This window comes from Phycicoccus sp. 3266, assembly GCF_031456495.1.
Lineage (GTDB): Bacteria > Actinomycetota > Actinomycetes > Actinomycetales > Dermatophilaceae > Pedococcus.
In genome coordinates this window covers 1,141,363-1,254,902 of record NZ_JAVDUW010000001.1, presented here as the reverse complement: position 1 = coordinate 1,254,902, position 113,540 = coordinate 1,141,363, and the positions used below count along the sequence as shown (strand labels likewise).

General features: G+C 73.2%; 107 protein-coding genes, 1 tRNA gene and 1 riboswitch (2 of these 109 only partly in view). Of the genes, 56 read left to right on the top strand and 52 right to left on the bottom strand.

What is annotated here, in order from left to right; genetic code table 11:
* The 3 genes from J2X64_RS05930 to J2X64_RS05920 all read right to left on the bottom strand — a co-directional run.
* Positions 1-423, bottom strand: partial view of a uracil-DNA glycosylase gene (locus tag J2X64_RS05930; RefSeq protein ID WP_310150965.1) — the 5' portion only. The gene continues 255 nt to the left of window position 1, outside the view; 423 of the gene's 678 nt are visible here — the first part of the coding sequence; the start codon lies at positions 421-423; the stop codon falls past the left edge of the window.
* 172 nt (positions 424-595) lie between these two features.
* Positions 596-901: a metalloregulator ArsR/SmtB family transcription factor gene (locus tag J2X64_RS05925; protein WP_310150962.1), complete on the bottom strand. Its 306-nt coding sequence runs from the start codon at positions 899-901 to the stop codon at positions 596-598.
* A gap of 41 nt (positions 902-942) precedes the next feature.
* Positions 943-1,920, bottom strand: coding sequence for a DUF389 domain-containing protein (locus J2X64_RS05920; RefSeq protein WP_310150959.1), 978 nt, complete (start codon positions 1,918-1,920; stop codon positions 943-945).
* A gap of 33 nt (positions 1,921-1,953) precedes the next feature.
* Between J2X64_RS05920 and J2X64_RS05915 the strand changes: the two genes are divergently transcribed.
* From J2X64_RS05915 to J2X64_RS05855, 13 genes are all read left to right on the top strand, one after another.
* Positions 1,954-2,616 (top strand): HAD-IA family hydrolase, encoded by a 663-nt coding sequence (locus J2X64_RS05915; protein WP_310150956.1) that lies wholly within the window; start codon positions 1,954-1,956, stop codon positions 2,614-2,616.
* A 33-nt stretch (positions 2,617-2,649) separates the two neighbouring features.
* Positions 2,650-4,020 carry an aminotransferase class V-fold PLP-dependent enzyme gene (locus J2X64_RS05910; RefSeq protein ID WP_310150953.1) on the top strand — a complete coding sequence of 457 codons (1,371 nt, stop codon included), beginning with the start codon at positions 2,650-2,652 and terminating at the stop codon, positions 4,018-4,020.
* Between the two features lie 76 nt (positions 4,021-4,096).
* Positions 4,097-4,633 carry a hypothetical protein gene (locus tag J2X64_RS05905; protein WP_310150950.1) on the top strand — a complete coding sequence of 179 codons (537 nt, stop codon included), beginning with the start codon at positions 4,097-4,099 and terminating at the stop codon, positions 4,631-4,633.
* 128 nt (positions 4,634-4,761) lie between these two features.
* Positions 4,762-5,052, top strand: a complete 291-nt coding sequence (locus J2X64_RS05900; RefSeq protein ID WP_310150947.1) for a DUF3263 domain-containing protein — start codon at positions 4,762-4,764, stop codon at positions 5,050-5,052.
* Positions 5,053-5,161: 109 nt separating this feature from the next.
* Positions 5,162-5,614, top strand: coding sequence for a GNAT family N-acetyltransferase (locus tag J2X64_RS05895; protein WP_310150945.1), 453 nt, complete (start codon positions 5,162-5,164; stop codon positions 5,612-5,614).
* Positions 5,611-6,039 carry a VOC family protein gene (locus J2X64_RS05890; protein ID WP_310150941.1) on the top strand — a complete coding sequence of 143 codons (429 nt, stop codon included), beginning with the start codon at positions 5,611-5,613 and terminating at the stop codon, positions 6,037-6,039. The genes J2X64_RS05895 and J2X64_RS05890 overlap by 4 nt, the downstream gene beginning before the upstream one ends.
* The gene (locus J2X64_RS05885) at positions 6,039-7,085 is read left to right on the top strand and encodes a P1 family peptidase (RefSeq protein WP_310150938.1); all 1,047 of its coding nucleotides are present in this window, start codon (positions 6,039-6,041) and stop codon (positions 7,083-7,085) included. Before J2X64_RS05890 ends, J2X64_RS05885 begins: the two co-directional genes overlap by 1 nt.
* An 84-nt stretch (positions 7,086-7,169) precedes the next feature.
* A complete protein-coding gene (locus tag J2X64_RS05880) occupies positions 7,170-10,244 on the top strand; it encodes a glycoside hydrolase family 38 C-terminal domain-containing protein (protein WP_310150935.1) in 3,075 nt (1,024 codons plus the stop codon).
* A gap of 261 nt (positions 10,245-10,505) precedes the next feature.
* Positions 10,506-10,946, top strand: coding sequence for a phage tail protein (locus J2X64_RS05875; RefSeq protein ID WP_310150932.1), 441 nt, complete (start codon positions 10,506-10,508; stop codon positions 10,944-10,946).
* Between the two features lie 241 nt (positions 10,947-11,187).
* Positions 11,188-12,813, top strand: a complete 1,626-nt coding sequence (gene groL / locus J2X64_RS05870) for a chaperonin GroEL (RefSeq protein WP_310150929.1) — start codon at positions 11,188-11,190, stop codon at positions 12,811-12,813.
* 152 nt (positions 12,814-12,965) lie between these two features.
* Positions 12,966-14,654: an alkaline phosphatase D family protein gene (locus J2X64_RS05865; protein ID WP_310150926.1), complete on the top strand. Its 1,689-nt coding sequence runs from the start codon at positions 12,966-12,968 to the stop codon at positions 14,652-14,654.
* 158 nt (positions 14,655-14,812) lie between these two features.
* Positions 14,813-15,628, top strand: a complete 816-nt coding sequence (locus tag J2X64_RS05860; RefSeq protein WP_310150925.1) for an ABC transporter ATP-binding protein — start codon at positions 14,813-14,815, stop codon at positions 15,626-15,628.
* A 3-nt stretch (positions 15,629-15,631) separates the two neighbouring features.
* Complete coding sequence (locus J2X64_RS05855; protein ID WP_310150923.1) at positions 15,632-18,172, top strand: FtsX-like permease family protein; 2,541 nt, start codon at positions 15,632-15,634, stop codon at positions 18,170-18,172.
* Positions 18,173-18,332: 160 nt separating this feature from the next.
* On the opposite strand, the gene J2X64_RS05850 is transcribed toward J2X64_RS05855, so the two are convergent.
* A complete protein-coding gene (locus J2X64_RS05850; RefSeq protein WP_310150920.1) occupies positions 18,333-18,623 on the bottom strand; it encodes a WXG100 family type VII secretion target in 291 nt (96 codons plus the stop codon).
* Positions 18,624-18,769: 146 nt separating this feature from the next.
* On the opposite strand from J2X64_RS05850, the gene J2X64_RS05845 reads away from it, so the two are divergent.
* Together J2X64_RS05845 and J2X64_RS05840 are read left to right on the top strand one after the other, a co-directional pair.
* Positions 18,770-19,507 carry a DUF4031 domain-containing protein gene (locus tag J2X64_RS05845; RefSeq protein WP_310150918.1) on the top strand — a complete coding sequence of 246 codons (738 nt, stop codon included), beginning with the start codon at positions 18,770-18,772 and terminating at the stop codon, positions 19,505-19,507.
* Entirely contained in the window at positions 19,504-20,013 is a 510-nt protein-coding gene (locus J2X64_RS05840) for an NUDIX hydrolase (protein WP_310150915.1), read from the top strand. The genes J2X64_RS05845 and J2X64_RS05840 overlap by 4 nt, the downstream gene beginning before the upstream one ends.
* A gap of 109 nt (positions 20,014-20,122) precedes the next feature.
* Here the strand turns inward: J2X64_RS05840 and J2X64_RS05835 are convergent, their stop codons facing one another.
* Positions 20,123-20,770, bottom strand: coding sequence for a hypothetical protein (locus J2X64_RS05835; RefSeq protein WP_310150912.1), 648 nt, complete (start codon positions 20,768-20,770; stop codon positions 20,123-20,125).
* A gap of 73 nt (positions 20,771-20,843) precedes the next feature.
* Positions 20,844-21,380 carry an ABATE domain-containing protein gene (locus J2X64_RS05830; protein WP_310150909.1) on the bottom strand — a complete coding sequence of 179 codons (537 nt, stop codon included), beginning with the start codon at positions 21,378-21,380 and terminating at the stop codon, positions 20,844-20,846.
* Between the two features lie 63 nt (positions 21,381-21,443).
* Between J2X64_RS05830 and J2X64_RS05825 the strand changes: the two genes are divergently transcribed.
* Positions 21,444-22,646: a hypothetical protein gene (locus tag J2X64_RS05825; RefSeq protein WP_310150906.1), complete on the top strand. Its 1,203-nt coding sequence runs from the start codon at positions 21,444-21,446 to the stop codon at positions 22,644-22,646.
* On the opposite strand, the gene J2X64_RS05820 is transcribed toward J2X64_RS05825, so the two are convergent.
* The 7 genes from J2X64_RS05820 to J2X64_RS05790 all read right to left on the bottom strand — a co-directional run bounded on the left by J2X64_RS05820 (position 22,600) and on the right by J2X64_RS05790 (position 32,587).
* On the bottom strand, positions 22,600-24,633 hold the full coding sequence (locus J2X64_RS05820; protein WP_310150903.1) for an AAA family ATPase: 2,034 nt from the start codon (positions 24,631-24,633) through the stop codon (positions 22,600-22,602). The genes J2X64_RS05825 and J2X64_RS05820 overlap by 47 nt on opposite strands.
* Positions 24,634-24,866: 233 nt before the next feature.
* The gene (locus J2X64_RS05815; protein ID WP_310150901.1) at positions 24,867-26,426 is read right to left on the bottom strand and encodes a trypsin-like peptidase domain-containing protein; all 1,560 of its coding nucleotides are present in this window, start codon (positions 26,424-26,426) and stop codon (positions 24,867-24,869) included.
* Positions 26,427-26,475: 49 nt separating this feature from the next.
* Positions 26,476-28,077, bottom strand: coding sequence for a HAMP domain-containing sensor histidine kinase (locus tag J2X64_RS05810; protein ID WP_310150898.1), 1,602 nt, complete (start codon positions 28,075-28,077; stop codon positions 26,476-26,478).
* 104 nt (positions 28,078-28,181) lie between these two features.
* Positions 28,182-28,892: a response regulator transcription factor gene (locus tag J2X64_RS05805; protein WP_310150896.1), complete on the bottom strand. Its 711-nt coding sequence runs from the start codon at positions 28,890-28,892 to the stop codon at positions 28,182-28,184.
* A 196-nt stretch (positions 28,893-29,088) separates the two neighbouring features.
* Entirely contained in the window at positions 29,089-29,868 is a 780-nt protein-coding gene (locus tag J2X64_RS05800) for a CHAP domain-containing protein (RefSeq protein ID WP_310150892.1), read from the bottom strand.
* A 255-nt stretch (positions 29,869-30,123) separates the two neighbouring features.
* Positions 30,124-31,773, bottom strand: a complete 1,650-nt coding sequence (locus tag J2X64_RS05795; protein ID WP_310150889.1) for a DNA repair helicase XPB — start codon at positions 31,771-31,773, stop codon at positions 30,124-30,126.
* Between the two features lie 4 nt (positions 31,774-31,777).
* Positions 31,778-32,587, bottom strand: a complete 810-nt coding sequence (locus J2X64_RS05790) for a hypothetical protein (protein ID WP_310150886.1) — start codon at positions 32,585-32,587, stop codon at positions 31,778-31,780.
* Between the two features lie 96 nt (positions 32,588-32,683).
* Between J2X64_RS05790 and J2X64_RS05785 the strand changes: the two genes are divergently transcribed.
* Positions 32,684-33,634, top strand: coding sequence for a hydroxymethylglutaryl-CoA lyase (locus tag J2X64_RS05785; protein ID WP_310150883.1), 951 nt, complete (start codon positions 32,684-32,686; stop codon positions 33,632-33,634).
* A gap of 9 nt (positions 33,635-33,643) precedes the next feature.
* Here the strand turns inward: J2X64_RS05785 and J2X64_RS05780 are convergent, their stop codons facing one another.
* Complete coding sequence (locus J2X64_RS05780) at positions 33,644-35,917, bottom strand: helicase-associated domain-containing protein (protein ID WP_310150880.1); 2,274 nt, start codon at positions 35,915-35,917, stop codon at positions 33,644-33,646.
* A 101-nt stretch (positions 35,918-36,018) separates the two neighbouring features.
* Here J2X64_RS05780 and J2X64_RS05775 point away from each other — a divergent pair, with 101 nt between their 5' ends.
* Entirely contained in the window at positions 36,019-36,942 is a 924-nt protein-coding gene (locus tag J2X64_RS05775; RefSeq protein ID WP_310150877.1) for a hypothetical protein, read from the top strand.
* A 131-nt stretch (positions 36,943-37,073) separates the two neighbouring features.
* Positions 37,074-38,000, top strand: a complete 927-nt coding sequence (locus tag J2X64_RS05770; protein ID WP_310150875.1) for an aldose 1-epimerase family protein — start codon at positions 37,074-37,076, stop codon at positions 37,998-38,000.
* Here J2X64_RS05770 and J2X64_RS05765 read toward each other — a convergent pair.
* Entirely contained in the window at positions 37,922-39,289 is a 1,368-nt protein-coding gene (locus J2X64_RS05765) for an MFS transporter (protein ID WP_310150872.1), read from the bottom strand. The two genes, J2X64_RS05770 and J2X64_RS05765, sit on opposite strands and share 79 nt — an antisense overlap.
* Positions 39,290-39,563: 274 nt before the next feature.
* Between J2X64_RS05765 and J2X64_RS05760 the strand changes: the two genes are divergently transcribed.
* The 3 genes from J2X64_RS05760 to J2X64_RS05750 all read left to right on the top strand — a co-directional run bounded on the left by J2X64_RS05760 (position 39,564) and on the right by J2X64_RS05750 (position 41,817).
* On the top strand, positions 39,564-39,959 hold the full coding sequence (locus tag J2X64_RS05760) for a cold-shock protein (protein WP_310150870.1): 396 nt from the start codon (positions 39,564-39,566) through the stop codon (positions 39,957-39,959).
* Positions 39,959-40,699 (top strand): DUF3027 domain-containing protein, encoded by a 741-nt coding sequence (locus tag J2X64_RS05755; RefSeq protein ID WP_310150867.1) that lies wholly within the window; start codon positions 39,959-39,961, stop codon positions 40,697-40,699. The genes J2X64_RS05760 and J2X64_RS05755 overlap by 1 nt, the downstream gene beginning before the upstream one ends.
* Before the next feature lie 212 nt (positions 40,700-40,911).
* Positions 40,912-41,817 (top strand): type IV toxin-antitoxin system AbiEi family antitoxin domain-containing protein, encoded by a 906-nt coding sequence (locus J2X64_RS05750; protein WP_310150865.1) that lies wholly within the window; start codon positions 40,912-40,914, stop codon positions 41,815-41,817.
* A gap of 178 nt (positions 41,818-41,995) precedes the next feature.
* On the opposite strand, the gene J2X64_RS05745 is transcribed toward J2X64_RS05750, so the two are convergent.
* Positions 41,996-42,352, bottom strand: a complete 357-nt coding sequence (locus J2X64_RS05745; protein WP_310150862.1) for a DUF2530 domain-containing protein — start codon at positions 42,350-42,352, stop codon at positions 41,996-41,998.
* Positions 42,353-42,406: 54 nt separating this feature from the next.
* Here J2X64_RS05745 and J2X64_RS05740 point away from each other — a divergent pair, with 54 nt between their 5' ends.
* From J2X64_RS05740 to J2X64_RS05730, 3 genes are all read left to right on the top strand, one after another.
* The gene (locus J2X64_RS05740; RefSeq protein ID WP_310150859.1) at positions 42,407-43,918 is read left to right on the top strand and encodes an NCS2 family permease; all 1,512 of its coding nucleotides are present in this window, start codon (positions 42,407-42,409) and stop codon (positions 43,916-43,918) included.
* Between the two features lie 158 nt (positions 43,919-44,076).
* Complete coding sequence (locus J2X64_RS05735; protein WP_310150857.1) at positions 44,077-44,541, top strand: MarR family transcriptional regulator; 465 nt, start codon at positions 44,077-44,079, stop codon at positions 44,539-44,541.
* Entirely contained in the window at positions 44,538-45,830 is a 1,293-nt protein-coding gene (locus J2X64_RS05730; protein ID WP_310150854.1) for an MFS transporter, read from the top strand. Before J2X64_RS05735 ends, J2X64_RS05730 begins: the two co-directional genes overlap by 4 nt.
* 205 nt (positions 45,831-46,035) lie before the next feature.
* On the opposite strand, the gene J2X64_RS05725 is transcribed toward J2X64_RS05730, so the two are convergent.
* From J2X64_RS05725 to J2X64_RS05715, 3 genes are all read right to left on the bottom strand, one after another.
* The gene (locus tag J2X64_RS05725; protein WP_310150851.1) at positions 46,036-47,340 is read right to left on the bottom strand and encodes a lytic transglycosylase domain-containing protein; all 1,305 of its coding nucleotides are present in this window, start codon (positions 47,338-47,340) and stop codon (positions 46,036-46,038) included.
* Positions 47,341-47,508: 168 nt separating this feature from the next.
* Entirely contained in the window at positions 47,509-48,639 is a 1,131-nt protein-coding gene (serC, locus tag J2X64_RS05720; protein WP_310150849.1) for a phosphoserine transaminase, read from the bottom strand.
* A gap of 204 nt (positions 48,640-48,843) precedes the next feature.
* A complete protein-coding gene (locus J2X64_RS05715; RefSeq protein ID WP_310150847.1) occupies positions 48,844-49,941 on the bottom strand; it encodes a citrate synthase 2 in 1,098 nt (365 codons plus the stop codon).
* A 170-nt stretch (positions 49,942-50,111) separates the two neighbouring features.
* Here J2X64_RS05715 and J2X64_RS05710 point away from each other — a divergent pair, with 170 nt between their 5' ends.
* Positions 50,112-50,696 carry a pentapeptide repeat-containing protein gene (locus J2X64_RS05710; RefSeq protein WP_310150845.1) on the top strand — a complete coding sequence of 195 codons (585 nt, stop codon included), beginning with the start codon at positions 50,112-50,114 and terminating at the stop codon, positions 50,694-50,696.
* A 56-nt stretch (positions 50,697-50,752) separates the two neighbouring features.
* Here J2X64_RS05710 and J2X64_RS05705 read toward each other — a convergent pair whose 3' ends face one another.
* The gene (locus J2X64_RS05705; RefSeq protein WP_310150843.1) at positions 50,753-51,643 is read right to left on the bottom strand and encodes an SDR family NAD(P)-dependent oxidoreductase; all 891 of its coding nucleotides are present in this window, start codon (positions 51,641-51,643) and stop codon (positions 50,753-50,755) included.
* A 126-nt stretch (positions 51,644-51,769) separates the two neighbouring features.
* On the opposite strand from J2X64_RS05705, the gene J2X64_RS05700 reads away from it, so the two are divergent.
* Positions 51,770-52,618 carry a helix-turn-helix transcriptional regulator gene (locus J2X64_RS05700; protein WP_310150841.1) on the top strand — a complete coding sequence of 283 codons (849 nt, stop codon included), beginning with the start codon at positions 51,770-51,772 and terminating at the stop codon, positions 52,616-52,618.
* A 6-nt stretch (positions 52,619-52,624) separates the two neighbouring features.
* Here the strand turns inward: J2X64_RS05700 and J2X64_RS05695 are convergent, their stop codons facing one another.
* On the bottom strand, positions 52,625-53,395 hold the full coding sequence (locus tag J2X64_RS05695; protein ID WP_310150838.1) for an NYN domain-containing protein: 771 nt from the start codon (positions 53,393-53,395) through the stop codon (positions 52,625-52,627).
* A 60-nt stretch (positions 53,396-53,455) separates the two neighbouring features.
* On the opposite strand from J2X64_RS05695, the gene J2X64_RS05690 reads away from it, so the two are divergent.
* Both J2X64_RS05690 and J2X64_RS05685 read left to right on the top strand, forming a co-directional pair.
* Entirely contained in the window at positions 53,456-54,733 is a 1,278-nt protein-coding gene (locus J2X64_RS05690; RefSeq protein ID WP_310150835.1) for an MFS transporter, read from the top strand.
* Positions 54,734-54,844: 111 nt separating this feature from the next.
* Positions 54,845-55,279: an SRPBCC family protein gene (locus J2X64_RS05685; RefSeq protein WP_310150832.1), complete on the top strand. Its 435-nt coding sequence runs from the start codon at positions 54,845-54,847 to the stop codon at positions 55,277-55,279.
* A gap of 118 nt (positions 55,280-55,397) precedes the next feature.
* Here J2X64_RS05685 and J2X64_RS05680 read toward each other — a convergent pair whose 3' ends face one another.
* The 3 genes from J2X64_RS05680 to J2X64_RS05670 are packed head-to-tail and all read right to left on the bottom strand — an operon-like array spanning position 55,398 to position 58,415.
* The gene (locus tag J2X64_RS05680; RefSeq protein WP_310150830.1) at positions 55,398-56,981 is read right to left on the bottom strand and encodes an NAD(P)/FAD-dependent oxidoreductase; all 1,584 of its coding nucleotides are present in this window, start codon (positions 56,979-56,981) and stop codon (positions 55,398-55,400) included.
* 46 nt (positions 56,982-57,027) lie between these two features.
* Positions 57,028-57,906 (bottom strand): oxygenase MpaB family protein, encoded by an 879-nt coding sequence (locus tag J2X64_RS05675; protein ID WP_310150827.1) that lies wholly within the window; start codon positions 57,904-57,906, stop codon positions 57,028-57,030.
* On the bottom strand, positions 57,903-58,415 hold the full coding sequence (locus J2X64_RS05670) for a hypothetical protein (protein WP_310150825.1): 513 nt from the start codon (positions 58,413-58,415) through the stop codon (positions 57,903-57,905). The genes J2X64_RS05675 and J2X64_RS05670 overlap by 4 nt, the downstream gene beginning before the upstream one ends.
* Before the next feature lie 136 nt (positions 58,416-58,551).
* On the opposite strand from J2X64_RS05670, the gene pdxH reads away from it, so the two are divergent.
* From pdxH to eda, 3 genes are all read left to right on the top strand, one after another.
* Complete coding sequence (pdxH, locus tag J2X64_RS05665; RefSeq protein ID WP_310150823.1) at positions 58,552-59,232, top strand: pyridoxamine 5'-phosphate oxidase; 681 nt, start codon at positions 58,552-58,554, stop codon at positions 59,230-59,232.
* 195 nt (positions 59,233-59,427) lie between these two features.
* Complete coding sequence (edd, locus tag J2X64_RS05660; RefSeq protein WP_310150820.1) at positions 59,428-61,308, top strand: phosphogluconate dehydratase; 1,881 nt, start codon at positions 59,428-59,430, stop codon at positions 61,306-61,308.
* Positions 61,305-61,958, top strand: a complete 654-nt coding sequence (gene eda / locus J2X64_RS05655; protein WP_310150818.1) for a bifunctional 4-hydroxy-2-oxoglutarate aldolase/2-dehydro-3-deoxy-phosphogluconate aldolase — start codon at positions 61,305-61,307, stop codon at positions 61,956-61,958. The genes edd and eda overlap by 4 nt, the downstream gene beginning before the upstream one ends.
* A gap of 33 nt (positions 61,959-61,991) precedes the next feature.
* Here eda and J2X64_RS05650 read toward each other — a convergent pair whose 3' ends face one another.
* From J2X64_RS05650 to J2X64_RS05640, 3 genes are all read right to left on the bottom strand, one after another.
* On the bottom strand, positions 61,992-62,657 hold the full coding sequence (locus tag J2X64_RS05650) for a DUF4232 domain-containing protein (RefSeq protein WP_310150816.1): 666 nt from the start codon (positions 62,655-62,657) through the stop codon (positions 61,992-61,994).
* A gap of 430 nt (positions 62,658-63,087) precedes the next feature.
* Positions 63,088-63,924, bottom strand: coding sequence for an SDR family NAD(P)-dependent oxidoreductase (locus J2X64_RS05645; protein ID WP_310150814.1), 837 nt, complete (start codon positions 63,922-63,924; stop codon positions 63,088-63,090).
* Positions 63,921-64,646: a hypothetical protein gene (locus tag J2X64_RS05640; RefSeq protein WP_310150812.1), complete on the bottom strand. Its 726-nt coding sequence runs from the start codon at positions 64,644-64,646 to the stop codon at positions 63,921-63,923. Before J2X64_RS05640 ends, J2X64_RS05645 begins: the two co-directional genes overlap by 4 nt.
* 45 nt (positions 64,647-64,691) lie before the next feature.
* Here J2X64_RS05640 and J2X64_RS05635 point away from each other — a divergent pair, with 45 nt between their 5' ends.
* The 4 genes from J2X64_RS05635 (at position 64,692) to J2X64_RS05620 (ending at position 68,565) form a co-directional block, all read left to right on the top strand.
* Positions 64,692-65,912, top strand: a complete 1,221-nt coding sequence (locus J2X64_RS05635) for an MFS transporter (RefSeq protein WP_310150810.1) — start codon at positions 64,692-64,694, stop codon at positions 65,910-65,912.
* Positions 65,913-65,938: 26 nt separating this feature from the next.
* Entirely contained in the window at positions 65,939-66,637 is a 699-nt protein-coding gene (locus J2X64_RS05630; protein ID WP_310150808.1) for an iron dependent repressor, metal binding and dimerization domain protein, read from the top strand.
* A 172-nt stretch (positions 66,638-66,809) separates the two neighbouring features.
* Positions 66,810-67,019, top strand: a riboswitch (cyclic di-AMP (ydaO/yuaA leader).
* A gap of 1 nt (position 67,020) precedes the next feature.
* Positions 67,021-67,767 (top strand): NlpC/P60 family protein, encoded by a 747-nt coding sequence (locus J2X64_RS05625; RefSeq protein ID WP_310150805.1) that lies wholly within the window; start codon positions 67,021-67,023, stop codon positions 67,765-67,767.
* Positions 67,768-67,887: 120 nt separating this feature from the next.
* Positions 67,888-68,565, top strand: coding sequence for a DsbA family oxidoreductase (locus J2X64_RS05620; RefSeq protein ID WP_310150802.1), 678 nt, complete (start codon positions 67,888-67,890; stop codon positions 68,563-68,565).
* 24 nt (positions 68,566-68,589) lie between these two features.
* Here the strand turns inward: J2X64_RS05620 and J2X64_RS05615 are convergent, their stop codons facing one another.
* On the bottom strand, positions 68,590-69,687 hold the full coding sequence (locus tag J2X64_RS05615; RefSeq protein ID WP_310150800.1) for an ionic transporter y4hA: 1,098 nt from the start codon (positions 69,685-69,687) through the stop codon (positions 68,590-68,592).
* Between the two features lie 93 nt (positions 69,688-69,780).
* On the opposite strand from J2X64_RS05615, the gene J2X64_RS05610 reads away from it, so the two are divergent.
* Positions 69,781-70,680: a DUF1028 domain-containing protein gene (locus J2X64_RS05610; RefSeq protein ID WP_310150798.1), complete on the top strand. Its 900-nt coding sequence runs from the start codon at positions 69,781-69,783 to the stop codon at positions 70,678-70,680.
* 14 nt (positions 70,681-70,694) lie between these two features.
* Here the strand turns inward: J2X64_RS05610 and J2X64_RS05605 are convergent, their stop codons facing one another.
* The 4 genes from J2X64_RS05605 to J2X64_RS05590 form a co-directional block, all read right to left on the bottom strand.
* Positions 70,695-71,192 (bottom strand): PLD nuclease N-terminal domain-containing protein, encoded by a 498-nt coding sequence (locus J2X64_RS05605; protein WP_310150795.1) that lies wholly within the window; start codon positions 71,190-71,192, stop codon positions 70,695-70,697.
* A 91-nt stretch (positions 71,193-71,283) separates the two neighbouring features.
* A complete protein-coding gene (locus J2X64_RS05600; protein ID WP_310153134.1) occupies positions 71,284-72,021 on the bottom strand; it encodes a nuclease-related domain-containing protein in 738 nt (245 codons plus the stop codon).
* Positions 72,022-72,317: 296 nt separating this feature from the next.
* Complete coding sequence (locus tag J2X64_RS05595; RefSeq protein WP_310150793.1) at positions 72,318-74,045, bottom strand: alpha-glucosidase; 1,728 nt, start codon at positions 74,043-74,045, stop codon at positions 72,318-72,320.
* Between the two features lie 113 nt (positions 74,046-74,158).
* Positions 74,159-75,481: a D-alanyl-D-alanine carboxypeptidase gene (locus J2X64_RS05590; RefSeq protein ID WP_310150792.1), complete on the bottom strand. Its 1,323-nt coding sequence runs from the start codon at positions 75,479-75,481 to the stop codon at positions 74,159-74,161.
* A 140-nt stretch (positions 75,482-75,621) separates the two neighbouring features.
* Between J2X64_RS05590 and J2X64_RS05585 the strand changes: the two genes are divergently transcribed.
* Both J2X64_RS05585 and J2X64_RS05580 read left to right on the top strand, forming a co-directional pair.
* Positions 75,622-76,968, top strand: a complete 1,347-nt coding sequence (locus J2X64_RS05585; protein WP_310150790.1) for a glycoside hydrolase family 32 protein — start codon at positions 75,622-75,624, stop codon at positions 76,966-76,968.
* A gap of 32 nt (positions 76,969-77,000) precedes the next feature.
* Positions 77,001-77,177, top strand: coding sequence for a hypothetical protein (locus tag J2X64_RS05580; protein ID WP_310150788.1), 177 nt, complete (start codon positions 77,001-77,003; stop codon positions 77,175-77,177).
* A gap of 16 nt (positions 77,178-77,193) precedes the next feature.
* Here J2X64_RS05580 and J2X64_RS05575 read toward each other — a convergent pair whose 3' ends face one another.
* Positions 77,194-77,973, bottom strand: coding sequence for a GAF and ANTAR domain-containing protein (locus J2X64_RS05575; protein ID WP_310150786.1), 780 nt, complete (start codon positions 77,971-77,973; stop codon positions 77,194-77,196).
* Positions 77,970-78,560, bottom strand: a complete 591-nt coding sequence (locus tag J2X64_RS05570) for a GAF and ANTAR domain-containing protein (protein WP_310150783.1) — start codon at positions 78,558-78,560, stop codon at positions 77,970-77,972. The genes J2X64_RS05575 and J2X64_RS05570 overlap by 4 nt, the downstream gene beginning before the upstream one ends.
* A gap of 267 nt (positions 78,561-78,827) precedes the next feature.
* Between J2X64_RS05570 and J2X64_RS05565 the strand changes: the two genes are divergently transcribed.
* The gene (locus J2X64_RS05565; protein ID WP_310150781.1) at positions 78,828-79,346 is read left to right on the top strand and encodes an ATP-binding protein; all 519 of its coding nucleotides are present in this window, start codon (positions 78,828-78,830) and stop codon (positions 79,344-79,346) included.
* On the opposite strand, the gene J2X64_RS05560 is transcribed toward J2X64_RS05565, so the two are convergent.
* The 3 genes from J2X64_RS05560 to J2X64_RS05550 form a co-directional block, all read right to left on the bottom strand.
* The gene (locus tag J2X64_RS05560) at positions 79,343-79,882 is read right to left on the bottom strand and encodes a GNAT family N-acetyltransferase (RefSeq protein ID WP_310150779.1); all 540 of its coding nucleotides are present in this window, start codon (positions 79,880-79,882) and stop codon (positions 79,343-79,345) included. The genes J2X64_RS05565 and J2X64_RS05560 overlap by 4 nt on opposite strands.
* 122 nt (positions 79,883-80,004) lie before the next feature.
* A complete protein-coding gene (locus J2X64_RS05555) occupies positions 80,005-81,027 on the bottom strand; it encodes an NADP-dependent oxidoreductase (RefSeq protein WP_310150777.1) in 1,023 nt (340 codons plus the stop codon).
* Between the two features lie 115 nt (positions 81,028-81,142).
* Entirely contained in the window at positions 81,143-81,631 is a 489-nt protein-coding gene (locus tag J2X64_RS05550; protein ID WP_310150776.1) for a MarR family transcriptional regulator, read from the bottom strand.
* 72 nt (positions 81,632-81,703) lie between these two features.
* Here J2X64_RS05550 and J2X64_RS05545 point away from each other — a divergent pair, with 72 nt between their 5' ends.
* Entirely contained in the window at positions 81,704-81,892 is a 189-nt protein-coding gene (locus tag J2X64_RS05545; protein WP_310150773.1) for a hypothetical protein, read from the top strand.
* Positions 81,893-82,004: 112 nt separating this feature from the next.
* Here the strand turns inward: J2X64_RS05545 and J2X64_RS05540 are convergent, their stop codons facing one another.
* From J2X64_RS05540 to J2X64_RS05530, 3 genes are all read right to left on the bottom strand, one after another.
* Positions 82,005-82,610 carry a hypothetical protein gene (locus J2X64_RS05540; RefSeq protein ID WP_310150771.1) on the bottom strand — a complete coding sequence of 202 codons (606 nt, stop codon included), beginning with the start codon at positions 82,608-82,610 and terminating at the stop codon, positions 82,005-82,007.
* A gap of 118 nt (positions 82,611-82,728) precedes the next feature.
* Positions 82,729-84,855 (bottom strand): hypothetical protein, encoded by a 2,127-nt coding sequence (locus tag J2X64_RS05535; RefSeq protein WP_310150768.1) that lies wholly within the window; start codon positions 84,853-84,855, stop codon positions 82,729-82,731.
* Between the two features lie 62 nt (positions 84,856-84,917).
* Positions 84,918-85,988 (bottom strand): sodium:calcium antiporter, encoded by a 1,071-nt coding sequence (locus J2X64_RS05530; protein ID WP_310150765.1) that lies wholly within the window; start codon positions 85,986-85,988, stop codon positions 84,918-84,920.
* Here J2X64_RS05530 and J2X64_RS05525 point away from each other — a divergent pair.
* On the top strand, positions 85,872-87,725 hold the full coding sequence (locus tag J2X64_RS05525; protein WP_310150762.1) for a carboxylesterase family protein: 1,854 nt from the start codon (positions 85,872-85,874) through the stop codon (positions 87,723-87,725). The two genes, J2X64_RS05530 and J2X64_RS05525, sit on opposite strands and share 117 nt — an antisense overlap.
* 98 nt (positions 87,726-87,823) lie before the next feature.
* Here the strand turns inward: J2X64_RS05525 and J2X64_RS05520 are convergent, their stop codons facing one another.
* The 3 genes from J2X64_RS05520 to J2X64_RS05510 form a co-directional block, all read right to left on the bottom strand.
* On the bottom strand, positions 87,824-88,249 hold the full coding sequence (locus J2X64_RS05520) for an SRPBCC family protein (protein WP_310150759.1): 426 nt from the start codon (positions 88,247-88,249) through the stop codon (positions 87,824-87,826).
* Between the two features lie 174 nt (positions 88,250-88,423).
* Positions 88,424-89,236 (bottom strand): SGNH/GDSL hydrolase family protein, encoded by an 813-nt coding sequence (locus J2X64_RS05515; protein ID WP_310150757.1) that lies wholly within the window; start codon positions 89,234-89,236, stop codon positions 88,424-88,426.
* Between the two features lie 135 nt (positions 89,237-89,371).
* Positions 89,372-89,803: an SRPBCC family protein gene (locus J2X64_RS05510; protein WP_310150754.1), complete on the bottom strand. Its 432-nt coding sequence runs from the start codon at positions 89,801-89,803 to the stop codon at positions 89,372-89,374.
* A 189-nt stretch (positions 89,804-89,992) separates the two neighbouring features.
* Between J2X64_RS05510 and J2X64_RS05505 the strand changes: the two genes are divergently transcribed.
* Complete coding sequence (locus J2X64_RS05505) at positions 89,993-90,352, top strand: hypothetical protein (protein ID WP_310150751.1); 360 nt, start codon at positions 89,993-89,995, stop codon at positions 90,350-90,352.
* A 184-nt stretch (positions 90,353-90,536) separates the two neighbouring features.
* On the opposite strand, the gene J2X64_RS05500 is transcribed toward J2X64_RS05505, so the two are convergent.
* Both J2X64_RS05500 and J2X64_RS05495 read right to left on the bottom strand, forming a co-directional pair.
* Positions 90,537-90,609, bottom strand: a tRNA-Arg gene (locus J2X64_RS05500).
* A 128-nt stretch (positions 90,610-90,737) separates the two neighbouring features.
* Positions 90,738-91,166: a nuclear transport factor 2 family protein gene (locus J2X64_RS05495; protein ID WP_310150749.1), complete on the bottom strand. Its 429-nt coding sequence runs from the start codon at positions 91,164-91,166 to the stop codon at positions 90,738-90,740.
* A gap of 377 nt (positions 91,167-91,543) precedes the next feature.
* Between J2X64_RS05495 and J2X64_RS05490 the strand changes: the two genes are divergently transcribed.
* The 4 genes from J2X64_RS05490 (at position 91,544) to J2X64_RS05475 (ending at position 98,870) form a co-directional block, all read left to right on the top strand.
* Positions 91,544-92,302, top strand: coding sequence for a matrixin family metalloprotease (locus tag J2X64_RS05490; RefSeq protein WP_310150747.1), 759 nt, complete (start codon positions 91,544-91,546; stop codon positions 92,300-92,302).
* Between the two features lie 373 nt (positions 92,303-92,675).
* Entirely contained in the window at positions 92,676-93,209 is a 534-nt protein-coding gene (locus tag J2X64_RS05485) for a hypothetical protein (protein WP_310150745.1), read from the top strand.
* Between the two features lie 186 nt (positions 93,210-93,395).
* Entirely contained in the window at positions 93,396-94,709 is a 1,314-nt protein-coding gene (locus tag J2X64_RS05480; RefSeq protein ID WP_310150743.1) for an MFS transporter, read from the top strand.
* A 9-nt stretch (positions 94,710-94,718) separates the two neighbouring features.
* The gene (locus J2X64_RS05475) at positions 94,719-98,870 is read left to right on the top strand and encodes an AAA domain-containing protein (RefSeq protein ID WP_310150741.1); all 4,152 of its coding nucleotides are present in this window, start codon (positions 94,719-94,721) and stop codon (positions 98,868-98,870) included.
* Positions 98,871-99,002: 132 nt separating this feature from the next.
* Here the strand turns inward: J2X64_RS05475 and mscL are convergent, their stop codons facing one another.
* The 5 genes from mscL to J2X64_RS05450 form a co-directional block, all read right to left on the bottom strand.
* A complete protein-coding gene (gene mscL / locus J2X64_RS05470; protein WP_310150739.1) occupies positions 99,003-99,362 on the bottom strand; it encodes a large conductance mechanosensitive channel protein MscL in 360 nt (119 codons plus the stop codon).
* Between the two features lie 142 nt (positions 99,363-99,504).
* Positions 99,505-100,194 carry an SAF domain-containing protein gene (locus J2X64_RS05465; RefSeq protein ID WP_310150737.1) on the bottom strand — a complete coding sequence of 230 codons (690 nt, stop codon included), beginning with the start codon at positions 100,192-100,194 and terminating at the stop codon, positions 99,505-99,507.
* 10 nt (positions 100,195-100,204) lie between these two features.
* The gene (locus tag J2X64_RS05460; protein ID WP_310150735.1) at positions 100,205-101,053 is read right to left on the bottom strand and encodes an S-methyl-5'-thioadenosine phosphorylase; all 849 of its coding nucleotides are present in this window, start codon (positions 101,051-101,053) and stop codon (positions 100,205-100,207) included.
* A gap of 110 nt (positions 101,054-101,163) precedes the next feature.
* A complete protein-coding gene (locus tag J2X64_RS05455) occupies positions 101,164-101,460 on the bottom strand; it encodes an FmdB family zinc ribbon protein (RefSeq protein ID WP_310150733.1) in 297 nt (98 codons plus the stop codon).
* An 88-nt stretch (positions 101,461-101,548) separates the two neighbouring features.
* Positions 101,549-103,249: a potassium/proton antiporter gene (locus tag J2X64_RS05450; protein WP_310150731.1), complete on the bottom strand. Its 1,701-nt coding sequence runs from the start codon at positions 103,247-103,249 to the stop codon at positions 101,549-101,551.
* 48 nt (positions 103,250-103,297) lie between these two features.
* On the opposite strand from J2X64_RS05450, the gene J2X64_RS05445 reads away from it, so the two are divergent.
* The gene (locus J2X64_RS05445; RefSeq protein WP_310150729.1) at positions 103,298-106,027 is read left to right on the top strand and encodes a penicillin acylase family protein; all 2,730 of its coding nucleotides are present in this window, start codon (positions 103,298-103,300) and stop codon (positions 106,025-106,027) included.
* Positions 106,028-106,045: 18 nt separating this feature from the next.
* On the opposite strand, the gene J2X64_RS05440 is transcribed toward J2X64_RS05445, so the two are convergent.
* Entirely contained in the window at positions 106,046-106,591 is a 546-nt protein-coding gene (locus J2X64_RS05440; RefSeq protein ID WP_310150727.1) for a 5-formyltetrahydrofolate cyclo-ligase, read from the bottom strand.
* A gap of 29 nt (positions 106,592-106,620) precedes the next feature.
* Between J2X64_RS05440 and J2X64_RS05435 the strand changes: the two genes are divergently transcribed.
* From J2X64_RS05435 to J2X64_RS05410, 6 genes are all read left to right on the top strand, one after another.
* Positions 106,621-108,033 carry a UTP--glucose-1-phosphate uridylyltransferase gene (locus J2X64_RS05435; RefSeq protein ID WP_310150724.1) on the top strand — a complete coding sequence of 471 codons (1,413 nt, stop codon included), beginning with the start codon at positions 106,621-106,623 and terminating at the stop codon, positions 108,031-108,033.
* Positions 108,030-109,250, top strand: coding sequence for a gephyrin-like molybdotransferase Glp (gene glp, locus J2X64_RS05430; RefSeq protein ID WP_310150722.1), 1,221 nt, complete (start codon positions 108,030-108,032; stop codon positions 109,248-109,250). Before J2X64_RS05435 ends, glp begins: the two co-directional genes overlap by 4 nt.
* A gap of 14 nt (positions 109,251-109,264) precedes the next feature.
* A complete protein-coding gene (moaC, locus tag J2X64_RS05425; protein ID WP_310150720.1) occupies positions 109,265-109,744 on the top strand; it encodes a cyclic pyranopterin monophosphate synthase MoaC in 480 nt (159 codons plus the stop codon).
* The gene (locus J2X64_RS05420) at positions 109,741-110,238 is read left to right on the top strand and encodes a MogA/MoaB family molybdenum cofactor biosynthesis protein (protein ID WP_310150717.1); all 498 of its coding nucleotides are present in this window, start codon (positions 109,741-109,743) and stop codon (positions 110,236-110,238) included. Before moaC ends, J2X64_RS05420 begins: the two co-directional genes overlap by 4 nt.
* Positions 110,238-110,918, top strand: coding sequence for a GNAT family protein (locus J2X64_RS05415; protein ID WP_310150714.1), 681 nt, complete (start codon positions 110,238-110,240; stop codon positions 110,916-110,918). The genes J2X64_RS05420 and J2X64_RS05415 overlap by 1 nt, the downstream gene beginning before the upstream one ends.
* Before the next feature lie 300 nt (positions 110,919-111,218).
* Positions 111,219-111,980, top strand: coding sequence for a hypothetical protein (locus J2X64_RS05410; RefSeq protein WP_310150712.1), 762 nt, complete (start codon positions 111,219-111,221; stop codon positions 111,978-111,980).
* 97 nt (positions 111,981-112,077) lie between these two features.
* Here the strand turns inward: J2X64_RS05410 and J2X64_RS05405 are convergent, their stop codons facing one another.
* Complete coding sequence (locus J2X64_RS05405; protein ID WP_310150709.1) at positions 112,078-112,524, bottom strand: DUF2231 domain-containing protein; 447 nt, start codon at positions 112,522-112,524, stop codon at positions 112,078-112,080.
* Between the two features lie 118 nt (positions 112,525-112,642).
* On the opposite strand from J2X64_RS05405, the gene J2X64_RS05400 reads away from it, so the two are divergent.
* Both J2X64_RS05400 and J2X64_RS05395 read left to right on the top strand, forming a co-directional pair.
* Positions 112,643-113,155: a sigma-70 family RNA polymerase sigma factor gene (locus J2X64_RS05400; protein ID WP_310150707.1), complete on the top strand. Its 513-nt coding sequence runs from the start codon at positions 112,643-112,645 to the stop codon at positions 113,153-113,155.
* Positions 113,152-113,540, top strand: partial view of a zf-HC2 domain-containing protein gene (locus tag J2X64_RS05395; RefSeq protein WP_310150704.1) — the start only. The gene runs 430 nt beyond the window's last position; 389 of the gene's 819 nt are visible here — the first part of the coding sequence; its start codon is at positions 113,152-113,154; its stop codon lies beyond the right edge, outside the window. Before J2X64_RS05400 ends, J2X64_RS05395 begins: the two co-directional genes overlap by 4 nt.

Genomic DNA, 113,540 nt, shown 5'->3' with positions numbered 1-113,540 from the left:
TCGGTGGCTGGCGGGCTTGCCGGGCCGGACGGTGAGGACGCGGTTGAGCAGCAGCACGCCGCGGTCGGCCCACGGGGACAGGTCGCCGGTCGTGGGCGCCGGGACGCCGAGGTCGGCCTGCAGCTCCTTGTAGATGTTGACCAGCGACCGGGGGATGGGCTGGACGTCGGGGGCGACCGAGAACGACAGCCCCACGGCGTGCCCGGGTGTCGGGTACGGGTCCTGCCCCACGATGAGCACCCGGACCGAGTCCAGCGGCTGCTCGAACGCCCGCAGCACGTGCCCACCGGCCGGCAGGTACCCGTGCCCCGCGGCGACCTCCTGGCGCAGGAACTCGCCGAGCTCACCGACGGTCCCGGCAACGGGCTCCAGCGCCGCCGCCCACGAGGGGTGGACGAGCTCGGTGAGGGGAGCGGGCGGCATACCGGCAACCTAGCCCGGTGCGCCGATCGGCACGCACCGGCCCCCGGTCGGCGGGCGGGCACCCGGCGGGCGTGGGGTGGGCGTCCGGTATGCCGTGCCTCCGGCGTGCGGGCCCCGGCGGGCGTGGGGTGGGCGTCCGGTATGCCGTGCCTCCGGCGTACGGCCCCGGGCGTCAGTGGAAGATCGCGGCGAGGTCGTGGAGCCGGCCGGGCACCAGGTGGAACCAGGCCCACGCGCCACGGCGCTCGCGGCTGAGCAGCCCGGCCTCGGTGAGCACCCGGAGGTGGTGGCTGACCGTGGGCTGGCTGAGGCCGACGGCGGGCACGAGGTCGCGCACGCACGCCTCCTGGTCCTTGGCGGCGCGGATGATCGACAGCAGCCGCAGCCTGGCCGGGTCGGCCACGGCCTTGAGCAGCCGGGCGGTCTGCTCCGCCTCGGCGGCGTCCCAGGGCTCGCCGGTCGCGAGGGATCCGCTCACGGCATCGATGCTAGTCGATGAGGGCTGCGAGCTGGTCCCGCTCACGCGGTGTCGGCCGAGGACCGGGAGCGCACGCGGCGCGCCAGGCGTGCCCGACGCCGGCTCACCCGCGACCAGACGACCTGCTGCAGGGCGAGGGCGACCCACCCCGCGAGGGCCATGCCGGTGAGGTTGACGACGAGCTGCAGCGCACTGCCCCGGACCTCGTGCCACGCGCCGAACGCGAGCCCGAGGCCGATGTTGCCCGCGGCCGGGATGGTCGTCACGGACACGAACACGCCCGTCAGCCCCCCGACGCGGGACGACGTCATCGACAGCACGCCGGCCGCGGCCGCGACGACCGCCACGAAGAACGACCACTGGTCCGGCCGGTAGATGAACGCCGTGGCGGGCCGCGACCCGGTGAGGTCGGAGGCCGTCACCCACCCGAGGGACCCGGCCGCGAGCCCGGCGAGGAAGGTCGCCGCGATGGCCGTCGCGAAGCCGAGCACGAGGGCCCGGACGGCACGGCGGAACAGCCCGTAGCGCCGACGCACGAGCGCGAGCCCGAGCGCGGCGATGGGCCCGAACTCGGGGCCGAGGATCATCGCCCCCACGACGAGCACGGGGGAGTCGAGCACGATGGCGACCCCGGCGATGAGGGTCGCGAGCACCATGAAGGACATGAACGTCCAGTTCGTCTCGGAGTCCTCGATGGCGCGCTGGGTCACCTGGAGCCAGACGACCGAGTCGGCGCCGCTGCCGGGGGCCAGCCGCTCGGCCTCGAGGCCGGGCCGGGACAGCCACGACGTCACGGGCTCGACGTGGATGGTGCCGTCGTCCTGCACGCCGAGGGCGCGGAGCCGGTCGATGACGTCGTTGGCAGCCTCGCGCGCGACGTCGGCGAACAGGAGGTCGCCGGCCGGCTTGATCGACGCGCCGCGGACCGCCGCCACGCTGCTCACGGCCGGGTCGTCCGCCAGCACCTGCAGGACGTCGTCGGCCAGCTCGGTCCTGACCGAGATCCGCAGCTGCAGCATGGCGTCAGTGTGCCGCAGCCTAGGCTCGGGCTCGTGACTCCGCGCTGGCCCGTCGTCCTGTTCGACTTCGACGGCACCCTGGCCGACACCATCCCGCTCATCGTGGCGAGCTACCACCACGCGATCGGGACGCTCGGCGAGGTCGCCGACGAGGCCGAGGTGCTGTCGTGGATCGGGCGCCCGCTCCAGCCGGTGCTCGAGGAGCGCTACCCCGGCCGCGGCGCCGAGCTCACGGACGTCTACCGCCGCTGGAACCTCGCCCACCACGACGACCTCATCCGCAGCGTCCAGGGCATGCCCGAGCTGCTCGCGGAGCTGCACGACCGTGGCGCCCGCACGGGCGTGGTCTCCTCCAAGAAGGCCGAGACCGTGCGGCTCGGGCTGCGCGCCGTCGGCCTCGACGAGGTCATCGACGTCGTGGCGGGCCAGGACGAGACCGAGCGCCACAAGCCGCACCCCGCGCCGCTGCTGTATGCCGCGGAGCGCCTGGAGGTGACCGTGGCCGAGTGCGTCTACGTCGGCGACGCGACGGTCGACGTCCAGGCCGCCCGGGCGGCGGGCATGGGGGCGGTCGCCGTCACGTGGGGCGCCGGCGAGGAGGCCGCGCTCGCGGCCACCGGGCCGGACGCCGTCGTGGCCGACGTCGCCGGCCTGCGGGGAGCACTGCTGCACGCGGCTGGCGTCGTCGGGCGGTAGGGGCCCGGCACGGGTCCGCCCTAGACTCGCGCCGTGCACGGCTACAGCGACAAGCAGCTCGAGGACCTCGGCGACGCGATCCTCGCCTACTCGGCGGACCGCCTCAAGCTCGACCCGGTGCCGCTCGACGGCCCCCGGACCCTGGCGGAGCTCGACGCGAAGGCCGGCCAGACGATCACCAGCGAGGGCATCGGAGGCCTCGCCGCGCTGAGGCTGTTCGAGGAGGACCTCGCACCGGCGTGCATCTCCACCGACCACCCGCGCTACCTGTCCTTCATCCCGTGCGCCCCCACAGAGGCGTCCGCGATGTTCGACCTCGTCGTGGGCGCGTCGTCGATCTACGGCGGCTCGTGGCTCGAGGGTGCCGGCGCGGTGTATGCCGAGAACCAGGCGCTGCGCTGGATCGCCGACCTCGTGGGGCTTCCGCCGGAGGCCGGTGGCGTCTTCGTGCCCGGTGGCACCATCGGCAACCTGTCGGCCCTCGTCGCCGCCCGCCACACCGCGCGGATGGACGCCGCCCAGCAGGGCCGGACCGGCGCGGGCGGGCGGCCGTGGCGGGTCGCGGCCACGCACGGCGCGCACTCCTCGATCCAGTCGGCGTGCGACGTCATGGACGCCGAGCTCGTCGGCGTGGAGGTCGACGCCGCCGGCCGGCTCACCGGCGAGGCCCTGCGCGAGCAGCTGGTCGAGCACGGCCCGGAGACGTTCTTCGCCGTCGTGGCGACCGCGGGGACGACCAACTTCGGGATCGTCGACGACCTCGCGTCGGTGGCGGCCGTGTGCCGGGAGTTCGGGATCTGGTTCCACGTCGACGGCGCGTACGGCGGGGCCGGTCTCGCGGCGCCGTCGGTGCGCCACCTGTACGAGGGCATCGAGCACTGCGACTCGTTCATCGTCGACCCGCACAAGTGGCTGTTCGCGCCGTTCGACTGCTGCGCCCTCATCTACCGCCAGCCGACCGCGGCGCGGGCCGCGCACACCCAGCACGCGTCGTACCTCGACGTGCTCACCGCGGCACCCGACTGGAACCCGACCGACTACTCGGTCGGCCTGACCCGCCGGGCGCGCGGGCTGCCGTTCTGGTTCAGCCTGGCCACCCACGGCACCGACGCCTACCGCGACGCGGTGGAGCGGACGCTGGAGGTCACCCGGTTCGCCGCCGAGGAGATCGGGCGCCGCGACTACGTCGAGGTCGTGCGCGAGCCGGACCTGTCGGTCGTCGTGCTGCGGCGGATCGGATGGACGGCGGCGCAGTACCAGGAGTGGTCGGACCGGCTGCTCGCCGAGGAGTTCGCCTTCGTCGTGCCGACCTCGCACCTGGGCGAGACGCTGACCCGGTTCGCGATCGTCAACCCGAGGACGTCCGAGGAGGACATCACGGCCATCCTCGACACGATGGCCTGAGCCGGAGCCGGCGGGGACCTTGGCCCCTGCCGGCGCCGGTGGCCGGGCTGGAGCGTGGGGCCAGGAGGTCGCCGCCATGTCCGTACGCCACCGCAGTCACCTGTCCCACCGCCCCCTCACGGAACGGGTCGTCCTCGCGCTCCTGCTGTTCCTCGGCATCACGGCGTCGGCCGGTGGCGTGGCCTTCGTCCTGGCCCAGGTGCTCGGCATCGACTCGTGGTTCCCGAGGCGCTGGATCGACCAGATCCCGCTCATCGACAACTGGGTCCTGCCCGGGCTGGTGCTCGGCCTCGGGTTCGGCGTGGGCTCGCTCGTCACCCGGTGGGGCATGCGGACGCGGGTCGAGTGGGGCTGGACGGGCTGGGTCCGCCGACTGACCGGGCGGCACTGGTCGTGGCTGGCGACGGTGCTGCTCGGGCTCGGCCAGGTGGTCTGGATCGGGCTGGAGCTGGTGTGGATCGAGTTCTCGTTCTTCCACGTCGTCTACGGCGCCCTCGGGCTGGCGCTCCTGCTGCTGCCGTTCACCCCCGCGATGCGCCGCGACCTCGTGCGCGGGACGGCACTACAGCAGTCGCCCAGCCGGCGCAGGGAGGGGCTGCCGGGGCCCGTGTGACCTGTGGGTTTACCGGGACCGAGGCGGTTCGGGACTTGCCGCGAACGGAATGACAAGCGTGTGATTCGATCCGTATAGTTGTGCCCGCACGGACAGCACCACACGCCGAAGAAGGACGAGACCCGAGAGTGAACGCGGCACACGAGCAGGACCACGCGAGCGCAGCCACGGAGCTGAGCGAGCGCGACCGCGAGATCATCGCTTTCGAGCGCCAGTGGTGGAAGTACGCCGGGGCCAAGGAGCAGGCCATCCGCGACCTGTTCGACATGAGCGCCACCCGCTACTACCAGGTGCTCAACAGCCTCATCGACTCCCCGGCCGCACTCGAGGCCGACCCGATGCTCATCAAGCGGCTGCGCCGGCTGCGCGCGTCGCGCCAGCGCGCACGCAGCGCCCGGCGGCTCGGCATCCAGCTGTAGCGCCCCCTCGGCCAGCCACGCCCGTCCCTGCAAGCAGGCTGGACGGGCGTTGCTGCGTCCCGGCCGCAGTGCGTGCCGTGGGCGGGTCGGGCGTGCTTGACTGCCGTCCGTGGGTGAGGTGCGGATCCGCACGGCAGGGGCCGACGACGCGCTGGTCGTCGCCGCCCTGGCGCTGCAGTGCGCCATCCACCGCGGCGCGACGGGGGAGCCCGGCTTCCTCGACCGGTATGCCCGGGCCTGGCTCGCCGACCTGCGCCGGCTCCCCGTCTGGGTCGCCGAGGCGGGCGACGACCACGCCGGCTTCCTCCAGGCTCGGGTGGTCGAGCCGCTGCCCCTGCCCCGCGCGACAGGGGCGCCGGACCTGCTCGTCGAGACCTTCTTCGTCCGCCCGTCCCACCGTGGCATCGGAGTGGGGGAGCGGCTGCTGACCGAGGCGTCGGGCTGGGCGCGGGACGGCGGCTTCGCGGCGGTGCGGATGGCCGCCGGGGTCCACACCCGTCCGATGGTCGAGCGGGTCGGCTTCACCGCGGACGAGGCCGCCTACCGGATGGAGCTGCAGTGACCGACCCCGACAGCAGAACCACTCCCGGTCCCGACGGCGCCGCGGCGCCCGACCGCGGGCCCGGCCTGCGCATCGGCTCGATCGTCCTCAACGTGTCGGACGTGCCGGCCGCGACCGCGTTCTGGGGGCCGGCCCTCGGCTACCGGCCCAAGTACGCCCCCGAGCCCGACTGGGTCATCCTGACCGGCCCCGGTGACGGCCCGAACCTGTCCCTCAACGCCGGCGCCACCCGGCCAGACGAGGTCCCGCACGTGCACCTCGACCTCTACGCCCTCGACCAGTCCGCCGAGGTCGACCGTCTCGTCGGGCTCGGGGCCCGCCGCGTCGAGGACTGGCCCTACCCGCAGGACGAGGAGTACGACTACGTCGTCCTGGAGGACCCCGACGGCAACCGGTTCTGCGTCATCGACGCGAGCGGCGACTGATGCGGCCGGGACCGACCAACACCCTCACCGACGTCGCCGGCTTCCGGGTCGGGCACGCCACGCGCACCGGCGACGGCTGGCTCACCGGCACCTCCGTCGTGCTCTCGCCCGAGGGCGGCGCGGTCGGTGGCGTCGACGTCCGCGGCGGCGCGCCCGGCACCCGCGAGACCGACCTGCTCGACCCGCGGAACCTCGTCGACCGGGTCGACGCCGTGGTGCTCACCGGCGGCAGCGCGTTCGGCCTCGCCGCCGCGGACGGGGTCGTGCGACGGTTGTATGCCGCGGGCCGCGGCTGGCCGATGGGTGCACCCGGCCAGGTGGTCCCGATCGTGCCGGCGGCCGTGCTCTTCGACCTCGGCCGCGGTGGCGACTTCGCTGCGACGCCCACCGCCGAGGACGGTGCCTACGCCCACGACGTGGCGACGGCCGCACCGGTCGAGCTCGGCTGCGTGGGGGCCGGGACCGGCGCCAGGCTCGGTGGCCTCAAGGGCGGCATCGGCTCGGCCAGTGCCGTGCTCGACGACGAGACGATGGTGGCGGCCCTCGTCGCGGTCAACGCCCTCGGCGACGCCGTCGACCCCGCGACGGGCGAGCTGTACGCCGCCCGGTGGGCGCTCGCCGACGAGTTCACAGACCTCGTGGCACCCGGGCCGCAGGACGTGGAGGCGGCACGGGACCGGGCGGTCACGGCATACGCGGACCGCCCGATCCGCCCCGGCACCGCGACCACGATCGGGGTCATCGCGACCGACGCCACGCTCACCAAGGCGCAGTGCCAGAAGGTCAGCGGGCTCGGCCACGACGGGCTCGCCCGCGCTGTCCACCCGGTGCACACGCTGCTCGACGGCGACACCCTCTTCACGCTCGCGTCCGGGGCGCGCCCGGCGCCCGACCTCGTCCGCCTGCACGCGCTCATGGTCGCGGCCGGCGACTGCGTGACCCGGGCCGTCGGGCACGCGGTGCTCGCCGCGACGACCACGACGACCGCCGACGGGGAGCTTCGGTCCTACCGGGACGCCTTCCCGTCGGCCTTCCCCGGCACCTGACGCGGCACCTCAGGCGGCAGCCGGCCCCCACCCGGGCCGACGCCTGACGTGGCACCCACCCCGACCCCACCGACGAGGAGACTGATGCACGACGACCGGCTGCTGATCGAGGGTCGGCTGGCCCGCATGCTCGGGCGGATCGCCGAGGCGGTGTGGTCCGCGCCGGAGCCCGTGCAGCTCGCGTCCTGGGAGGCGCCCGGAGAGCCGGTGCCGGTGGCGGAGGGACTCGCCGCGGCATACGAGCCGGCGCAGGTCGGGCAGCGCTGGGGGACGCCCTGGGGCACGACCTGGTGGCGCGTGCGCGGCACCGTGCCCGCGCGGCACGCGGGCCGGGCGGTCGACCTGCGGCTGGACCTCGGCTTCAACCCCGACTGGACCGGCTTCCACGCCGAGGGCCTGGTGCACCGCGCCGACGGCACCCCGGTCAAGGGCCTGAACCCGCGCACCCAGTGGGTCCGGGTGGCGGACGAGGCGACCGGCGGCGAGGAGGTCGAGCTGTTCGTCGAGTCGGCGTCGAACCCGATGCTGCTCGGCGGCCCCGGGTTCGCGTTCCAGCCGAACCCGCTCGGCGACCCGGAGACGGCCGGCGACGAGCTCCTCTACCGGGTCGCGCGCGCCGAGCTCGCCGTCTTCGAGCAGGAGGTCTGGGAGCTGCAGCAGGACCTCGAGGTGCTCGGCCAGCTCGCGGCGGAGCTGCCGCTCGAGGACGCCCGCCGCTGGGAGCTGCTGCGGGCGCTCGACCGCGCGCTCGACCGGGTCGACGTCGCGGACGTCGCCGGCACGGCCGCCGCGGCGCGCGCCGAGCTGACCGGAGTCCTGGCCGACCCGGCGCGGGCCAGCGCGCACCGCATCTCGGCGGTGGGGCACGCCCACATCGACTCCGCGTGGCTCTGGCCGGTGCGCGAGACCGTCCGCAAGGTCGCCCGGACCTGCGCCAACGTCGTCGACCTCATGGACAGCCACCCCGACTTCGTCTACGCGATGTCCTCGGCCCAGCAGTTCGCGTGGCTCAAGGAGCACCGGCCGGCGGTCTGGGAGCGCGTCGTGGAGCGGGTGCGCGAGGGCCGGTTCGTGCCGGTCGGCGGCATGTGGGTCGAGTCCGACACCAACATGCCGGGCGGCGAGGCGCTGGTCCGCCAGCTCAACCACGGCAAGCGGTTCTTCCTCGACGAGCTCGGGGTCGAGACCCGTGAGGTGTGGCTGCCGGACTCGTTCGGCTACACGGCCGCGATGCCGCAGCTGGTGGCCCTGTCGGGCTCGCGCTGGTTCCTGACCCAGAAGATCTCGTGGAACACGACGAACCGGTTCCCGCACCACACCTTCCGCTGGGAGGGCCTCGACGGCACGAGGGTCTTCACCCACTTCCCGCCGGCCGACACGTACAACTCCGAGGTGTCCGGCGCCGAGCTCGCGCACGCCGCCCGCAACTTCGCCGACAAGGGCGCCGCCACGCGGTCGCTGCTGCCGTTCGGGTGGGGCGACGGCGGTGGCGGCCCGACCCGCGAGATGCTCGCCCGGGCGGCGCGGCTGCGCGACCTCGACGGGTCGCCGCGGGTGGAGGTCGAGCGGCCGGACGCGTTCTTCGAGGCCGCCGAGGCGGAGTACCCGCAGGCACCCGTGTGGGTCGGTGAGCTGTACCTGGAGTTCCACCGCGGCACCTACACCTCGCAGGCGCGCACCAAGCAGGGCAACCGCCGCAGCGAGCACCTCCTGCGCGAGGCCGAGCTGTGGGCGGCCACGGCCGCGGTGCGCACCGGCGCGGCATACCCGCTGGAGGACCTCGACCGGATCTGGAAGGTGGTGCTGCTCAACCAGTTCCACGACATCCTGCCCGGCTCCTCCATCGCGTGGGTGCACCGCCAGTCGGTGGAGGCGTATGCCGCGGTGGCGGCCGAGCTCGAAGGCATCATCGCCCGAGCGCAGTCGGCCCTGGCCGGCGAGGGCGACGTCGAGGTGGCGTTCAACGCGGCTCCCCACGAGCGGCAAGGGGTGGCGGCCCTCGGCGCCGCTCCGGTCGGGCAGCGGGACGGCGAGTCAGGGGTGGCCGCCGACGTGGAGGCGGGAGCTGACGGCGAGGCGCGACCTGCTGGAGTCGAGGTGCGCGCCGACGGCGACGGCTGGCTGCTCGACAACGGGCTCGTCATGGCTCGGGTCGACGCCCGCGGGCTGCTCGTGTCGGTCGTCGACGCAGCGTCCGGCCGCGAGGCCCTGGCACCGGGGTCGACGGGCAACCTGTTGCAGGTCCACCCCGACACCCCGAACAAGTGGGATGCGTGGGACGTGGACGCGTTCTACCGCAACGCCGTCCGCGACCTCGAGGACGTCGAGTCGGTGGAGGCGGTCGACGGTGGGGTGCGCGTGGTGCGCCGGTTCGGGACCTCGACGGCGACGCAGCTCGTGACCCTGCCGGTCGGGGAGCCGCGCGTCGACGTCGACACCGAGGTGGACTGGCGTGAGCGCGAGCAGATCCTCAAGGCGGCGTTCGACCTCGACGTCGCGACCGAGCGGGCGACGTCGGAGGTGCAGTTCGGGCACGTGCACCGCCCGACGCACACCAACACCTCGTGGGACGCCGCGAAGTTCGAGACCTGCGCCCACCGCTGGGTCCACGTCGGCGAGCCCGGGTACGGCGCCGCGGTCGTCAACGACTCGACCTACGGCCACGACGTGACGCGGCGTGAGCGGGTCGGCGGCGGCACGACGACCTGCGTGCGGCTGTCGCTGCTGCGCGCGCCGCAGAGCCCCGACCCGCACGCCGACCTCGGCGTGCACCGGATGCGGTACGCCCTCGTGCCGGGCGCCGGGATCGCCGACGCGGTGCGGGAGGGCTACCGCCTGAACCTGCCGCTGCGGGTCGTGCGCGGCAGCGGCGAGGCGGTCGAGCCGCTCGTGGCGGTCGACGGGGACGGCGTGCTCGTCGAGGCGGTCAAGCTGGCCGACGACGGGTCGGGCGACGTGGTCATCCGGCTCTACGAGTCGCTGGGCCGGCGGTGCTCGGTCCGGGTGCGGGCCGGGTTCGAGCACGCGGGGGCGGGTGCCGTGGACCTGCTCGAGCGACCGCTGCCCACAGAGGGCGTCGCCGACCTGGGCCCGGACGAGGGCGTCTCGCTGGCCCTGCGCCCGTTCCAGGTGATCACCCTGCGCTTCGCCCGCAGCTGAGGCGCCTGACCGGCGCGGGGCGCGGCGGGGCGCGGCGGGGCGCGGCACCGAGTCGGGCCCGCGTGGAACCGTTTCGTGGGGCGCTGGTGGGTGCGGGCTACGAGTCGGGCCCGCGCGGAACCGTTTGGTGACGGGTGCGCGGCTGCGGGCTACGAGTCGGGCCCGCGCGGAACCGTTTGGTGACGGCGCGTGGTCCCGGCGTCCCCCTCGGGACGGCCTGGGGCTCTCGACCGGGGGCGGCGTCGCCTGCCACGCTGGGGCATGGCCGCTCCCACGGAGCCCTTCGAGGGCTCGGACTTCACCGTCGACCTCGGCACGGGTGAGGAGGTCCGCTTCTCGCGCGTGGACCTGCCGGTCGCCCACGTGGACGAGGTCGCCCACCGGTCCGGCACGGACCGCAGCAACGAGGCGCGGATGCAGCCGGGCCTGGCCGGGTACTCCCGCCTCGTCCTGACGAGGGGCCTCACGACCGACCTGTCGCTGTGGACGTGGTGGAAGGCCGCCCGCGACGGCGACCCGCACGTCGACCGCGACGTGCGCGTCCGCCTCCTCGACGCGACCCGGTCCCCGGTCCTGGCCTGGCGCTTCCGCAACGCGTTCCCCGCGGCATACCGCATCTCCCCTTTGGTGGCCACGTCCAGCGAGGTGGTCACCGAGACGGTGGAGCTGGTGTTCGACTCGATGGACGTCGAAGCCACCTGACCGGCCTCGCGCACCCTCGGAGGCCGGCGCCGCGGGCGCCCTCCGCGCACGCGTCCCATCGTTTGCACTCTCCACCCGAGAGTGCCAATAATGGCGTTAGCACTCTCACTCTGAGAGTGACAATCCTGGCCAGTCAAGGTGAGGTCCGGGATGCGCGGAAGACATGAGCCGCGCGTGCCGGTCCGTCCGTCGCGGGCACCCGCTGGCCGTCACATCGATTCGCGTGGGAGGAACCACCCGAATGGCCAAGATCATCGCCTTCGATGAAGAGGCTCGTCGCGGGCTCGAGCGGGGCATGAACACCCTCGCCGACGCCGTCCGCGTCACCCTCGGCCCGAAGGGCCGCAACGTCGTGCTCGAGAAGAAGTGGGGCGCTCCCACGATCACCAACGATGGTGTGTCCATCGCCAAGGAGATCGAGCTCGACGACCCGTACGAGAAGATCGGTGCCGAGCTCGTCAAGGAGGTCGCCAAGAAGACCGACGACGTCGCGGGCGACGGCACCACCACCGCCACCGTGCTGGCCCAGGCCCTCGTCAAGGAGGGTCTGCGCAACGTCGCGGCCGGCGCCAACCCGATGGCCCTCAAGCGCGGCATCGAGAAGGCCGTCGAGGCCGTCTCGGGCCAGCTGCTCGAGATGGCCAAGGACGTCGAGACCAAGGAGCAGATCGCCTCCACCGCCTCGATCTCCGCCGCTGACCCCCAGATCGGCGAGATGATCGCCGAGGCCATGGACAAGGTCGGCAAGGAAGGCGTCATCACCGTCGAGGAGAGCAACACCTTCGGGCTCGAGCTCGAGCTCACCGAGGGCATGCGCTTCGACAAGGGCTACATCAGCCACTACTTCGTCACCGACACCGAGCGCATGGAGGCCGTGCTCGAGGACCCCTACGTCCTCGTCGTGAACTCCAAGATCTCGGGCATCAAGGACCTGCTCCCGCTGCTCGAGAAGGTCATGCAGTCCGGCAAGCCGCTGCTGATCATCTCCGAGGACGTCGAGGGCGAGGCCCTGTCGACCCTGGTGGTCAACAAGATCCGTGGCACCTTCAAGTCCGTCGCCGTCAAGGCCCCGGGCTTCGGTGACCGCCGCAAGGCCATGCTCGCCGACATCGCCATCCTCACCGGTGGCCAGGTCATCTCCGAGGAGGTCGGCCTCAAGCTCGACACCGCGGAGCTCGACCTGCTCGGCCGTGCGCGCAAGGTCGTCGTCACCAAGGACGAGACCACGATCGTCGAGGGTGCGGGCGACGCCGACCAGATCCAGGGTCGCGTCAACCAGATCCGCGCCGAGATCGAGAAGTCGGACAGCGACTACGACCGCGAGAAGCTGCAGGAGCGCCTGGCCAAGCTGGCCGGCGGTGTCGCAGTCATCAAGGCCGGCGCCGCGACCGAGGTCGAGCTCAAGGAGCGCAAGCACCGCATCGAGGACGCCGTGCGCAACGCCAAGGCTGCCGTCGAGGAGGGCATCGTCGCCGGTGGTGGCGTGGCCCTGCTCCAGGCGGGCAAGGCTGCGTTCGAGAAGCTCGAGCTCGAGGGTGACGAGGCCACCGGCGCGAACATCGTCAAGGTCGCCATCGAGGCCCCGCTCAAGCAGATCGCCATCAACGCCGGTCTCGAGGGCGGCGTCGTCGCGGAGAAGGTCTCGAACCTCCCCGCCGGCCACGGCCTCAACGCCGCCACGGGCGAGTACGTCGACCTCGTGGCCGCGGGCATCATCGACCCGGCCAAGGTGACGCGCTCCGCGCTGCAGAACGCCGCGTCGATCGCCGCGCTGTTCCTCACCACCGAGGCCGTCATCGCCGACAAGCCCGAGAAGGCTGCGCCGATGGCCCCCGGTGGCGACGAGATGGGCGGCATGGGTTTCTGAGCTAGCTCAGAACTCGCCGCACACGGCATACGCGCAAGGGCGGCTCACCTCCGGGTGGGCCGCCCTTCCGCATGTCCCGGTATGCCGCGTACCTCCCGGTCCGTCGGGGTGACTCCGGTGCCCCGGGCCGCGCGGACGTGTAGAACTGTGCGGTGACCACTGACGTGCCCGAGGGGCCCCTCGTCCTCGGACCCCTGCTGCGGTACGTCGGGGAGACCTCGGCCACGATCTGGGTGCAGACCCGCGACGCGGGCACCGTCGAGGTCGAGGCCTTCGACCGGACCTGGCAGGCGCACACCTTCGGCGCCCACGGACGGCACTACGCGCTCGTGGTCCTCGACGGGCTCGAGGCGGGCGCGAGCAGCGACTACGTCGTGCGCATCGGCGGCGAGCAGGTCTGGCCCGAGCCCGAGCCGCAGTACGCCGGGCTGCCGGCGAGCCGGGTGCGGCTGCTGCGCCGGTCCGAGCCGACCCGCCTGACCTTCGGCTCCTGCCGCACCAGCGTCCCGCACGACAAGGAGGGCAACGCCAGCAACGGCGTCGACGCCCTGCGGGCGATGGCCTACCACCTCAGCCGGCCGGAGCGGCAGGCGGGCGAGTGGCCGCACCTCGTGGCCTTCCTCGGCGACCAGGTGTATGCCGACGAGACCTCCGAGGAGATGCGCGCCTACATCGCCTCGCGGCGCAGCCTCGACGAGCCGCCGGGCGAGGAGCTCAAGGACTACGACGAGTACGCCCACCTGTACCTGCTCGCCTGGTCGGACCCGCTCAACCGGTGGCTGCTCTCGACGCTGCCCAGCGCGATGATCTTCGACGACCACGACATCCGGGACGACTGGAACACCTCGCTGTCGTGGCACCGCGAGATCAACGCGACGCCGTGGTGGCACGACCGCATCGTCGGTGGCCTCGCGTCGTACTGGGTCTACCAGCACCTGGGCAACCTCTCGCCCGACGAGCTCGCGGGCGACGAGCTGTGGCAGCTCGTCGCGGGTCACGAGGGCGACGACGAGGTCGACCTCACGGAGACGCTCGACGCCTTCGCGGACCGGGTCGACCGCCAACCGGAGACCTACCGCTGGAGCTACAGCCGCGACCTCGGCGAGTCGCGCCTCGTGGTCGTCGACTCGCGCGCTGCCCGGGTGCTCAAGCCCGGCCACCGCTCGATCCTGGACGACGACGAGATGGCGTGGCTCGACGAGCAGATGCGCGGCGACGTCGACCACCTGTTCGTCGGCACCTCGCTGCCGTTCCTCATGGCGCAGGGCATCCACGACCTCGAGGCCATCAACGAGGCGATGGCCAACGGCGCCTGGGGCCACCGGGTGGCCGTCTGGGGAGAGAAGATGCGCCGCGCCGTCGACCTCGAGCACTGGGCGGCCTTCCAGGAGGGCTTCCTGCGCGTCATGGACATGGTGACCGAGGTCGCCGGTGGCCGCCGGGGCAAGCGGCCGGGGACGATCACGTTCCTGTCCGGTGACGTGCACAACTCCTACGTCACCGAGATCACCCCGTCGAGCCTGGAGCCCGGCAGCAGCAAGGTCGTGCAGCTCGTCTGCTCGCCGATCCGGAACCCGTTGCCGCGCAAGGTCCGCATCGCCCAGGCCTTCCTCGGCAAGCGGCTGGCCAAGCCGATGGAGCTCGTCGTCCGGCACACCGACAAGGTGCCGACGGCGCCGTACCCGTGGACCGTCACGCACGGCCCGTGGTTCGACAACACCCTCGCCACGCTCGAGGTCCGCGGTCGCGGCCTGGTCGTGCGGTGGGACGCCGGCGAGGTCCGCGGTGAGCGCTACGACCAGCCGGACACGCGGCAGGTCGCCCGGGTGGCCATCTCCTGACCCCCGCTGCGACGAACCGCCCCGGTCCCCCCCGGGAACGAAGCCGGGAGGTTCGGGGTTTCCTCAGGGTGAGGTCAGGGTCGAACCCGAGGGTCCCGGGACGGCGTCGTCCCTACCGTGGAGGAGAAGGGGAAACCACTGTGAGCCGGGAGCCTGAGATGACATCCACCACCACGACCGAGACGCCTGCGGCCCGGAGCCGCCGGGACGTCCAGCCGCCTGCGGCACGGGTCGTCGACCTGACCAAGGTGTACGGGAAGGGGGAGACGGCGGTCCGCGCCCTCGACGGCGTCAGCCTCGACATCCGCCGCGGCGAGTTCACCGCGATCATGGGCCCGTCCGGGTCGGGCAAGTCGACGATGATGCACTGCGCGGCCGGTCTGGACGGTGTCACGAGCGGCCAGGTCCTCATCGGCGACGTCGACATCACGACCCTGAAGGACAAGGCCCTCACGGCCCTGCGCCGCGACCGCATCGGCTTCGTCTTCCAGGCCTTCAACCTGGTCCCCACCCTCACCGCGCAGGAGAACATCCTGCTGCCCCTGGCCATCGCCGGGCGCCGGCCGGACCCCGGGTGGTTCGACCTCGTCATCGACACCGTCGGTCTGCGGGACCGGCTCTCGCACCGGCCGAGCGAGCTCTCCGGTGGCCAGCAGCAGCGCGTGGCCTGCGCCCGGGCGCTCGTCAGCCGGCCCGAGATCGTCTTCGCCGACGAGCCGACGGGGAACCTGGACTCGACCTCCGGCGCGGAGGTGCTGGCGTTCCTGCGCCGCAGCGTCGACGAGTTCGGCCAGACGATCGTCATGGTCACGCACGACCCGGTCGCCGCCTCGCACACCGACCGCGTCGTCTTCCTCGCCGACGGCCGCTTCGTCGACGAGATGCGCGACCCCACCGCCGAGCGGATCCTCGAGCGGATGGCCGAGCTGTCGGCGCACCACGCGGTCGCCCCCAGCACCTCCTCGGAGGGCTGAGCCGTGCTGAGGGCCAGCTGGAAGAGCCTGCTCGGCCGCAAGCTGCGGCTGTTCATGAGCGCGTTCGCGATCATCCTGGGCGTCTCGTTCGTGTCGGGGTCGTTCATCTTCACCGACACGCTCGGCAAGGCGTTCGACGGCATCGTCAACACCGTCGGTGACGTCGTCGTCCGCCCCGAGGTCACGGGGAGCAGCTTCGAGCAGCGACCGACCGCCAAGACGGTGCCGGGCTCGCTGGTGCGCTCGCTCGCCGACGTCCCCGGGGTCGCGCGGGCCGACGGCAACGTCAGCGACCCCACCACGTTCGTCGTGTCCACCAAGGGCAAGCTCATCGGCGGTGGTGGCCCACCCGGGCTCGGCCTGAGCCACAACGACGCACCGACCTCGGCCGGTGACCCGCCGGCGACCCTGTCCAGCGGCCGGTGGCCGCAGGGGGAGAAGGAGGTCGTGCTCGACTCCTCGACCGCCGACCGCGCCGGCTACACGCTCGGCGACACGGTCCAGCTGGTCACCAGCAGCGCGACCCCCAGGCTGTCGGCGAAGCTCGTCGGCATCGCCGAGTTCAAGGGCGGGACGGTCGGTGCCACGCTCGCGTTCTTCGACACCAAGTCGGCCCAGCAGATCTACTACGGCGGCAAGGACCAGTACAGCGACGCCTGGGTCACCGCGAAGCCCGGCGTCTCCGCCGCGGACCTCGCGCGGGCCGTGCAGGCCAAGCTGCCGTCCGGCTACCAGGCCGTCACGGGCGACGCCGTGGCCAAGGAGTCGCAGGACTCGGTCACCAAGGCGCTGTCGTTCATCAACGTCTTCCTGCTGATCTTCGCCGGGATCGCCCTGTTCGTCGGGTCGTTCCTCATCATCAACACGTTCTCGATCCTCGTCGCCCAGCGCAGCCGCGAGCTGGCCCTGCTGCGGGCGCTCGGCGCGGGACGCCGGCAGGTGACGCGGTCGGTGCTCTTCGAGGCGCTCGTCGTCGGGCTGGTCGGGTCGACCCTCGGTCTGGGCCTGGGGTTCGTGCTGGCCATCGGGATCACGAAGCTGTTCGCGCAGTTCGGGCTGGACCTCAGCGGGTCGCCGCTCGTCTTCCGCCCCACCACCGCCCTCATCGCGTATGCCGTGGGGCTGCTCGTGACGATGCTCGCTGCCTACCTGCCCGCTCGCCGGGCCGGCAGGATGCCGCCCGTCGCCGCCATGCGCGACGACATCGCGCTGCCGGAGTCGACGATGCGCTGGCGGCTCATGGTGGGGCTGTGCCTGTTCCTGTTCGGGCTGTGGGCCACCTGGCTCGGTGCCTTCACCAGCGCCGACCACGGCTCGTACTGGGTCGGGTCGGGTGTGTTCGGCCTGGTCATGGCGGCGATCCTGACCAGCCCGGTGATCGGCCGACCGGTGATCGCGCTCCTGGGCACCCTCTACCGCCGGGTGTTCGGGGCCGTGGGCCTCATGGCCGAGCAGAACGCGGTCCGCAACCCGCGCCGCACGGCCGCCACCGCGTCGGCCCTGATGATCGGCCTGACCCTGGTGTCGATGATGTCCGTCTTCGGCGCCTCGGCCAAGGCCAGCGTCGACCGGTCCATCGGCGAGAACTTCGTCGCCGACTACGTCGTCTCGAACGCCATCGGGCAGCCGTTCTCCGCGACGATCACGCGTGAGCTCGCCACCGTCCCGGGGGTGCAGGCGGCTGCGTCCATGCGGTACACCGGCTCCACCATCGAGGGGAACCGCTCGTGGACCGGCGCCGTGGTCCCGGACGAGTTCGCCGAGGTCGTTCCGCTGCAGATGAAGGCGGGGTCGTTCCGGGGTGCCGGTGACCGCAGCGTCTTCCTCGACGAGGACAAGGCGGCCGCGCTCGACGCCCGCGTGGGCTCACGGGTCGACGTGGCGATCGCCGGCGGCAAGCCGCAGTCCCTGACGGTGGCGGGCATCTTCGCCAAGCAGGCCATCGCGCCACCGGTGCTCGTCACGCAGGCGGCTGCGACCGCCGCAGGCGTTCCCGTGCAGGACACCGCCACGTACATCCTGCGCAAGCCGGGTGCCTCGGCCGCCACGGTCGAGTCCGCCCTCGCCAAGGTCGTCGACTCCCAGCCGTCCGTGACGCTCAAGGACCAGAACGCCTTCGCCGCCGAGCAGCGCAAGCCGATCGACCAGATGCTCTACATCATCTACGCCCTGCTCGGGCTGGCCGTCGTCATCGCGGTGCTGGGCATCGTCAACACCCTGGCGCTGTCGGTGATCGAGCGGACCCGCGAGATCGGGCTGCTGCGGGCGGTGGGCCTGAGCCGGCGCCAGCTGCGCAGCATGCTGCGCCTGGAGTCGGTCGCCATCGCGCTGCTGGGCGCGGTGCTGGGCGTCCTCCTCGGCCTCGGCGCCGGCTGGGTGCTCCAGCGGAGCCTGGCCGACCAGGGGATCGACGTCCTGGCGGTCCCGGCGGCCCAGCTGGCGGTGTTCGTGGTGCTCTCGGGGCTGGTCGGCGTGCTGGCAGCCCTGTGGCCCGGACGTCGCGCCGCCCGCCTGGACGTCCTGCGCGCGATCACCACCGAGTAGCCGGCCGGTCGGGGCCGGGCGCCTCGCAGCCAGGAGCCCGCACGGCATACCCGCCTCGGAGGCCGGAGCACGGCACACCAGCCGCCCGACGTCGGCAGCCCACCACACAGCGTGGGCTGCCGACGTCGGCGCACGAGGACCCGCGGCCGTCGGCCCTCAGTCACTGGAACATGCGCACGGTCTGGGCCTCCGTCTCGGCGTACTGGGCACCGGCGGCCGCGAGGACCCCGCCGATGGAGTCGAGCGAGGCACGGACCTGCTTCTGCGTCGACTGCCACTCGCCCACGAGCGACTGGAACCGCGCCGAGGCGGTGCCGGTCCACGCGTCCTGCAGGGAGGTGAGCCGGCTCATCATCGCCGTCACCTGCCCGTCGATCTCCCCCGAGATGCGCGCGATGTCGCCCGAGGCGGCCGAGATCCTCTCGGTGTCGACCTGGAACTGTGCGGACATGACCCCTCCTGTCGTCCGGGCGCCCTGGTGGCGCCGCCTCCCAGCACGGTAGGCGCGCCGCTGCGACGCCCCGGCCGGTTGTCCACAGGCTCCGGCGCGGGCCCCGTCGGCGCGTCGGTGCCCGGCGGCCGGGGTAGCGTCGGCCCGTGACCATCTGGATCGACCCGCCGGCCTGGCCCGCGCACGGGCGCCTGTGGTCCCACCTCGTGAGCGACCGCTCCTACGACGAGCTGCACGACTTCGCTGCGGCACAGGGCATCCCGCGCCGTGCGTTCGAGGGCGACCACTACGACGTCCCCGAGGAGCGGTATGCCGCGCTGGTCGGCGCCGGCGCGCAGCCGGTGGCCGGACGCGACCTCGTGCGGATCCTGCGCGCCAGCGGGCTGCGGGTGCAGAAGCGCCGGCTCGAGCGGGTCGTGGCGTCGGTGCCGGACGCCGCCTGGCTGCCACCGGGGTCGCGGGCCGACGTGATCGCCTCCCGCCAGGCGGAGCCGCCCTCGACGACTGTCGTCGTCCGCCTCGCGCTGTGGCGCGGTGAGGAGCTGCTCGTCGTGGACCGCATCGCGGGCGGGGGTCCCGACCTGCCGTCGGCGCCCGTGGGCGCCCTCGACACCGGCGCGGTGCTGGACCACCTGCACGCGGTCGTCATGGGTGGCCCGGTGCGCGCCAGCACGACCCTGCTCGGCTACGTGCGCAACACCGTCCCGCAGCCCGACGCCGACTACCCGTGGCCGGTGCCGACGGCGGCCTTCGCCGTGTGGACCGACGAGGTCGGGGCAGGCACGCGGGCCCTCGCCGGACGCTGGGTGCTGCCGGCCGAGGTCGAGGACGAGCTGTCGACACGGCACTGGTGGCCGCTCGTGTCGGGCGGCCCGCGCCGATGACCGGTCTCGTCGGGCGCGTCCCGGGTGCCCGTTTCGCCGACGGCAGCTCCTGCGACGTCGACCTCTGGCTCGACCCGTTGCCAGTCCCGCCCGACCGCGTGTTCGCGGCCATGGTGGTGCTGCGCGACGGCGACGGCCGGTGTGCCGCCGCGTGGAGCCCGCGCCGGCAGGAGTGGGGGATCCCCGGTGGCTGGCGCGAGGACGGCGAGTCCGTGCCCGAGTGCGCGGTGCGCGAGGTGTGGGAGGAGACCGGCGTGCGCCTGCGCGCCGCGGACCTGGTGCCCGTCGGGCACGAGGACTTCCACCCCATCGGCGTCCGTGGTCGGTGGCCGACCGAGGGCGGCAGCATGCAGCTGTATGCCGCGCGGCTCGAGGGCGCGGGACCGCCCCTCGTGGCGGGCGAGCCGGACGCGGTCGACCCCCAGTGGCTGGAGCCGGAGGAGCTCGAGGCGCGCTCGGTCGGCCAGTTCTGGTGGCCGATGGTGGCCGGCGTCCTGACCGGCTGACCCGAAGTCCCGGACTTCGGGTGTCAGGGCGGCGGTTTGCCCCGAAGTCCCAGACTTCGGGTGTTCGCATCGGGGTGCAGGGCGGTCAGGAGTCCGGACGCGGCGCTCCTCAGTCGAGCGCGCGGAGCTCCCCGGCGAGGTTCTGCCGTGCGCGCTCCTCCCAGGTGTCCCGGGCGAAGGAGGTCGCGTAGACGCAGTCCCGCTCGAGGAACGGGCGCAGCACGGCGGCCCGGCCGGCGCGGAACGCCTCGTCGGGCACGGCGGCATACTCCTCGCGCACCTGCTCGGTGTACTGGGCGTACCGCTCCGGCGGTGCGGACAGGATCCACAGGTCGGCGTCGTGGAAGGCGGCAGCGAGGCCGCTGTCGGGCAGGTCGTGGGAGGTGGTGGCGACGACGAGGTCGCGCACGGTGTCGACGTCGTCCTCCGCGAGACCGAGGGCGCGCAGGTCCCGGACGGCGAGGTCGGCGCTGGCCTGCTCGTTGTCGCCGCCCGGTGTCGACGGGTCGTAGACGGCGTCGTGGAACCAGCCCACCAGCCGCCCCAGCGTGGCCTCGCGGGGCTCGAGGGCGCCCGCCTGCTCGAGGTCCTCCAGCGCCCAGAAGACCTCCACGAGGTGGCGGGTGGTGTGGTACCTGCGGTGCGGCTCGGTCCAGCGGCCCAGCAGGTCGGCGCCGATCGCCTGGACCGCGTCGGAGTGGGCCCCGGGGGCCAGGTCTGCCAGGTCGAGCTTCCACCACGTGATGAGGGCCGGCACGGCGGGCAGTCTGGCACGGGTCGGGCCGCCCGGCAGGCGATGCGGTGGTGTGGGCCCGGGTGGACGCAGGGGCTCAGGTCGTGCGACCGCGGTAGCGGCGCACCTTGGCCCGGTCGCCACACGTCGCCATGTCGCACCAGCGACGCTGCTTGTTGCGGGACCGGTCCAGGAACGGGTGGGTGCACCGGTCGTCGGCGCACCAGCGGACGACCGCACCGTCATCGCGGTCGTAGAGCTCGGTGGCGGCTCGCGCCACCGCCGCCAGGCACGCCTCCGCGGAGCCACGGCGGACGACCGAGCCGTCCGGGCCCAGCTGGGGGACGGGCGCCGGCAGGCGAGCGAGCCGGTTGAGCGCCGCACGGCCGGCCGCGGGCGGGGCGGTGCCGTCGACGAGCGCGGTCACCAGCGCGTGCAGGTGCTCGCGCAGCCGTACGGCGGCCCGCAGGTCCTCCGTGGTCACCCGCGGCGCCCGGTCGACGATCCCGGCGTCGACGAACCACTGCGCCAGCGTCGTCGGGTCGGTGAGCTCGTCAAGGTCGGTCGTGCCGCGCTCCGCGACGGTGCCGACGAGGTCGAGCGCCGGGTTGCCGGCCACGTGGACCAAGGACATGTCACCAGTTTGACAGGTGTCAGGAAGGCGAGCAAGGTCGTCGTAACCGGTCAAAGGGGTGTCATGCGACGGCGTGGTGTGGTCCTGTTCCTCGGCAGTGCGGTCCTGGTGCGCTCGATGGACGCCGGGGCCGGTGTCGGTCTCGTCCTGCTGTGCACCGACCGGGTGTCGCACCAACCGGTCCGTGTCGCCGGGATCCTCGCCGCCGCCCTCACGGCGATGCACGTCACGGGACCGCTGACCGCCCCTCTTCTCGGACGTGCCCGGGACCGCAGGTGGGTCGTGACGGGGGCGGGGGTGGTCGCGGCGGCGGCCGTGGCGGTCGGCACTGCCGGGGTCGGGTCGTGGCCGATGGCCGCCTCCGTCGTGCCGTGGGCGCTCGCCGGTGCCTGTGGCCCGATGCTCACTGGCGGCCTGAGCAGCCTGCTCCCGGTGGTCGGCGGGGACGGACGTCGGACCCGGGCGCTCGACGCCCTGACCTACGGTGCGTCGGCGACGGTGGCCCCCGCGCTGGTCGCCCTGCTCGCCACGACCTGGTCCTCCGCCGCTGCGCTGTGGGTCCTGGCCGGTTGCGGAGCGGTCGGCTCGGCGGGCGTCCTCGTCCTCCCGCGCGCGGCCGCAGCCTCGTCGGACGGACGGCAGGTGACGTCCTCGCAGGTCGCCCTGCACCTGTGGCGCGAGCCCCGGCTGCGCCGGGTGGTGGCCCTGACGTGGATGGGGGCGCTCACGGTCTCGGCGGCGCTGCTCACCGGCACGGCGCTCGCCCGCGGGCAGGGCAGCGCCGAGGCGGGATGGGTCGTCTCGGCATTCGGCCTGGGCGGGTTGGCGGCCGGCCTGTGCCTGGCGGTCCGGCCCTGGCAGGTGCCGCCCGACGCAGGGATGGTCCTGGCGACAGGCGCACTGGGAACCGTCCTGGTGGTGTGCGCCCTCGCGGGCGCGGACGCCGGGCTCCTCGCTGCAGGGTTCGGCGCCCTCGGGGGCGTGCTCGCCGTGCACACGCTCCTCAGCCTGTCGGCGCGCGGAGAGCTCTCGCCCCCGCACCTCGCAGGACCGGTGTTCGTCGCCGTCGGCGGGACCAAGGTCGCCTTCGCGTCGGCCGGGACCGCGCTCGCCGGCTTCGCCGCGACGTGGGGCGGTCAGCGCGTGCTGGCCGTGCTGGGCGCCGTGACCGTCCTGTCCGCCCTCGCCACGGCCCCGGGGGCCTGGCGCCGAGCCGGTGTCAGTCGGTCAGCTCGGCCGGGAGAGGTTGCGCGTGCACCACGGTGAGCGCGGAGACGGCACGGGTGAGGACGACGTAGAGCCGGCGCAGGCCCGTGCGGGCGTCCGGCTCGGCAGCGGCGATCTCTGCCGGTTCGACCACGACGACCCGGTCGAACTCGAGGCCCTTGGCGACGCTGGCCGGGACGATGTCGACCTGGTGGTCGATGTCGCCGTGGTCCTGGCCGAGCACCCCGTGCTCGATGCCGTTGTCCTGCAGAGCCTTCGACACGACGCCCACCGACGCATCCGGCGCGATGACACCGACCGACCCGGGCTCCGCCGACTCCGTCGCCACGACCTCGGCCACCCGTGCGGCCACGTCGCCGCTCACCGGGACGAGGTCGAGCCGGCCCGGGTTGTCACGCACGGAGACGGGCGCCCCCAGTCCCTGCGCCATGTGCGGCAGCAGGCGCGCGGCATACTCGATGACCGAAGCGGGCACACGGAAACCGCGGTCGAGCACCTCCACGTGGCTGCCCGGCTTGCCGAGGTGCTCCAGCGAGGACTCCCACGAGTCGGTGGCCCACGGGGTGGTGCCCTGGGCGATGTCGCCGAGCACGGTCGCCGCGCCGGTCGAGCAGCGCCGGCCCACGGCGCGCAGCTGCATCGGCGAGAGGTCCTGAGCCTCGTCGAGCACGACGTGGCCGAGCGAGGGCGTGCGGCTGATGTGGTCGGCCAGCTCGTCGAGCAGGACGGTGTCGGCGTGGGACCAGCGGGCTGACCCCTTGGTGCGAGCAGGCTTGTCCCACAACAGGACCCGCTGCTCGTCCTCGCTCAGCAGGCCGTCGGCGTGGCGGGCGAGGGCCTCGGCGTCGGAGAGCACGTCGAACAGCACCGCCTTGGCGTCGAGGGCCGGCCAGATCGCGTTGACGTACTTCTTCACCACGGCCGAGCGCGCCACCGAGTCCTGCACGCGGTCGTCGGGCGAGTCGCCGGCGGCCTCCATCTTGAGCAGGACCGTGTGGGCCAGGCGCTGGGGGAGCATCTGCCGCGCGGCGTCGTAGCGCACGCCCCGCGCGCGGAGCTCCTCGACGATCTCCGTGACCTCGTATGCCGGGACGCGCCACTTGCGGACCCCGCGGGGCACCACGAGCGGCTCGGTCGCGGTCCCGACTGCCGACCACACGGCGCGGCGCAGCACCTCCGCGAGCCGGGCGTCGCCCTTGAGCACGGCAGTCTCGGTCGGGTCGGTGCCGCGGACCGGCACCGAGGCCACGAGCTCCTCGATGGTGGTGTGGCCGACCGCGACCTCGCCGAGGGCCGGCAGGACGGCGCCGATGTGCTCGAGGAACGCGCGGTTCGGGCCGATGACGAGCACCCCGGACCGGGCGAGCTTGTCGCGGAACGCGTAGAGCAGCCAGGCGGCGCGGTGCAGGCCGACGGCGGTCTTGCCGGTGCCGGGCGCTCCCTGGACGCAGATGGTGCGGTCGGCGCCGGCGCGCACGATCTCGTCCTGCTCGGGCTGGATGGTGGCGACGATGTCGCGCATCGGGCCGACGCGGGGTCGCTCGATCTCCTCGGCGAGGATCTGGCTGCGGACCTCGTGCTCGCGGACGTCCTGGAGGTGCTCGTCCTCGTAGGCGGTGATGCGCCCGTGGTCGAGGCCGAACCGTCGGCGCAGCACGACGCCCATGGGGTCGGTGCGGGAGGCCCGGTAGAAGGCGGTCGACATCTGCGCGCGCCAGTCGATGACCATGGGGTCGCCGTGCTCGTCGGCCACGTGGCGCCGGCCGATGTGCCAGCTCTCGGGGCCCTGGTCGGACTGCGAGCCGTCGGTGTCCACCCGGCCGAAGAACAGGGTCGTCGAGGGGTCGTCCTCGAGGGACGCCGCGCGCAGGTGCAGGGTGCGGGCCAGGTGCTCGGCCGAGATCGGGTCGTGGGCCTGGACCTTCAGTGACAGGGTTTGCTCGCGCATCCGCGCCAGCGCCGCCCGCGCGCTCTCGAGGTGCTCCCTCTCCCGCTCGAGCTCGTCGAGGGCGGAGGCGTCAGGCACGAGCGGCGATTCTGCCACCGGAGCCGGGCTCGTCCAACTGGGTTTCACCGGTGCCGGCGCACCCCGGGGGCGGCGCGGGCGGTGGTGGCGGGGCGGGGTGACGGCGGGGCCCGCTGGTGGCGCAGACGAGGCCGCGCCCCTCGGGAAGGGGATCCGCGGGGCGCGGCACGTGCCCCGCACACAAGGGGCGGCCACCGGCTGCCGGGGGAGGACGCCCGGTGCCGGGAGGACGGTTACTGCGTCGGCTTGGCGGCGAGGGTGGTCGACAGGGTCATCTGCTTGCCGTCGCGGATCACGGTCAGGGTGACCTTGTCGCCGACGGCCCGCTCGCGGATGCTCGCCACCAGTGACTCGGACGAACCGGTCGACTGGCCGTCGACCTTGATGACCACGTCACCGGACCGCAGCCCGGCCTTGGCGGCCGGGGTGCCGGCCGAGACGTCGACGACCTGGGCGCCGGTCCGCTGGCTGGTGCCGTCGGAGGCCGTGCCGTCACGCGTCGTCACGCCGAGGAAGGAGTGCTGGGCCTTGCCCGAGTCGATGAGCTGCGTCGCGATCATCTTCGCCTCGTTGACGGGGATGGCGAAGCCGATGCCGATGCTGCCGCTCTGGCTGCCGCTGCCCGAGCCGCCGAGGCTGGCGATCGAGGAGTTGATGCCGACGAGCTGGCCGGAGGCGTTGACCAGCGCGCCACCGGAGTTGCCGGGGTTGATCGCGGCCGACGTCTGGATCGCGTTGGTCACGACCTCGGTGCTGTCGCTGCCGCCCTGCTGCTGGCCGAACGGGTTCTGGTTCTGGTTGCTGTCCTCGGCCTGGGTGGTCACCGGGCGGTCGAGGGCGCTGACGATGCCGGTCGTCACGGTGCCCGCGAGGCCGAGCGGGTTCCCGACCGCCATGACCGGGTCGCCGACCTTGAGGGCGCCGGAGTCGCCGACGGCGACCGGCTTGAGGTCGCTCGGGGCGTTCGCCAGCGTGATGACGGCCAGGTCGGTGCTGGGGTCGGTGCCGGCGACGCTCGCCTTGTAGGACCGCCCGTCGTTGAGCGTCACGGTCAGGCTGGCGCCGGAGCCGGCGCCGCTGACGACGTGGTTGTTCGTGAGGATGTGGCCCTTGGCGTCGATGATGACGCCGCTGCCCTCGGCCTCGCCCTGGCTGGAGGCCACGGTGATGGCCACGACGCTCGGGGAGACGGCGGCGGCGGTGGCGGTCCAGTTGGGGTTGCTCGCGTCCGCCTGGACGACCGGGCCCTTGTCCGTGCCGCGACCCAGGGTCGTCGAGCTCGCAGTGGAGGAGGGCTGCGAGCCGTCGACCAGCTGGGTCGCGGCCACGGTGCCGCCGCTGGCGAGCAGGGCGGCCAGCGCCGCGACGGTGGTGAGCTCCGCCAGGCGACGCCGCTTGGCCGGCTGGGCAGGCTCTGCCCCGTCCCGAGTGGGGAAGGAAGGGGGCGGCCCAGCCGGGGTCTGTGAGGAGGGGTGCTGGCCCGGGTAGCCGGACGCGCCGTACCCGGAGGCGCCGGGGCCGAAGGCGGACGTGCGCGGGATCTCCCGCGTCTGCCCGTACCAGACCGGGCCCGTCGCGTCCGACTGCGGCGCGGCGGGGGAGCCGGCGCCCGGCTGCGGCCCGGTGGGCTGGGACCCGTGCGGCGCGGCATACGCCGGCTGTGGCGCTGCCCACGGCTCCTGCTGGGGGGCCGGGCTGCCGGGCTGCTCGGGCGCCGACCCCGGATCGCGCCCGGGGTCCGCGCCCGCGCTGCCGCTGGTCGGGAACCGGGTGTCGTGCGGGGTCTGGGTCATCTCTCGATCTCCTCGGTGTGGCTGATGAGATGAGTCAACCCCGCCGACGTCAACGGCTACTGGGCGCCTGCTGGGAGTTTCCTGTGGGCAGCTCCATCACGAACGTCGCGCCGCCTCCGGGCGTCTGCGCGACGCCGATCCGGCCCCGGTGCGCCGCGACGATCGCCGCGGCGATGGCCAGCCCGAGGCCGTTGCCGCCACCACCGGTGCGGGCGCGGGAGGGGTCGGCGCGGTAGAAGCGCTCGAAGACGCGACGGGCCTTGTCGGGGTCAACGCCGGGCCCGTGGTCGCGGACCTCGACGACGGCCATGCCGTCGTGCGCACGCGACCCCACGGCCACCTCGATGGGGGTGCCGGCCGGCGTGTGGTTGAGGGCGTTGGAGAGCAGGTTCGCCACGACCTGGCGGAGCTTGGCGTCCTCGCCCTGGGCCACCGTGGGGCCGAGCGGTCCCTCGAGCCCGATGACCTCGATGCGGCGGCCGGGGTCGATGGCGCGGGCGTCCTGCGCCGCGTCGGCCGCCACCACGGTGAGGTCGACGGGGCCGAAGGCCAGGGGCCGCTGGTCGTCGAGCCGGGCGAGCACCAGGAGGTCCTCGACCAGCCCGCTCATCCGGCCGGCCTCGCCCTCGATCCGGCTCATCGCGCTCGCGACGTCGTCGGGCTCGCGCACGGCGCCCTGGCGGTACAGCTCGGCGTAGCCCCGGACGGCTGCCAGCGGCGTGCGCAGCTCGTGGGACGCGTCCGCCACGAACTGGCGCATCTTCTCCTCGGACGCCTCACGGGCCGCGAACGACTGCTCGATCTGCGCGAGCATCGCGTTGAGCGAGCGCGAGAGGGAGGTGACCTCGTCCTTGGCCGTCCGCGTCGGCACGCGCCTCGTCAGGTCGCCGTCGGCGATCGCGGCGGCGGTGTCCTCGATCTGCCGTAGCGGGCGGAAGGCGCGGTTCACGGCATACCAGCCCACGCAGCCCATGGCGACGAGGACGCCCAGGCCGATGAGCAGCTCCACGAGGATGAGCCGGCGCACGGTGTGGCTGACCGACGTCAGCGGCACCGCCACGATGAACGTCGCCGAGTTGTCGCGGAGCTTGCCCGCCACCGCGCGCCACTCGCCGTTCCCGTCGCGGGAGGTGATGGTGAACGCGTCGGTGCCCGTGACGCGCCGGTCGGTGAGCGGCAGGGTGTCGGGCACGCCGGGGCGCGCGTCGAGCCCGGTGGGGTCGATCTCGACCGCGTTCGAGCCGTCGGTGGGGTAGAAGACGACGGCGTAGCCGCTCGGCAGCCGGTTGCGCGTCGGCGCCCGCAGCGTGTCGAGAGCCTGCTGCGCCACGCTGGGGTAGGCCCGTTGGAGGTCCTGGTCGACGCGGCCCATGAGGTCGCGGCGCATCAGCGCGGCAGTCGCCCCGGCCGTCAGGGTCAGGGCGAGCAGCAGCAGGACGAGCAGCACGCTGACGAGCCGCACGCGCAGCGGCAGGTCCTCGAGGCGCTGGTGGACGCGGTCGGGCAGGTGCGGCCGGGACAGGCGGGGACCGCCGCTGCCGGGGGCACCCTTGGGGCCGGTGCCGGTGGGGTCGGTGCCCGCGGGGGCGGGGCCGATGGCGCTGGCGCCGGTCTGGCCGGTGGGCACCGCGCTGGTCTGGCCGGTGGGCACCGCGCCGGTCTGGCCGGTCGGCGTCGCGCCCCCGCCGGTCGGCGCGGGTGGCACCGGTGGCGGAGTCGCCGCCGTGGAGGGGGTCGCGGCGGGTGGCGTCGTCACTAGGCCTCCGGCGGCTTGCGCAGGACGTAGCCGACGCCGCGCTTGGTGTGGATGAGCGCGGGCAGGCCCTCGGTGTCGATCTTGCGCCGCAGGTAGGAGATGTAGGACTCGACGATGCCGGACTCGCCGCGGAAGTCGTAGTCCCAGACGTGGTCGAGGATCTGCGCCTTGGACAGCACGCGGTTGGGGTTGAGCATGAGGTAGCGCAGCAGCTTGAACTCGGTGGGCGACACGTCGATGACGCGACCGGCTCGGCGGACCTCGTGCGAGTCCTCGTCGAGCTCGAGGTCCTCGAACCGCATCGACGCGCCGTCGTCGACCTCACCGCGGGTGCGGCGCAGCACGGCGCGGATCCGGGCGACGACCTCCTCGAGGCTGAACGGCTTGGTGACGTAGTCGTCGCCGCCGACGGTGAGTCCCTTGATCTTGTCGTCGACCGAGTCGCGGGCCGTGACGAAGACGATCGGCAGCTGTCGGCCGGTGTCGCGCAGCTTGCGCGTCACCGAGAACCCGTCCATGTCCGGGAGCATCACGTCGAGCACGACCAGGTCGGGGTCGTGCGCCGTGGCGAGGTTGAGGGCGGTCGCGCCGTCACCGGCGACGTGGACCTCGAACCCTGCGAAGCGCAGGGAGGTGGCCAGGAGCTCGCGGATGTTCGGCTCGTCCTCGACGACGAGGAGCCGGGCCTCAGGCTGGGTCGTGGTGCTCACTGCACCAGTGTCTGCCCGGTCTCTGGGAGTTTCCTGTATGCCGTCTGGGCGCGTCCTCGCCGGTTCCCCCCGGCCGCGCGACACGGCGGTTGCCCGGCTTCCCGCGGGTTGTTGTCCCGCGGGTCGTCGAGCAACCGCCGTGTTGCGGAGGGCCGGTCGGCCGGCAGTCGGCCGGCAGTCGGCGGGGCCGGGTCCGTCAGAAGCGGATGAAGGTGTCGAACTGGCCGTGTGCGCCACCGACGGTGGTGGTGCGGGTGCCGTAGTGCTCCGGGTTGGCCCAGTTGTACTCCTCGACCACGAAGCTGCCGTTGGCGTTGACCTTCGCGACGTAGGCGACGTGGCCGTAGGAGCCGGCGTCGCTTTGCGCGATGTCACCGACGTGCGGGCGGCTGCTGGTCGTCACACCGGCCGCGCGGGCCGCGTCGTCCCAGTGGTTGGCATTGCCCCAGTGCTGGCCCTTGTAGGAGTTGGTGAAGCTGACGTGCTTGACGCTGCGGGCGCGCCACGCGGCGAACGAGGTGCACTGGCCCTTGTAGAAGTTCCACGGGTCGACGCCGGAGGTCTGGCCGCTGTACGGGTAGTCGTTGCCGATGATGCCGCTCGGGGTGGTGCTGCCCGTGCTGCCACCGGTGCCACACTTCGGGGCGACCCGGCCGTCGGAGCCGGTGTAGACGTAGGCGTCGGAGACGAACCGGCCGGTGCCGATCTTGTCCCAGATGTTCGACGTGCCGTAGGTGCCCCGGACGGTCGAGCCGGTCGTCTGGCAGCTGATCGTGACCTTGGTGCCCTTGGCGATGGTCCCGACGGCCGCGTAGCCGGTGCCCGGCCCCTTGCGGACGGTGAGGTTGGCGCCGGAGGTCTTGATCGTCCCGGTGGCGGCGTCGGCCGCGACCGCGATCCCGCCGGCGATGCCGAGCCCGGCGAGGGAGGCGACGGCCACGCGGACCGGCTTGGTGGCGATGGTGGTGATGCCCATGTCTGTTCGCTCCTGGTGTCGGCCGGCCCCCCTGTGGTTCCGGCTGCTGGCAGGAACGTAGGAGCGCGGGACACTGCCTGGCGATGGGGAGAGCTACCCGTCACAGCCTCCGGGCACGAGCCCAGACGTCACGGAAACGACTGTGTCGCAACGACTTCGTGCATCCGGTATGCCGTGTGCCCCGCGGCAGGGGAGCGCTCCCCTCCTCGAGGCGAGGCCCGTGCGGGGACGGTTCGGCCGGCCGTACCGGCTGTGTCAGGCGCGGCCGGCGGGCAGGTCGTCGGCGTCGACGATGCGGTACGCGTAGCCCTGCTCGGCGAGGAACCGCTGCCGGTGCGCGGCGAACTCGGCGTCGACGGTGTCACGCGCGACGACCGTGTAGAAGTGCGCGGTGCGGCCGTCGCCCTTGGGGCGCAGCACCCGGCCGAGCCGCTGGGCCTCCTCCTGCCGGGAGCCGAAGGTCCCCGACACCTGGATGGCGACCGTGGCCTCGGGCAGGTCGACCGAGAAGTTGGCGACCTTGGACACGACGAGCAGGTCGATGTCCCCGTCGCGGAAGGCCTGGAACAGCTTCTGCCGCTGGCCGACCGGCGTCTCACCGGTGATGACGTCGGCCCCGAGCCGGGTGGCCACCTCGTCGAGCTGGTCGAGGTACTGCCCGATGACGAGGGTCGGCTCACCCTTGTGGCGCTCGACGATCCGCTCGACGACCGGCAGCTTCGTCGGGCTGCACGAGGACAGCCGGTAGCGGTCCTCCGGCTCGGACACGGCATACGCCATGCGCTCGCTGTCGCCGAGCGTGACCCGCACCTCGACGCAGTCGGCGGGCGCGATGTAGCCCTGTGCCTCGATGTCCTTCCACGGCGCGTCGAACCGCTTGGGACCGATGAGGGAGAACACGTCCGCCTCGCGGCCGTCCTCGCGCACGAGGGTGGCGGTGAGGCCGAGCCGGCGACGGGCCTGCAGGTCTGCGGTCATCCGGAAGATCGGCGCCGGCAGCAGGTGCACCTCGTCGTAGACGATGAGGCCCCAGTCGCGGGCGTCGAGCAGGTCGAGGTGCGTGTAGACGCCCTTCCGCTTGGTCGTCAGCACCTGGTAGGTCGCGATGGTGACCGGCCGGATCTCCTTGCGGGCGCCGGAGTACTCGCCGATCTCCTCCTCGGTGAGCGAGGTGCGGTGCAGCAGCTCGTCGCGCCACTGCCGCGCGGACACCGTGTTGGTGACGAGGATCAGCGTGGTCGCCTTGGCCTGGGCCATCGCCCCGGCGCCGACGAGGGTCTTGCCCGCACCGCAGGGGAGGACGACGACGCCCGAGCCGCCGTGCCAGAAGCCGTCGACGGCCTGCTGCTGGTACGGGCGCAGGGACCAGTCGGCGTTGTCGAGGTCGATGCGGTGCGCCTCGCCGTCGACGTACCCGGCCTCGTCCTCGGCGGGCCAGCCGACCTTGAGCAGCTCCTGCTTGAGGTGGCCGCGCTCGGAGGGGTGGACCAGCACCGTGTCGTCGTCGACGCGCGTGCCGACGAGCGGCTTGATCTTCTTGTGCCGCAACACTTCCTCGAGCACGGGGCGGTCGGTCGTGCGCAGCACCAGGCCGTGCTCGTCGTCCTTGAGAAGCGTGAGCCGGCCGTACCGGTCCATCGTGTCGGCGACGTCGACGAGCAAGGCGTTCGGCACGGCGTAGCGGCTGTGCGTGACGAGGGCGTCGACCACCTGCTCGGCGTCGTGCCCGGCCGCCCGCGCGTTCCACAGGCCCAGCGGCGTGACGCGGTAGGTGTGCATGTGCTCGGGCGCGCGCTCGAGCTCGGCGAAGGGCGCGATGGCCCGCCGGGCCTCCTCGGCCCGGGGGTGGTCGACCTCCAGCAGGAGGGTCTTGTCGCTCTGGACGATCAGGGCGCCGTCAGGCAAGGGGTCAGTACCCTCCGCCGGTGCTGGTGCTGCTGCTGCCGACCGCGGCCAGGACGACCACGGCGATGATGGCGATGATGGCGAGCAGGATCGTGATGCCCAGCGCCCACCAGCCCCAGCGGGTGAACTTCGCCTGTTCCTGCGGCTCGTCGTTCTTCGTGGCGGCGAGGATGGCGAACACGAGGGCGACGATGCCGACGCCGCAGCCGCCGAGGGTCAGCAGGCCGGAGACGACCAGCAGGGCGATGGTGTTGCCGCTCATCGAGCGGGGAGCCGAGGCGTACGGGTTCGCGCCGTAGCCCGGTGCCGGGGTGGGGGCGGTGCCGTAGCCGGGCGGGGGACCGTAGCCGCCGCCGGGGGCAGGCGCTGCGTACGGGTTCTGCGGCGCGGCCGGCGGCTGCCCGGCATACGGGCTCTGCGGTGCGGCGTAGGGGTTCTGGGGCGGCGGGGGCGGCGTGGAGCCCGGCGCGGGAGGCGTCGAGCCCGGCGCGGGGCTCGCGTACGGGTTCTGCGGGGGCGCGGGGGGCGTCGAACCGGGCGCGGGGCTCGCGTACGGGCTCTCGGGCGTCGACGAGGAGGCCCACGGCGACTCGTGGCCGGGAGCCGGCGGGACCGGCGGCGCACTGGACGCAGCACCCTCGTCGGACCCGGGCGCCTGGGGCACCTGCTGGGTCTGCGAGGTCTCGACCGGCCGGGTGTGCTCGGGCGACGAGGCGGACTCGTCCGTCCCACTCGTCGAGTCGGCCCAGGGGTCGCTCGGCGCCGTGGGGTCGCGGAACTCGGGACTCTCGTCGTTCCGAGGGGTGTCGCTCATGGCCGTCCTTCGTCGTGGTGGTGTCACCGGTGCACAAATCTAACCCGCTCGTGCGTGCCCGGGACCGCCGGTTCCCGGGAATGGCAGGATCGACGGGTGAGCACAGCCCGCCCCGCCCTGCCCCAGCGCGAGCCCGCGACCGACCTGCCGGAGAGCGTCACGATCTACGAGGTCGGCCCGCGCGACGGACTGCAGAACGAGAAGACGGTCGTGCCGGTCGAGGTGAAGGCGGAGTTCGTCCGCCGGCTGGCGGCAGCGGGCCTGGAGACCATCGAGACGACCTCGTTCGTGCCGCCGTCGTGGGTGCCGCAGCTCGCCGACGCGCGCGAGCTCCTCGCCGACCTCGGGGACGTCGGCAGGGGTGCTCGGCGACCGGTGCTCGTGCCGAACGAGCGCGGGCTCGACGACGCGCTCGCTGCCGGTGTCGGAGCCGTGGCGGTCTTCGGGAGCGCCACCGAGACGTTCGCCCGCAAGAACCTCAACCGCACGGTCGCTGAGTCGGTCGAGATGTTCCGGCCGGTCGTGCGGCGCGCCAAGGACTCGGGGCTGTGGGTGCGCGCCTACGTCTCGATGTGCTTCGGCGACCCGTGGGAGGGGCCCGTGCCCGTCGAGCAGGTCGCCGACGTCGCCGTCCGGCTCATGGAGCTCGGCGCGGACCAGCTGTCGCTCGGCGACACCATCGGCACCGGCACGACCGGCCACGTGAGCCGGCTGCTCGACGAGCTCGACGCCCGGGGGATCGGGGCGGACCGGATCGGCGTGCACTTCCACGACACCTACGGGCAGGCCCTCGCCAACACGATGACGGCCTTGCGCCACGGCGTCCGGGTGGTCGACGCGTCGACCGGTGGCCTCGGCGGCTGCCCCTACGCCAAGAGCGCGACCGGCAACCTCGCCACCGAGGACCTCGTCTGGGCCCTCGACGGCGCCGGGGTGGCGACCGGCGTGGACCTCGCCGCCCTCGTCGAGACCAGCGTCTGGATGGCCGAGCGGCTCGGCCGCCCGTCCCCGTCCCGCGTCGTCAAGGCGCTCGCCGGCGGCGACTGAGCCGGCCGGTCAGCCCGGTGCCGCTCCGGTGACCCGGTGGATGGACAGGGTCCGCAGCGCGCCGTCGGCGGTGCCGTGCACGCGGCCGCCCTCGACCCGGTCGGGGTAGAACAGCAGGCGCCGCACCCGTCCGTCGGCGTCGGAGTACCCGAGCCAGACCGCCTGGCGGTCCGCCGCCGCGTCCCGCAGCACCGCGAGGGTGGTGGTGGGGTCGGTGCTCGGCAGCGCCGGTCCCTCGCGCCGGGCGAGCTGCTCGCGCTGGTATGCCGCGGCCTCCTCACCGGCACGCAGCGCACCGAGCAGCCGGGTCACGAGGTCGTCGTCGACGACCTGTGCGCTGACCTGGTTCGGGCGGCGGTGCACCGGCGTGCGGTGGCGCCCGGCCGTCGGGACGACCACGCCTCCGTCAGGGCTCTCCGCCGCCGGGGCGTAGCCGTTGTCGCGCAGGAAGTCGAGGACGGTCTCGGCGGCGACCGGGGAGACGAGCACCGTCGGTGCCACGCTGCGCAGCTGCAGCGGCGACAGCTCGCGGTCGGCCAGCATCGCCCCGAGTGTCGTCTCGTCGTCGCACCGCACATACGCCCGCACCGAGCCGACCCGCGCCTGCCCGTGCCGCCGCGCGACGTCGCGCACGAGGTACTCCAGCGGCTGCGGCACCGGCGTGTGGCTGGCGTCGGTGAGCGTGCCGAGCACCTGGTCGACCGACCATCCCGCGTCGAGGCACCGGCGCACCGAGTCGGGCGTGAAGCGGTAGACAGTCGCGCCACCGCGGCTCTCGACGTCGGCGACGAGCCGCATGAACGTCGCCAGGCCTCCCGCGAGCGGCCCGGGCGCCACGGCGGTGAGGTCGGCCTGCAGCAGGACGTGTTCAACCGGCTCGGGCAGGTGGGGACGCACCGCGTCGGCCAGCTGGTCGTCGTCGGCGTCGGTGAGCAGGACGCGTCCCGCGCTCGAGACCGCGCCGCGGCCGGTGACCCCGAGCCACTCGGCCTCGCGCGCCACCGCGGCGACGACCGTGTCGAGGCTGGCGGGCACCCGGCGGGGGCGGTGCCACCGCAGCAGGCCCGCCCAGGACCCGGTCGTGGGGGCGAGGCCGGGCTCGGTGGCCGCGGCCAGGACGAGCAGGTCGCGACGCAGGCTGCGTGCCGGCGGCCAGTGCGCCTCGGGCCCGAGCGCGTTGACAGTGCCTGACCCGCCGGGCGGGGTGGTGCCCACGAGGTGCGGGGCGCGGGTGGTGGCGAGCCAGGCACGGGCGAGCGTGGCCCAGCGCACCTCCGCGGGCTGCTGCTGCCACTCGTCGTATGCCGGTGTGGGCGCCCACGAGGGGTCCAGGGAGCCGTCGTCGGCAACCAGCCCCGAGGCATACGCCGTCTCGGCGACGAAGGCGGCACGCTCCTGGTCCACGTCCAGCACTGTGGCCAGTCGCTTGAGGTCGCGGACCGCGAGCCCACCGGAGCGCAGGACGCGCGGCGGGCGCAGGCCCCACTCCGCCGCGAGCTCGTCGAGCAGGGACAGCAGGTCGGTGACCTGCTGTCCGGCGGCGAAGTCGACGTCCTGAGGCGGCACCTGGCGGCCCTCGAGCGCCGGTGCGGTGAGGGCGGGGTCGCGGTGGGTGCGGCCGCCACGCAGGGCGAGGGCGACCTCCCGCGGAAGCACCAGCTGGTCGGGCGTGGGCGCGGCCACGAGGTGGTGCTCGAGGAGCCAGCGGGCGCCCTCGGCGACCCGCTCCGGGGCCCCCGGGGGCAGGACGGCGACGGCCGGGCCCCAGGTGAGCCGGTCGAGGATGGCGCGTGCCGGCGCAGGAGCGGAGCCGGCCGCTTCGGCGACGGTCTGCGCGTCGGGCACGTCGGCCGAGAGGTCCGCAGCGCGCGGTCCGAGGCCAGCGGGGTGGCCCAGCACCTCGGTCACGGTGCGGACCACGCGCAGCCCCTCGGGGCTGCGCCAGAGCAGCGCGAGAGCCCACAGCTCCTCGAGCAGGGGCTCCACGTCCTCGGCAGTGGCGAGCGTCAGGGAGGTGGCGAGCTCGGCCGGGTCGACCGGGCTCGAGCCGGCGGTCGCGGCCTCGAGCACCTGCAGGTGGGCCAGGTCGAGGTTGTCGATGGCGCGCTGGACGCTGGCCCGGGTGCTGGCGCGCGCAGCCAGTGCGGCGAGGTCGGCGGGGGCGGGGCGCGCGAGGTCGTGGCGCAGGTGCAGCAGGTTCCCGAGCTGCTCGTCGGTGCGCGCGCGGATGTCGTCGGCCATCGACCGGGCGCCGGCAGCGGGCGTGGAGGAGGTCGCGGGCACCTGCCCACGGTAGTCCGCGCCGTCCTGCGCATTCACAGCGAATTCCCATTGCCGGCCCAGCACGGACCTACACACTGGTAGGGAGCTCGACAGGAGGAGCCATGACCACCCGCGAACCGAACGGTCCCGCCACACCCCACGACCCGACCGAGTCCTGGGCGTCCGCCCCCACGTCCGAGCTGCCCGCCCACCCGGCCGGGCAGCCCGTGCAGCCCGCCGGGCAGCCGGCGCCCGAGCAGGCGGCGCACCCGGCATACGCGGCGGCTGGTGCGGGAGCCCCCGCCGGTCCGCCGCCGCAGCCGGCCTACGCGAGCGCCGGTCCGGGCGGCCCCGCCGGTCCAGGTGGTTCGGGCGGTCCTGTCGGTCCGGGTGGTTCGGGCGGTCCTGTCGGTCCTGCTGGCCCGGGCGGTCCTGCCGGTCCGCCGCCGTATGCCGCAGGCCCCGGCGGCGGACGCTCGAACTTCTGGCGTCGGGCGACCTCGACGACGGGCGGCCTCGTCGCCCTCGTGGTGGCGGGGGTCCTCGTCGTCCTGCTGCTCATCGGGGCGGCCGGCGCGGCAGCCTTCGCGGTAGGCCGAGGGCTGAACCACCACGGCGAGGCCAGGGTGGGTCAGGTGCACCCCGGGCGGGGCAACGGCATGGGCCCGGGGATGCGGGGCCCGGGTGGTCTCGGACCGGGTGAGCAGCAGCGGCAGCTGGGTCCGCAGCAGCGCGGCATGGGCGGCAACGGCGGCGGCCTCGGCTCGGCGCTGGGCGGTGCGGCGGCGCTGGGCAACGTCGAGCACGGCGAGTTCACCGTCACCGGCTCCGGCGGGACGCCGACTGTGATGACGGTGCAGCGCGGGACGGTGACCGCGGCCAGCGCGACGTCGCTCTCGGTGCGCAGCACCGACGGGTTCAGCGCGACCTACGCGCTCGACTCCACGACCCGCACCCCGGCACGGACCGTGGCGAACGGCGACTCGGTGCTGGTCGTCGCGCAGAAGCAGGGCAGCAAGGCAGTGCTCGTCCGGCTGACCCGCTGACCAGCCGGCTGGCACGGTGCCTCGTGACGGCCGACGCCACCGAGTGGTGAGTTGCCGACCGGGTCCTGCCGCCGGCTGGCGCGACGGCCACCGGGCTCGGACCGGACCTCGCGCGGGACTACGGTGACGCCATGAGCGTGCACCCCTCGGGCGAGCAGTGGACGATCCGTACCGGCGGTCACGAGGTCACCGTCGTCGAGGTCGGCGGAGGTCTGCGGACCTACACGCTCGACGGCGTGGACGTCATGGCCGGGTACGGCGTGGACGAGCCGGCGTCCTCGGGGCGCGGCCAGCTGCTCATGCCGTGGCCGAACCGGATCCGGGACGGCCGCTACACCTTCGATGCCAAGGAGCAGCAGCTCCCGCTGACCGAGCCCGCGTTCCACAACGCCAGCCATGGGCTCGTCCGCTGGGTTCCGTGGCACGTCGTCGAGCAGGCCGAGGACTCCCTCACCGTCGGCACCCGGCTGCACCCCCAGCCCGGCTGGGACGGCGTGCTCGACCTGGCCGTCACGTATGCGCTGGACGACTCGGGTCTCACCGTCACCAGCCGCGCCACGAACGTCGGGCACGCCACCGTGCCGTTCGGGTACGGCGCCCACCCCTACGTCGCGATCGCGGGCACGCCGCTGGCCGAGGTGGTGCTGCAGATCCCCGCCGGGGAGGAGATCCTGGTCGACGACCGGATGCTGCCGACCGGCACCGTGCCCGTCCGACCCGAGGCGGACTTCCGGACCCCGAGGGCGCTCGGCTCGACGAGCCTCGACACCGCCTTCACCGCGCTGGAGCGGGACCCCGGCACCGACCGGTGGACGGTCACCGTGTCGGGCCTGCGGGACCGTGGCGACGTGCACCTGTGGGCGGACGGGTCCTTCGACTGGCTCCAGGTCTTCACCGTCAAGGGCGCCGACGACGCCCCGGGCGTCCGCGGGATCGCGGTCGAGCCGATGAGCTGCCCGGCCGAGGCGTTCAACTCCGGTCAGGGGCTGGTCGTGCTCACCCCGGGCGAGTCGTGGAGCGGCACCTGGGGCATCAACCCGTCCGCGTCGGCAGGCTGACCGGCCGCCGCGCCGTCGCCGCGGTCGCCGAGCCCGTTGATCGCGGGCGTGATCCGGCGCTCGAGGGCGAGCGACAGCACGACCATGAGCCCGCACCCGATGACGATCATCACCACGAACGCCGTCGACCAGTGCCGGCTCAGCATGAAGCCCGCCACGACCGGCCCGAGGATGGTCCCGGTCTGGAAGGCGCCCGCGTTGACGGCGTTGTAGCGCCCGCGCAGGTGGTCCGGGGCCATGTCGTTGGTGATGGCCGGCACCGTCGGCTGCAGCAGCGTCTCGCCGAGCGCGAACATCGCGTGGAACAGCAGCACCCCGGCCGCCGCGGCCATGGTCCCGGCCACCGCGCCGGTGAACCCGAGCACGGTCCACGCCGCCGCCCACAGCGCGACCATCACGATGAGCACGCGGGTGCGCCGGTGGCCGCTGATGCGCCGCAGCACCCAGAACTGCAGGCCGACGATGACTGCCGTGTTGACCGCGAACGCGAACCCGATGACGTCGGTCGACACCCCGCTGACCTGTCGGGCGAACGCGGGGAACCCGGCCTCCATCTGGCCGTAGCCGATGAACACCCCGAGGAAGGTCAGCCCGGTCAGCCACAGGGTCGCGGGCTGGCGCAGGATCGCGAGGTACGAGCCGCCCTCGGCGTCGTCGCCCTCGGGCTTCTCCGCCCGGCCGTGGACGTGCCGCAGCGGGCCGAGCAGCAGCGCGATCGGGATGAGCATGCAGACGGCGTCGGCCAGGAAGATCACGGTGAACGTCGTCGGCTTGTGGACGTCGGCGTAGAGGCCCCCGATGACGCCGCCGAGGCCGATGCCGAGGTTGACCAGCGCGAAGTTGATGCCGAAGTACTGCTGCCGGGCCCGGCCGCTGACGATCGCCGCCACGAGGGCGTTGAACGCCGGCCACGAGACGCCGAAGTTGAACCCGAGGAACAGGAACGCCACGGCGACGACCAGAGGCGTCGTCGCGAACGCCAGCACCACGCAGCCGACGACCTGCGCGGTCGTGCCCCACAGGAGGACGGTCCGGGCACCGAGCCGGTCGGTCAGGGCACCTGCCGGGCCGGTGACGGCCAGGGCCACGACGGCGATGAACGCCATGAGCACGCCCGCGAGGTCGAGGGAGATGCCGCGGACCTCGTGCAGGTAGATCACGGTGAACGGCAGCGTCAGGCCTCGCCCGAGGGTCTGCACCGCGACCGTGGAGAGCAACCACCGCCCGGCGCTCGGCAGCGCCGCCCAGAAGTCGCGGATGCCGTGCCCCGAGGTCGTCGTCCCACTCACCGGACAATCCTCCCGTACCGCACCGACAACGCCGAAACGGTTTTCGCCGGGGCGGCGGCAAGGCCCCTGCGCCGCGAGCACGCCAGCAGCCGCTGGCCCCCTGCGCCGCGAGCACGCCAGCAGCCGCGGGCCCGTTGCGTCCAGAGCACGCAGGAGGACGTGGGGCCCTTGCGCCCGGCGCACACGGCATACGACAAATGGATTTGGACGCGGCGGTTAGGCTTGCAGATGCGCGTGACGCGCGCTCGCGAACTTCGAGGTAAAGGGACGAACGGTGCCCACTGGCAAGGTCAAGTGGTACGACGCGGAGAAGGGCTTCGGCTTCATCTCCGAGGACAACGGTGCGGACGTGTTCCTGCACGCCAACGCGCTGCCGGACGGCGTGCAGACGCTCAAGGGCGGCACGCGCGTCGAGTTCAGCGTGGCCGAGGGGCGGCGCGGCACGCAGGCGCTCCAGGTGACCCTGCTCGAGCCCGCCCCGACCGTGTCCGCGGGCAAGCGCGAGGCGGGCCGCAAGTCGCCCGAGGACCTCGCCCCGCTCGTCGAGGACGCGATCAAGCTGCTCGACAGCGCCTCGAACACCTTCCGCCGCGGCCGCCGCCCCGAGAAGGACCACGCCACCAAGCTGGCCCAGGTGCTGCGCTTCCTCGCCGACCAGATCGAGCCCTGATGCCGGCACCCAAGCAGGACGCCGTGCTCGCCGCCGCCGTCGACCTGGCCCGCGAGGCCGCCGAGTCGATCGCCGAGACGGGCACCGTCGGCGACCACCTCGGCATGGAGATGGACGACGAGCGGCTCGCGACGCACTACTTCGCCTGCACCGCCAAGGCGTACCCTGGCTGGCGCTGGGCGATCACCGTCGCCCGCGTGCCGCGCGGCAAGGTTGCGACGGTGTGCGAGACCAACCTCGTCCCCGGTGACGGTGCGCTCCTGTCGCCCGAGTGGCTCCCGTATGCCGACCGGCTGGCGCCGGGGGACCTCGGCGCCGGCGACGTGCTCCCGTACAAGGAGGACGACCCGCTGCTCGAGCCCGGCTTCGAGGCGACCGGCGACGAGGACGTCGACGAGCTGGCGCAGTACGAGCTCGGGCTCGGCCGCAAGCGCGTGCTGTCGGCCGAGGGGCGCGAGGCCGCTGCCCAGCGCTGGTACGACGGCGAGAACGGGCCGCACTCGCCCGTGGCCGAGAAGGCGTCGGCTCCGTGCTCGAGCTGCGGCTACTTCCTCCCGATGGCAGGTGCACTCCGCTCTTTTTTCGGCGTGTGCGCCAACGCCTGGTCGCCCTCCGACGGTCGCGTCGTGAGCCTTGACCACGGCTGCGGCGCCCACTCCGAGGTCGACGTGGAGCCCGCCGAGTCCCTGGCCGCCGCCCCGGACCCCATCGTCGACGAAGAAGCCTTCGACCTGGTCTGACCGCCCCCGCGCGCGCTTTCACCCCGCAAAACGGCAGTTGCTGACATGAAACGGCAGTTCTGAACCCTCGTTTCATGCCAGCAACCGCCGTTTTGGTGGGGGCAGGTCGTCGTCCACAGAGACGTCACCCTCGCAGGCTCTGTCCACAACCGGAGTGGTATGCCGAGCCGGCTCGCGAAGTTCCGCGGCACGGTCCGTGCATGGAGTGCTCCGTGGCAGTCGTGCTGTCCGCCCACCGCGGGGTGATCTCCTCCGCGGACTTGACCCGCCTGGGTGTCGACCCTCGCCGTGTGCGGCGGTGGGTCGAGGACAGAGAGCTGGTCCGCGTCCGCCGCGGGGCGTACGTCGACCCGCGGATGTGGCAGGACGCCGACCCGGACGAGCGGTACCGGCTCACGATCAGGGCAGTCATGCGGTCGCGGCCCTGCGACGAGGCGGCCACCCACCACAGTGCGCTCGCCCTCTGGGGCCTGCCGCTGTGGCACGTCCGCCGCGACCTCGTGGTCCTCGCCTCGGACGTGCAGGAGACGACGACGAGCAACGGACTGCGGCTCATGCCCATGCGACGCTCGAGCAGCATCGAGCACCTAGGTCTGCCGGTGCTCGCTGTGCCCGATGCCGTGGTCACGACCGCGTCCATGAGCGTCGAGGCGGGCGTTGTCGCGGGTGATGCCGCGCTGCACCGCGGCCTGTGTACCGAGCAGGACCTCGACGACGCGGCCCGTCGGCTGGTGCGCACGCTCCGGGGCCGTCGGCGGCTCCGCGAGATGCTCGAGGCGGTCGACCCGGCGTCCGAGTCGGTGGGCGAGAGCCGGACGAGGTTGGTCCTTCGTGCACTCGGACTGCCGTTCGCGAGCCATGTGGACATCCGCGACCGGGCAGGGATCCTGGTCGGACGGGCCGACTTCGTCGTCGCCGGACGGGTCGTGGTCGAGTTCGACGGCGCCGTGAAGTACGACGGCGCCGAGGGTCGCGAGGCGCTGGTGGCCGAGAAGAAGCGCGAGGACCGGATCCGCGAGCTCGGCTACCAGGTGGTCCGGTTGACCTGGGCCGAGCTCGCCGACCCCCACCGGCTGCTCGCGCGGATCCGCTCCGCCCTCGCCCGGCCAGCGGCCTGACCGTCGAGGCATCGGTCGCCAGCGCTGATCCTGTCTGCCTCAAACGCGGGGCAAAACGGCAGTTGCTGGCATGAAACGGCACTTCAGAACTGCCGTTTCATGCCAGCAACTGCCGTTTTGCGGGGCAGGGGTGAGGCGGGGGGTCTGGGGAGAGAGGGCGGGGGGAGGGGTGGTCGGGTCAGAGGGTGCCGGCGGCGTTGCCTCGGCCGCGGCGCATGTAGGCGTAGCCGAGCGAGCCGAGCGCGAGGCCGGCGACGCAGCACCAGGGCCACCAGTCGCGGTCCCCCGTGTGCAGGGCGGGCACGGCCAGCGTGAGGACGAGCGCCACGGCCCACAGCACCAGGCCACCGAGCACGATCCGGGCGCTGCTCCAGGCCAGCGGCTCGAGGGGGGCGGGCTCGACGGCGGGCTCGCCTGCGGCCGCGTCGAGGGAGCCACCGGGGGAGTCGTCGAGGGAGCCACCGGGGGAGTCGCCGGAGTCGAGTGCGCGCTGCTCGGCCCCCGCCGGGCCCTCGGTGCGCTGCGACTCGGTCACGCGGTCAGCGTAGCCTTCACATCTCGGAAACACGCAGGCCCTACCCTGTGCGCCATGGCCAACCCCTCATCCGCGCCCACGACGGCGCAACGCCCCGCCCCGGCGAAGACCGGCGGCATCGACGGGTTCTTCCGAATCACCGAGCGCGGGTCGACCGTCGGTCGTGAGGTCCGCGGCGGACTCGTGACCTTCTTCACCATGGCGTACATCGTCGTGCTGAACCCGCTCATCATCGGCACGCAGGCCGACGGGACCGGCAAGTTCCTCGGGGGGCAGGACGTCCCGCACGCGATCCAGCTCGTCGCCGCGGGCACCGCGCTGGTCGCGGGCGTGATGACGATCCTCATGGGCGTGGTCGCGAACTTCCCGCTCGCGCTCGCCACCGGCCTCGGCCTCAACGCGTTCGTCACGTTCGGCATCGCCAAGCTGCCCGAGATGACCTGGGCCGACGCGATGGGCCTGATCGTCATCGAGGGCGTCATCATCACGATCCTGGTGCTGACCGGCTTCCGACAGGCCGTCTTCAAGGCCATCCCCGGTGAGCTCAAGACCGCGATCTCGGTCGGCATCGGCCTGTTCATCACCATCATCGGCCTCGTCGACGCCGGCTTCATCCGCCGCCCGGCCACCGGCCCCGTCCCGGTCGAGCTCGGCATCGGTGGCTTCCTCAACGGCTGGCCGCTGCTCGTCTTCGTCATCGGCCTGATCGCCATCGTCATCATGATGGTGAAGCACGTGAAGGGCGCGATCCTCTTCGGCATCGTCGGCGCCACGGTCCTGGCCGTCATCGTCGAGGCCATCGGCTCGATCGGCAGCCAGACCGACGCGACCGGCAAGGTCGTCAACCCGGCCGGCTGGGGCCTCAACGTCCCCGCCCTCCCCAAGCAGGTCGTCGACGTCCCCGACTTCTCGCTCCTCGGCCACTTCAACGTGCTCGGCTCGTTCGGCAAGATCGGCGTCGTCTCCGCGGTGCTGCTCGTCTTCACCCTGCTGCTGGCCGACTTCTTCGACACGATGGGCACGATGGTCGCCATCGGTGCCGAGGCCAAGCTGCTCGACAAGAACGGCAACCCCCCGAACTCGGACAAGATCCTGCTCGTCGACAGCCTCGCCGCCGTCGCCGGTGGCGCGGGCTCGGTCTCGTCGAACACGTCCTACATCGAGTCGGCCTCCGGTGTCGGCGAGGGCGCGCGCACCGGCTTGGCGTCGGTCGTCACCGGCGTGCTGTTCCTGCTCGCGACGTTCCTGGCCCCGCTCGTCAAGATCGTCCCCTACGAGGCGGCCACCCCGGCGCTGGTCGTCGTCGGCTTCCTGATGATGCAGCAGGTCCGCGGCATCGACTGGGAGGACCTCGAGATCGCGATCCCGGCGTTCCTCACGATCGTCCTCATGCCGTTCACCTACTCGATCACGGCCGGCATCGGCGCGGGCTTCGTCCTCTACACGATCATCAAGGTCGTCCGCGGCAAGGCCGGCATGATCCACCCGCTGCTGTGGGCGGTGTCGGCGCTGTTCGTCGTGTACTTCGCGATCGACCCGGTGAAGTCCCTGCTCGGCGTGGGCTGAGCGCCCAGCACCTCCGCGACACCCACGTATGCCGCGTGGCCCCCGACCGGGGCCGCGCGGCATACGTGTGTCCGGGGCCGCCCGGGCAGCTCGGGCTCCGGGGAAATACTTAGCAGAGGTAATGAGTTATGCTAAGTACCTGACCGAGGAGTAGATGCATGACGCCACCGCCCGCGCGAAAGACCCGCGCCGCCACCGGACTGTCGCCCTCCGCCGTCTCCGCCCTCGCCGGTGAGCTCCGGCTCGCCTGCATGCGCATCTCGCGCCGGGTCCGGTTCGAGAGCACCGACCTGGTCGCGCCGCACCAGTTCTCGGTGCTGTGCCGGCTCGAGGACACCCCTCGCACGCCGGGGGAGCTCGCGGAGATCGAGCGCGTGAGCGCGCCGAGCATGACCCGCACCGTCGGCGGCCTCGTCGAGCGGGGGCTCGTGGAGCGCACCGCTGACCCCGAGGACCGCCGGCAGGTGATCCTGTCGCTGACCCGTGAGGGCACCACCCTGCTCAAGGAGATCCGGCGCCGTCGCGACGCGTGGATGTCCGTGCGCGTCAGCCACCTGAGCGCCGAGGAGCAGGAGGTCCTGCAGCGGGCCGCCGCGATCCTCACGAGGGTGGCGAGCGAGTGAGCCCGACCTTCGCCTCCCTCAGCGTCCGGAACTACCGGATCTACGCCACCGGCGCGTTCGTGTCGAACATCGGCACCTGGATGGGCCGGGTCGCCCAGGACTGGCTGGTGCTCACCGAGCTCACCCGTCACTCGTCCTCCGCACTCGGCATCGTCACCGGGCTGCAGTTCCTGCCCTTCCTCCTGCTCGCGCCCTGGACCGGGGTCGTGGCCGACCGCTTCGCCAAGCGGCGGCTGCTCGCGGTGACGCAGACGGCGCTCGCGCTGTCGTCGCTGGGCCTCGGCCTCGTCACCGTCACGGGTCACGCCCAGCTGTGGATGGTCTACGTCGCTGCTCTCTGGACCGGCGTGGCCACGGCGTTCGACAACCCGGCGCGGCAGACCTTCGTCTCCGAGATGGTCCCGCGCGACCGCCTCACCAACGCGGTCTCGCTCAACAGCGCCTCGTTCAACGCCGGCCGGCTCATCGGCCCGGGCCTCGCGGGCCTGACGATCGCCGCGTTCGGCACCGGCTGGACCCTCCTCACGAACACCCTCACGTTCGTCGCGGTGCTGCTGGCCCTGGCCGCCATGCGCGGCAGCGAGCTCAAGCCGGCGCCCCGGCTGGCCCGTGGCAAGGGCGCGATCAAGGAGGGCGTGCGCTACGTGCGCAACCGGCCCGACATCCAGCTGGTGATGCTGCTGGTCTTCGTGCTGGGCACGTTCGGCATGAACTTCCAGGTGACGACGGCGCTCATGGCGACCAAGGAGTTCGGCAAGGGCCCGGAGGAGTACGGGCTGCTCGGCTCCATCATGGCCATCGGCTCGCTCACGGCGGCGCTGCTGTCGGCCCGCCGGGCCGAGGCGCGGCTGCGGACCCTGCTCATCGCCCTGGTCGGGTTCACGGTCGCCACGGCCTTCGCCTCCCTGGCACCCACGTACGTGCTGTTCGCCGTCGCCCTGGTGCCCACCGGGCTGGCCGCCCTGACCGCCCTCACCACCGCGAACGCGATGGTGCAGACGAGGGTCGATGCCGCGATGCGCGGCCGGGTCATGGCGCTGTACATGGCGATCTTCATGGGCGGCACCCCGCTCGGCGCACCGCTGATCGGCTGGATCGGCGACGCCTGGGGCCCTCGCTGGACCATCGCGATCGGGACGATCGCGGTCGGCATCACGCTCGTGGCGGTGTCGTACTGGCTCGCGAAGCACGAGAATGTGCAGGTGACCTACGAGTCGAAGGGGCGCCCGCGGCTGCGCATCCGCACCACGGCGCCCGTCTCCGAGCCGGTGCCCGAGGCGGTACGGTGACCCCGACGTTCCGCCGGCGCATGACCATCGCGGTGCTCGTCATCGTCGTAGCCGTGGCGGTCGTCGCGAGCATCCTGCACTGACGGCACGACGAAGGCCCACCACCCTCGAGGAGTGGTGGGCCTTCGCCGGTGCGCCGTGGGGGTTGTCGGCGCACCTCCAGGAGGTCAGGTGGCGGCCACCGCGCGGGTGGCCACCGACGGCGTCACTGATGCAGCACGCACAGCACCGTGATCCCGAGGGCGCCGAGCACGGGGTCGTAGCCGGTCGGGCACTTGCCGTTGGTGGGCAGGACCTGCAACGGCAGGGAGGTCGTCGAGGTGGGCGACGGGGACGGCGCGGGGCTCGAGGAGGTCGTGGTCGAGCTGGGCGTGCTGCCGGTGAGGCCACCGACCACTCCGCCGACCACACCGGTCACCCCACCGACGACCTGGCCGACCGGGCCGGACGCCGAGCTCGTGGTGGCCGGCGTCGGCACCGTGCCGCCACCAGCGCTGGTGCCGCCGGAGCCACCGGAGGAACCCGAACCGCCGGACGAGCCCTTGGCCGGCTTGCCGGACGTGCGCGACGGGGCCGGCTCGCGCACCGCGGCGGGGTCGTACTGCGCCATCGTCTGCGGGTCGCCGGACGGCAGGTACGGCGCGGCGTCCGCCTGGCCCGGCGCGAGGCCGGAGTCCGGCACGACGGTGTAGCCGTGGCGGTAGGCGTCGGCGATCGCGAGGACCTCGTTGGCGTAGGCGTCGCTGTGGTTGTAGCGCAGGACGGCGTTGCGGGCGCCCGCCGGGGTGCTGAGGTCGCCCGGGCCGGAGCACAGGTAGACGGCGGTCGCGGTGGCGGCGTCGTCGAGGTTCTGCGGGTCCTTGAGGCCGTCCTGGTTGGCGTCGACGCCGACGACCCGCCAGGTGCCGGGGATGAACTGCATCGGGCCGACCGCGCGGTCCCACGTGGTGTCGCGGTCGAACACGCCGCCGTCGGTGTCGTGGATCACCGCGGTGCCGTTGGCGCCGTTGAGCGGGATGCCGTAGATGCCGGGGCGCACGGTGCCGGTCGAGTCGGTGCCGTTGCCGCCGTAGCGGCCGTGGTCGGACTCGACCTTGCCGATGGCCCCGACGAGGGCCCAGTCGATCCGGCACTCCGAGTCCGCGGCGTCGACGATGCGTGCCGCGTGCTGGTATGTCGAGAGGGCGGCGGCCGGGATGCCCTTGACCGTCAGGCTCGGCGGCAGGCTGCCGGCCGGGGCGGTGGAGCCCCCCTCGCCGCCCAGCGGCGTGGCCTGCTGCTCCGGGGGCGCGGGGAGGATCGGCAGCGTCGGCGCCGCGGGCTGCTCGACGGGGGCCTTCGGGACGGTGACGACCGGCCCGGAGTCGCTCGCGATCTCGGTGAGGGGGTGGCCGCCGGTCAGGGCGAGGCCGATCCCGCTCCCGATGAGCGCCACGGCGGGCAGCCCTCCGGCCATCGCCCGCCACGGCAGGTGGAAGGTTCGCTGCGGATCGTGCCCTGCGCGGCTCATGTCTCGGCTCCTCGACGTCGTCGTCCCACCCCGTGTCGTGAGGTTCAACGAGTCCGAGTCGCCGAGGTTACGCGTGCTCGGGCGATCTCGCCGGTGGACAGACGCGTGCCCCGCGCACGGTGGCGCGGGGCACGGTCCTGAGGAGGTGTCGGGGAGCGTCGCGGCCGGTCAGCCCACCACGTGCTCGATGCAGGCGATGAGGGCGCTCACGTCCTCGGGGTCGACTGCGGGGAAGGTCGCGACGCGCAGCTGGTTGCGGCCGAGCTTGCGGTACGGCTCCACGTCGACCACGCCGTTGGCGCGCAGCGTCTTGGCGACTGCCGCGGCGTCCACGTCGTCGGAGAAGTCGATCGTGGCCACGACCTGCGAGCGCGCGGCCGGGTCGGCGACATAGGGGGTCGTGTAGGAGGTGCGCTCGGCCCACTCGTAGAGCCGGCCAGAGGAGTCGGCGGTGCGGGCGACGGCCCAGTCGAGGCCGCCCTGCTCGTTGAGCCAGTCGACCTGCGCGCGCAGCAGCGCGAGCGTCGACAGGGCCGGCGTGTTGTAGGTCTGGTTGAGGCGGCTGTTGGACACCGCGGTCGGCAGGCTGAAGAAGTCGGGCACCCAGCGGCCCGTCGCCTCGATCTCCTCGACGCGCGCGAGGGCGGCGGGGGAGAAGGCCGCGAGCCACAGGCCGCCGTCGGAGGCGAAGCACTTCTGCGGGCCGAAGTAGTAGACGTCCGCCTCGGCGACGTCCACCGGCAGGCCACCTGCGCCGGACGTGGCGTCGATGAGCACCAGCGCGCCCTCGTCGGCACCCTCGACCCGCCTGACCGGGGCCATGACGCCGGTCGAGGTCTCGTTGTGCGGCCAGGCGTACACGTCGACGCCCTCCTCGGCCCGCGGTGCGGCGAGCGTGCCGGGGTCAGCCTTGATCACGGTCGACTCGCCGAGGAACGGCGCCTTCTGCGTCACGGAGGCGAACTTGCTGGAGAACTCGCCGAACGACAGGTGCTGGGCGCGCTCGCGGACGAGGCCGAAGGCGGCGATGTCCCAGAACGCGGTGGAGCCGCCGTTGCCGAGGATGATCTCGTAGCCCTCGGGCAGCGAGAAGAGCTCACCGAGGCCCTCGCGGACCGCACCGACGAGGTTGCGGACGGGGGCCTGGCGGTGGGAGGTGCCCAGGAGGGTGGTGCCGAGCCCGGCGAGGTACTCCACCTGCTCGGGACGGACCTTCGAGGGGCCGGAGCCGAACCGGCCGTCCTTGGGGAGCAGGTCGGCGGGGATGGTCTGGGTGGGCGCTGCCGCGGTGTCTGTCACCCGGCCAGTGTCGCACCCTGTCCCGAGGCGTGGGACGTGAGGTCCACCACCCGGACGTCAGCCCGAGCGGTGCCGGGAGCCCCGAGCGGTGCCGGAAGTACCCGAGCCGTGCCGGGAGAAGAGGTATGCCGCGTGGCCGGCCGGCCACGCGGCATACCTCGTGCTCGTGTGGGCGCCGCGACGGCGCGGGGCGCGCTCCGGGGCTCAGCCCTTGTAGCCGGCCACGTCCTCGAGGCCGCGCGGGCCCTCGCCGACGTACCGCGCGGACGGGCGGATGAGGCGGCCGGTCTTCTTCTGCTCGAGGATGTGCGCAGCCCAGCCCGCGGTGCGGGCGGAGGCGAACAGCGGCGTCATCATGTTGCCGGGGACCTCGGCGAAGTCGAGCAGGACCGCGGCCCAGTAGTCGACGTTGGTCTCCATCTTGCGCTCGGGGTGGCGCTCGGCGAGCGCGGCGATGGCGGCCTTCTCCAGCTCGAGGGCGACCTCGTAGCGCGGGGCGCCGAGGCGCTGGCAGGTGTCGCGGAGGACGGCCGCGCGCGGGTCGTACGCCCGGTAGACCCGGTGGCCGAAGCCCATGAGCCGCTCGCCGCGGTCGAGCACGCCCTGCACGTAGGCCGTGGCGTCGCCGGTGCGCTCGACGCCCTCGATCATGTGCTGCGCGCGCGAGGGCGCACCACCGTGCAGCGGGCCCGACAGTGCTCCGATCGCCCCCGAGAGGCAGGCCGCGACGTCGGCGCCGGTCGAGGCGATGACGCGGGCGGTGAACGTCGAGGCGTTCATGCCGTGCTCGGCAGCCGAGATGAAGTACGCGTCGATCGCCTCGACGTGCTTGGGGTCCGGCTCGCCGCGCCAGCGGATCATGAACCGCTCGACGATGGTCTTGCCCTCGTCGACCCGGCTCTGCGGCACCATCGGGCTGTCCTGGCCGTGCGCGGACTGGGCGATGAACGACAGCGTCATGACCGAGGCGCGGGCGAGCTGCTCGCGCGCCTCGTCGTCGCTGACGTCGAGCAGCGGCTTGAAGCCCCACACCGGCGCGAGCTGCGCGAGCGCCGACTGCGCGTCGACCCGGATGTCGCCGGTGTGCACCGGCAGCGGGAACGGCTCGGCCGGCGGCAGGCCCGGGTCGAACTCGTTGTCGACGAGCAGCCCCCAGACCTGGCCGAAGCTGACCCGTCCGACGAGGTCCTTGATGTCGACGCCGCGGTACCGCAGCGCCCCGCCCTCCTTGTCGGGTTCGGCGATCGCGGACTCGAAGGCGATGACACCCTCGAGGCCGGGCTTGAAGTCGCTGTCGGACATCGGCGTCCTCTCGGCTCGAGACGGCCAGCGGGTGCGCTGGCCGGTTGCTGGCGGGGCCGCCCACTCGTTCGGGCGGCCCTGCTCGTTACTGGCGGGTTCATTCTGCACCGTAGCGGGGGAGGCGGCGACGTCCGCAGCACCCTGTCCGAGGGATGGTCCACGATGGCCTGATGCTGCGACCCGAAGCCGACCTCGACGGCGAGGTCCTGACCGGCGACCTCTCCGGCTCGTCCGCGGGCAACGCCCGGTTCCTCGAGTGCACCTTCCAGCGGTGCGACCTCACCGAGCTCTCCGCACCGCGGTCGCGGTTCGCCGACACGGGCCTGTATGCCGTGCACGGCGCGGGCGTCGACCTCGCCGAGTCGACGTGGCTGGACTGCGTGGTGCAGGGCGCGCGGCTGGGGGCGGTCCAGCTGTTCGGTGCGGAGCTGCGCCGGGTGCGGTTCGAGGGGTGCAAGATCGAGTTCCTCAACCTGAGGGGCGCGCGGCTGGCCGAGTGCGCGTTCCTCGACTGCCAGCTCCTCGAGCCCGACTTCGCCGAGGCGACGCTGGAGAAGGTGGACTTCGCCGGGTCGCGGCTGGTGTCACCGGACTTCGGGCGGGCGCGGATGAAGGACGTCGACGTGTCCGGTGCCGACCTCGCCGGCCCGCGGGGGCTGGCCGGGCTGCGGGGCGCGACCGTGTCGCGGCTGCAGCTGGTCGACCTCGCGCCCGCGCTCGCCGCGGAGCTGGGGATCCTGGTCGGCGACCAGTAGCCCACCCACACTCGCCCGGCACGACCGTCCCGGCTGCGGTCGCTGGGGAGCCGGACTCATGCCCGACCGCCCTCGTGGGCGCTGCCGTGAGCCCGCTCGGTGAGTCCCTGCCATTCCTCCCACTCAGCGAGCCGTCGCTCGTAGATCCCGCGCACGATGGCCGGTGCCTGGGCTCCGAACAGGACGCGCAGCGGGGGCTCGGGGGAGTCGACGACCGCCATCAGCGCCTGCGCGGCAGCGGCAGGGTCCCCGGGGGCCTGCCCGCCCCGACGGGCCGCCGCAGAGACGCGCGCCCCTTCGTAGGCCTCCAGGCCGGCGCTGTGACGGGCGGACGAGCCGGACCAGTCCGTCGCGTAGCCGCCGGGCTCCAGGATGGTCACGCGGATCCCGAACGGCGCCGTCTCGATCGCCAGCGACTCGCTGATCCCCTCCAGCGCCCACTTGGACGCGTGGTAGGCGCCGAGGTTCGCAAAGGCCCCGACCCCGCCGATCGACGACACCTGGACGATGTGCCCAGAGCCTCGGGCGCGCATGCCCGGCAGGACGGCTCGGGTGACGCGGAAGGGGCCGAAGAGGTTGGTCTCCAGCTGGTCGCGCAGCTCCTCGTCGCTGAGCTCCTCGACGGCCCCGAAGTGGCCGTAGCCGGCGTTGTTGACGACGACGTCGAGGCCGCCGGACCAGGCTTCCGCCTGGCGCACGCTCGACCCGACCGCGTCTGCGTCGGTGACGTCGAGGGCCAGCGGCAGGAGGGTGCCCGGGTGACGGCCGAGCAGGTCGTCGAGGCGGGCGGTGTCGCGGGCCGTGGCGGCGACCCTGTCGCCGCGCCCGAGGGCAGCTCGCGTGAACTCGTACCCGAGTCCGCGCGAGGCTCCGGTGATGAACCAGGTCCTGCTCCCGGGTGCTCCTCCTCGTCGCTCCCCGTCGTGGACGGCTCCGGCTGTGGTCATGGTTTCCAGGTCTTCGTGTCCCATGTCGACCACGGTGCGGCCCGGACGCGAGGTGGTGAAGGCCGCGCTGTGCCTGGGAGCGCTGCACCCTCCCTGCCCGACGGGCAGGCTCGTAGGCTGCTCGACATGCCCACCACGTCCCTCGGGGAGTACCTCCGCGCGCGTCGCGCCGAGGTGACACCTGCCGATGCCGGACTTCCCGTCCACGGGCGGCGTCGGGTCCCGGGACTGCGTCGGGAGGAGGTGGCCGTGGCCGCTGGGATGAGCGTCGACTACTACGTGCGGCTCGAGCAGGGACGTGAGAAGAGCCCGTCGGCGCAGGTGCTGGACTCCCTGTGCGACGTGCTGATGCTCGACGACGAGGCGCGGCTGCACCTGTACCGGCTTGCCGGCCTGGTCCCCGTGGACCCGCTGACCGTCGTTCCCGAGCGTGTCGACCCGGAGCTGCTGCGCCTCCTGGCCCGGTGGTCGGACACCCCGGCCATCGTGCTGGGTCGCGCCTACGACGTCCTGGCGGGCAACGACCTGGCGTTCGCCCTGTTCGACGGCTTCGAGCAGGGGGCCAACCTGCTGCACACCATCTTCCTGGACCCGGGAGCCCGCTCGTTCTACCCGGACTGGGAGCAGGTGGCCCGGTACACCGTCGCGGGGTTCCGGATCATGCAGGGGCGCAACCCCGACGACCCCCGGATCCGCGAGGTCGTCGCACGGCTCAGCAGCGAGAGTGCCGACTTCGTGGCCATGTGGGAGCGGCACGAAGCGCGTGGTCAGCGCCTGGCCTCCAAGCGGTTCCACCACCGGGAGGTCGGGGAGCTCGTCCTGGGCATCCAGGCCTTCGACGTCCGCTCGGCGCCGGGACAGGAGCTCATCGTCTACCAGGCGGAGCGCGGTTCCCGCAGTGAGGAGGCGCTGGCCCTGCTGGGCACCCTCGCCGCGACCCGGGCGCAGACGGATCGGGCCGACGGCCGCACCTGAGCCGACCTAGCGGTTCCGGCTCGAGCCGCCGCCGCCCGCCCCGCCGGCGACGCGCTTGTCCCGGACGGCCAGGGTGGGCTTGCCCTCGTCGCGCATCTCGAACAGCTCGGTGGCCTTGATGAGCGCGGTGAGCTTGGCGTACCCGTAGTTGCGCGAGTCGAAGGACGACTGGTTCGCGATGAGGTTGCCGACCGCCCCGACGGCGGCCCAGCCGTCGTCGTCGGCGGCGTTCTGGACGGCCCGCCGCAGGAGGGCGACGAGCTTCCGGTCCTGCTTCAGCTCCTGGGTGGTGGCCCGCAGGCGGGTCGTCGGGGCCTCCTCGGGGTCGGGCTCCTCCTGGGCGTCCCGGAGCTGGTCGAGGACGAGGAACCGGGTGCACGCGTTCTGGAACGGCATGGGCGTCTTGCGGTCCCCGAACCCGTACACGGCAGCACCCTTCTCGCGCAGGTGCATGACGAGCGGGGTGAAGTCGGCGTCGGAGGAGGCGATCGCGAACGCGTCCGGGGCGTCGGTGTAGAGCAGGGCCATGGCGTCGATGACCAGGGCCATGTCACTGGCGTTCTTGCCCTTGGTCTGGTCGAACTGCTGCACCGGCCGGATCGCGTTGTCGCTCAGCACCGCGGTCCAGCCCGCCAGCTCCGGCTTGGTCCAGTTGCCGTATGCGCGGCGGATGTTGGTCTCGCCGAAGTTCGACAGCTCGTTGAGGATGAGGTCGATCCGCTTGGCCGAGGCGTTGTCGGCGTCGATGAGCAGGGCGATCCGGGGTTTGGGGTCCACGCAGGCCACCGTACGGACTCGGCGCAACGGGCGCCCGGCGGGCGGCATACGCTCCATCCCGTGCCGCTGCTCCTGGACCTGACCCCGCTGCGGGCCAACCCGGCATACCGGCGCCTCTACACCGGCTTCACGCTCTCGAACGTCGGCTCCCAACTCGCGGTCGTCGCGGTGGGGCTGCAGGTCTACGACCTCACCCGCTCGACCGCCGCGGTCGGTGTCGTCGGGCTCTGCGCTCTCGTCCCGCTCGTCGTCATGGGGCTGTACGGCGGCGCGCTCATCGACCACTTCGACCGGCGCCGGGTGGGCCTCGTGGCGCAGTCCGTAGCGTTCCTGACCAGCGTGGCCTGCGCGATCCAGGCGTGGCTCGGCAACACCCACGTGAGCGTGCTCTACGCGCTCGTGGCCGTGTGGAACGGCGCCTTCGCCGTCACCTCGCCGGCACGTACCTCGATCTACCCGCGCATCCTGGACCGCGACCTGCTCCCGGCTGCCAACGCCCTGTCGGTCTTCGCCATGAACGCCTCGCTCACTGTCGGGCCGCTGCTCGCCGGGGTCCTCGTCGACTGGGGCGGCTTCCGCACGGCGTACACCGTCGACGCGGTCATCACGACGGCCGCGCTGTGGGGCCTGTCGACCCTGCCGCCGCTCCCGCCGGACCACGGCGAGGACGGTCCGCCGACGAGCAGGCCCGGCCTGCGGTCGGTGCTCGACGGGTTCGCCTTCCTCGCCACGCGGCCGAACGTGCGGATGACGTTCGTCGCGGACATCGCCGCCATGTTCCTGGCCCAGCCGCGCGTGCTGTTCCCGGCGGCCGGTGCGGTGATCTTCGGCGGTGGTGCCAAGACCGTCGGCGCGCTGTCGGCGGCGGCCGCGGTCGGCGGCATCCTCGCGATGTTCTTCTCCGGGCGGCTCGGGCACGTGCGCCGCCAGGGCGCGGCCATCCTCGTCGCCATCGTCGGGTGGGGTGCCGCGATCGCCGGTTTCGGGGTCTCCATGCTCGCCGCCGGTGGTGCGCTGTCCCGGCCTCACGCCCTGTATGCCGGGCTGGTCGCCATGGCGGTCGCCGGCGCCTCGGACTCGGTGAGCGCCGTGTTCCGCACGACGATCCTCCAGGCGGCGACGCCGGACCACCTGCGCGGACGGCTGCAGGGCGTCTTCATCGTCGTCGTGGCGGGCGGGCCGCGGCTGGGGGAGCTCGCCGGTGGTGTCGTGGCGTCGCGGATCGGCGAGGGGCGGATGGCGCTGTTCGGCGGCATCGCCTGCGTGCTGGCGATGGGCGTGCTGGCACGGCTCCAGCCGGGCTTCGTGCGGTACGACGCCCACCGACCGACGCCCTGACGCGGGGGCGGCGGGGGCGTGCCGCCGCAGCTCGGGGCGACGGGATGCCGCCACTGCGGCATGCTCGAGGTGGACCGAGCAAGTCGAGGGCGGGAGTGGGACGTGGCGACGGTGAGCCGACGGTGCAAGGCGCCCGGCAGTGTGGTGTGGCAGGTGCTGGCCGACCCGTGGATGTACCCGAGCTGGGTGGTGGGTGCCTCGCGGCTGCGCGACGTCGAGGGCTCGTGGCCACAGGCGGGCGCCCGGATCCACCACTCGGTCGGGGCCTGGCCGCTGCTGCTCGACGACCACACCGAGGTGGTCGAGTCGCACGCGCCGACCGAGCTGACGCTCCAGGCCAAGGGACGCCCGCTCGGCGAGGCGCTCGTGGTCATGCGCGTCGACGACGACGGTGACGGCTCCCTGATCACCATGGACGAGACCATCGTCCGCGGTCCCGGTGCGACGCTGCCGGACAGCGTCGTCGACCCGTTGATCGCGTGGCGGAACACCGAGGCCCTGCGCCGGCTCGGCCTGATCGCCGAGGGGCGCGCGGGCGAGCGCTAGCCCCGACCCGGCCGCCGAAGTCTGGGACCTCGGCACTGTGGGCGGCGGTTCGGCCCGAGGTCTGGGACTTCGCGGACGGGTGACGGGGTGACGACGACCCAGCGGTAGAGCCAGTGACTCAGCGGTAGAGCCAGTGCAGTGCCGCGAGCTCCAGCCGGTGCCGCGGCCTGCCCCACCAGGCCGAGTCGGTGAGGGCTGCGCGCGCGGCGAGGTAGCCGCAGGCGCCGTGCACCCCACCACCGGGATGCGCCGACGCACTGCCGAGGTAGAGGCCGTCGACCGGCGTCCGTGGGCCGCCGAGGCCCGGGACAGGCCGGAACACGAGCTGCTGGAACAGCTGGTTCGTCCCACCGGCCACGGCCCCGCCGACGAGGTTCGGGTCAGCGCCCTGCAGGTCCGACGGGAGCTGCACCCAGCGCTCGACCAGGTGCTGGCGCCACCCCGGGGCGAACGCGTCGAGCATCTCGTCCATCCGGTCCGCCAGCAGGGTCCCGCTGGCGTCGTCGCTGACGCCCCGCGGCAGGTGCGAGTACATCCAGACCGTCTCGGTGCCGGCGGGGGAGCGCGTCGGGTCGGTCGTCGTCATCTGGCCGAGTAGGGCGAACGGCTTCTCCGGCACCGTGCCGCCGGCCAGGTCCGCCTCCCAGTGCATGAGGCCCAGCCGGTCGTGGCCGACGTGGACGACCCCGGCCCCCCGGGCCGACTCCGCCGTCCACGGCAGGGGAGCCGACAGGCGAAGGTTGACCTTGACCGTGGGCAGGTCCCACTCGAAGTGCTCGAGGTCCTGCAGCAGCCGGGCGGGGACGCTGCGCGACGGCAGGAGGCTCCCGTAGAGGGCCGGAGCGGTGGTGTCCGCGATGACGGCCCGCCGGGCCCGGACGCGCCGGCCGTCGGCCGTCTCGACGCCGACGGCGCGACCGCCGGACGTCACGACGCGGCTCACGGTGACACCGGTGTCGACGCGCGCCCCGGCGGCCTCGGCCCGGCTCCGCATCGCCTCGGCCAGTCGACCGGTGCCGCCCACCGGGGACGGGAAGCCCACGTCCTGCGCGAGCATCGCCATGAGCAGGCCGAACAGCCCGCTGCCGGGGGCCTCGGACGGGATGTCGGCGTGGGCGGCGTTGCCGGCGAGCAGCATGCGGGCCTGCTCGCCCTCGAACCGCTCGACCGCGAACCGGTTCAGCGGCAGCAGGAACTCGCGTGCCAGCCGCAGGACGTCGCGCGCCCCCACGGACTGCACGAGCCTCGCCCCGGCGCGAACCGGGGGCCACCGGGTCAGCAGCGCGTCGATGAGAGGGTCCCGGATGTCGTGCCAGAAGCCGACGAGGTCGTGCCACGCCTGCTCGTCGCCCGGGTGGTCGAGCGCCAGGCCGCGGGCGGTGACAGCCGGGTCGCGGTGGATCAGCGCGCCCCTCGGGTCGTCGGGGGTGCCGGCGTGGGCGACGACCCGGTCCACCCGGCTCCAGCGCAGGCCGTGCGACTCGAGGTCGAGGCTGCGGATGACGGGCGAGATCGCGGCCAGCGGGTGGCACGAGCTGAACTCGTCCATCACCCAGCCGTCGCGCTCGACCGAGGCGACCGCGCCACCCACGGTGTCGCGGCGCTCCAGGACGAGGACGTCCCAGCCGGCGTCGGCGAGCACCGACGCGGCGACGAGGCCGTGGTGTCCCGCTCCGATGACGACTGCGTCGACGCTCTCCACAGCGCCACCCTTGCAGCGTCCGGCCGGGGGGACCAGCCGAGCCGGACTAGGACACCTGGCGCGGGTCCTCGGCGTGCATCGCCCACCGCACGACGGCGGTCGCGGCACCGCCGAGGGGTCGCCCTACGACCCGCTCGGTCACCGGCAGCCAGGGCAGCCGCAGCGGCCGGCGGGCCCAGCGCGGCAGCATGGCCACGGCTCCGGCGGCCAGGGCGGCATACCCCGGCCGGGCAGCCGGTGGCAGCGGAGGGTTCACGAGCAGGAAGCGCGCGGCCTCGCGGGCGGCGGCCGTCCCGGCGAGCTCCGGGCGGAAGTCCTCGATCGTGGCGCGCAGCCCAGCGACCGTGGTCGGCGGGTCGAGCACCCCGAGGAGCCGGGCGACGACGGCGGCCTGCTCGACGTACGTGTCGGCCTCGGCGTCGCTCAGCGGCTCGCGGGCGTAGCGCTGGAAGGAGGTCAGGAACGAGTCGGCCTCGGTCACGTGGACCCAGAGCAGCAGGTGCGGGTCGCTCGCGGCATACGGCCTGCCGTCGGGAGCCGTGCCGCGCACCCGCTCGTGGATGGAGCGGACCCGCGCGATGGCCTCCTGGGCGTGGTCGATGGTGCCGAACGTCGTCGTGGCGAGGAACTCGCTCGTGCGCTGGAGCCGGCCCCACGGGTCGCCCTTGTAGCCCGAGTGGGCGGCGACGCCGGCCATCGCCAGCGGGTGCAGCGACTGCAGCAGCAGGGCCCGGATGCCGCCGGGGAACATGGCCGCGTCGGCGTGCACCCGCCAGACCGGGTCGTCCGGACCGAACCAGCGCTCGCCCTCGGACTGCCAGATGCGGGCGGCCTTGGTCTGTGCGTCCTCCCCGGCGACGCGCGAGCGCAGCGCGCGGCCGAGCTCACGCCGCGCCCCGGAGGTGATCGGCTCGAGGAGCGTCATGGGCGCCGCCCCGCGTCCTGCCCGTGCGTCCCGCCCTGCCCGGGGGTCCCGCCCTGCCCGTGCGTCCCGCCCTGCCCGGCTGCCCCGCCGGTCGCGCGCCGGTTCCCACCCGGGCCCCGACCGCGAACCGACCGCGGGAGTGCCTTGACCCGCTCCACCGGGGTCGGCAGGTCCGCCGGACGCACCCGCGTGGAGAGGTCGCTGTGCGCGACGAGCTGGGCCAGCGGGGTGGTGGTGGCCGGGTGCGCGGCGACCGGCTCGTCACCGGTGAACACGACCCAGACAGGCTCCCCGTGGTCGGCCGCCGGGTCGAACGTCTTGAGCACCGTGCCCTCACGCAGGGTGGCGGCGTGCTCGAGCGCGCGCCGCCTGGCCCGCTGGCGGTCGAGCACGGTCTGGGCGGCCTTCATCGCCGGCTCCCTGGCCTGCTGGGCCAGGACGACGACGTGGGGGCCGTACTTGACGCCCCACTTCACGACCTGGCCGACGGCCCGACCCCTGTCCGGCATGCTGCCTCCCCGACGCGCTGCGCCCTCGTGGCCGACTGCCCCCTGGTACGGGTCGTCGGCGCTGCTCGGACTCCAGCGTAAGCCGGTCCCGACAGGTCCGCCGGTGGCGGCGGCGGGCGCGCAATACGCTGCCGCCATGGACGATGTGCGGCGCGTGGACTACGTCGGGACGGGCATCTCGGAGGACGAGGTGGCGCCGACGCCGTGGCAGCAGGCCCGGCGCTGGGTCGACGACGCGCTGACCCGCGCGGACGCCCAGGCCGACGTCCCGGAGCCCCTCGCCATCTCGGTCGCCACCGTCGACGCCGACGGCCTGCCGAACGTCCGCACCGTCCTCATGCGGTTCTTCGACGAGCGGGGCCCGGGCTTCGTCACCAACACCGAGTCGTCCAAGGGCATCGAGATCGCCGCGTCCGGGGGGATCGCCGTGGCCCTCACCTGGCCGGCGATGTACCGCGCCATCCGCTTCCGTGGCCGGGCCGAGGTGCTCGACCGCGACGAGGTCGCCGGGTACTTCGGGTCGCGCCCGTGGGCCTCCCGCATCTCGGCGTGGGCCTCGCAGCAGTCGCGGCCCGTCGAGGGTCGCGCGGCGCTGGAGGAGGCCTACGAGCGGTGTGCCGCGCAGTGGCCCGACCACGGGAACCCCGACGACGTGCCCGTCCCCGACTTCTGGGGCGGCTACCGCGTGCTCGCCGACGAGGTCGAGTTCTGGGGCGGCCGCCGCAACCGGCTGCACGACCGGCTCGTCTTCACCCGGGTGGCCGACGGCGACCTCGACGACGCGCGCGCGTGGCGCCTCTGGCGCCGCCAGCCCTGAGCCCGCCGCCGGACAGGGGCATGGGCGGAGCCGCGGGCGGCCGCGCGCTGTCCACTCTGCGGCCCTACCCGTCCGTATGCCGGGACGCCCCTGCCCCTGACCGGGGCCCGTCCCCACACTGGTGACGCACGTCACAGCGCGAACGCCATCGTCGTCGTCCGCGGTCCGTCCCGACCGTCGACCGCCAGGAGACCCATGGCCGCCGTCCACCCCGTCGTCGCCGACGTCACCGCCCGGGTGACCGAACGCAGCCGCGCCAGCCGCACGGCATACCTGCAGCGCATCTCCCGCGCCGCCTCCGAGCTGAGCCTGCGCCCCGCACGCACCGACCTGGGCTGCTCCAACCTCGCCCACGCCGTCGCGGCCTGCGGAGGGGCAGACCGCGCCGTCCTGTCGGCCGAGACCGGGGTCGGCGTCGGGATCGTGACGTCCTACAACGACATGCTGTCGGCGCACGCGCCGTTCGAGCACTACCCGCAGGAGATCAAGGCGACCGCGCGCGAGCTCGGGGCCGTGGCGCGGGTCGCCGGAGGGGTGCCGGCGATGTGCGACGGCATCACGCAGGGACGGGCGGGCATGGAGCTCAGCCTGTTCAGCCGCGACGTCATCGCGATGTCGACGGCCGTGTCCCTGTCGCACGACGTGTTCGACGCGGCGCTGCTGCTCGGCGTCTGCGACAAGATCGTCCCCGGGCTCGTCATGGGCGCGCTGTCGTTCGGGCACCTGCCGACGGCACTCGTCCCGGCCGGCCCGATGGCCAGCGGCCGCTCGAACGCGGAGAAGGCCGAGACGCGCAAGGCGTACGCCGCCGGAGAGGCCGGCCGCGACGAGCTGCTCGCCAGCGAGGTCGCGTCCTACCACTCGCCGGGCACCTGCACGTTCTACGGCACCGCCAACTCCAACCAGATGCTCATGGACGTCATGGGCCTGCACCTTCCCGGCGCGGCCTTCGTCCACCCGGACGACCCGGTGCGCGCGGCCCTCACGGCCGCGACCACCCGCCGCGTCGTGCAGATCGCGGCGGGTGCGGACCGGTACGGCATCGGCCAGGTCGTCGACGAGAAGTCGGTCGTCAACGGCGTCGTCGCCCTGCTCGCGACCGGCGGCTCGACCAACCACACGATGCACCTCGTCGCCATGGCGGCCGCGGCCGGCATCGACCTGCGCTGGGAGGACTTCGACGACCTGTCGACGGCCGTCCCGCTGGTCGCCCGGATCTACCCGAACGGCACCGCCGACGTGAACCACTTCCACGCCGCGGGTGGCACGCCCTTCCTGGTGCGCACGCTGCTCGACGCCGGGCTGCTCCACGAGGACGTCCTCACCCTCGACGGCCCGGGCCTGCGCCGGTACACCCGTCGACCCGTCATCGGCGACGACGGGTCGCTGGAGTTCGTCGAGTCGGCCGAGGAGTCGCTCGACCGCGACGTCCTGCGCCCGGCGCACGACCCGTTCGAGCCGGACGGCGGCCTGCGCCTGCTGCGCGGCACCCTCGGGCAGGCGGTCATCAAGACGTCCGCACTCGCCGAGGAGCACCGGGTCGTCGAGGCGCCGGCCCGCGTCTTCACCGACCAGGTCGGGTTCCTCCAGGCGTTCTCGCGGCGCGAGCTCGACCGCGACGTCGTCGTCGTCCTGCGCGAGCAGGGCCCGTCGGCCAACGGGATGCCCGAGCTGCACGCCCTCACCCCCTCGCTCGGGGTGCTCCAGAAGCGCGGGTATGCCGTGGCGCTGGTCACCGACGGGCGGATGAGCGGGGCGTCGGGCTCGATCCCGGCCGCCATCCACGTCACCCCCGAGTCGGTGCACGCCGGCCCCATCGCCAAGCTGCGCGACGGCGACGTCGTGCGTGTCGACGCCGTGACCGGGCGCCTCGACGTCCTCGTCGACGAGGCCGAGTTCGCAGACCGGCTGCCCGCGCCGCGCGTCACGGAGGAGGGCGTCGGCACGGGGCGTGAGCTGTTCGGCGCGATGCGCTCGGCCGTCGGTCGCGCCGACGAGGGCGCCCACGTCTTCGGCGCCATGACCAGCGTCCCCGAACCCGTCGTCCCGCACCTGCCGCAGGAGGAGTCCCGATGACCGCCGTCACGACCAAGCCCGTCATCTCGGGGGAGGCCGACATCCTCGGCCTCGCACCCGTCATCCCGGTGGTCGTCGTCGACGAGGTCGCCCAGGCCGTGCCGCTCGCCCGGGCCCTGCTCCGCGGCGGCATCCCCGTCATCGAGCTGACGCTGCGCAGCGAGGCCGGGCTCGGCGCGATCGAGGCCGTGGCGTCCGAGGTCGAGGGCATCGTGGTCGGGGCGGGCACGGTCGTCACGCCCGCCCAGGTGCAGCAGGTCGTCGACGCCGGGGCGCAGTTCCTCGTGACCCCCGGCTCGCCGCCGCGGCTGGTCGAGGCGGCGCTCGGGTCCGGGCTGCCGCTGCTGGCCGGTGCCGGCACGCTCACCGAGATGCTGACCCTGGCCGAGGCCGGGCTCGAGGTGCAGAAGTTCTTCCCCGCGGAGGCGAGCGGCGGCCGGCCCTACCTGTCCGCCGTGGCCGGTCCCTGCCCGCAGCTGCGGTTCTGCCCGACCGGCGGGATCACGCCGCAGACGGCGGCCGACTGGCTGGCCCTGCCCAACGTCGGCTGCGTCGGCGGGTCCTGGCTGACCCCCAAGGACGCCGTGGCGCAGGGCGACTGGGCGCGCATCGAGCAGCTCGCCCGGGAGGCCGCCGCCCTGCCCCGCTGAGGCTGTCGAGGGCGTCCGGGGCGCAGGCCCCGGTCAGGTGTGGAACGGGCGCACCCTCAGGAGGTGCAGGTCCTTGTTGCTGCACGCCTCCGCCGCGTACGGCGCGTACTGGGCGGCGGTGTCGCCGGGCAGGTAGACGCGGAAGCCTGCGGCCTTGCCCAGCTGGCAGCGCGGGCCGTAGTTGCCGGCCTGGGTGACCCGGACCAGCGCGGTGGCCGAGGCGCCGGGCGCCAGGCGCACGAGCGGGGCGGTCTGCCCCGCCTCACGGTCCGCGGCCGCGCCGAGCTGGGCGCCCGAGCCCGGTGCGGTGAAGGAGACGCCCGGGAATCCCTCGAGCGTGCAGGCCGTGCGGCCGGTGTTCGTCGTGACGAGCTCGACTCCGTAGCTGCCCGCTGCGCCGCCCCCCGGTTCGGTGACCGCCCGGGTGCGGGTGGTCGCGGCCGTGCACCGGACGGTGGCCGCTGGGGTCGTGCCGCTGCTGGAGCTGGCCGACCCGGTCGAGGCGGTGCTCGAGGAGCTGGCCGGGCTGCTCGAGCTCGACGAGGTGCTCGTCGCGGTCGGGGGCGTCGCGCCGCTCGAGGTGCCCGATCCGCCCGAGGTGCCCCCACCCCCGCCGCACGCGGCCAGGGCGAGCCCTGTGGTCACGACGAGGGCGAGCCCCGCCACCTGGTGTCGAGCTGTCTTCCCCGTGGTGCGCATGACCCGCCTCCTGTCGGTCCCCTTGCTCTTGTGACGTCGGAGGCGACCTCGGGGTTGGTTCGGGCGGGAGTCCGAGGCAGCCCGGGCAGGAAACAGCCCGTGGGCCCTGCCTGCCGAGACGAGCGGCGAGGCGTGCACAGGGGACGACCTGCGCGGCCCACGGGCTGCGGTGGTACTGCTGGGATTGCGCTCTCGCGCCCTCGAAGCAGCCGAGGGTGCGCTAGCGCGCAGCCACCTCACGCGTCCTATGGGAAATCACTTCCTGGACCACCTCCTTTCCGTGTGCTCAGAACGCTATGCCGGGTGGTCGCGTCCTGCAACGGTTTTCCCGCTGGGCGAACACGGGAACAAACCCGTGATCGGGAGCGGGGCCCGGCGGCCGGCGCCGGTGCCGTCGGCCATCCGGCTGGCACGGCCGGAGCGCGGACGCTCAGGACTCCCGGTGGACCTTGTACGAGGCTGCCTGGCGGCGGGGCTTGATGACGAGCAGGTCGATGTTCACGTGCGCCGGCCGGTCGACCATCCACACGATCGCCTCCGCGACGTCCGCGGCCACGAGCGGGTCGGGCACCCCGGCATACACGGCGTCGGCACGCTCCTGGTCGCCCCCGAAGCGGGTGAGCGAGAACTCCTCGGTGCGCACCATGCCCGGGGCGATCTCGGTGACCCTGACCGGCTGGTCGACGAGCTCGAGCCGCAGCGTCTCGGTGAGGGCGGCGACCGCGTGCTTCGCGGCGGTGTAGCCGGAGCCACCCTCGTAGACCGTGCGGCCGGCGATGGACCCCACGTTGACGATCGTGCCGGCGCCCGAGGCGACCAGGGCGGGCAGCAGGGCCTGGGTGACCTGGAGGGTGCCGATGACGTTGGACTCGTACATGCCGCGCCAGTCCGAGACGTCGGTCTGGGCAGCGGGCGCCAGGCCGAGCGCCCCGCCGGCGTTGTTGACGAGGACGTCCAGCCGCGGGCCGACGGCCTCGGCAAGCCGGGCCACGTCGTCGGCGGACGACACGTCACAGGCCACGGCGCGGCCGCCGATCTTCTGCGCCAGCGCCTCGATCCGGTCGGTGCGGCGGGCGGCCACCACGACCTCGAAGCCGGCCGCGGCGAGCTGCCGCGCGGTCTCGGCGCCGATGCCGCTCGAGGCGCCGGTGACGACCGCCAGGCGCCGGCCGGTCGCCCCTCCGCCCGTCGCCGAGCCCTCGGTCGCCGCGTCCCTGCTTGCGTCCGTCATGACGCTCCTCTCCTCGTTGCCCGTGTCAGTGCTCACGTCAGCGCCCCGGCCGGCCGGACGGCCGTCGGGTCGACCGAGATCCACGTCGCCTCGGCCCGGCCCAGGACGCGCCCGTCCGGGGCGTGCAGGGACGTGCCGCTGAACGTCTTGCGGCCCTCGGCGCCACGCTGCCAGGCCATGACGACGTGCGGGACGCCGGGCTCGGGCAGCTCGTCGACGACCGCGGTCACCGTGCCCAGCACCATGGGGCGCCCGGCGAACCCGGACGACCAGCCGCCGGGGCAGTCCAGCGCCGCCCACACCGTCTCCACGTCCACGTCGTCACCGGGCGTCCACGCGGCGGCATACGCGCCGTCTCCGCCCTCGACGCGGCCAGGCCGCAGCCGCAGGCCGTCCTCGGGCTCGCGGCCGGTGCCGCACGCGAAGCAGGTGGGGAACGGGTGGTCGACGTCGCCCTCGTACCGGTCGCCGGCGGCAACCGCGACGTCGAAAGCGACCGGTGCGGGTGCGCCCTCGGCGCTCGGCCGCTCGGCGGCGAAGGCCTCGAGGACCAGGTGGTCGCCGTCGCTGACGCGGACGACGCCCCCCTCGTGGGTCACGCCCAGGGGCCGGTCCAGCGGGGGAGGCGTGCGCAGTCGGACCGTCACGGCAGGATGGTCGCTGGTCGTCGCGACGAGGCGCGCGGCGTGACCGCTCGTCCAGCCGCCGTTGCCCGACTCGGGTGGCCCGCAGAACCGGGCGGGGATGACGAAGTCCATGTGCCGAACGTACCCGCCGGCGAGCGGGCCGGAATGAGGGGTGGAATGGGGACGCCGCCGACGGGCACCGAGGCCGGCTTCCGGCTGCGCAGCATCGCCGTGCCGGCCTACGGGCCGACCGTTGTCGCCGCGGTCGGGGCGGGTGCCACGCTGCCCGTCGTGGCGCTCACCGCCCTGGAGCTGGGAGCCAGCCCGTCGGTGGCCGCGCTGACGGCCGGGGCGGCGCTGGTGGCGGAGCTGTTCTTCGCTGTGCCGGCCGGGGCGATGGTGCACCGGATCGGGGAGCGGCGGGCGCTGCTGTCTGCGGGGGCCGTCGACGCCGTCGCGTCGCTGGTCGCCCTGCTCGCCCCGAACGTCGTCGTCCTCTTCGCCGCGGTCTTCGCGATGGGCTTCACCTCCTCGATGTTCCTCGTGGCGCGGCAGGCGTACCTCATCGACGCCGTGCCGTACTCCATGCGCGCCAGGGCCATGTCGACCCTGGGCGGCGTCAACCGGATCGGCCTGTTCGTCGGGCCGTTCGTCGGGGCGCCGGTCATCGCCGCCTGGGGTGCGCAGGCGGCGTTCGGCGTGGCCGTCGTGTCCGGCCTCGCGGCCAGCCTGCTCGTCTGGCGGGCACCCGACATCACGGCCCACCACGAGGAGGCGCAGCGCGCGCAGGCGCAGACGAGCACCCGCCGGTTGCTGTGGGCCCACCGGAGCACGTATGCCACGCTCGGGCTCGGCATCCTCGTGATCGGCGCCGCGCGGTCCGCCCGGGTCGTGCTCGTGCCCCTGTGGGCCGCCCACGTGGGGCTGTCGGCGTCGGCGACGGCCGTGATCTTCGGCGTCACCGGCGGCATCGAGATGCTGCTGTTCTACCCGGCGGGATCGGTGATGGACCGGTTCGGCCGGTTCTGGGTGGCGGTGCCGTGCGCGGTGCTGCTCGGGGCGGGGGCCCTGCTGCTGCCCCTGACCCACACGGCATACACGGTCCTGGGCGCCTCCCTGCTCGCCGCGGTCGGCAACGGGATGGGCTCGGGCATCGTCATGACGCTCGGCGCCGACAACGCGCCCAGCGTGGGGCGCTCGCAGTTCCTCGGCGGCTGGCGGTTCATGTCGGTCATCGGCGGCAGCGGCGCCCCCCTGCTCATCAGCGCCGTCACCGCGCGGGTCGGGCTCGCCGCCGCATGCGTCGGGATCGGCGGGCTGACCCTGCTCGGCACGGGGTGGCTGGGGTACTGGGTGGCCCGGTTCGAGCCGGGCCGGGGCGAGGCCGGGGCACGCTGACGCCCGCAGGTGGCAGGCTTGGGCCCGTGACGGACCTGATCGACACCACCGAGATGTACCTCAAGACGATCTTCGAGCTCGAGGAAGAGGGCATCCCCCCGCTGCGCGCCCGCATCGCCGAGCGGCTCGCGCACTCGGGTCCGACCGTGTCGCAGACCGTCGCCCGCATGCAGCGCGACGGGCTCCTGACCCTCGCGGGCGACCGCCACCTCCAGCTCACCGAGGAGGGCCGTCGCCTCGCCACGCGCGTCATGCGCAAGCACCGGCTGGCCGAGCGCCTGCTCATCGACGTCATCGGCCTGGAGTGGGAGTACGTCCACGACGAGGCCTGCCGGTGGGAGCACGTCATGTCCGAGCGGGTCGAGCGCAAGATCCTGGCCCTGCTCAAGGACCACCACGACTCGCCGTACGGCAATCCGATCCCCGGGCTGGACGAGCTGGGGGAGGGCGAGCCGACGGAGGACTTCCGCTCGGGGCTGCACACCCTGACCGAGCTGGCCGGCGCCGAGCCCGAGACGGTGCTCGTGCGCCGGATCGGCGAGCCGGTGCAGGTCGACCACGAGGCCCTGAGCCTGCTGACCGTGGCCCGGCTGCTCCCCGGGGAGCGGGTGCGCGTGCACCGGGCCGACGGCCGGGTCGTGGCGGTGCGCGAGGGCGCGCCGGAGTCGACGGGCGTGTCCCTGCCCGACGACGTCGCGCAGCACGTCTTCGGCGCGCTCATCTGAGCACTGGCTGGAGGTCCGCCGGAGGGCATCTGGGGGTCTCCTGAGCACGGGTCGGGACCTGCTCTTGGCGTCGTGTGGCACTTTCTTGGACCGACCGTGACCGCAGCGTGACTTTCGCAAGAGGGTTGTGTACGGTTTCCCGAGGTTCCTCAGCCCCCCGAGGATCCGGCCCGATGTGGACACGCCTAGTCCTGCCGCCACGCACGGGTCAGCAACGAACACCGCTTGGCAGGAGCGGGGGACCCACTTGTGGGCCGTCTCCGGACGGTCCTTGGGGTGAAGCCCTCGGGAGCGCGGCCGTGAGGTCGGGCGAACGAGGGCCGGGTGATCTACCTCCACCCGAACCCGACAGCTCACCTCGTAGGCGCCGGAGGTTATTCATCGTGGCTTCTCCCACTGCTGGCCGCCATCGCGCGCCTGGTCGTTTCAACCCCGTCTCCGAGCTGTCCGGCATCGTGGCCACCGCCGCCCAGCCGGCCGTCAAGACCTCTGCCGTGATCGCGGCCTCCGGTGGTCTCGTCGCCTCGTTCGCCCTTCCCGCGTCGGCCGCCCCGGCCGCTGCGACCAAGGCTGCCGGCCAGGCCACCTCCGTGGCCCCGGTCGCCGTCAAGGCCCCTGAGGTGGCCGCCCCCGAGGCCACCGACGCGTTCGGCGTCATCGGCTTCCAGGCCACGGCCAAGCCGAAGCCCAAGCCCGCGCCGAAGCCGGTCGTCCGCGTGACGGACACCCAGACCGCGAGCCGCTCGACCACCCGCGCGCCGCTGGCGACGAAGGACTACACCAACCTCAAGCCGGCTGCCGGCGGCGTCCTCGCCATCGCCGCGCAGTACCAGGGCCTGCCGTACAAGTACGGCGGCACCAGCCCGTCGACCGGGTTCGACTGCTCCGGCTTCACCCAGTGGGTCTTCCGCCAGGTCGGCATCTCCCTGCCGCGGACCGCGGAGGAGCAGCGTCAGGCCGCGACCCCGGTGTCGTCCCCGCAGCCCGGCGACCTCGTGTTCTTCGGCTCGCCCGCCTACCACGTCGGCATCTACGCCGGGAACGGCATGATGTGGGACAGCCCGCGCACCGGCGAGACCGTGCAGAAGCGCTCCATCTGGTCCGGCAACGTGTCCTACGGCCGCCCGTGACCTGAGGCTCTCCAAGCCCCCCGACGAAGGCCCCGACCGCTCCTGCGGCCGGGGCCTTCGTCGTCGGTATGCCGGGTCCGGGCCGGTGTGCCGCTCCGGACGCCGTGTTCCAATGGGGGCATGACTGCTGTGGAGATCGACGTCTGGGCCGATGTGGTGTGCCCCTGGTGCTACATCGGCAAGCGGCGACTGGAGCAGGCGATCGCCGAGAGCACCCATCCCGCGGACGTGACGGTGACCTACCACGCGTACGAGCTCGACCCCGGCGCACCGGTCGGTGACGGGAGCCTCGTGCTGCCGTGGCTGGCCGAGCGCTACGGCACCGACCTCGAGGGGGCCCGCGAGATGGCCGAGCGCCCCGCGGTGCTCGGGCGCCCCGACGGGCTGGAGATCAACGTCGACGAACAGCGCCGGGCCAACTCCTTCGACGCCCACCGGATCGTCGCCCTCGGCCTGGCCCAAGGTGGTCACGCCCTCCAGGCGGCAGTGCTCGAGCGGCTCTACAGCGCCCACTTCGCCGAGGGCAGGCAGATCGACGACATCGAGACGCTCCAGCGGCTGGGTGCCGAAGCGGGGCTCGACGGGCGTCGCCTCTCGGCGGTGCTGGCGAGCCGTGAGTATGCCGACCAGGTGCGCCAGGACGAGCGCGCGGCCACCGAGATCGGGATCACCGGCGTCCCGTTCTTCATGGCGAACCGGAAGGTGGCGCTCTCGGGTGCGCACTCGGCCGAGGTGATCGGCCAGCTGATCGAGGCGGCGACCGACGGCTCGGCCGAGGTCATGACCCAAGGCGCCTGAGCACCGCGGACGCCGGCGCCGGCCTCAGGGGTTGACGGCGAGGAACACGAACGCGGCCAGCAGCACGAGGTGCACGCCGCCCTGCAACCGCGTCGCCCGGCCCGGGACAACGGTCAGCACGCTCACCACGACGGTCAGCGCGAGCAGGACCATCTGGGTCGCGCCCAGGCCGAGCACCAGTGGGCCCTCGAGCCAGATCGAGGCGACTGCGATCGCCGGGATGGTGAGGCCGATGCTGGCCATGGCCGACCCGAGCGCGAGGTTGAGGCTGATCTGGATCCGGTTGCGGCGGGCGGCACGCACCGCGGCCAGGGTCTCGGGCAGCAGCACGAGCAGCGCGATGACGACGCCGACGAACGACTGCGGGAAGCCGGCCGCCGCGACGCCCGACTCGATCGCGGGCGACTCGACCTTGGCCAGGCCGACGACGGCGACGAGGGAGACGAGCAGCAGCCCGAGTGAGGCGTAGGTCGCGCGGTTGGTCGGCGGGTCGGCGTGCTCGTCGTCGAGCGGCTCGCCGTCCTTGCCCACCGGCAGGAAGAAGTCGCGGTGCCGACGGGTCTGGGTCGACACGAACATCCCGTAGAGCGCCAGCGAGACGACGGCGGCGAACGCGAGCTGGCTGCTGGTGAACTCGGGCCCCGGCTGGCTGGTCGTGAACGTCGGGACGACCATCGTCATCACCGCCAGGGTCGTGACCGTGGCAAGGGCAGCGCCCGCGCCCTCGGCGTTGAACGCGATGAGCCGGTACCTCAGCGCGCCCATGAAGAGCGCGAGGCCGACGATCCCGTTGCAGGTGATCATCACGGCGGCGAAGACGGTGTCGCGGGCCAGGGTGTCGGTGTCCTTGCCCCCGCTGATCATGAGCGTGACGATGAGCGCGACCTCGATGATGGTCACGGCGACGGCCAGCACGAGCGAGCCGAACGGTTCTCCGACGCGGTGCGCCACGACCTCGGCGTGGTGCACGGCAGCGAGCACCGCGAGGCCGAGGACGACCGCGACGAGGACGACGGGGACCGCGCCGAGGTGGCGTCCCCAGGTCAGGACCAGCGCCACGAGCGCCAGGGGCGGCGCCAGACTGGTCCAGGTGAGCAGGGGACTGGTCGTTCGCGCGGCCATGGGGCATTCTCGCAGGTTTCGGACATGCGCCCGACCAGGCGACGGTCACCGGACGGCCTGCCAGATCGGCGCGCCCCGGCTAGCGTCCGGGAGGTGACCTTCTCGATCGTGGCCCAGGACGGCGACTCCTTCGGGGTGGCCGTCGCCAGCAAGTTCCCCTTCGTCGGCGCGGTCGTGCCGGACGCTCGGCTCGGCCTCGGCGCCGTCGCGACCCAGGCGATGGCTCGGGTGTCCTACCGCGACACCGCGCTCGAGGCGCTGTCCGCCGGCGCGGACGCAGCAACCGCCATCGAGGCGTGCACGGGCCCGGACGACGAGCGCGACCACCGCCAGCTCGGCGTGGTCGGGCGCGACTCGCAGGCGACCTGGACGGGACCGTCGTGCCTGCCGTGGGCCGGTGGCGTGAGCGGGCGGGACGAGTCCGGCGCCTACGCGATCCAGGGCAACATCCTCGTCGGTCCCGAGGTCGTCGAGGCGATGGAGCGGGCGTGGCTGGCGTCGGCCGGGCGGCCGTTCACCGACCGCCTCGTCGCCGCGCTGCTCGCCGGTGACGACGCCGGCGGCGACAGCCGTGGACGCCAGGGCGCGGCGCTGTATGCCGTGCGGCCGGGAGCCGGGTACGACCAGTACGGGCTGCTCGCCGACGTGCGCGTCGACGACCACCCCGATGCTCCGCGCGAGCTGGCCCGCCTCGTGGGGCTCAACGACCTGCTGTTCGGGTCACCGGAGGACGTGCAGCCGCTGGAGGGTGCGCTCGCCGACGAGGTGCTCGCCCGGCTGGAGTCGATCGGGTTCAGCGGCGGCTCGGCGGCCGAGGCGCTGGCGGCGTGGGCCTCGGAGGAGAACTACGAGACCCGGCTCAGCCCCGACGGCATCGACGCCAAGGTGCTCGGTGCCCTGCGGGCGGAGACGGACGAGGACCGGCTCGAGGGGTTCGGCGACGACGAGCACGCCGAGGACGAGGCCGAGGACCACCTCGACGAGGAGGAGTAGCCCGGACGGGGCGGTCAGGCCTCGGGGAGCGGTGCGTCGGGCTCGGACGTCGGGTCCGTGCGGGCGGCCTCGTCGCGCTTGCGCTGCAGCTCCTCCTCGCGGGCCCGGCGCGCGGCCCGCTCGCGCTCGACCGCCTCACGCTCCGCGCGCTCCCGCTCGGCGCGCTGTCGCTTGGCCTCGGCCATCTGTGCCTCGGCCCGCTCGCGGACCTTGCGCAGGAACTCGGCGTCGTCGTCCGGGTTCGTCGCCACCGCGCGTCCCGGCCGGTCGTACTCCGGGTATGCCGTGCCGCGGTTCCCCTTGTACGGCAGGCCGCCGCGCGGCGACGCCTCGGGCCGACCGGCCACCAGCCAGGCGACGGCCCCGACGACCGAGGTGATGAGCACGACGAGGATCCAGGTCCCCTTGTTCAGGTTCCTGATGCGGCTCTCGTCGGTCATGATCACGTCCAGCAGGCAGTACACCCACAGTGCCGTGCCCAGGATCCCCAACCCCAGTTCAGCGCGAATCACGCCGCGATGGTGGCACAACGGCATACGTCCGCGAGGCGAAACCGGACATCTCGCTCACACCCCCACCCGAACGACGGAGGGACGCGCGGACTCAGGCCGCAGGGAAGGCTTGGGCCAGAGTCCTGGTGACCTGGTCGATGCGGTCCTCGTCGAGCGGACCGGGTTTCTGCAGCTCGGCGGCGGCTCGTTTGGGCCACAGCACGCGCACCGCGCGGGTGGTGAAGGCGCCGCCGATGAGAGGCCAGTCCGCGTCGACGAAGCACAGCATCGCCGAGACCGGGACATCGGGATGGGGCTCGGCCAGGGAGCTGTGCACGAGCCCGACCTGCTTGAGCACGGCGTCCACGAGCTTGGTGCAGTCCCGGCGGCCGACGACGAGTCGCTCCACCCGGGGCCGCAGGATGCCGCCCTCGACCCGCAGCTCCGGGCGCCCCTGGTAGCGCTTGGCGTCGATGACGTGCACCCCAGTCGGAGTCACGACCATGTGGTCGATGTTGGCCTGGGTCCCCCGGATCCGACGGTCGTGGAGCAGTCGCAGTGTCGGGGACGCCAACGGGTCCAGGCGCCTAGCGAGCAGCTCCTCCCCGACGGCGCCCCGTGACCACGCCCTCGTCGACTGCGGGTCGTCGGTCAGGGCCAGCAGGAGGCCACCGATCCGTGGGTGGTCTTGGCGGATGCGCGTCTCACGGCGCGTGTGTCGCGCTTCATGTTCTCGCCGCGCCGAGGCGCCGGCGGTCCCGTGGACGAAGGAGGGCTCATCTAGCTGTGTGGTGTCTGCAGGCGCCGCGGACTGGACCGTCTGTTCGTCGGCAGCCCGCGCCTCCAGCATCGGCGTCGACGAGAGCCCCAGGGTCCCCGTCTGCGATGCACGGTCGGGCGGCGGACACTCGACGCAGGTGACGCTGCGGGTCGAGGGGTCATAGACAACGGTGACTCCCCGGTCGAGGCGGGTTCGACACTCCCGGCACACACCGGCATAAGGTAGTCGCAGCGTCCTGGTGCCCGGCACTGTCGCGTCGTCCCCCACCCGCAGAAGTCTGGCCACATCTTCGTCTCCGTGGTGGAGGTTCACCAGATTCCTGAAGAAGTGCCCAGACTCCGCGGACGGCGGTGGGCCAGCAGTGGTCAGGTGGTGCGGCGCAGGATGCGGGCCTCCCAGGGGCGCAGCGGCTCCACCACGGACGACGGGTCGTCGGCGAGGTTGCCCAGCAGCAGGTCGGCGCCGGACCAGCGGTCGAGCCGCGGCACGTCGTCACCGGTCACCGCGAGCTCGTCGGCCGAGAAGTTGGCCAGCACCAGCAGCTCGGTGCCCTCGAAGGTGCGCATGAACGCGTACAGCGTCCGGTGCTCGGGCGCCAGCATCGTGAAGTGGCCGTGCGCGACCGCGGGCTCGGAACGGCGCAGCTCGATGAGGCGGCGGTAGTGGTGGAACACCGACGCGTCGTCGGCGACGGCGGCCTCGGCGTTGATCTCGGGGTAGTTCGGGTTCACGCGGGCCCACGGCGTGCCGGTCGTGAAGCCGGCGTTCGCCGAGGCGTCCCACTGCATCGGTGACCGGGCGTTGTCGCGGCTGCCGAGGCGCAGGTTGTGCAGCACCCACTCGGGGTCGGCGCCGGCCTCGATCGCGGTGCGGTAGTAGTTGACCGACTCGATGTCCTGGAAGTCCTGCGGCCCGGCGAACGGCACGTTCGTCATGCCGAGCTCCTCGCCCTGGTAGACGTACGGCGTCCCGCGGTGCAGGTGCAGCACGCTGCCGAGCAGCTTCGCCGAGGCGACCCGGTGCTCGGGCGCGTCCGACCCGAACCGGGAGACTGCCCGGGGCTGGTCGTGGTTGTTCCAGTACAGCGAGTTCCAGCCGATGTCGGCGAGGTCCTCCTGCCAGCGGCCGAACGACGCCTTGAGGTCGCGCAGGTCGAGCGGCTTGCGGTCCCACTTGTGCTCACCGTGGTCGAGGTCCACGTGCTCGAACTGGAACACCATGTCCACCTCGTGCCGTGCCGGGTCGGTGAACAGCAGCGCCTCCTCGACGGTGACCATCGGCATCTCGCCGACCGTGAGGTACTTCTGCGAACGGCCGTCGAACACCTCGCGGTGCATCTCCTGCAGGAACTCGTGGATCCGCGGTCCGCAGATGTAGAACGGCGTCCCGTCGCCGAGGACGGTGCCCGCGATCGGCCGGCCGTCCTGCAGCGAGCCGTCCGGTCCGACGTGCTTGGAGATCATGTTGATGACGTCCATGCGGAAGCCGTCGACGCCCCGGTCGAGCCACCACCGCATCATCGCGTAGACGGCCTCGCGGACCTGCGGGTTCTCCCAGTTCAGGTCGGGCTGCTTGCGGCTGAACAGGTGCAGGTAGTACTCGCCCGTCGTCTCGTCGAGCTCCCAGGCGGGACCGCTGAACGACGCCTGCCAGTTCGTCGGCTCGGCCCCCGGCGTGCCCGCCTCGTGGCCGTGGCGCGCCGGCCGCCACCAGTACCAGTCGCGCTTCGGGTTGTCCCTGGAGGACCGCGACTCGACGAACCACGGGTGCTCGTCGGAGGTGTGGTTGACCACGAGGTCCATGACGATGCGTATGCCGGGGGCGTGCGCCTGCTCGATCAGCCGGTCCACGTCGGCGAGGCTGCCGAAGGTGGGGTCGACGTCCTCGTAGTCGCTGATGTCGTAGCCGTTGTCGTCCTGCGGGCTGCGGTAGATCGGTGAGAGCCAGAGCACGTCGATGCCGAGCGTGTGCAGGTAGTCGAGCCGGTCGATGATGCCGGGGACGTCGCCGATGCCGTCGCCGTCGGTGTCCTGGAAGCTGCGCGGGTAGATCTGGTAGACGACTGCCTCGCGGAACCACTGGTCATCGGTCATGGGTCGCAAGTCTCGGGCCCACCGCGGGGTCGCGGCAACATCGGGTCACCCGGTGGGCAGCACGGTGCGGCCGGCTGCCGGGCGGCCGGGGGACGGGCCGGACCGGGCGGCGGTCAGTAGCAGCCGGCCACCGTCGCGGCGAGCATGTCGATGTCCTGCTTGAGCGTCGTCGTGACCTTGAGCCCGTTGACGACGAACGCGAACGTCTTGACCCGCCCGTCGGTCCCGACGACCCACCCGGCGAGGGTCGCCGCGTCGGTGAGCGTGCCGGTCTTGGCGTGCACGAGCCCCGCCGCGCAGCTCGACGTCGGCGCGGTGAAGCGCCCGTATGCCGCTTGCAGCGTCCCGGTGCGGCCGGCGATGGGCAGTCCGGCGTCGGACCGCAGCAGCCCGAGCCGGGTGGCGTTCGCCGGCTCGAAGACGTTGCTCACGATGCGCGCGAGCTGCAGGCTCGTGAGCCGGTCGCTGCGGGACAGGCCGGAGCCGTCGTAGAGCGCCGAGATGCTCAGCCCCTCCTGCGCCATCCGGTAGGACTGGGCACTCCGGGCCGCGGACCAGGTGTTGCCGTAGCCGAGCTGGATGCCGACGAGCCGGTGCAGCGACTCGGCGTGCTCGTTGTCGGAGTTCAGCATCATCGTCGAGATGATCTGGCCGACGGTCTGGCCGGCCGAGGAGGCGAGGACCGGTGCGTTCGACGCGACCTTCCCCCGGGCGACCGAGCTGACCGTCAGCCCGTAGGTCTTGAGCTTGCCGGCGAAGAGCTTCGCGGCGTCGATGCTCGTGTCCGCGTTCTGCCGGCCGTCGACGTCGAGGGCCCGCAGCCACGTGGTGTCGGCGGGGATGTAGGTCGACCGCCACCCCGTCGCGAGGGTGGGTGCGGGGAAGAGGGAGTCGTCGGCATACACGCGCACCGTCGTGCGCCCGGCGGCCTTCATGGCGGCCGCGGTGGTCTTCGCCAGCGCGGTGAGCTGGCTGGAGGAGAACGCCGGGTCGCCGGAGCCCACGAGGTAGACCTGGTCGGCCGCGGTGCCGCGCTTGACCCGGGTGGTGAAGCGGTGGCCCGAGCCGAAGACGGCGAGCGCGTCGGTCGCCGTCACGAGCTTGGTGGTCGAGGCCGGCATGAGGCCGGTGTTGCCGTTGCGGGTCCAGACCACCTTGCCGCTCGCGGCGTCGACGACCGCGCCGCTGAAGGCGCTGCCGAACCGGCTGGTGGTGGCGCGGGCGGTGAGCAGCTGGGAGATCCGCGGGTCGGCGTTGGGCGCCTTGGTGAAGGTGCGCGCGGGCGTCGTGCCGTGCGTGGTGTCGATGGGAGCCGCGCCCGCCGCGGCCGGGACGGCTGCACCGACCGCCACGGCGACGACCCCTGCGGTGACGAGACGCAGGGCCCTGCGGCGGCTGCGGGCGGTGGCGCGGACCTGGGCGTGGCGGTCGGTCATGGCGCGGTCCTCGGAGGGGAGACTGACGTGGGTGACGCACGGAAGGTAACCCCGGAAGCGACCGGTTGTCGTCGTTTGGGTGGTATTCACAGGATTCTCGGTCCGATCGGCCGCGGTGCCGAGGGACATGGAGGTGGGCGGTGCTCGACTGGCGGCCGCGAGCGCACTTCTCGCCGGCCCGACACTGGATGAACGACCCGAACGGGCTGGTGCACCACGAGGGCACCTGGCACCTGTTCTTCCAGCACAACCCCGAGGGGTCCGATTGGGGCAACATGAGCTGGGGCCACGCCACGAGCACCGACCTCGTGCACTGGACCGAGCACCCGGTGGCCCTGGCGCACGACCTCGACGCAGGGGAGCAGGTGTTCTCCGGCTCGGTGGTGGTGGACCACGAGAACACCTCCGGTCTGCGCCGCGACGGTGACCCGTTCCCGCCGTTCGTCGCGGTGTGGACCAGCGCCCGCGACGGCCACCAGGCCCAGTGGCTGGCGTGCTCGCGCGACGCGGGTGCGACGTGGGAGCGGTGCGCCGGGCCGGTGCTCGACCGCGGCTCGGCGGACTTCCGCGACCCCAAGGTCTCGTGGTGGGAGCCGGGCGACGGCTCCGCCGGGTCCTGGCTCATGGTGGCGGTGGAAGCGGTCGAGCGGCTCGTCGTCCTCTACCGGTCCGCCGACCTCTGGCACTGGGAGCTGCTCAGCGAGTTGGGCCCGCTGCCGGAGCCGCCCGGGATCTGGGAGTGCCCCGACCTCGTGCGGCTGCCCGTCGAGGGGGAGCCGGGTGTCGAGGGGCACGTCCTGGTCCTCAGCGGCAACGACGGCACGGTGGCGGGTTGCGGCACCTGGTGTGCCGTGGGCTCCTTCGACGGGGTGCGCTTCACGCCCGACGTCCGCGGCTTCCAGCGCCTCGACCACGGGCCGGACGACTGCGCGGCCGTGACGTGGAACGACGCCCCCGACAGGCGTCGGGTGCTGCTGGGGTGGATGGCGAACTGGGCCTACGCCGGGGACCTGCCGACGACGCCGTGGCGGGGTGCCATGACCCTGCCGCGGGAGCTGTCGCTGCGGCGACGGGAGGGTGGCGAGCTCGTCCTCGTGCAGCGGCCGGTGGAGGAGGCCCGGTCGGCGCCCGGGCTGGAGTGGCACGAGGTCGAGCTCGACGTCCGGGACCGACGTTCCGCGGCGGTCGAGCTGTGGGGAGGCGGCGGCGGTGACGCGGCCCGGATCGGCTACGACCGCACCACCGGCCTGTTGTCGTTGGAGCGAGGCCCGGTGCGCGACGGCACCAGGGCCTTCCACCCGGCATACCCGTGCGTGTCCTCGGTCCCGGTCCCGGTCGGCGACGGGATGCTGCGGCTCGAGGTGGCCGTGGACTCCTGCAGCGTCGAGGTCTTCGCTGCGGACGGCGAGGTGGTGCTCACGGCGCTGGTGTTCCCAGAGGGGCCACAGACCTTCGGGCCATGCCCAGATGGCTCCGCTGGGGGGTGACGACTGGTCAGGCCCCCGTCCTACGGTGAAACGTGGGGTCGGGGCCGGAGGACATCCGGGACGAGGAGCTCGAGCGGGAGATCGTCCTGCTCGGGGAGCTGATGGCCGCCGCCGCCGGAGCCGACCGTCACCTGACGCAGGCACGGGTCGACGAGGCGCTCGGCGTGACCCACCCGGGCGAGGACCACGAGAAGCCCGCGGACGACTGATCGGGCCCGGTCCGGGTCAGTCGCGAGGACGACCGTTCGCGATGACGTCGGTGGGGTCGAGCGTGCGGTGCACGATCTCGGTGGCGACCTCGCCGAGCTTGCGGCGGTGGGAGCGGCTGTAGTCACGCAGGTGCGCGAACGCGGCGTCCATGCCGACCCCGCCCCGCTCGGCGAGCACGCCCTTCGCCTGCTCGACGACGATCCGGCTGCTGAGCGCGCTCTGCAGCTGCTCGGCGAGCAGGGCGGCGCGGTGGGTGGTCCGCTGCTGGAGGATCCCGATGGTGGCGACGTCGGCCATGGACTGGGCGATGCCCTGTTCGGCCGGGCTGAGGGGCGCGCGGGCGCCGGTGTTGAACAGGTTGAGCCCGCCGATCGTCTCGTCGCGCAACCGGAGGGGAACCGCGTGGACGGAGCGGAACCCCACGTCGGCGGCGGCGCGGGCGAACTCCGGCCAGCGCTTCTCCGTGGTGGAGATGTCGGCGATGGTCACCGGGCGGCGCTCGCGCACGCACTCCGGGCACGGCCCCTGCTCGGTCTGGATCTGCAGCAGCTCCAGCAGGCGGATCTCCTCGCTCGAGGAGGCCACGAGGCTGAGCGTGCCCTGCTGGTCGACGAGCATGAGCCCGACCTGGCTGACGTCGAGCAGCTCGACGCAGGACCGGACGAGCTGGTCGAGCAGGTCCACGACGTCGTAGTCGTCGACGAGCGTGTCGGCGAGGGACACGAAGCGCCGGGCGAGCAGGACGTAGCGCTCACTCTCCTGCGCCGGTACGGGGTCCTGGTCAGCGGAGCTCATGCGTCATCCTCCTCGGACAGCGTGCGTCGACGGGCCACGATGTCCGCGGCCAGGTCGTTGATCGAGCGTTCCTCGGCGTAGGCGGCGGCGCGGAGGCGGAGCATGGCCTCGGCCAGTCCGACGTCGAGCTGCACCATCGCCATCCCCGCGGCCTGGTGCACCACCATCCGGTAGGTCGCTCGGGGGAGCAGGTCGTCGAGCCCGTCAGGGGCGAAGGTGATCAGCAGCTCCCCGGCCAGGTCCACGGTGCGCAGCGTGTTGGCCAGCTGCCGGCTCGTCAGGGGCCCCGGGCTCGTGCGGTGCAGGTCGAGGCACCCCAGCGACAACGTGCCGACCCTGATGGGGAGCGCGAAGATGGCCGCGACCCCGGACGCCGCCAGCTCGGGACCCATGACCGGCCAACGCGCATGGTGCTCGGGCCGCAGGTCCGGGACGAGCACCGGTCTGCCCGTGCGCGCCGCGTCGATGCACGGTCCCTCACCGGTCGTGAACTGGAGGTCCTCGATGTGAGTGGCGAGCGCACTCGTCGCGTGGACGGTCTCGGGGGTGCCGTCATGGGCGAAGACGGCGAGGCCGGCGCCGTCCACACCGGCATCGTCCAGGCAGTCCACACACATGCGCCGCAGCTGGCCCCCGATCTCGGATAGGGATGCCGACTGCCCGTCCTGTCGCGTCATCACGCACCTGGGTCAGCCGCGCTCGCAGCGGCCAGCGCGGGCAGTGGCCGTGATCTGCACCCTACTCCGGTCCGCCCGGGCGAGCCCGGCTTGCAGCCGCGGGCTTCCGAGGTGGACAGTGGGGTGACAAGCGCACATTGCCCAGACCTCGCCTTGAGGCGCTCGCCGACGATCGGGATGAGGGCAATGGACGGGTCGCTGACCTGGAGCAGGGAGGCCGCGTGGTCGCCGCACCCGACCCATGTCGGGGAGGCGCGCTCGTTCGTGCTCGACTGCCTCGCCGACGGGGACCTGCTCGCTCAGGCGCATGCCGTCAGCCTCGTGGTGAGCGAGCTGGCGACCAACGTCGTGCTGCACGCGAACACGCCGTTCACCGTCGTGGTGGCGCGCCGCGACAGCTGGCTCATCCTCGAGGTTCGTGACCGGGTCGCCACCCACCTGGTCGTCCCCGCGGTGACCGAGGGTGACGGGCTCCACGGCCGCGGCCTGCAGATCGTGCGCGCGCTCAGTGAGTCCTGGGGCGTGTGGCCGCGCCGCGACGGCAAGTCCGTGTGGGCCGCCTTCGACCTCCAGGAGCGGGCCGGTGCACGAGGGCACAGCGAGACGGGGGTCGACCCTCCACCCGTGGACGGGTCCGGGCAGCCGGACGGGGCTCCAATGGACGCGCAGGAGTCGCCGCCCCTGTGGTTCCCCTAGTGGTGCGGCCCCGGCACGTCGAACGTGACCCACGCGTCCGGCGCGGCGTGCGGGTCGCCCGGCACGGGACGCAGCTCCTCACCCCAGTCGGGGTCGTGCCTCGCGGCCGTCCGGCGCCAGAACCGGACGGCCGGTGTGTTGTGTCCCTGGAAGGCGATCTCCCAGCGGCCCGGGACGGTGCGCAGCACCTCGTCGACGAGGGCTGACCCGACACCGGCGCGTCGCGCTCCCGCGACGACGAAGAAGCTGTTGAGGACCCGGGGCGACCGGTCGAGGTTGCGCACGAAGGCGAAACCTACGGGTGCCTCGCCCATGAACCCCACGAATGCCGCCCAACCACGGTCGGCGAGGGCGGAGTCCAGGCGCTCGGACCGGAACGTGCCGTCGGCCCTCGGCAGCGTCCCGGTGAGGCCGGAGAGGTCGTGGCGGAACAGCAGCCACAGGCGCTCGAGCAGCGGGCGGTCGTCGGCGGTGGCGCGGCGGACGGCGAGGGGCGAGGTGGAGCGGGCTGCGGACGGTGTCGTGGGAGAGGGCATGAAAAAAGCCTCCGCGTCGCACGAGGTGCGGACGGGAGGCCGGGCTGCAGCCACAGGATAGCAGCCGGACGGGCTGACGGCCCCGCGCGCGAGCTGCTCGTGCGCGGGGCCGTCGGCAGCTGTCAGAGCCGGACGACCATCTTCCCGGTGTTGTCACCGCGCAGGACGCCGAGGAAGGCGTCGACCGTGTTCTCGAAGCCGTCGACCGTGGTCTCCCGCAGCGACAGCGAACCGTCGGCCAGCCACTTCGCGGCCTGCGCGGCATACTCGCCCGCCAGGTCGTAGTGGTCGCCCACGAGGAAGCCCTCGATGCGGCCACGGGTCTGGATGAGGCGCGCGAGGTTGCGCGGGCCCGGTGCCGGCTCGGTGTCGTTGTAGACCGAGATCATCCCGCAGACGGCGATGCGGCCGCCGAGGCGCAGCGACCCGATCGCCGCCTCGAGGTGCTCGCCGCCGACGTTGTCGAAGTAGACGTCGATGCCGTCGGGGGCGAGCTCGCGCAGGGCCTCGGAGACCTTGCGGTCGCGGTAGGAGAAGGCCGCGTCGAAGCCGAGGTCCTCGGTGAGGTGGCGCACCTTCTCGGGGGAGCCGGCGCTGCCGATGACCGTGCTGGCGCCGAGAGCCTTGGCGATCTGGCCGACCGCGCCTCCGACGGCGCCTGCCGCACCGGAGACGAAGACGACGTCGCCCTCCTTGAGCTCGGCGATGCGCTTGAGGCCCGCGTATGCCGTGAGGCCGGTCATGCCGAGGACGCCCAGGTACGAGGAGGCGGGGGCGGCGTCGGTGTCGACGACGCGGGCGTCCTCGGCGTCGAGCACGGCGACCTCGCGCCAGCCCAGGCCGTGCAGGACGTGGCTGCCGACGGCGACGCCGTCCGCGCGCGACTCCTCGACGACGCCCACGGCGCCACCGGTCATCGCGGCACCCACCTCGTACGGCGCGGCATACGACTTGGCGGCGCTCATCCGCCCACGCATGTAGGGGTCGACCGACAGCACCTCGTTGCGCACGCGGATCTGGCCGTCGGCGAGCGCAGGAACGTCCGACTCGGCGAGCTCGAAGTTCTCGGGCGTGGGCCAGCCGGTGGGGCGCGAGGCGAGCCGCCACTCGCGGGGTGCGGTGGTGGGGGTGGTGGCGTCGGTCATGGACGACCTCCTGGGAGTGGTGAGGGGACGGTGGGGCGGCGTGGTTGCCGTCAGGGGACAACCGCGCCACCAGGTGGCAACGACGCAGGCGCCCCTCGGTATGCCGTGACCCTTCTCACCCAGCCGCCGGTGCCGGCGGCCGGGCGGCGGCGATGAGTCGGGTGAGGCCGTCGCGCAGGGTCTCCAGCTCGGAGACGTCCATGCCCAGGCGATCGAGGATCGCGGGCGGGACGCGCAGGGCCTGCTGGCGTGCGGCGGCGCCCTTCTCCGTGAGGGTGACGGCCAGGGCGCGCTCGTCGCGCGGGTCGCGCTCGCGGGTGACCATCCCGCCTGCCTCGAGCCGCTTGAGCAGCGGGGACAGCGTCGCCGGTTCGAGGCTGAGCCGTCGCGCGAGGTCGCCGACCTTGAGTGGTGACTCCTCCCAGAGCGCGAGCATGACGAGGTACTGGGGGTGGGTCAGGCCCATGGGCTCGAGCAGCGGCCGGTAGAGCGCGATGACGTTGCGCGAGGCGACGGCGAGGGCGAAACAGACCTGTCGGTCGAGGGCGAGCAGGTCGTCGCTCGGCGCCACGGAGGTGCGGTTCGAGGAGCTGGGCGGGGTCACGGTTTCAGTCTAGGGGCGACGGTCCGCTACCGTAGTGCACGAATCATTAGGGCACTAACGAATGGGACGACCATGGCGCGGACGACGGACAACGAGGGCCTCTCCATCGGCTACCGGATCCTGTGGCGGATCCGGTACCTGGGCTGGCACCTCTACGGGCCGGCCGAGCTCCAGGGTCCGAGCGACCCGCACGAGCGCCTTCGCCGGGAGCGCCGGCGCAAGGTCGAGGCGGCGCGGGCAGCCCGTCCCGCCAAGGGCTGAGCGGGTACGCGCCCTGAGACCCCTTGTGGCGGAGGGTGGCGCGTGGACCACACGCCAAGGCCCCCGACCAGGAGGTCGGAGGCCTTGACGTGGTCCGCAGGTGCGGCTGGAGTCAGCCGACAGCGGGTGCGGCTGCTGCGCCGCGACCGATGCGGACCTCCTGCTCGACCGGCACGTGGCGTTCGTGCCTCAGGCCGAGGAGGCTGAGAAGGAACAGGAAGGCCGCGCCGACGAAGCTGGCAACCGCGCCCCAGAAGGCGATGGTGCCCATGGTGCCGAAGGCGTAGGCGTTGAGGAGCAGGCCCCGCAGGGTGTTGCCCATGAAGAGCGTCTGGCGCAGCTGGCCGAGCTCGGCGACCTTGGCCTTGTCGGCGTTCGGGTTGGCCGAGAGGGCGATGAACTCGCCGCTGACCTCTTCGTAGGTCCGGCCCTGACCGGCCTTGTTCATGTGGACCAGGATGTAGTGGTCGGCGTACGCCTTCGCCTGGGCCCCGGTGGTCATCTGCTGGCCTGCGTACTGCTGCAGGTAGGGCTTGATGGCCGGGTCCTCGATGGCCTTGCCGGACGGCATTGTGATCTTCTGGTCGGCCAGCTGGCTGTGCACGTTGTCCTGCACGAAGTTGCTGGCCCACATCAGCAGTCCGCCGGCGACCAGCAGTACCGCGGTGAGGACGAAGCCACCGGTGGTGAGTAGTGCGTCAAGGGTCTTGCGTCGCATTCTGATCAACTCCCGCTGTTGCCAGGGCTGGTGGCCCTGCTTCCTTGCCTTGTTGGCAGTTCAACCATCTCGGCGGAAGCGGCTGGGGCAGAGGGACTTTCGTCCCCTGTCGTCCAGGTCACATCGGGCGTCGCCGCCAGAGCCGAACCCTCGCAGCGGCGACCCAGAGCAGGCCGCCGGCAAGAGCCGCAGCGAGACTGGTGCGTTCGAGGGTCCATCCCGGGGGGTCCCACGAGACCGTGACCGAGGAGCCCGCAGAACCTGCGGGGACGTGGACCCTCAGCAGCGCATCCCCGAGCGGTTCGGACAGCGTGCCGCCGTCCACGGCATACCCCGGCCACGCCAGCCGGCTGAACGTCAGCGTGCCCCCGGAGTGACCCACCTCGGTGACCCGCAGGCTCACCGCCCGGTCTGAACGCTGGAGCTCCTGGACGCCCAGGCCCGGCGTCGCGGCGACCACGCCACCAGCCGTGGGAACGGTCGAATCCCGTGTCCAGACAACGGTGTTGGTGCTGGTCTGCCGGACGCTCCACCCGGGCGGAGGGTGCGCCAGTTCGGTGTGCGGGAACGAGGGGCGGAAGAAGACGAGGGTGCTCACGGAGAGCAGGTCTGCCCACGGTCGCCCGGTGGTGGGCTCGGTGGCGAGGACCGACCTCAGCGCCGCGGCGCACGTGCCACCATTGAAGGCGCGGCAGAACCGCGCGCGGAAGCGGCGGAAGTTGATGGTGGTGTAGCCGTTCTGCACGGGTGCCTGCTGGAGGTACCACATCGACCCGATGAGCAGCTCGTGGGCGACCTCCTGGTCGTGGATGGCTCGGCTCTCCGCGTTGCCGAGGACCATGACGTCGCCGCGTGCCGACGCCAGTCTGCCGGCGTATGCCGTCGGGCTCGCCGGCATGTGGCGGTCGGCGGCGCCGGGGACGGGGTCGATGGCGAACTGCAGCGCCAACACGGCGACGGTCCAGGCGAGCACGAGCGCGGTCGTCAGCACCTCCGAGGCTCGACGGAGCGACCACGCGGTCGTGCCGAGCATCGCGACGACCAGGACCACTCCTGCGGCCGCGCCGGTGGCGAGGTGCGGGTTCCGGGCGACGAGCAGGTAGGCAGCGAGGCCGAGCCACCCGAAGGACACCAGGAGCCGGCTGCGCGACAGCCTCGGCACGAGCGAGCGGGACGCGGCCACGAACAGCAGCACGACGAGGGGGACCATGAGGGCCGGGACCACGCGCAGGGGCCACCGGAGGGGCCCGATGGTGGCGGGGCCGAGGACCCACAGTGCAAGCCCGGCTGTCGCGACGGCAGCGCCCAGCAGGTCCTTGGAGCTGCGCAGAAGCCTGGCGAGGTCGAGCCACGCCACGGCCGGCAGCATCCACAGCAGGTAGTCGCGCCGCACCGTGGGGAACATCGACGCGAGCAGCTCGTGCAGGGGTGCGGTGAGGCGGCCGGAGCCCGTGACGGCGACCGAGTCCCGCACGGTCACGGGGGAGGTCAGCACGCCGGGCAGGTAGACGGCCACGGCGACGAGACCGCTGAACAGGCAGATGCCGAGGACGGTGAGGACCTGTCGGCGTGACCGTGACACGACGGCGTCCACGAGGCAGGCGACCAGCACGGCCGCGAGGTAGAGGGCGCAGTAGACGTAGCCCACTGCGACCACCAGGTAGCTCACGACGAGGGCGCCCGCCGGGTTGTGGCCTGCCATCGCGCGCCGCGTCAGCCACCACGCCCACGGCAACAGCGCCACCCCGATCTGCCCGTTGACCCACGACGGCCAGTCGAGGAAGACGGACTCACCGGACAACCCGACGACCAGACCCCCCACCATCGCGAACGGTTCCCGCGCGCCGTAGCTGCGGACCAGGACGTACGTTCCGAGGCCGCCACACACGATGAGGGCGATCTTCAGGACGGTGACGAACACGACGAGGTCGGGGACGACCGTCGTCGCCAGGCCGATGAGGATCGTCAGCGGGCTGAACAGACCCCACTGGCCCTCCGCGACGTAGTTGCCGGCTTCCCACCGCAGCGGCTCCATCAGCGGGAGGTGGCCGTGCCGCACCTCCTGCCCGAGGTGGTACCACCAGCCGACGTACGCGATCTGCGTGTCGCCGCGGAAGTAGTAGCGGCCGATCCACAGCAGCGGAACCAGGCCGACGGCCACGAGCAGGGCGCCGAGCACAAGCGCGCCCAGCGGACGCCGCGTCCCCCGACCCCCGACCCCGCGCGGCTGGACGAACGCCGACACGGCAGCAGGATAGTGCGTTTCCGCAGGTCAGGCACCATCCCTGAGCGGCGGGCGGAGACGGCTCAGCTGCTGCTCGCCACGGCGAAGAGGCCGGCCACGCCGAGGACGTAGAGGACGAGGACGGAGAGGGAGTCGACGCCCATGCGCGCGATCCGGCGCTGCGGGCGGAAGACGAGCCCCACGGCATACACCAGGGTGAGGAGCATCCCTAGGGCGGTGAGGTAGATGTCGGTCGACTGTGCCTGTGGCAGAACGGCTTTGCCCGACAGCAGGGTGGCCAGGAGGAACAGCACCGGGAGGAACGCGTTGCCGCCGAAGATGTCGCTGACCGCGAGCTGGTAGTCCGCGTTCTTCACCGAGGTGAGGCCGGTCGAGACCTCGGGGAGCGACGTGGCCGCAGCAAGGACCGTCGCGCCGAAGAGCACCCCGGACAGGCCGATGTGGCCGGCGATGGCGTCTCCGCTGCGCTCGAGGACCACGCCCGCGAGCAGGGTGACGAGGGCCGCGACGCCGAAGATGGTGGCCGACTTCGCGGTGCTGGTGCCGCGCGTGGAGGCGTCCTGCTCGGCCTTCTGCTGGGAGTGACCCTTCGGCTTCTCCTGGTTGTCGGGGGCCTCGCCGGAGTCGGTCCAGGGGAGCGAACGTGAAGCCCGTTGCAGCAGAACGAGTCCTGCCACCCACAGAACGGCGATGAGGACGGAGGCGGGAGCCAGCCGGAACCGCTCGAGGCCCGACGGCAGCTGCGAGCCGGCGACCACGACGGCGAGGACGGCCACCACGAGGGCGGCCTCCAGGACGAGGACCAGGGACGCGGCCTGGTAGGTGAGGGGTCGTCTGCCACGGATGCCGAAGACGTCCAGCACGACGAGCACCACGGTCTGGATCGCGATGCCTCCCAGGATGTTTCCCACCGCGACGCCGACGTTGCCGGCAAGGGAGGCGCTGGCGACGATGGCTATCTCGGGCAGGTTCGTGGCCACGGCGAGCAGGATCAGGCCGCCCAGGGCAGTGCCGAGGTGCAGCCGCGTCGACAGCACGTCGGTCTGGTTGGAGAGCTGGATGCCCGCCACCCAGATGGCGGCGGCCGCGGCGGCGAAGACCAGCAGCAGGATCGGCAGGGACCAGGAGGACAAGGGGGGACTCCGTCCGGGGCGTGGGTCATCGGCAGTTCTGTCCCTTTCTGGCTACCGGCCGCCTCGGTAGCACGCAAGTTGGGCGGCGCAACGATTTGGACGTGCCGGGCGTGCCGGGCGTGCCGGGCGTGCCGGGCGTGCCGGGCGTGCGGCGGGGGCCGCCGTGGGCGAGGCTGCTGGGGAACCGGACGCTGCTGCCCGGCGACCGCGCCCCCTACGACTCCAGGAGGAACCGTGGACCCTGTCGTCTCCCTGACCACCGGACGCGTGCGAGGCCGCACGAGCGACGGTGTGAGCGCGTTCCTCGGCATCCCGTATGCCGCCGCGCCGGTCGGGCCCGCACGCTTCGAGGCGCCGCGCCCGGCGGCCGCGTGGGATGGGGTGCGCGAGGCGACCGCGCTGGGTGCGACCGCAACGCAGGGACCGTACGCGCCGCCGATCGCGGCGATCCTCGGGACGACGATCATCCCCGGCGACGACCACCTGCACGTCAACGTCTGGACGCCGGACCCGGGCGCCTCCGGGCTGCCGGTGATGGTCTGGATCCACGGTGGCGCCTTCACCCGGGGTGGGAACGCGCTCAGCATCTACGACGGGTCCGCGTTCGCCCGCGACGGCGTGGTGCTCGTGTCGGTGAACTACCGGCTCGGGGTGCCGGGCTTCGCCGCTGTCGAGGGCGCGCCGTCGAACCGGGGCCTGCGCGACCAGCTGCTGGCGCTGGCGTGGGTGCAGGAGAACGTCGCCGCGTTCGGCGGGAACCCGGCCAACGTCACGGTCTTCGGCGAGTCGGCCGGTGGCATGAGCGTGGCCTGCCTGCTGGCGTCACCTGCTGCCGAGGGGCTGTTCCGGCGAGCGGTGGTGCAGAGCGGCATGGCCACGGCGGTGGCGGACGAGGCCGACGCGCGGCGCGTCACCGAGGCGGTCGCGGAGGCGGCGGGGGTGCCGGCGACGGCGGAGGGGTTGGGCTCCACGGACCCGGAGGCGCTGCTCGAGGCGCAGAACGCGGTCGGGCTCGCCCTGGCGCAGGCGCCCGACCCGGCGCGGTGGGGTGCCAGCGTGGTCCGCAACGGCCTGGGCATCATGAGCCTCTTCCCGACCGTCGACGGCGACGTGGTGCCGGAGGTGCCGCTGGCGCGGATCGCCGCGCGCGCAGGCAGGGACGTGGAGCTGCTCGCGGGGACGACGCGCGACGAGTTCCGCTTCTTCCTCATGCCGACCGGGATCGCGGCGATGGTCAGTGACGCCGCGTTGCCGATGGTGTTGAGCCGGTACGGGATCGACCCGTCGGTGGCGCAGGTGTATGCCGCGTCGCGGCCCGGTGCGAACGCGGGGGACCTGCTCGCGGCGATCCTGACGGACGCCTCGTTCCGGCGGGAGACGGTGCGGATGGCGGACGCGCACACGGCTGCCGGTGGACGGACTCACGTGTACGAGTTCGACTGGGAGTCAAGAGTTCCCGGGCTCGGGGCGTGCCATGCGCTGGAGCTGCCGTTCGTCTTCGACACCCTCGCCGGTGGCGGGACCCTGACCGGTCCCGACGCCCCGCAGGAGCTGGCCGACGAGATGCACGCGGCGTGGGTCGCGTTCGGCACGACCGGTGACCCGGGGTGGTCGGAGTGGGACTCCTCGCGGCGACCGGTGCAGGTCTTCGACGTCCCGTCCTCGCTCGAGCTCGACCCGCGGGGGCAGGAGCTGGCGGCCCTGGGGCCGGCGCCGGAGCTGTCCTCCGGCGAGTAGTCGGCTACGACAGGACGTACAGCGAGACCGACCACGCTGTCGGCACATGGTCCGGTCGCCGCCGGACCCGCATGTCGAGCGAAGGTGGGTGGAACCGGTCAGGTGCCTTCGAGCAGGCGCTTGGCGGTCTCGAGACCGTGAACCTCGGTGTCCATCGCGCTCTGCGCCGGCCGCGCCAGGGCGAGGGCCTTGAGCCCTTTGATCTCGGCCCTCAGGTGGAAGGTGACCTCGGTTTGATTCCCCACGGACGTCAGGCGGAACTCGCCCTCCGGCCGGACGGGCCCGACCACGACACGGAACGCGTACCTGGTGGGCGGCTCGAACGCGGTCACCTCCATGTCCGAAGGGAAGTCCGTGCCGCCGGGGCCCTTGACGACCTGGTGGATGCGCGCACCCTCATGCGGTTGCCCCGAGATCTCCTTGACCTGCGTTCGCCACGAGGGGTCGTTCGACGGGGTGGTGAAGAAGGCGAACACCTCGTCGATCGGGCGGTCGATGACGACGGTGCGACTGGCTTCGGCCATGACTGGCTCCTGGGGCTGGCTCTCACTACCTCGTCCCACGGTGGCGCCAGTGCCCCCAGCCCCAGAGGGCCGTTGGTCCCTGTGACCCGGCTGTCAGGCATACCTCGTCGGCGGTCCGTACACGTCCGCGGTCGGCCGGCTGATGACGAAGTTGCGGCTGGCTTGCGCTTTGGCTCAGCCCCACCAGCTCGTCGCCCAGGTGATGCTGGCGAGCGCCGACTGTCCGGACAGGCTCGGGTGGAAGTAGTCGAGCCTGCTCACCTGGCTGCGGCTGAACTGGTAGGAGAAGACCGCGTTGCCGTCGAACTTGCAGCGCGCGTACTTCGCACACTCCTGGGCGAGCACGGTGTTGAAGTCGATGTTGCGCTGCCGGACAGCAAGGCGCTGCGACTCTGTCAGGAACGGGGAGAGCATCGACTGGCAGATGCCCGCCGCGGCCCAGACCAGCTCAGCGGTGCTGTCCGTGTAGTAGATCTGCCGCAGGTGGTAGATGTCGGGGATGCTCGCCACGAAGATGTGGGCCGTCGGGGACAGGCCGGAGTTGAGGATGCCCAACGCCTGCTGGTACTGCTGACGGAAGGTGTCCACCGACGTCATGGTCGACGGGGAGGACGTGCAGACGTCGTTGGCACCCATGAGGATCGTGACGTACTGCGCGCCTTGCGAGACGGCCGACGTCGCCTGGCGCGCAGCATCGCTCATCCGGGCGCCCGACACCGAGTCGTTGTACTCGTGACCGCTGATGGCGCCGTTCAACGCCCGGAGTCGCTCGTAGTGGCTGGTGACGCCGTCGTAGCTGGAGTAACCCGTGCTCCACGAGTTGGCGGGGTGGTTTCCGTACCAGCAACAGACGTCGACCGCCTGGCTGATCGAGTCACCGATGGCCGCCATGCTGTGCGGCACGGGTGGGGCGGCCGCACTGGCGGTCGGGACGACCCCGACGACCAGGGCGAGGGCGGCGAGGAGGGAGATCACGGCACGGCGCATGGCGGGCCACCTTTCGCGGACACTGTCCGGACTACCTCAGGCCACGATGGACCCGCGGACGAGCCGCAGCAACTCCTTCTCTGCGGCAGTACATGGTCCGGGCAGATGGGGCCTTGAACCGGCGGTGGGAGGCCGTCATGTGGCTTCCAGCTGCCGCTTTGCCTTCTCGAGCCCGGCCACCTCGCTGTCCATGGCGTTCTGGACTGACCGTGACATGAGCAGACTCTTCAGGCCGCCGAGCTCGGCGCCCAACGTGAGCGTCACCTCGGTCGCGCCCCCGAGGGATCGGAACCGGAACTCACCGGCCGGCCCCACCGGTCCGGTGACGGCCACAAAGGTGTACCTCGTCGGCGGCTCGTAGCCAGTCACCTCCACGTCCGCGGGTATGCCGCGGCCGCCGGGGCCCCTGACCACCTGGTGGATGTGCGCCCCCACTCCGGGTGGTCCGCCGTCGGAGATCTCCTTGACGTGGGAGCGCCAGGACTTGTCGTTCGAGTGTGTCGTGAAGAACGCGAACACGTCCTCGATCGGCCGGTTGATGACGACGGTGCGACTGGCTCTGACCATGGTCCGCTCCTCAGCACGGGCGCTACGCCCCGATGAGGGAATGTTGCACCCGCGGGGAGGGGTAGGACCACTGCCCGATGTTCGACCGTCCAAGCAAATGTTCTAGGAGGGAGCGGTCGTTCTGCTCTAGTGCCATTTAGCAAGGATGGTGGAGGCGCCCCGTCATGAAGGCTTCTACCGTCATGCTGCATGAGAATCACATCCGCACTCGCCGTTCCGGCCCTCGCCGGGACTCTCATCCTCCTCGGCACCTCCGCGGCCAGCGCGGGGGAGGCTCAAGGCAACAGCAGCGCAGGAAACATCAACGAGACGGGGATGCGCGGACACGCGAACTCCATCTGCGGCTTCTCCGGACAGAACCCCGAGCGCTTCCTCGACCCATCCGACCCGAACTACGAGCCGGGCCGGGTGCAGAACTGGGGCCACGTGCGGCAGCAGCTGACAGCCATGGGTGCCACGCCCGCAGAGATCAACGCCTCCGGCTTCGCGCCCGGTGACTCCTGCAACGGCCACAGCGGCTTCCTAGCCGGTGGTGGCGGCGAGCCCTGACGGACCTCGCTCCTGGCCAGCCTCGCTCCTTCCTTCGGGGCGGGGCTGGTCCTGTGTCCGTCGGTGCCCCGCCACTCGAGGCACCAGAAATGAGGAGTTGTGCCCGTGAGGGGTTTGTCGACCTGCTCGAACCGGTAAAGGGCGCACGAGGGGTTCAGAGCGTCTGACTCCAAAGACGTGGTTGTGCCCTCGGGCAGATTCGAACTGCCGACACCCGCTTTAGGAGAGCGGTGCTCTATCCCCTGAGCTACGAGGGCGGGGTGGTGGCTGGTCTCGCCAATGCCGCACCCGTGAGGGCCGGGCACGGTGGAGAACTGCCGCACGAAGGGTATCTGACCTCGCGCGCCGGACAGACATGCATACGCCGCGAGCAGGGCGGCGACGCTCACTTGCCGCCCTCGATCATCCAGTAGTGGACGAACCGGAGCTGGTCGTCCAGGACGGCGATGTCGATCTCCTCGTCGGCGCCGGGGCACCCCGGGCAGCTCACGGCATACGACACGACGTGGCCGCGCTGCAGGATGGCGCCGGTCCGGTGGTAGCGGGCGCCGTACCCGTAGAGCGTGCGGTTCACCTCGATGATGCGGTCGCGACCCTTCACCGCGGCAGCGCCCGGCCCGGGCTCCTCGAAGACCGCGTCCGGCGCGAAGTGGGACCCGAACGTCGTGAAGTCCCCGCGCCCCAACGCCGCGAGCGTGCCGTCCACGGCGGCGACCACCTTCGCCGACGCCAGCCCGGTCGGCGGCTCCTCGTGGCCGATGGCGTACCCGCCGGCCAAGCCGACCCCTCCTGCCAGCACAGCCGCGCCGGCCACGGCCACCCACCGTCGACCCCGACCCGGACTCCGCCCGAGCCTCTCCGTCATGCCCATCGCCTCCCCGGTCGCGTCCCCGTCCGGCGGTCCCTCCTGCCCGCCAGCGACACCCTGGCCGGCGCGTCCCTGCCGTGCGGTGACACCTCCAGCGTCAGCCGACCACCGCGCGCCGGGGCGTGACCTTGGGCCCCCGTCCGGACCCACCCGCAGCCGACCGCTCGCAAGGACGGGTGGGCCCACATCACCCGTTCGGTTGAAATGTCCACATCCGTGTAGGTCGGCGGCTTGTGCCCACGCATACTGGACGCGCCTCGGGCGGTCCCCTCTCGCGTTCGGGCACCCAGGACTCCGAACACCGCCCCCCGAAGGATCGCCCGATGCGCATGTCACTCCGCGCACTCGCCGCCGCCCTCGCGCCCGTCGCGCTGGTGGCCGCGGCCACGGTCGCCGCCCCGCAGGCCGCCAGCGGCGCCACGACCACGTACAAGCTCGCCTACGCCAGCCTCCCGAACGGCACCAAGCCGGTCCTGCGCTGGAACCCCTGCCAGACGGCCATCACCTGGAAGGTGAACCTCGCCTCGGTGCCCACGGCCTCCCGCACCACCGTCCTGAACGAGACCAAGTCCGCCGTCGCGCGCATCTCGACCGCCACGCGGATCGCTTTCTCCTACAAGGGAACGACGAGCGAGGTGCCGCAGCCCGGCTCCGCCTCGAGGCAGTCCGCCGAGATCATCATCGCGTGGACCACCCCGACGAAGACGGCCTACAGCCTCACCGGGGCGACCGCCGGCCAGGGCGGGTTCAGCTACGCGTGGGCCTCGCGCTGGGTCAACGGCCGGACCACCTACACGTATGCCGCGCAGCGTGGTTTCGTCGTCCTCGACACCCCGCAGGCGTTCGCGCAGCTGAACGGTGGCTTCGGGTCGGGCCTGCGGCGCACCAACCTGCTGATGCACGAGCTCGGCCACGTCATGGGGCTGCAGCACGTCAGCGACACGCGCCAGCAGATGTACCCGACGCTGCGCACCACCTCGCCGTACGCGTACGCCACCGGTGACCTCGCCGGCCTGGCCAAGGTCGGCCGCGGCGCCGGCTGCCTCAGCACCGCCGGCCTGCCGTACAAGGACCTCAGCTAGCAGGCGCCCCCGAACCCGATGCCCGTCCACCGTCGCCCGGTGGGCGGGCGTCGTGCATTCCCCTGGTGGGGCGTCCGTGGTGCTCGTCGGGAGCCGGCCCGAATCGCTACCACCGGGCTCCGCGCTTTACCATCCCTTTACCTTTACATGGGTTCGTCTTTACCTGAACGGACGAGTTGAGCGTGCCCCGAGGGCTGATGTGCCGGGACGGGGCCAGCGACCACGATGGGTATCGGCCCCTTCGGGGGAAGGGGCCGGGCCCGAGCCCCACCTCAGTCCTCCAGCTGGGGGCTCGGACCAGTGACCGACCCGGTGGCGTACGCCCCTGAGACGCCACCGGGTCCCTCTCTTCCTGCCACGAAGGAGCGCAGCGATGTCCACGACCACAGCGGTCCGCGGGGTGACGGCCGGCGTCGCCGCCGTGGTCGCCCTCGGCGTGGTCGCCGTCGTGACGTCCTCCCACCGAGCGAGCGGCTCCACCCCGACCCACACCGGCACCTTGGCGGTCGTCGCCGCGGCCGGGGGAGTCGCGGCTGCCAAGCCTGCGAAGGACGCGCCCTGGGCCGCTGCCGACGGCGTCCGCGCCCTCGCGCCGGGGGAGCTGCGCACCGTCGAGGTGACGGTGACGAACCCGGGCACCACGGCATACCGGGTGCTCCAGCTCACAGCCACGCCACGCGACGGCGGTCCGGACTGCCGGGCCGACCGTGCCCTGGTCGTGAGCTCCTACCGCTCGGACCGCACCGGCGCGCCCACCTACGTGGTGCCGCGCGGGTCCAGCATCCGCATCCCGGTGACGGTCATGCGGTTGGCGCTGCCGGGGCAGGACAGCTGCCGCGACGCGACCTTCCCGCTGACCCTCACGGGGGTGGTCAGCCCGGGACGAGCGACCACGAACACCGGTTGACGGGGGTCCCGGGAGGACGGAGGCCCTGGGCAGGGCGCAGGGCCCATGCCCAGGGTCTCTGCCACGCTCGCACCCAGGATCAATGCCACGCTCGCGCCCAGGGCCTCTGCCACGCCTGCGCCGACCGGTGAACGGCGGGCCCTTGGGCCCACGACCACTGTCCGTGCCTCCCGGCATACTGACGCGGTGCCCGAAGCCGTGCCCACGACCGCCGACCTCCACGCCGTCCAGCGGCGCACCGTCACCACGCTCGTCGGCACCCAGGTGCTCGTCGGGGTCGGCGTCTCCGCGGGTGCCGCCGTCGGCGCGCTGCTCGCGGAGCAGACCAGCGGCTCGGCCGACCTCGCGGGCCTGGGCGGCACCTTCCAGGTGCTCGGCGGCGCGCTCGTCGCGATCCCGATGGCGCACGTCATGGCCGCGCGCGGCCGGCGCTGGGGCATGCTCGCCGGCTACGGGCTGGGGATCCTCGGCGCGGTGACGATCATCGTGGCGGCGGCCGTGCGCAGCTTCCCGCTCCTGCTGCTCGGCACCACCCTCTTCGGCGGGGCCAACGCCGCCAACAGCCAGGCCCGGTACGTCGCGGCCGACCTCGCCGACGAGCACCGCCGCGGCCGCGACCTGTCGATCGTCGTGTGGGCGACGACCGTGGGGGCCGTGTTCGGGCCCAACCTCGCCGGGCCGGGGGAGCCGGTCGCCCGGGTGCTGCACGTCCCCTCGCTCGCCGGCCCGTACGTCTTCTCCCTCGCCGGGCTGCTGCTCGGCGCCGTGGTGATCCTGCTGCGCCTGCGCCCCGACCCGCTGCTGCTGGCCCGCAGGGTCGAGGCCGCCCGCGCCACCGAGCCGCTCGAGCGCCAGCACGGATCGGTCTGGCGCGGCCTGCGCACGCTCGGTGCCTACCCCGGCGCCCTGCTCGGCGTCATCACCATGGCCATCGGGCACACGGTGATGGTCAGCGTCATGGTGATGACCCCCCTCCACATGCACCACGGCGGCGCCGACCTGCAGGTCATCGGCCTGGTCATCAGCGCCCACATCCTGGGCATGTTCGCGTTCTCGCCGCTGGTCGGGTTCGCCGTCGACCGGTGGGGCGGCCGCACGAACGCGCTCGCCGGCGCGGCCATCCTCGTCGTCGCCGGCGTGCTCGCCGCGCAGGCGCCGACCGGCTGGTCGCCCGGGCTCGCGGTGGGCCTGTTCCTGCTGGGCCTCGGGTGGTCGTTCACGCTGGTCAGCGGGTCGACCCTGGTGGTCCGCGCGGTGCCGCTGAGCGAGCGCGCGGGCGCCCAGGGCGCCTCGGACCTCGCCATGGGGCTGGCCGCCGGTGGCGGGGGAGCGCTCGCCGGCGTCGTCGTCGGACAGCTCGGGTATGCCGTGCTCGGCACCCTCGCGGCGTGCCTCGCCGGGGTCGTCGGGGTGGCCGCCCTGCTCCTGCGGCCGACCGATCTGAACCGGGTCGCGGCCCCACCCGCGTTGCCCGGCGAAGTGGACAGCGAGGTTGGTTAGCCTGCAACGGTGAGCGATCCCACCGAGCAGCAGGGCCCCGAACGCCGCGATGCCGACCCCCGTGGGGAGCGGGTCGCAGCGGCGGTCCGGACGTGGCAGCGCCACCTCGTCGACCTCGGTGGCCGCAACACCCTGCTCTGGTACCGCGACCTGCCCAGCGGCACCCTCGACCTCACCACGGCCCACCCCGGCGGCCTGGCCATGCTGCTCGCCGGCCGCCCGACCCGGCTCTCCGACCTCGTCCGCGAACCGGTCGCGCTCGACGAGGCGCGTCGCCGGGCACGCACCATCCGGGCCAAGACCCTCGAGCTCGCGGAGGAGCGCGGCATCGCGGCCGGGTTCATCGCCATCGGCATGGCGTCGTGGACCGTGCGCGGGGCCAACCGGGCGCCTGCCGCGCCGGTGCTGCTCCGCTCCTGCGTGCTCAAGCCGACCGGTGCCGCGCGCGAGGACTTCGACATCGACCTCGGCCCGGACGTCGAGTTCAACCCGGTCCTGGAGCACTACCTGCGCTCGGAGCAAGGGCTCGAGCTCGACACCGGGGCGCTGGAGGACCTGGCCACGGTGGGCGATGCCTTCGACCCCTACCCGGTCTACGAGAAGCTGGGGCGCCTGTGCGCCTCGGTCCCCGACTTCTCGATCACCCCGCGGCTGGTCGTCGGCACCTTCTCCTACGCGAAGCTGCCCATGGTGGCCGACCTGGCCGCCCAGGGACCGGCCCTCGCCGACCACGACGTCGTGGCGGCGCTCGCCGGCGACCCGGGCGCGCTGCGTACCGTCCGCACGGCCGTCCCCGACTCGCCGGCCGACGCCGACCCCTCGCACGAGCTGCTCATCCTCGACGCCGACTCGACGCAGCAGGCCGCGATCGACGCCGTCCGCTCCGGCGCGCACCTCGTCATCAAGGGGCCGCCCGGCACCGGCAAGTCCCAGACGATCGCCAACCTCATCGCCTCGCTCGCGGGTGAGGGCAAGCGGGTGCTGTTCGTCGCCGAGAAGCGTGCCGCCATCGACGCGGTCCTCTCCCGGCTCGACGGGGTGGGGCTGTCCGACCTCGTCCTCGACGCCTACGACGGCGCGGTCAACAAGCGCCGGCTGGCCCGCGAGCTCGGCGACGCGCTCGAGCGCTCGACCCAGACCCGCGACCCCGACACCGCCGAGCTCGAGCGCGCGCTCGTCGACCGGCGCACCCGCCTCGTCGAGCACGCCGCCGCCCTGCACGAGGTGCGCCAGCCGTGGGGCGTCTCGGTGTACCAGGCGCAGCAGGCCATCACCGGGCTCACCGGCCGCCCGCACCCGCCGACCTCACGGGTGCGCGTCCGCGGCGACCAGCTCGCCGGCCTCTCGCGGCAGCGGGTCGACGAGCTCGGCCGGCAGCTCACCGAGGCCGCCTCGCTCGGCGCGTGGTCGACCCGCGAGGGCGAGGACCCCTGGTTCGGCGCGCGCATCGAGACCCAGGAGGACGCCGTCCGGGCGCGCGACATCACCAGCCGGCTCAGCGAGGGCGGGCTGGACGAGCTCGAGCAGACCATGCAGGAGGTCTTCGCCGAGGTGAGCCTGCCGCAGGCGCAGCGGGCGCGGGACTGGGGCGCGGTGCTCGAGTCCGTCGGCCGGGTCCGCGACACGCTGGAGGTGTTCCGGCCGGAGGTCTTCGACATCCCGCTGGGCGAGCTCGTCGCCGCCACCGGGTCCGCGCAGTACCGCCGCGACCACGACGTGGACCTCGGCGCGTGGTCGCGCTGGCGGCTGCGCCGGCAGGCGCGCGCGCTGCTGCGCCCCGGCCCGCCGCCGGCGGACCTGCACGCGGCCCTCGCCGACGCGCAGGTCCAGCGCACCGCGTGGCAGCAGATGGCCGGCGCCGGTGGGCGGCCCGAGATCCCGATCGACCTCGACCGGGCGCGGACCGCGTATGCCGCCGTGGCCGCAGACCTCACGTGGCTCGGCGAGCGGCTGGCGACGACCGCGGGCGGGGGCGACCTCCTCGACACCGACCTGGCGGCGCTGCGCGAGCGGCTGACCACCCTCGCCGCCGCGCCGGAGCGGCTCGCCGTCGTGCCCCAGGTGCTCGGGGCGCTCGACGCCCTGCGCGCCGCGGGGATGGGCCCGCTCGTCGACGACCTCGCCGCGCGCGGGGTCGAGGCCGACGACGTGGCCGCCGAGCTCGAGTTCGTCTGGTGGACCTCGCTGTCGGAGGACCTCACGGTGCGCGACCCGCGCTACGGCGCCCACGACGGTGCCCAGCTGCAACGGGTCGCCCGCGAGTACGTCGCGGCCGACCACGCCCACCTGCGCGCCAGCGCCGAGCGGGTCAAGGCCGGTGCCGGCCGCCGGCTGCGCGAGGTGCTGGCCGACCACCCGGAGCAGGAGTCGCTGGTCCGGGCCGAGGCGGGCAAGTCCCGTCGCCACCGTCCCCTGCGCGACCTGCTGCCCCGCGCCGGCGAGACCCTCACCGCGGTCAAGCCGGCCTGGGCCATGTCGCCGCTGGTCGTCGCCTCGGTGCTGCCGCCCGGGCGCTGGTTCGACGTGGTCATCTTCGACGAGGCCTCGCAGATCCCGCCCGCCCAGGCCGTCTCGGCGATCTCCCGCGCCCACCAGGTCGTCGTGGCCGGTGACGAGCGCCAGCTGCCGCCGACGTCGTTCTTCACCTCGGCCGTCGACGAGGAGGCCGCGAGCTCTCCTGAGACCGAGACGCTGACCGAGGGGTTCGAGTCGGTGCTCGACGTGCTGACCGCGGCCCTGCCGACCCGCCGCCTGGCATGGCACTACCGGTCGCTGGACGAGCGGCTCATCGCCTTCGCCAACCGCGAGATGTACGACGGGTCGCTCGTCACCTTCCCCGGCACCGGCACCGACCCGGTCGTCCGGCTCGAGGCGGTCGAGGGCGCCGGCGTCGTCACGCCCGGCGAGGAGGCGATCGAGTCGACCGAGGCCGAGGTCGACCGCGTGGTCGAGCTGGTGCTCGAGCACGCCCGCACCCGTCCGTTCGAGTCGCTCGGCGTCATCGCGCTCGGCATCAAGCACGCCGCCCGCATCGACGACGCCCTGCGCCGGGCGCTCGCCGGTGACGAGGCCAACGGGGTCGGCGACTTCTTCGACGAGGACCGGCCGGAGCGCTTCTTCGTCAAGAACCTCGAGCGCGTCCAGGGTGACGAGCGCGACGCGATCATCCTCGCCGTCGGCTACGGCAAGACCCCGCACGGCCGGGTGCTGCACCGGTTCGGGCCGCTCAACCTCGAGGGCGGCGAGCGCCGCCTCAACGTCGCGATCACCCGATCCCGCCGCCGGATGACCGTGGTCTCCTCCTTGGTCGCGGGCGACCTCGACCCGGCCCGGCTCAAGGCGCGCGGCGCCATGATGCTGCGGGACTTCCTCGCGTATGCCGCCGACGGCACCATCCCGGGTGCCGCCGCGGACGGCGCCGTCGCGGCGGCCCGGTCCGGGAACGGCACGGGTGCGGGGGCCGCCGTCGCTGCCGGGGAGCACGACCGTCCCGACGCCGTCGTCGCCGAGTTCGCCCAGCGGCTGCGCGCCAGCGGGCTCGTGGTGCACGAGCGCTACGGGGTCGCCGGCCAGCCGATCGACCTCGCCGTCGAGCACCCCGACCGCCCGGGCACCGTGCTGGTCGCGGTGGAGACCGACGGCCCCGGGTATGCCGCGATGCCCAGCACCCGGGACCGTGACCGGTTGCGGGGCGAGCAGCTCGGGCGCCTCGGCTGGATGCACGTTCGCGTCTGGTCGACCGACATCTTCCGCGACCCGGCGCGCGACGTGGCCCGCGTGCACGCCGCCGTCCAGCAGGCCGTGTCCGCGCGCGCGGAGGCCGAGGCGCAGCAGGCGAACGGCTCCGCCCCGACCAACCGGTCCGGCCGCGTGGCCCACCAGGAGACCCCCGGTCAGGAAGCGGCCGACCCCGGCGCGGGTGGCGGGCCGGCGCCGGAGGAGGATGGAGCCGTGGGAGAGACGCAGGAGCCCGAGCGCGAGCCGGAGTTCGTGCCGACCACGGATGCGGGGGCACGGACCCGCCGGGTCCGAAGTCGCAAGCGCCGCGCGCCCGAGCAGACCAAGGACGACACCGACGCCGGCTGGGGCGAGTACTCCGACCGGTCGGCACACGACCGGTGGCTCGAGGAACAACGCCCCCCGCACTGGGGCAGCGACTGACGCGCGGGCACGTGCCACGGCCAGCGGGCAGAGGGCGCTCAGGCGCTCTGCCCGGCGAGGGCCGACCGGACATGACGACGGCGCCGGACCCGTGAGGGGTCCGGCGCCGTCGCCGTTGGTTCTCGGGGAAGGTCAGATGCGGCGGGTCAGCGCGTCGCGGATCTCGCGGAGCAGCACGACCTCCTCGTCGGGAGCCGCGTCCTCCTCGGCCTTGGCGTAGCGCGCCTTGAAGGCCTCGTACGGCTTGACCACGAAGAAGTACACGACCGCGGCCATGATGAGGAACGCGACCAGGGCGGTGAGGAACGGCCCCACGGGAACGCCGCCTGGGCGGTAGGTGTCGAAGTTGGGCTGGGTGAAGATCTTGCCGATCAGCGCGATCAGCAGGTCCGTGAACGACTTGACCACTGCGGCGAAGGCGGTGGCGATGATGAAGGCAACGGCAAGCTCGATGAGGTTGCCCCGCATGATGAAGTCCTTGAAACCCTTCATGGGCCCCCGACCTTTCGCTCTGGAGTGAAAGCCTGACTTCTGCACCGTAGCGACCGAAGGGCTCGATCCTGCGGTGGAACACCGCACGATCGAGGGCGACCGAGATCGGTGGTCACGCGTCGGTGTCCCTTCAGTGCCTTCGTCAGCGACCCCTCAGCACCACCTGCAGCGCGGCCCGACCGGACGGGTCCACGGGCGCGGCGGTGATCGCGCGGGCGGTGTCCTCGTCGGCCGCCACGACGAGTCCGGGCCCATCGAGCGCGTACCCACCGGAGGACCCCTGGCCCTGGATCACCGACCCGAAGTCGGTCCGCAGCGGCCGCTCCACCCGCAGCACGAGCACGTCCCGGGCCACCACGCGGTCGGCCCCGAGCAGGTCGATCCGGTCGCCCGACGTGACCATCGACACCGCGCCGTCGTCGGCCACGGTGACGTGCACGGCGACCTCGCCGGCGGGCCGTCCCGCCAGCAGGGAGTGCGCGTTGAACCGGGACTGCGTCACGGACTCGCCGAGACCGACCGGGGAGGCGAGCGGCCGTCCCACGACCTCGGCGAGGTCCTGCGCAGCGCCCGGCGGGACCAGCCGGCGTGGCCACGCGACGAGCCGCACCGAGGCGGCCGTCACGACCTCGCCCACGGCGAGCGGCCGGGAGGCGACGACCACCGGGACGACGGGCTCGCCCGGCTGGCGGGCGATCGAGATGACGCCGACGACAGCTGCCGCGGCGCAGGCGGCTGCCACGGCCCGGCGGAGGACCCTGCGACGCCACTCGCGTCGGCGACCGGGGCCGCGCACCCACGCGGTCACGGCGGCCAGCGGCGACGTCGGCACGGCTGCGCCCTCAGCCCGGCAGGGCGAACGGCAGCTCGATGCCGTCGAGCGCGCGACGGCACGGGCAGGTCGCCTCGTGGTCGGGCTCCGGCGCCGGGAGGGCGGCCAGGGCCGAGCGCAGGACGGTCTTGAGGCCCTCGACGTTCTTCGCGAAGACGGCGAGCACCTCCTCGTGGGTGACCGCGTCGCCGCCGTCGACTCCCGCGTCGAGGTCGGTGACCAGCGCGACCGTGGTGAAGCACATGGCCAGCTCGCGGGCGATCGCGGCCTCCGGCATGGCGGTCATGCCGACGATCGACCAGCCGGCGGCCTGGTGCCAGGCGGACTCGGCCTTGGAGGAGAACCGGGGCCCGTTCACCACGACGAGGGTCCCGTCGTCGACGACCGGCATCCCGGCGCGCTCTGCCGAGTCGATGGCGACGGCCCGACCCCGCGGGCAGTAGGGGTCGGCGAAGGACACGTGGACGACCGGGCCCTCCTCGGCATACACGGTGTGGTCGCGGCCCCACGTGCGGTCCACGACCTGGTCGGGGACCACGACGGTGCCGGGGCCGTTCTCCGCCTTGAGCGAGCCGACCGCGCACGGTGCCAGCACCTGGCGCACGCCCACGGAGCGCAGCGCCCAGAGGTTCGCGCGGTAGTTGACCCGGTGCGGTGGGAAGCGGTGGCCCTGGCCGTGCCGGGCGAGGAAGGCCACCCGCCGGCCGTCGACCTCACCGATGACGACGTCGTCGCTCGGGTCGCCGAACGGCGTCGTCACGTGGACGCGCTCGGCGCCCTCGAAGAACTCGTAGAAGCCGGAGCCGCCGATGAGCCCGAGGTCGGCCGGGCCACCGTCGGGCACAGGGGAGGAAGTCATGGCGGCAGCCTACGCACGGGCCGCGAGCACCCGGCATCCGCGCAGCAGGGGCTGTGGACGGGGCACGACGACGCCCGCCCCTGTGGACAGGGACGGGCGGTGGAGTCGCGTCAGGCGGCGGAACCGTCCGCGGCAGCGCTCTTGGTCGCCGTGCTCGTCGAGGACGACGAGTCCGACTTCGAGCTGCCGGAGTCCGACGAGCTCGAGGCGGGCACGGACGAGGACGACCCGCTGCGCGAGTCGGTGCGGTAGAAGCCGCCACCCTTGAAGACGACCCCGACGGCGTTGAAGACCTTGCGGAGCTTCCCGCCGCACTCCGGGCAGACGGTCAGCGAGTCGTCGCTGAAGGACTGCACGATGTCGAAGCGGTGGTCGCACTCGGTGCAGGCGTAGGCGTACGTCGGCACTGTTCCTCCTGGACGGTCACAGGCCGCGCGCCCCCGCGCGGTCTGGCACTCGATCGGTTCGAGTGCCAACTATAAGGCCCAGAGCGCGCTACTTCTTCCCGTCGCGGTCCCGGGGGGCAACCCCGCCGCTCCGCCAACGGCCCCCGCTGACCCGCCAGCGGCTTCCCGCAGCGGGAGCGCCCGACTCCTCGCGGGCCACCGGCAGCCCGAACCGCAGCCGCGCTCGCCGGGTGCCGGCGCTGCCGGCGCCCGACTCCTGGCCCACCCGCTCGGTCCATCCGGCCAGGCGTCCGTACGTGCTCACCGCACGGACCCGCTTCTCGGCGCGCGCCCGGGTCGCGGCCGTCGCCACGATGAGCAGCTGGTCGCCGCGGCGGATCACCGTGTTCGACGCGGGCACGAAGCCCTCGCCACCGCGGACGACGAGGGTGACGTTGGCCCCCTCGGGCAGCCGCAGCTCGAACACGTCGACGCCATGGAGCTTCGACGCGGGCCCGACGGTCACCTGGATCACCTCGGCGCCGAGCTCCTCGAGCGGGGTCGCCTCCACGGCGAGGTCGAGCGTGCTGTGGTCCTCGACGATCCCGAGGCGCTGCGCCACCCAGGGCAGCGTCGGCCCCTGGACGATGGTGAAGATGACGACGAGCACGAAGACCAGCTCGAAGATCCAGTCGACGCCGCGCGCCCCCATCGTCGCCGGGACGGTGGCGAGCACGACCGGGACCGCCCCGCGCAGACCCGCCCACGACAGGAACACCTGGTCGCGCCAGCCCAGCCGGAACGGCGCGACCGACACCAGCACCGACAGCGGCCGGGCGACGAGCAGCAGGACGAGGCCGATGACGATCGCCGGCAGCACCTGGCCGCTCATGTGACCCGGGGCGGCGAGCAGGCCGAGGAGCACGAAGAGCCCGATCTGGGCGAGCCAGCCGAGCGCTGTCGAGAGCCCCTGCACGGCCGGCCGGTGGGGGAGGTGCAGGTTGCCCAGCAGCAGGGCGGCCAGGTAGCAGGCGATGAACCCGCTCGTGTGCACGCTGGCGGCCGCGGCATACGCGAGCACTGTCACGGCCACCACACCGAGGCTGAACAGGCCCGAGGAGCCGGACGCGACACGGCGCATGAACTGCGCGCCCAGCCACCCCACCGCCAGGCCGATCGCGGCACCGACGGCGAGCTCGAACACGGCGAGGCCGAGCAGGTGCCACCACGGGTCCGCGCCGGAGGGGTCGGCGCTGCGGGCCGCCAGGGCGGTGACGAGGATGACGACGGGCGCGTCGTTGAAGCCGGACTCGGCCTCGAGCATCCCGGTGACCCGGCGCGGCAGCGGCACCCGGCGCAGCACGGAGAACACCGCCGCGGCGTCGGTGGAGGACAGGATCGCGCCGACGAGCAGGGCGGTGTCCCAGTCGAGGTGCAGGACGTACCGGGCGGCCAGCGCGACCACGAACACCGAGACCAGGACGCCGACGGTCGACAGGACCGCCGCCGGGGCCACCGCCCGGCGGATGCCCTCCCACCGGGTGCTGAGGCCGCCCTCGCTGAGGATGAGGATCAGCGCCGAGTACCCGAGCACCTGCGTCAGCTCGCCGGAGTCGAACCGGATGCCGAAGCCGGCCTCCCCGATGACCAGCCCGATCCCGAGGTAGAGCAGCAGCGACGGCAGGCCCGACTTGGTCGAAAGCCGGACCGCCGCGACCGACACGAGGAGCACGACCGAGCCCACCAGGAGGGCGGGGGTGAGCTCGTGCAGCGTGAAGGCCGCGCCGGCGCTGGGCAATCCGAACGGCACGGCCTGTCCCCTCCCTTCCCCTCGTGGCGGTGCGGATAGTCTCGCAGGGTGCCGAGCCTCAAACTCATCCGCCGTGTCGCCGTCGCGCTGGCGGCCCTGCTGGTCGTCGTCATCGGCATCGTGGCGGTCCTCGCCGTGACCTGGGTCCGGCGCCCCTTCCCGGTCACCGACGGAGAGGTCCAGGTGCCGGGCCTGTCCGGCAAGGTGACCGTGGTCCGGGGCGACCACGGCATCCCGCAGATCTACGCGGACTCCTCCGAGGACCTGTTCAAGGCCGAGGGGTTCGTGCACGCGCAGGACCGTTTCTTCGAGATGGACCTGCGCCGGCACATCACGGCCGGCCGCCTCGCCGAGCTCGTCGGCGAGGGCGGCGTCGAGACCGACCGCGTCATCCGCACGCTGGGCTGGCGCCGCACCGCCGAGGCCGAGCTGCCCACCCTGAAGCCGGAGACCCGCCGCTACCTGCAGGCCTACGCCGACGGCGTCAACGCCTACATCCACCAGGCCGGCTCGCCGTCGAAGATGTCGCTCGAGTACGTCGTCCTCGGCCAGAAGGTGCCTGACTACCGCGTCGAGGACTGGACGCCGGCCGACTCGCTGGCCTGGCTCAAGGCGATGGCGTGGGACCTGCGCGGCGACTACTCGGCCGAGCTGATGCGCGCCCGGCTCGCCAGCTCCATGCCGATGAGCCAGATCGACGAGCTCTGGCCGCCGTACCAGTACGGCACCAACAAGCCGATCCTCTCGGCGCAGGACTGGTCGCCGGGCACGGCCGCCCCCTCCACCTCGAGTGCCGGGTCCGCCGTCCCCACCGTGGGTGCCAGGGCCGGGACCGTGCCGACGACGGCGCGCGCGACGTCCAGGACCACCTCCGCGACGACGAGGGCCGGCGCCACGCCGGCCGGTTCGCAGCTGCCGGGCCCGGGCGACAAGCAGGTGCAGCAGGCGTATGCCGCTGTGTCCCGCGCGCTCGCCGCGGTGCCGCAGACGCTCGGCCGGGGTGACGGCATCGGGTCGAACTCATGGGTCGTCTCGGGCAGCCGCACCACGACGGGCAAGCCGCTGCTGGCGAACGACCCGCACCTCGGCGTCAGCGTGCCGGGCATCTGGTACCAGGTCGGGCTGCACTGCCGGTCGGTCGGCCCGAGCTGCCCATTCGACGTGGCCGGCTACTCCTTCTCCGGCCTGCCCGGCGTCGTCATCGGCCACAACCAGTCGATCGCCTGGGGCTTCACCAACCTCGGGCCCGACGTCAGCGACTTCTTCCTCGAGCAGGTCAAGGGCCGCACCTACCTGCGCGACGGCAAGCAGGTGCCGCTCACGATGCGCACCGAGACGATCAAGGTCGGCGGCGGGGGAGAGCAGACGATCACCGTCCGCTCCACCGTCCACGGTCCGATCCTGTCCGACGCCATCAAGGGCGTGGACCAGGCCGGCGACTCGCCGCCGGTCAACGGGCGGCGCAGCCCCGGCGCCTACGAGGTCGCCCTCGACTGGACCGGCCTGCAGGTCGGCCAGACGGCCGACGCCATCTTCGGCCTCAACACCGCCCAGGACTTCCAGCAGTTCCGCGCGGCGGCCAAGGAGTTCGCCGTCCCAGCGCAGAACCTCGTCTACGCCGACACCAAGGGCAACATCGGCTACCAGGCGCCCGGCGCGATCCCGGTCCGCAGCCGCTACATGGACGCCGCCCCCGGGTACTGGATCCGCCCCGGCTGGGTCTCCTCGTGGGACTGGAAGGGCTGGGTTCCGTTCGACGAGATGCCGTGGACGTACAACCCGAGCGAGGGCTACATCGTCACGGCGAACCAGGCCGTCACCGCCAGCGGGACGCCGTTCCTCACCACCGAGTGGGACTACGGCTACCGGGCGCAGCGCATCCGGGACCTGCTGGCCAAGGACGACAAGGTCAGCCCGGCCGACATGGCGCGGATCCAGATGGACACCCGCAACCAGTTCGCGCCCACCCTCGTCAAGGCGCTGCTCGACATCGACCTCGGCCACGACGACTTCACCAAGCAGGCGCAGGACCTGCTGCGCGGGTGGAACTTCACCCAGCCGGCCGACGACAGCGACTCGGCCGCAGCGGCCGCGTACTACAACGCCGTCTGGGCCAAGCTGCTCGACCTCACCTTCAACGACGAGCTGCCGCGCGACCTGCGCGCCGACGGCGGTGACCAGTGGATGGCCGCGGTGTCCTCGCTGCTGTCCCAGAAGGGCACCTCGGCCTGGTGGGACGACAAGCGCACCGCCGGCATCACCGAGGGCAAGTCGGAGATCCTGCGCCGTGCCCTCGTCGAGGCGCGCCTCGACCTGACCCGGCAGTTGGGCAAGAACCCCTCGGACTGGAAGTGGGGACGGCTGCACCAGCTGACCCTGCGCCACCAGGTCCTCGGCGGCGACGACGTCCCCGGCATCGTGCGGTCGATCTTCAACCTCTCCCCGAAGGAGATGCCCGGGGGATCGGCCATCGTCGACGCCAACGGCTGGAACGCCGCGTGCACGACGTCGCAGGCACCCGACGGCTGCTTCAAGAACGGCGCGTACGACGTCGACTGGGCCCCGTCGATGCGGATGGTCGTCGACCTGTCCGACCTCGACCGGTCGCGCTGGGTCAACCAGACCGGCAACAGCGGGCACGCCTGGAACGACCACTACGACGACCAGACCGACGCGTGGGTCAAGGGCGAGCTGTTCGACTGGCCGTTCACCCGCAAGGCGGTCGACGCCGCCGGCGGCGACACCCTGACCCTCGTGCCGGCGCCGTCGTCCAACTAGGCGACCCGGCTCGGGCGGTCAGCCGGTCAGGCGGACCAGGCCCTGCTCGGCGGTGAGGGCCGCATCGACCGGGTGGTCGTGCGGCTCGGCCGGCAGCGCCTCCTCGAGCACCTCCCACGGGTGGACGAGGGCGACGGTCCGGGCAGTGGTGCGGGCCAGCGCGCGGTCGTAGCAGCCCTTGCCCCGCCCGAGCCGCGTGCCGTGCCGGTCGACCGCCTGCGCGGGCAGGAAGACCACCCGGGCGTCCGCGACCGCGTCGCGGCCGAGCAGCCGCTCGTCCCCGGCCTCGCGCCAGTCGAGGTCCCAGTCCGGCAGCGTCACCGGGACCATGACGCGGATGCCCCGCGCCGTGAGGGCCGCGATGAGGGACTGAGTGGGTGGCTCGCTCGCCAGCGACTCGTACGCCGCGACCCAGTCCCCGGGACCCAGCCCCTCGGCATACGCCACCTCGAGGGCGCCGAGCTCGAGGGACTCGGCGTCCTTGGCCCGGTCGCGCCCGGGCACCCGTTCGCGCCGCAGCGCCGCGAGGCGGCGGCGCTCGGCGTCCTTGGTCGCACCAGCCATGCCCTGATCGTCGCACTAGGGTGGCTGGCATGAGCCAATCTGGTCTGGCAGCGGCCGTGGAGCGGCTGGAGGAGCGCGGGGTCGACGAGCGCGCGATCCGCGTCTTCTCCCACTACTACGAGCAGCTCGAGCAGGGCACGAGCGGCCTGATCGCCGAGTCCGACATCGAGCCGCTGAGCGAGGTGACCTCGCTCGAGCAGCTGCAGGCGACGCAGGACGAACGGCGCGAGGCGCTGTCGCGGACGGCGGTGGTCAAGCTCAACGGCGGGCTCGGGACGAGCATGGGGCTGTCCGGCCCGAAGTCGCTGCTCGAGGTCCGCGACGGCCGCACGTTCCTCGACGTGATCGCGCGCCAGGTGCTGGCGCTGCGCGAGGAGTACGGCGTCGAGGTGCCGCTGCTGCTCATGAACTCGTTCCGCACGCGGGACGCCTCGCTCGAGGCGCTCGCGGCCTACCCGGAGCTCGAGGTCGAGGGCCTGCCGCTGGACTTCCTGCAGAACGCCGAGCCGAAGCTGCGGGCCGACGACCTCACCCCCGTGGAGTGGCCCGACGACCCCGAGCTCGAGTGGTGCCCGCCCGGCCACGGTGACGTCTACGTCGCGATGCTCGCGAGCGGAGTGCTGCAGGCGTTGCGGGACAAGGGCTTCCGCTACGTCTTCCTCTCCAACTCGGACAACCTGGGTGCGACGTGCGACCCGACCGTGCCGGTGTGGATGGCGCGCGAGGGCATCCCGTACGTGTCTGAGGTGTGCGACCGCACCGCCAACGACCGCAAGGGCGGCCACCTGGCGATCCGCCGCTCCGACGGCCGGATCGTGCTGCGCGAGCGGTCGATGGTCTCCGAGGAGGACGACCGCTTCTTCCAGGACACCGAGCGCCACCCCTTGTTCCACGCCAACAACCTGTGGGTCGACCTCGACGCGCTCGACGCCCGTCTCACCGACAGCGACGGCGTGCTCGGCCTGCCGATCATCGTCAACCGCAAGACCGTCGACCCCAGCCGCAAGGACTCGACGCCGGTGATCCAGATCGAGTCGGCGATGGGGACGGCCATCGAGGTGTTCGCCGGGTCGCGCGCGCTGCGGATCCCGCGCAGCCGGTTCCGCCCGGTGAAGACGACGAACGAGCTGCTGCTGCTGCGCTCGGACCTGTTCGCGTTCGACGAGCTGTCCCGCGTGGTGGCGCAGACCGACCGTCGCGACCCCCGCGTCGACCTCGACGACCACTACACGCTGATCGACGACTTCGACGAGCGGTTCCCGGCGGGGGCACCGTCGCTGCGCGAGTGCACCTCGCTCGTCGTGCACGGCGACGTGACGTTCGGGGCCGGCGTGCGCTGCGTGGGCGACGTCGTCGTCGAGGCGGACGAGCCGCGGACCATCGCCGACGACACCGTCCTGCACGACAGCCTCGAGGAGTCGCCGGCGGAGGTCGGCCGGTGATCTCGGTCGAGCAGCACCTGTCGCGGATCATGCGCACCGTCACAGTGATCCGCCCCTTCGAGCTCGGGGTGCTCGACGCCCAGGGGACCGTCCTGGCGGAGGACATCACCGCCCGCGGCTCGCTGCCGGGCTTCACCAACTCCGCGATGGACGGGTATGCCGTGCACGCCGCCGACGTGGCGTCCGCGACCGCCGAGGACCCGGTCGTCCTGCCCGTGGTCAACGACATCGCGGCCGGCAACACCCACGCGCTCTCGCTCGCGCAGGGCCAGACCATGCGCATCATGACCGGCGCCCCGATGCCACGCGGGGCCGACGCGGTCGTCCCCGTCGAGGCGACCGACGGCGGCGTCGTCCGCGTGCAGGTCCGCCAGCGGTCCGTGGTCGGCCAGCACGTGCGCGAGGCCGGCGAGGACGTCGAGGCGGGTGACGTCGTGCTCCGGCGCGGGACGCTGCTCGGCCCCGGCCAGATCGCCCTGCTGGCGGCGGCCGGCATCGCCCGGCTCCGGGTGGTGCCGCGACCGCGGGTGGTCGTCCTGTCGACGGGTGACGAGCTGGTGCAGGTCGGGTCGACCCCGGGCTTCGGGCAGATCGTCGACTCCAACTCCGTGATGATCTCGGCGGCGGTGACGGCCGTAGGGGCGACGCCGTTCCGCGTCGGGGGGGTGCGGGACGACGCGCGCGAGCTCATGGACACCCTCGAGGGCCAGCTGGTCCGCGCCGACGCGATCATCACGACCGGCGGGGTGTCGATGGGCGCGTTCGACACGGTCAAGGAGGTGCTGTCGCGGGTCGGCACCGTGCAGTTCGACAAGGTCGCGATGCGCCCCGGGATGCCCCAGGGGTTCGGGCTGCTCGGCGACGAGCAGGTGCCGGTGTTCACCCTGCCCGGCAACCCGGTCAGCGCCCTGGTGTCCTTCCACGTCTTCGTCGCGCCGGCGCTGCGGGCGATGGCCGGCCGGCCCGAGCCGTCCTACCCGCCGGGCTACGTGCCGGCCGTGGCGGCCGAGCCGTTCACGTCGGTCCCCGGGAAGATGGAGTTCCTGCGGGTCGTCCTCGACGGCGACTCCGCGCGCCTGGCGGGCGGGCAGGGCTCGCACATGCTCGGCGCCCTGGCCGCGGCCGACGCCCTGGCCGTCATCCCCGAGGACGTCACCTCCGTGCAGGCGGGCGAGGCGATCGAGTGCCTGCCGCTGCTCGGCCGGGAGGGGCTGTGAGCCAGGAGCCGGCCGTGTCGGGCCCCGGGCTGACGCACGTCCGCGCGGACGGGTCGGCCCACATGGTCGACGTGTCCGCCAAGGCCGTGACGGCCCGCTCGGCCAGTGCCGCGGGGCGCGTCCTGCTGTCGGCCCCTGCGGTCGCGGCCCTGCGTGACGGTGAGGTGCCCAAGGGGGACGCGCTCGCCGTGGCGCGGATCGCGGGCATCCAGGCGGTCAAGCGAACCCCCGAGCTCATCCCGCTCGCTCACCCCATCGCCGTGCACGCGGTCGAGGTGGACCTGTCCGTGGCGGACGACGGCGTCGACATCGTCGCGACGGTGCGCACCGCCGACCGCACGGGGATCGAGATGGAGGCGCTGACCGCGGTCGCCGTCGGCGCACTGGCCCTCATCGACATGGTCAAGGCCGTGGACAAGCACGCGCGGATCACCGACGTCCGGGTGACGGCCAAGTCCGGGGGTCGCTCGGGCGACTGGGTGGAGGAGGCATGAGCGAGCAGGCAGCCGAGCCGCTCGGACGGGCCGTCGTCATCACGTGCTCGACCCGAGCCGCCGGCGGCGTCTACCCGGACCGCGGTGGCCCGCTGGTCGTGGAGGCGTTGCGCCAGTGGGGGTTCGAGGTGGCAGACCCGACGGTCGTGCCCGACGGACCCGAGGTCGCCGAGGCGCTCTTGGCGGCCCTGTCGTCCGGCGCCGACGTGGTCGTCACCACCGGCGGGACGGGCCTCTCTCCGACGGACGGCACCCCGGAGGCCACGCGAGCCGTGCTCGACCGCGAGGTGCCGGGCATCGCCGAGGCCATCCGGGCAGCCGGCGTCGCCAAGGGTGTGCCCACCGCCATGCTGTCCCGCGGAGTCGCCGGGCTCGCCGGGCCGACGCTCGTCGTCAACCTGCCGGGCTCGAGCGGCGGGGTCCGCGACGCGCTCGAGGTGCTCGAGCCCGTGGTGCCGCACGCGGTGTCGCAGGTCCGGGGCGGCGACCACTGATGTCGCGCTCGGCCTGGCCCGTCGAGCTGCACGGCCAGACGCCCGGCGGCCAGGCGCTCGTGCTGGACGCCCTGCGCCGCCGGGACAAGCACGAGTGGGTCGAGGTCCGGTCCCGGAACCGTGACTGGCTGGGGCCCTGGGAGGCGACCTCGCCGGAGGCCGAGCCGCAGCGGGTCTCCTTCTCCGGGCTGGTGCGCCACTACAACGGCGAGGCCCGGGCCGGGCGCATGGTGCCGCTCACGATCCGGCTCGATGGCCGTCTCGTGGGGCAGGTGGTCCTCTTCGGGATCGCCTGGGGCTCGCTGCTCTCCGCTGCCGCGGGCTACTGGGTCGACGAGCGTGTGGCCGGGTCCGGCGTCGCGCCGACGGCACTGGCGCTCGCGGGCGACCACGCCATGCTGACCATGGGGCTGCACCGGGTCGAGGTGAACATCCGCCCGGAGAACGCCCGCAGCCTGGCCGTCGTGCGCAAGCTGGGGTTCCGCGACGAGGGGACGCGCGCGGCATACCTGCACATCTCGGGGTCCTGGCGCGACCACCGGACCTTCGCGCTGACCACCGAGGACCTCGGCGGCCACACCCTCCTCGAGCGCTACGTCGAGCGTTTTCACACTGATCACATCCGCCACATTGGCGACACACCGCCCCACCTCCCCGGAGGGGAGCCGAGCGAGACCTAACGTCTTCTCCGTGCAGCCAGGCGGTCTCAGCAGTCTCATCTTCGTGGTCATCATCGGGGTCTGGGCTGCCTACTTCATCCAGTACTGGGTGCGTCGGCGCGAGCACCTCGCGACGGCCCAGTCGGTCGACCAGTTCTCCGAGTCGATGCGTGTCCTCGAGCGCCGGAACCCGCAGCCCGTGACGGGCGCTGCCGGCGGCTCGGACGCGCCGGCCACCACGGCCACGCGGCCTACAGCCAGCTGCTCCTGCGGCGGGCGGCGACCGCCCAGGTGCCGGCGTCCTCAGGCCCCGCCGACGACGTGGCGTCAGGCCGTTCCCGCGAGGGCGAGCCTGCCGCTCGTCCCGCCACGTCCGCCCAGCGCACCCGCGGCCTGGTGATGCTCGGTGCGCTCTCCACGGCCGTCGTCACCCTTCCCCTCCTCGCGCTGTCGCTGCTGCCGCTGTGGACCCTGCTGGTCCCGGTGCTGTCGATCGCCGGCTCGTTCGCGTGGGTACGCGCCTCGGCGCGGGCCGAGCAGCGCGCCCGCCGCACCACCGGCCGTCCGCAGCGGCGCGCGGCCGACGCGTCTGTCGGCCGGTCCGCCCCCGAGCGCGTCGCTGCGCGGCGCCAGTCCGAGCCCGCCGCCGCCTGGTACGGGGAGTCCGTGGCTGCGGTCGCGGAGCCCGTCCGCCACGAGGGCGACGAGACCGTGGACGCGCCGTCGGTTGCGGTGGATGGCACCGTTGCGGCGCACGCCGACCGCAGCGACGAACACCCGGCCGCCCGCGGGTCCGAGCTGTACGACGTCCAGGCGGTCGAGGCCGCCCACACGACCCGGTCCGGCCACGCCGTCCCGGCCGCACCGCCGGTCGAGGAGCTCGTCGTCCCGGCCCGGCCGCTGGTCGACGAGGACGACATCCCGCTGACCTGGGACCCGGTGCCGGTACCGCGCCCGACCTACACGATGAAGGCCCGGGTCACCCGGCCCGCACCCACCTCGGCCGACCTCGTCGGTGACGCGGACACCGAGTACGCGCCCGTCGAGGACGAGCAGCCGGTCCGTCGCGCCGCCGGCGCCTGACGGACTGCCCGGCGCCTGACGGACTGCCCGGCGCCTGCGGTCGGCCGGCGCGTGACGCGGAGGCCGACGGCCACGTGCACGCCCGGGAGTCGCTGGCCTACCGGTTGCCCCACACGGCGCGCGCCCCGGAGTCCCCGGTGAGCGCGACGATGACGACGGTGCCGACCGCGCTGACGACCACGGCCAGTCCCATCGCCACCCGCAGCGCCGTGGAGGTGGTCGTCCTCGGCCGGCGCAGCACGAGCCACTGCAGCACCGTGGTCGCGGCGAGGGCGATCGCCCACGGCAGGACCTGGTTGCCGTAGCTCTGGTGCTGGGCGATGAACGGTGGGTTGCCGAAGTGGCGGGCGAGGTCGCGCCCGGCTCGGGTGGTCAGCGGCACGGCGAGCATGCCGACGAGGGCTCCGAGCGGCACGAGGAGACCGAGCTTGCGCTGCGCTGCCGGCCAGATGCTGACCATGACGCCGCCTGCTGCGCTGAGCGGCAGGAGCACGACGACGAGGTGGACGAGGAGGGGGTGCGCCGGCAGGCCGTTGATCTCCATGCCGGGGGAACGTGGCGCGGGACGATTCGGTTCACCGGTGAACCAGCAGTGCTCCTGTCTCGTCCTTCCCAGCGCGGGGCACCACCACGACAATCGAGGCGAGGGTGAAGGAGAGGCGGTGGAACCGGACCAGCGGGAGACCGCGCTGCAGGGCCTGCACGACCGGCACGCCGCCGAGCTGTGGCGGTTCGCGCTGCGGCTGACCCGTGACCCGCAGGTCGCCGAGGACCTCGTGCAGGAGGCCTTGCTGCGGGCCTGGCGTGACCCGGGCCTGCTCGGGCGCACCGAACCGCAGTCGCGGGCGTGGCTCTTTACCGTCGTGCGCCACCTCGTGGTGGACCGGTGGCGCAGTGCCGCCGCGCGGCACGAGCTGACCGGCGCCGACCTGCTCGACCCGGGTGAGGCCGACCGCACGGGCGAGGTGCTGGACCGCTGGCTGGTCGCCGACGGGCTCGCCCGTCTGTCCCGGGACCACCGCCAGGTCATCACGGCCGCCTACTACGAGGGAAGGAGCGTGGCGGAGATCGCCGCCGAGCTGCGGGTGCCCGAGGGCACCGTGAAGTCCCGCCTCCACTACGGGCTCCGGAGCCTGCGGCTGGTGCTGCAGGAGAAGGGGGTGACCGGCTCGTGAGCGGCCCCGACGCATACGCCGAGTGGGACGCCGCCTATGTCCTGGGCGCCCTGAGCGGTCCCGAGCGCGTGGAGTACGAGGCGCACCTGGCCGGGTGCCCGCGGTGCCAGGCCGCGGTGGCCGACCTCGCGGGGGTGCCCGGGCTGCTCGCCCAGCTGCCCCCGGGCGAGGCGCTCGCGCTGGACGAGGTCGAGAGCGGGTCGTGGCCCGAGCCGCCGCCCTCGCTCATGCCGGTCCTGCCGCGGGAGGCGGTGCCGCCCGTCGTGCGACGTCCTGGGCTGCCGCGCTCGCTGCCGAAGACCGCGCGTGCCCCGCGGTGGGTGGCGCTCGGCCTCGCCGCTGCCGTGCTGGTCGGCGCACTGGGCGGGTATGCCGTGTCCGCCGT

Bases quoted from the DNA above. Each gene is read 5' to 3' on its own strand.
- J2X64_RS05510 (WP_310150754.1), bottom strand. From the start codon at position 89,803: ATGGTCAGAGCCAGTCGCACCGTCGTCATCAACCGGCCGATCGAGGAC.
- J2X64_RS05620 (WP_310150802.1), top strand. From the start codon at position 67,888: ATGACTGCTGTGGAGATCGACGTCTGGGCCGATGTGGTGTGCCCCTGG.
- eda (WP_310150818.1), top strand. From the start codon at position 61,305: ATGACCGCCGTCACGACCAAGCCCGTCATCTCGGGGGAGGCCGACATC.
- J2X64_RS05520 (WP_310150759.1), bottom strand. From the start codon at position 88,249: ATGGCCGAAGCCAGTCGCACCGTCGTCATCGACCGCCCGATCGACGAG.
- J2X64_RS05735 (WP_310150857.1), top strand. From the start codon at position 44,077: ATGACGCCACCGCCCGCGCGAAAGACCCGCGCCGCCACCGGACTGTCG.
- J2X64_RS05600 (WP_310153134.1), bottom strand. From the start codon at position 72,021: ATGCTGGAGGCGCGGGCTGCCGACGAACAGACGGTCCAGTCCGCGGCG.
- J2X64_RS05885 (WP_310150938.1), top strand. From the start codon at position 6,039: ATGCGGCCGGGACCGACCAACACCCTCACCGACGTCGCCGGCTTCCGG.
- J2X64_RS05640 (WP_310150812.1), bottom strand. From the start codon at position 64,646: ATGGACTTCGTCATCCCCGCCCGGTTCTGCGGGCCACCCGAGTCGGGC.
- J2X64_RS05860 (WP_310150925.1), top strand. From the start codon at position 14,813: ATGACATCCACCACCACGACCGAGACGCCTGCGGCCCGGAGCCGCCGG.
- J2X64_RS05740 (WP_310150859.1), top strand. From the start codon at position 42,407: ATGGCCAACCCCTCATCCGCGCCCACGACGGCGCAACGCCCCGCCCCG.
- J2X64_RS05440 (WP_310150727.1), bottom strand. From the start codon at position 106,591: ATGGCTGGTGCGACCAAGGACGCCGAGCGCCGCCGCCTCGCGGCGCTG.
- J2X64_RS05875 (WP_310150932.1), top strand. From the start codon at position 10,506: ATGGCCGCTCCCACGGAGCCCTTCGAGGGCTCGGACTTCACCGTCGAC.
- J2X64_RS05615 (WP_310150800.1), bottom strand. From the start codon at position 69,687: ATGGCCGCGCGAACGACCAGTCCCCTGCTCACCTGGACCAGTCTGGCG.
- J2X64_RS05485 (WP_310150745.1), top strand. From the start codon at position 92,676: ATGTCCACGACCACAGCGGTCCGCGGGGTGACGGCCGGCGTCGCCGCC.
- J2X64_RS05595 (WP_310150793.1), bottom strand. From the start codon at position 74,045: ATGACCGATGACCAGTGGTTCCGCGAGGCAGTCGTCTACCAGATCTAC.
- J2X64_RS05850 (WP_310150920.1), bottom strand. From the start codon at position 18,623: ATGTCCGCACAGTTCCAGGTCGACACCGAGAGGATCTCGGCCGCCTCG.
- J2X64_RS05825 (WP_310150906.1), top strand. From the start codon at position 21,444: ATGCGACGGCGTGGTGTGGTCCTGTTCCTCGGCAGTGCGGTCCTGGTG.
- J2X64_RS05590 (WP_310150792.1), bottom strand. From the start codon at position 75,481: ATGACCGACCGCCACGCCCAGGTCCGCGCCACCGCCCGCAGCCGCCGC.
- J2X64_RS05920 (WP_310150959.1), bottom strand. From the start codon at position 1,920: ATGCTGCAGCTGCGGATCTCGGTCAGGACCGAGCTGGCCGACGACGTC.
- J2X64_RS05830 (WP_310150909.1), bottom strand. From the start codon at position 21,380: ATGTCCTTGGTCCACGTGGCCGGCAACCCGGCGCTCGACCTCGTCGGC.
- J2X64_RS05405 (WP_310150709.1), bottom strand. From the start codon at position 112,524: ATGGAGATCAACGGCCTGCCGGCGCACCCCCTCCTCGTCCACCTCGTC.
- J2X64_RS05715 (WP_310150847.1), bottom strand. From the start codon at position 49,941: ATGTCCGACAGCGACTTCAAGCCCGGCCTCGAGGGTGTCATCGCCTTC.
- J2X64_RS05420 (WP_310150717.1), top strand. From the start codon at position 109,741: ATGAGCGAGCAGGCAGCCGAGCCGCTCGGACGGGCCGTCGTCATCACG.
- J2X64_RS05545 (WP_310150773.1), top strand. From the start codon at position 81,704: ATGGCGCGGACGACGGACAACGAGGGCCTCTCCATCGGCTACCGGATC.
- J2X64_RS05505 (WP_310150751.1), top strand. From the start codon at position 89,993: ATGAGAATCACATCCGCACTCGCCGTTCCGGCCCTCGCCGGGACTCTC.
- J2X64_RS05650 (WP_310150816.1), bottom strand. From the start codon at position 62,657: ATGCGCACCACGGGGAAGACAGCTCGACACCAGGTGGCGGGGCTCGCC.
- J2X64_RS05775 (WP_310150877.1), top strand. From the start codon at position 36,019: ATGACCACCCGCGAACCGAACGGTCCCGCCACACCCCACGACCCGACC.
- J2X64_RS05540 (WP_310150771.1), bottom strand. From the start codon at position 82,610: ATGCGACGCAAGACCCTTGACGCACTACTCACCACCGGTGGCTTCGTC.
- groL (WP_310150929.1), top strand. From the start codon at position 11,188: ATGGCCAAGATCATCGCCTTCGATGAAGAGGCTCGTCGCGGGCTCGAG.
- J2X64_RS05460 (WP_310150735.1), bottom strand. From the start codon at position 101,053: ATGACTTCCTCCCCTGTGCCCGACGGTGGCCCGGCCGACCTCGGGCTC.
- J2X64_RS05675 (WP_310150827.1), bottom strand. From the start codon at position 57,906: ATGACGCTCCTCGAGCCGATCACCTCCGGGGCGCGGCGTGAGCTCGGC.
- J2X64_RS05770 (WP_310150875.1), top strand. From the start codon at position 37,074: ATGAGCGTGCACCCCTCGGGCGAGCAGTGGACGATCCGTACCGGCGGT.
- J2X64_RS05555 (WP_310150777.1), bottom strand. From the start codon at position 81,027: ATGACCGACGCCACCACCCCCACCACCGCACCCCGCGAGTGGCGGCTC.
- J2X64_RS05790 (WP_310150886.1), bottom strand. From the start codon at position 32,587: ATGAGCGACACCCCTCGGAACGACGAGAGTCCCGAGTTCCGCGACCCC.
- J2X64_RS05815 (WP_310150901.1), bottom strand. From the start codon at position 26,426: ATGACCCAGACCCCGCACGACACCCGGTTCCCGACCAGCGGCAGCGCG.
- J2X64_RS05840 (WP_310150915.1), top strand. From the start codon at position 19,504: ATGACCGGTCTCGTCGGGCGCGTCCCGGGTGCCCGTTTCGCCGACGGC.
- J2X64_RS05575 (WP_310150786.1), bottom strand. From the start codon at position 77,973: ATGAGCTCCGCTGACCAGGACCCCGTACCGGCGCAGGAGAGTGAGCGC.
- J2X64_RS05705 (WP_310150843.1), bottom strand. From the start codon at position 51,643: ATGACCACAGCCGGAGCCGTCCACGACGGGGAGCGACGAGGAGGAGCA.
- J2X64_RS05515 (WP_310150757.1), bottom strand. From the start codon at position 89,236: ATGCGCCGTGCCGTGATCTCCCTCCTCGCCGCCCTCGCCCTGGTCGTC.
- pdxH (WP_310150823.1), top strand. From the start codon at position 58,552: ATGGACGATGTGCGGCGCGTGGACTACGTCGGGACGGGCATCTCGGAG.
- J2X64_RS05490 (WP_310150747.1), top strand. From the start codon at position 91,544: ATGCGCATGTCACTCCGCGCACTCGCCGCCGCCCTCGCGCCCGTCGCG.
- J2X64_RS05755 (WP_310150867.1), top strand. From the start codon at position 39,959: ATGCCGGCACCCAAGCAGGACGCCGTGCTCGCCGCCGCCGTCGACCTG.
- J2X64_RS05435 (WP_310150724.1), top strand. From the start codon at position 106,621: ATGAGCCAATCTGGTCTGGCAGCGGCCGTGGAGCGGCTGGAGGAGCGC.
- J2X64_RS05905 (WP_310150950.1), top strand. From the start codon at position 4,097: ATGTCCGTACGCCACCGCAGTCACCTGTCCCACCGCCCCCTCACGGAA.
- J2X64_RS05565 (WP_310150781.1), top strand. From the start codon at position 78,828: ATGAGGGCAATGGACGGGTCGCTGACCTGGAGCAGGGAGGCCGCGTGG.
- J2X64_RS05670 (WP_310150825.1), bottom strand. From the start codon at position 58,415: ATGCCGGACAGGGGTCGGGCCGTCGGCCAGGTCGTGAAGTGGGGCGTC.
- edd (WP_310150820.1), top strand. From the start codon at position 59,428: ATGGCCGCCGTCCACCCCGTCGTCGCCGACGTCACCGCCCGGGTGACC.
- mscL (WP_310150739.1), bottom strand. From the start codon at position 99,362: ATGAAGGGTTTCAAGGACTTCATCATGCGGGGCAACCTCATCGAGCTT.
- J2X64_RS05560 (WP_310150779.1), bottom strand. From the start codon at position 79,882: ATGCCCTCTCCCACGACACCGTCCGCAGCCCGCTCCACCTCGCCCCTC.
- J2X64_RS05635 (WP_310150810.1), top strand. From the start codon at position 64,692: ATGGGGACGCCGCCGACGGGCACCGAGGCCGGCTTCCGGCTGCGCAGC.
- J2X64_RS05415 (WP_310150714.1), top strand. From the start codon at position 110,238: ATGTCGCGCTCGGCCTGGCCCGTCGAGCTGCACGGCCAGACGCCCGGC.
- J2X64_RS05710 (WP_310150845.1), top strand. From the start codon at position 50,112: ATGCTGCGACCCGAAGCCGACCTCGACGGCGAGGTCCTGACCGGCGAC.
- J2X64_RS05880 (WP_310150935.1), top strand. From the start codon at position 7,170: ATGCACGACGACCGGCTGCTGATCGAGGGTCGGCTGGCCCGCATGCTC.
- J2X64_RS05800 (WP_310150892.1), bottom strand. From the start codon at position 29,868: ATGGGCATCACCACCATCGCCACCAAGCCGGTCCGCGTGGCCGTCGCC.
- J2X64_RS05725 (WP_310150851.1), bottom strand. From the start codon at position 47,340: ATGAGCCGCGCAGGGCACGATCCGCAGCGAACCTTCCACCTGCCGTGG.
- J2X64_RS05700 (WP_310150841.1), top strand. From the start codon at position 51,770: ATGCCCACCACGTCCCTCGGGGAGTACCTCCGCGCGCGTCGCGCCGAG.